Raw genomic sequence first — 113,297 nt, forward strand, 5'->3', positions numbered from 1 at the left:
GCACCTGAGGAGTACTGGCTATGCTCGCGTCAGCGACTGTTTCAAGGACCCCGGCCGTGGCGACTGCCGCCCCGGCCACCTCGGCGGAGGCGCCCTACCTGTTGGAAGTGGTGAATGTCAGCAAGGGCTTCCCTGGTGTGGTTGCCCTGGATGACGTGCAGTTGCGCGTGCGAGCGGGCACCGTGCTGGCGCTGATGGGGGAGAACGGCGCGGGCAAGTCCACGCTGATGAAAATCATCGCCGGTATCTACCAGCCCGACGCGGGGCAGTTGCGGTTGCGTGGCCAACCCGTCGCCTTTAATGGGCCGCTGGCGGCCTTGCAGGCCGGGATCGCGATGATTCATCAGGAACTCAACCTGATGCCGCACATGAGCATCGCCGAGAACATCTGGATGGGTCGCGAACAGCTCAACAGCCTGCGCATGATCGATCACCGCGAAATGTACCGCTGCACCGCGCAACTGCTGGAGCGCTTGCGCATCAATCTTGATCCGCAGGAACTGGTCGGCCACCTGAGCATTGCCGAGCGCCAGATGGTTGAAATCGCCAAGGCGGTCTCCTATGACTCGGACATCCTGATCATGGATGAGCCGACCTCGGCCATTACCGACAAAGAGGTCGACCACCTGTTTTCGATCATTGCCGACCTCAAGGCGCAGGGCAAAGGCATCATTTACATCACCCACAAAATGAATGAAGTGTTTGCCATCGCGGATGAAGTGGCGGTGTTTCGTGACGGTGCGTACATCGGTCTGCAACGCGCCGACAGCATGGACAGCGACAGCCTGATTTCGATGATGGTGGGCCGTGAGCTGACGCAGTTGTTCCCGGTGCGGGAAAACCCGCTCGGGCAATTGCTGCTCTCGGTTCGTGACTTGCGCCTGGACGGCGTGTTTCACGGGGTGTCGTTCGACCTGCATGCCGGGGAAATCCTTGGCATTGCCGGGCTCATGGGGTCGGGCCGCACCAACATCGCCGAAACCCTGTTTGGCATCACCCCGTGCGATGGCGGCGAGGTTCAGCTCGACGGTCAGGCGGTGCGCATCACCAGCCCCAATCTGGCGATTGAGAAGGGCTTCGCGCTGTTGACCGAAGACCGCAAGTTGACGGGGCTGTTTCCTTGCCTGTCGGTGCTGGAAAACATGGAAATGGCGATCCTGCCGCAATACGCCGACAACGGTTTTATCCAGCAAAAAGCCTTGCGCGCATTGTGCGAGGACATGTGTAAAAAGCTGCGGGTCAAAACCCCGTCGCTGGAGCAATGCATCGACACCCTGTCGGGGGGGAACCAGCAAAAAGCCCTGCTGGCACGCTGGTTGATGACCAACCCGCGGCTGTTGATCCTCGATGAACCGACCCGCGGCATTGATGTGGGGGCCAAAGTCGAGATTTACCGGCTGATTTCATTCCTCGCCAGTGAGGGCATGGCGGTGATCATGATTTCTTCGGAGCTGCCTGAAGTGCTGGGCATGAGCGACCGGGTCATGGTCATGCATGAAGGCGAGCAGATGGGCACCCTCGATCGCGCCGACGCCACCCAGGAACGGGTCATGCAACTGGCCTCGGGCATCACGGCGATTCATTAACCATTTCAGGGCGCCGGCGGCGACTGCGCCGGTAGCTCCGCAGAGTGAGAGGGCACATGTCCATGAACGCAATAACGGATAACAAACCCGCCATGGCACCCAGTAAATCCCGGCGTCGTTTTCCGACCGAATTGAGCATCTTTCTGGTGCTGATCGGCATCGGGCTGGTGTTCGAACTGTTCGGCTGGATCGTGCGTGACCAGAGCTTTTTGATGAACTCCCAGCGCCTGGTGCTGATGATTCTGCAAGTGTCGGTGATCGGTTTGCTGGCGATTGGCGTCACCCAGGTCATCATCACCACAGGGATCGACCTGTCTTCGGGGTCGGTGCTGGCCTTGTCGGCCATGGTGGCCGCGAGCCTGGCGCAAACCTCGGATTTCAGCCGGGCCGTGTTCCCGTCACTGACCGACTTGCCGGTCTGGATTCCGGTGGTCGCGGGGCTTGGGGTCGGGCTGCTGGCCGGTGCCATCAACGGCAGCATCATCGCCATCACCGGCATACCGCCCTTTATCGCAACGCTGGGCATGATGGTGTCTGCCCGTGGGCTGGCGCGTTATTACACCGAAGGCCAACCGGTCAGCATGCTGTCTGATTCCTACACGGCCATCGGCCATGGCGCCATGCCGGTGATCATCTTTCTGATGGTGGCGCTGATCTTCCACATTGCCCTGCGTTACACCAAATACGGCAAATACACCTATGCCATCGGTGGCAACATGCAGGCGGCGCGGACCTCGGGGATCAACGTCAAGCGTCACTTGATTATCGTCTACAGCATTGCCGGGTTGCTGGCAGGCCTGGCCGGAGTCGTGGCATCGGCAAGGGCGGCCACGGGGCAGGCGGGCATGGGCATGTCCTACGAGCTGGACGCCATTGCCGCGGCGGTGATTGGCGGCACCAGCCTGGCCGGGGGCGTGGGGCGGATTACCGGCACGGTGATTGGCGCGCTGATCCTGGGCGTCATGGCCAGCGGCTTCACCTTTGTGGGGGTCGATGCCTACATTCAGGACATCATCAAGGGCCTGATCATCGTGGTGGCGGTGGTGATCGACCAGTACCGCAACAAGCGCAAACTCAAACGCTGACAGGGCGGTGTAACTTTTTCCGATCACATCGGCCTAAAAAACCTGAGCATCGGTGGCGATAACGCCCCTGATGCTCAGGTTTTTCGTGCATTAAAAGGGGGCGATTTCAGTGTTTGCATGGAATTTCCTGCCATCCGCGTACTCCATTAGGCCCTGCGGGACAGGTTTTTCGTCTTTTTCCAGGTTTTGCTGGACAAATAGCTGTCATTTCAGTTGCTGAGTCGATAACTCGGCCGTAGACTGCCGCCCCTCGTAAATTGAGTGCCGGGTGGCGCTTGAAATAGATAGCACCTAACTGGTTGGGATGAAGATCGGTCAGGACGCTCCCTAATTCGCCTTAATGCACGTATTTTTTATAGAGAAATCAATGACAAAGGATAAGTTGCTGGCCATGCCGGCGGATGACTACATGAATGCCGAGCAACATGCTTTTTTCACTGAGCTGTTGCAAAACATGAAGGTCGAAACCCACGAGCGGATTGAGCAGAATCGCATCGCGATCGAGAGCCTGGACACCCCGGCCGACCCTGCAGACGCCGCTTCGGTTGAAGAAGAGCGTACCTGGCTGGTCAACGCGATTGACCGTGACCAGCGCATGCTGCCTCAGCTGGAACAAGCGCTGGAGCGCATCAAGGACGACAGCTTTGGCTGGTGTGACGACAGCGGTGACGCCATTGGCCTCAAGCGCCTGTTGATCAGCCCGACCACCAAATACTGCATCGAAGCTCAAGAGCGTCACGAGCAAATCGACAAGCATCAGCGTCAGGCCTGATCCTGACGTTGCCGGGCCGCGCAAAGCGGCCCCGGTAGCGCTTTTGGCCAAGCCGCCGTTCTGGCTGGTATTCGGCATCTTCTTGTGACACCTGCGTTCACACCCGGCCCACATTGAGCTGGCTGGCGACTTTTTGCACCCTTATATTGGCTCGCGCACTGTGCGTGAGGACGACTTATAAGAGGGGCAAAGGCGTGATGAGCAATTCCAGCAACACAGGAGGCGTGTTGCGGGTCGGTGTCTTTTTTGATGGAACGGCCAATAACCAGTACAACAGCGAATCGGGGCAGGCGCGTCTGGCGCAAGGCTTGATGATAGACGCCGCCAGCAGTTACGGCAGTGTGCCCACCAATATCGTCCTTCTTCATCAGCACTACCCCGTGCAGTCCGCCTTTGAGACGGATGGGCGCAGGGTCACGTCGCTCTATATCAGCGGAATCGGAACCACGACCGGTCAGGCCGATACGCGCTTTCCGGCGCAGACGTACGGCCGCGGCAGTACCGGGGTGGTGGGCAAGGCGCAAGAGGCCCACGCGCGTTTGCTGCACTGCCTGCTGGAGGCCGTGAAGGCTTTACCGTCCCGTGCTTTGCAGCGCCTGGAGCTGGATATTTTCGGTTTCAGTCGCGGTGCGGCGGCTGCGCGGCATTTTGCCAATGAAGTGCAGGCCACCCGGTTCGACACCCGGTTGGCGCTGGCGCCGGGGTTTAACTGCGAAATCAATTTTATCGGGCTGTTTGACACGGTCGCGGCGATGGGCGGCTTGGTGGATTTGGGCGATATCAGCGATGACGTGAATCCGGGTCTTAATCTGTATCTGGGCCCGGACAGTGCGCGTCAGGTGGTGCAAATGAGCGCGCGGGATGAGCTGCGGCGCAACTTTGCCCTCACTCGAATTGCGCCGCAGTGGCCGATGGACGTCGCCGTTCCGGGCGCGCATGCAGATGTGGGCGGCGGCTATGCGCCGTACATGCTGGAGCAAGTGTTTCTCACGCGCTGGGAGACAAACCTGGTCAGCCCGGGGACTGCCCCCATGCTGACCCGCGCGTGGAAGACCACGGAGGCACAGTTGCCGTTTTGGCAGGCCAAAGACTTGCTGGACGAGCGTGACCCGGCGGCCTTGCTGGAAATCCGCACGGCATCGCATCAGCAAGGCACGCGCCGAGATCCGCTGCAGCGCGTGCAGGCAGCCATTTACATGCAGCGGCGTGTGGATGGGCATTTGTCACGGGTGTATTTACGGGTCATGCACGCGCTGGCCATTGAGCACGGTGTGCCTTTTATGGCCCTTTCAGACAGGCCCGAGATTCGTTTGCCGGAAGAGTTGCTGCCCATTGCGGACAAAATTCAAGAGCAATGGTCCAGCGGGCGTATTGCGCTGACAAGCGAGGAAGAACGGCTACTGCGACAGCGTTACATTCATCAGTCCGCGAACTGGAATGCCGCGATTGGCGAGGGGCTTGGTGCGCTGGATAAAGCGTTTTTCAACCTCCCGCAGGAGGGCGCTCGGCTGGTTTACGATCAACGCCTCCCGTCCTTGGCCTGACAACAGGGCGGTATTGTTACCGTTCATGCAATTGAGCTATGCGTGGCATAGCTTTTTCCTGCGTCCTTTTGTCACTAAGATGGCCCACATCGTTAGGAGACTAATTAACTAGGTGGAGTGGCCATCATGCGTAATCAAGTTGATATCGCCGTAATGATTGGAAGCGGTGTTCCCAAGGGCATGCGCGAAGCGGGACAAAAGGCCTGCTGGGTGGTGCTGGTCAATGGAGAACAGCGCGGGACCGCGTTTTCAACGCGCGCAGAAGCGCAAGAGTGCCAGAGCGCCTGGTTGGCGCAGTTGAGCGCCAACCCCGTGGCAATGCGCCTTCAGGCGTGAGGCGATTCGTGCAGGCGGACATTCAGTTCGTCTACCACGAGTGCCCAAGGGCCGTCTTCAAGCAGCTTTTCTTTCAGAAAACTCGCTTGCGCCGGTGACCAGAAGGGGGCCTCAACCAGCTTCACGTCTTCAGCCAGAAAATGGTCTGCAATGAATTGCTCCATGGCGGTTTCATCTGAATCCAGGCCAAGTTGGTTGAAGAGGTTTTCCAGCGTGACAGGTGTCTCGTCCATGTTCATCTCCAGAAGCGTCTAAGTGAGTACAGGGTATCTGAGGCCGTAGAACCCTCAGAGTTCGATTCAATGTGCGTGTAGCACTGTAGACCATGGTGTCAAATGGAGAGGTTAACGCTGCCGATCAAGGCTTTTTCGGCCTCGAAAAGTGAACTGAGGGCGACAGAGACCGCACTGTTGAGCGCGACCACCTGGCTTTTCGCCTTCATGATGGCGGCTGTGCGAGCTTCATCATTGCGATAGCGCCCGGCTTTGACGGCGGCCATCCGAGCATTGGCCTGGCGCAGGTGCTGCTGAAGCTGTTCAAGGCGTTTTTTCAGCAGCTTGATGCGTTTTTGCAAGGTTTCTACCGGCGTGTCGTCAGCGGCTTGCGCCGCATCGGTGTCTGCCCGCAACACGAGCTCAAACCGCCCAGGTTTCGCGGCAGGTGTCACGGCGTCGTTCAGGCGCGCTGCCCGAGGGGCCGCAAGGTGAGTGGCGATAGTGACGTTAATCATCAGTGATGCCCTTGACAGAGACTCACCCGGCTATCGGCCTGGCGCTGCGTTTCTTGAGCGAAAGGCCAGGATTCAGGCGTTCAGGGCACCCGCATCCACGGCTTCTTTCAGGGCTTTGGCGGCTTCTTTGCCAGCGACTTCAGCCACATCGGCGGTTTTGAACCAACGGTCTTTCTCGACCTGATGATAGGTGATGGTTTTGAGAGGGGGTTTGGCACGCATGACAATCACTGCCTGAAACTCGCCATCGACTTCTCTGGCTTCACCGCGGATAAAAAATTCGCCAATATCAAATTCCGTCACGTGTCACTTTCCCTTGGAGGTAATGGAGCCGGGTCAACCCGGCGGCATGGGCCGGGTCGATTGTTGCGCGAGTATGGCAGTTGTTGGCGGGCAGTGGCGCAGTTAAGTCATCCAACTGACGAAAGCGCTGCCGTCACAGAGGGGCGGGCGGGCTGAAATCGGGCTGTATTTTCTCTAACTGGCTTGCCAGCGCACAGGCTTCGTAATGCGAGCACCGAAAGCCCCTGATCTGGCCTGTGTGGGCTTCTCGTACATGAAAAAAGCCGTGGCTGATCGGTATCACTTGATAGTGGCGGGATTGTGTATACCCAAAGTCGGTGTTGAGCCGGTAGAATGGCGCCCCGTCAACGGGATCAGCCACGTTCTGGAGCCCATTGGCGGATGACGGATGAAAATCTGATCTGTCCATGGAACGACTTCCTTTGATTGAATGGTTCTAGCAAAAAGTTGTTCGGATCGAGGCTGGGCACGCACGTAAACTCCAGCCGTTGGCGTTTGTCTATTTGTAAGGTTTTTTTTAAAAACGCTGCGTCAGACATTACGTCTTTAAAAGCAGGTTTCCCCCCTAAGTGCACTAGTCCGTTTCATCGTTCGAGTGCGTACCGACGCTGCATAAGCGCCGATACCGCTGGTTCGTGGTGTCAGGGCGGGAATCCATCACGTTGATTGCTTGCAGTCACTTCTGAGCCACGGCTTCAGAAGGTTTTGTCGAACGCAGATTTCACAACCGGCAAGTCAAGGCTTGCTATCGGCTGCCTGTTTTTGTTTTGGCAGTCTTACTTCATTTTTCGAGGGTTTTTCGTTGGCAGTCAGCAATCTGGAGATGCACGCGTTATTTGTGTTGGGTGACCTGCGAGCGCGTCTGGTCAAATTGTTTCAATCCCGTTTTGTGTATGTCACCGAGCAGACGGCTGAAGACACCTACATGGCCGAAATCGATACCGACGCGGCATTGGTCGTCGATGACAAGCCTGGCTTGAAGTTAAAGGTGGGGGATCATTTCAGTGCGGCGGTACTTGCCAGCCGTGAAGGCGGGAAGTTCGAACTCAAGTTCCGCGAGATCAAAATGACGATTTATGGCATTGGCGACTATGCCTATGTCACCACGCCGCAAGGCGAAGGAATTGTGTTCAAGGAAGGTCAGCGGGTGATGCTGGTGTTCGCCGCCCATGAACAACTGGCCACCGGCCTAAGCAAAACCCTGAAGGCGGTCACTGCCAAAGCGGCCAAGTGGCGCAAAGGTGAGTTGACCTTCAAGGCCAGTAAAGAGTGACAGGCTCACGCGGCGAGTTTCATCGCCAGCATCAGGAACAGGCGACCGCCAAGGCGATCGAGCTGTTGGCCTGCCAGCCCCAGATGGGCAAGGGGTGGCTTACGTGGGTCGCCGGGCAGTTGTACACGTTGCGCCCGGCAGCCTACGCAAGCATGGTGCGTCGTGAACTGGCCCGGCTGCAGGACGCGGCCTGACGATCAGGTCCAGCGCCGCTCCCTGGGCATCCCGAGGGCGCGCTCGGCAATGATATTGCGCTGAATCTCGTTGCTGCCGCCGTAGATCGTGTCGGCGCGGGTGAACAAAAACAACGATTGCAGGCGTGTCAGTTCATAAGGCGCGCCCGCCAGCAGCTCGGCCTGTGGCCCCAGCACGTCCATGGCCAGCTTGCCCAGTTCGAGGTGCCAGGTGGACCACGCCAGTTTGTAGATCGTCGCCTCGGGCCGCAGGCTCCCGTCCTGTGGGCCGGACAACATGCGCAACGAGTTGTAGCGCAACACGCGCAAGCCGCTCCAGGCGTGCGCAATGCGCTGGCGCAGCACCGGGTCTTGCGCCGCGCCATTGGCTTTGGCAATGCGCACCACCTCGTCCAGTTCATTCTGAAACTGCATCTGCTGGCCCAGGGTGGAGACACCACGTTCGAACCCCAGCAGCGCCATGGCGATTTTCCAGCCTTCGCCGGGCTGACCGATCAGGTTGCTTGCACAGGTGCGCGCCTGGTCGAAAAACACTTCATTGAACTCACTGGTGCCGGTCAATTGCTTGATGGGCTGCACCGTGATCCCGGACTGGGCCATGGGCACCAACAAAAAGGACAGCCCGTGATGGCCCTTGCTCGCGGGTTCGGTTCGCGCCAGCACAAAACACCAGTCGGCTTCATGGGCCAGTGAGGTCCAGACCTTTTGCCCGCTGATCAACCATTCATTGCGTTGCGTGTCGAAGCTGGCGCGGGTGGTGATGTTGGCCAGATCGGAACCCGCACCGGGTTCGGAATACCCCTGACACCAAAACTGTTGACCGGCCAGAATCGGCGGTAAAAACCGCTGTTGTTGGTGCGCCGTGCCGAAGGCCGCCAACGTCGGGCCCACCAGGCCTTCGCCGATATGCCCCATGCGTCCCGGGCCACCAGCGCGTGCGTACTCTTCGTAAAAAATCACCTGCTGATTGATGCTCAACCCCTGGCCGCCGTGTTCGGTGGCCCAGCCGGCGCCTATCCAGCTGCCTTTGGCCAGCTCTTGTTCCCAGCGTTTACGTAACAGCGGGGCAAAATCTTCATCGCCCGGCCCGCCGCGAAAACGCAGGGTGCTGAATTCACCGCTCAGGTGCTGTTGCATCCACTGCGCCACGTGTTGACGAAACTGTTCGTCTTTCGCGCTGAAGCCAATATTCATGCCTGCTCCCCGAAGATCTGTCTGGCCAATTGCTCGCGATGAAACGCGGGCGCGCCCCACAGTTGTTCACTGGCGCGCGCACGCTTGAAGTACAAATGCGGGTCGTACTCCCAGGTAAACCCCACACCGCCATGCAATTGAATCGACTCGCTGGCGCACTGGAAGAAACCTTCGCTGGCGTGGATTTTGGCCGTGGCGGCGGCTTCAGCCAGTTGCCCGCGCACCTGGGGATCTGCATCAATGTTCAGACAGGCATCGGCGATACACGCGGCGTAGTAACTGGCCGAACGTGCGCATTCCACCGCGAGCATCAGGTCCGCGCAGCGGTGTTTGATGGCCTGGAAGCTGGCAATGCTACGCCCGAATTGCTGGCGCCCGCTGATGTAGGCCAGGGTCATGTCCAGCGACTGTTGGGCGCCGCCCGTTTGTTCGGCCGCGAGCCCCACGCACGCAAATTGAAGGGTTTGACACAGCAAGGCCCAGCCCTGGCCCGGCTCACTGAGTAATTGGTCATCGCTGAGTACGACGTTATCCAGGGTGATGTTCGCCAGACGCCGGGTTTGATCCAGTGTGGGCAATGCTTGCCTGATCAGGCCCGGCGTGTCGGCAGGCAGGGCAAACAGGCGTATCCCGGCTTCCCCGACGCTGCCCGGCGTGCGTGCCGCAATAATCAACAGATCGCAGTCGGCGCCGTCGATCACATTCAGGTATTGGCCACAGAGTTGGTAGCCATCTTTATGAGGGGTGGCATAGACCACGATGCTGCTGTCATCCCAGCGCTGCGTATTGGTGTAGCTCAGGCTGGCAGTGACCTCGCCGGCTGCGATCAACGGCAGCCAACGGGATTTGAGCGCTTCGTTTCGGCTCAGCAGCAAAGCTGGCAGAGCGAGGCAGCACGTGGCGTAGAACGCCGAGGGCAGCAGGCAGCGGCCCAATTGTTCCTGCAGCAGACAGACTTCGGCAAAGCCCAGCCCCAATCCGCCGTACCTTTCAGGAATCGCCAGTGCGGGCCAATACAGTTCCCGGGCGATGCGCGCCCAGGTCTGCGGGTCGTGCCCGCGCTCACTGGCCATGGCGCTGCGCACGGCTGCGGAGCTGGCGACTTGCGCCAGAAAGCGCTCGGCAGATTGTTGGATCATCCGCTGCTCATCTGTCAGGGCAAGCTGCATACCGGCTCCTCATCCTAATGCTTGAGATCAAGGCGCTAGCATGAAGTGGCCTCAGAACAGCGAACACCCTGACCCGGACTAGTCCGTTTGAAGTCTGTAACCCAATGCCATCAAGGGGCTGCGGTATCGAAGATTAATTGCACACTGCCGTAATAGTCCCCTGGCTCAAACCCCTCGGCGGGGGGCAGGGCGTCGATGCGTACCGGTACCCGTATGCCGTTATAGGCGTCGGCGGCAGACACCACGACGCTGTCGAATAACGTCAACACCTGCTCGTTGAACGTGACCCGAAGAGCAAAGGTGGTGTTGCCATTCGATAAGACGGGTTCATACCCCAGTCGGGCGGTCATGGCGCCCGCGGAACTGATCATATCGAACTGCGTACGCAGGGGCTCAAGGGTTGAACTCACCAAGTTCCAGCGCATTGGTTGTTCGCGCAGAACAAACTCGGGGTCCGCGGGGATGGCATAAAACTCGAAGGTCGGGATGGTTACGCTGACATCAAACTGGTGTTCTTCGCGGGCCGCATAAGTCACGGATGTACACAAGGACAGGGCTGTCGCGGTGAGCAGCATTGCCCGCAAGCGCGTCTGGAACATCAGGCTTTGACCTCGATAACTTTCTGCGCCCGGCCTTCCACCAGCGTGAACCGGTAATGACGTCCTGGCTGCTTGTCGAACCGCAGCGTCCGCCCCGGCAAGACGTGGGTTTTGGTAGTGGGCTTGCAGTGCAGCCTGTCGCTGGACGCGCAGTCCTTGAACTCGTCGACCACGACTACGCTGTTGCCTTGATTACGCAGCTGGTAGTGGTTCGGTGTGTTTTCAATCTGCGTATCAAAGCGGGTCTCTTTGGGCCTGACAAAGAACACCGTGCCGTAGCCGGCCAATACATTCACGCCTGCCGACAAGGTTTTTTTATAGTCACGGGCCTCTTCGGATGACAGCGCAAACTCGTCTTCTTTTACGGGCACCACGGGGATGAAACGCACGCGGAAGTAGCGCTCCTGCTCACGATCACCCATGAATAACAGCCGCGCACCTTGAGTACCGTTGGGCGGCACGATCAGGCGCGCGGGGCTGGACATCAAACCGTCGCGCACGCGTTTGTCTGTTTGGGTTTTGACCTCCACTTCCTCGGAGGAACCGTCGGCCTTGTAGAGGATTTCCTTGATCGACACCCTGACAAAAGCGGTGCTGTCGCCGCCGTTGAAGACGCGCTTCAAATACGTACTTTTATCCCCGTCCAGATAGTCATACACCATCCCGACATTGATAGTTGGCCCGGCCATACAGTTCAAGGAGATAAGCCACGCGCCCATAATTCCCGTCATTGTTTTCATCATGTTCTTATTCTCAAAAAAAGTGTGCGGTTTGTGTGTTTAAACTTCGGAATCCCAGATGACGGTGACACTGCCGTTATACGTGCCCTCCTGGAATAACATCTCGGCAACGTATTGTTTGTCTATTTCGAAGTGCAAGGTTCCCGGTTTTCGATCCACGTATTGCGTGGGTTCAAATAGCTCGGTTCCGGCACCACTCAACAACAACGGCTGGCGATTAACCGACGCGCCATTGGCGTGTCGCAATCCGTTGGGCAATGACACCGATACATTGATAGGTACTTCATGCTGACGGCTATTACTCAAGCCGCAGGTATCGCCAATAATTCGCTCGCAGGCCAATTGCATTTTGAAACGTGAGCTGGTATCGATCAGGAAGGTTTGATCGCGCAACAGTTTTTCCGGACGACGACCCGAATTCCAGAGTTGCCATCCTCCTTTGGGTTCAAGGGCGATGTTGTTGCCACCGGGGGGGATATGAACTTTCAGAATGTGTTTAACGCTTAATATGAAATTTAATGTCAATGCTGGGTCGTCGGGCAGGAAGTTATCGCCCATGTCAAAGTCCTGATGGGGCCCGAGTGTGTAGGCCATGCTTCCTGTGTATTCACCCGTTGACATCCCAAGCGGGTTAGGTGTTTCTATTTCATAAGAGAAATCGATGTAGTTGAATCTCATCCACGGAATATTGTATCTGGGAGGCTTGCCACAACTGCCACCCTGACTTGGCATCGCCCAAAAGAAGTCCAATGCATTGCTGGTATAAATTGGAGCCACAAGGGATTGGCAAGGAGCGGGTGCGCTTGCCCAATGTCCCCCGTTCCAGAGCTCCCTGTGCGCACCCAGCAGAGTACTGGCGTTACCTTCGACAAGTGTCAGCACTGGATCCGTTCTGACCGATGAGCCGAGACCGTTGATTCTGATTCTGAGGGTTTCAACTTCGCCCGTTTGGTTATGCTTGACGGTTAAGGAGCGCCATTCGGAAGGGGCACTCACCATGGCCCCTTGTCGAGGATTAGTATGATTGGCAATTATTGGATTGATTGAACTGAAATAGGTTTTTATTTTTAAACTTTTAATTCCCTTGGCGGCACACACCGTCGGTCGATGGGCGCAATAGCCCCCGTTATTGGGGGTTAAGTTTTCAAATGTGTTGTGCTGGGGATTTGCCGGGTCTGGTTTGAATTCAGCCAAGATACTCATCTCAAGCGCTGCCGCCTGGTTAAATATCAATAAGCCGCCCAACGAAATAAACCAGCTCATGATGGTGGGTTTAATACGTGTGGTCATGAAGGCTCCCTTTATCAATCTGTAGAGTGTGTTATCAGCCCTGGCATAGCGTTCATCCTGTCATTCCATGTTGCTGTGCAGGTTGTGCCAAGGTATCGGGTTGACATCGCAGGTCGCCGATTTCAACGACATCGTTAATTAACGATGTTTTATCCGTGTTGATGCGAAATTTACATAGCACACTGTTACCTTTACGTACTTCCAGAGTCGGTGCTTTGACGTTCAACTCCATTGAAAAGAAGCCGTCCACTTCACTGACCCCACGGCTGGCGTGATTAATGATGTGATGACCCTTGAGCGGATTGCCCGCTTGATCGATCAGGCGGCCCAGTACTGTGACGGTTTGCATGACCTGCAGGGTTTGATAGTCCACGCCCCCTTTATTCAAGTGATAACGCTTGCGCGCGGGTTCAATGGTGGCCGCCGGAGCGTGGTTGCCTTCAAAATCGAAACTTAATGAACTGCTTTTATAAGCGGTGATGGGGACGAAGTTACGTCCGGGACGCAACGTTGTACTGCCGCCACTGAGGTCGTCAGCGCGTAACAGGATGTCTTCCACATCGCTCACCACGTCGACAATCATCCCTGAGCCTTGTCCCTGATGCTGGCTGGTCATGACCGCTTTGCCTGCGCCGACCGCGAAGGTGCTTTCCAGGTTAAGGCCGCCCGTCAAGTTGCCGTTATAGGACGAGCGCTGCACAAACCCGTCCCCGTTCAGCGTATCGGTCTGCACGCTGGCACGACCGGCAAGGCCCAGCCCATAGGTGTCAGTGGAAACGGTGGCCGAGACACTTTGCAACGCGTGACCGGTCAAGTCCTTGCTGTAGGTGAGCGATGCATTGTTGTCGCGTCCGCCGTCACGGTCGGTGCGGCTGCCCACGCTGGCGGACCAACGCTCGCCCGGCGCGCCGAGTGCCAGGCTGAAGGTCAAGTCAAAGCCACGATTGCGGGCTGCACCGGAGCTGATGCTGGCGGGACGGTCAAATACCGAAAGTCGCCAGTTGCCGTCGCTGCCAAACCAGTGGGTGACCTGCGTCCAGCCCAGATCCAGCCCTATGCCGTCGGTATAACCCTGGCTATGGGACAACCGGGCATTCACGCTGCTTTTCGGGGTAAGGCGGTGGTTCAGGGCAAGGGATGAGTTGCTGGTCTGGCCAATGAACACCGAGCGCTGCCGAATGCGTGTGCCGTCGGGCAAGGTTTCATAGGTTTGGCGGGTGTCCAGCCAACTGCGGGTGTGGCTGAACACCAGACTCCCGCTGCCGTAGTTGTAGAGACCGTTCAGGTCAATGCCGGTGCCATAGTTTTCGGTCTCATAGACATTGGCGTACAGGTTGGCGTTGTTGGAGATGGACCAATCCACCGAGGTGCCCAGTTGCAGGTCCTGTTTGACCTGACGGCCGGACACGCCCACTACCACCCGGGGATGCAGCAAATAATTGAGCGAGGCCCCGGCGGTCATCTCGCCGCTGGCTTGCTCCTCCCAATTACTCAGCAGTTTGCTTTCGCGCCCGGCGAAGACGTTGTACCGCCAGCGCTGGTCAGGGTTGCGCCAGTTATTGGGTTTGTAGATGAGTTCCGGGGTGGTGCTGGTTATTTGCCCATCCTCGATCAGCCGCACCTGCACTTCATAGATGCCGCCCGGGAGTGGGCGGGTGTCGAGGCTTTGCAAGCCGGCGTTGACCATCTGGGTGTTGATCAGCAGGCCATTGCGGTAGATCTCCACGGTGGCCTGACGATTGGCCGTGACGTACACGGGATAAATACTGGGTTTGGGCTGTGTGATTGCCAGGCTGTCGGAGCTGCCGTACATCACCCCCAGTGCGGTGTCGGGGTTGGCGCCAAAAGTGCGGATCTGCCGGGTCAAACCCTCGGCGGTCGGGGTGAAATAGCCCAAGCGTAAAAAACTGCCTTCCAGCTCGCGTTGCGTAAACGCTTCATAAACAGCGTGGTAGAGCGTGCTGTCGTCAGGCCCGCCTTGGCGGGAGAGTTGCAGGTTCAAGCCCTGGGTCCAATTGCCCAGGCTGCTGCTGGCTTGCAGCGAGAAACGCCCGCCGAGGTCTTCTTCCTGGCCACCACTGAGGTTGAGCTGGTTACGCATGATCAGCCCCCGGCTACCCTGCGCGGGGAGTTCGTAGTACTGGCTGATCTGGTTTTCGCGTTCCGCGTTTTCAGTCAGCAGTGAGAGCCGTGAGTTCTCCAGGTCGTAATGCACGGCCAGTAATTGCTCCGGGCACTCGCCCGTGCAAGTGCCCAATGGCACACCTTGTTTGAGGTAAGTGGCCCAGGTGTCAAGCTCGTCGAGCGACAGTTGACTGCCTTCGTGGTCGGTGAATTCAAGCAGGGTCAGTCGATCATCGCGGGTCAGGACGATCATCGCTTCACCCACCCGTTGTTGATCGCGCTCCACCTGAACAGCCAGTGGGACATCAAACAGGTGTTCTTCGAAATCGGCAGGCAAGCCCTTGGCCTGGGCCAGCAGGCTACGTGGCGTGGTGCTGGATGCCGCGGTAGCAGCAAACGCGCAGCTGCCGAAAATCAAGGCAAGCGCTGCCGCGATGGGAGTCATCGGTAACATTCACGAGTTTCTCTGATTGCAGGCCGTTTAAGCGCCCCGCAGCGCCCGGAGAGGCTCCGGGCGCCAGGCATGATTGAAGGGTTCATGCCAGCAGGGCGACGGGTTATGGCGTGACGACGCGGGGTACGTTGTCGAAAATCACGGTGTACGACGCCGTGTAGTCGCCGACGTGTTCCTCATCGAGCGCGGCGGGGGTGATGACCAGATCAGCCCGGGTCCCTGGTGTCGAGGCCGCATCGCTTACCACTTCTTGAGGTGTAGCCGTCAGTGTCACGCCATTGAAGCTGGTCGCTAGCGCGATGTTCTGGGTGGGGTTGCCGTTAAACAGGCTGGCCGGGCCTCCTTCGATATAGGCGTGAATCGAACCGTCAGTGTTTTTGACATTGAACGGCTGTTTCAAGCTGCTCAAGGCGCCCGTGATCGGGTTGTAATGCAGGGTTTCATCCTTGCCGAACTCAGGGTCGTTGGGCAGGACGTAGAACATTTTGGTCGGGATGGTCGCTTTGATATTGATCAGGCTGCTGGCCTCGCCGGCTGCATGGGCAACCGTTGAACCCATTGTTAAGGCGAACAGTGAAGCAGCAACAATTTTATTCAACATGTTTGATGTCCAGTGTGAGTAAGAAAAGTGCAATAAGTCACCAGATGTTTAAACACGTCGCGGCCATTAAATAAAGCCGGGAAGTGCATAAAGCAGGGTGGGTGTTCCGAAATGATTCGGAGGGTGGTGAACTTTTAGAGCGGCCAAAGTATTAACTAAGTTATTTAAGTTTCCTATGTGGTTTTGAGTAGTACTTGTCTTTTCATATTGTGGCTTAAGTGCTATTTGATCTGTACGAATTTTCTTTTAGCGATGATGGATGTGTATTTTTATCGTATAAAGCTCATATTTTTCAGTTGGATGGCGTTTAGATATCAATTTGATATCATTGATAATGGCCGTCAGGGTGGCGTGCAACGTCAGGCGCGCGGTTTTAACCGATTTTTTTGCGTTATGTCGTAAGGGTAAATAAGTGTAATAGTTTAGGTGGTTAACTAAGCTATATCGCAGGCGGTCAAGTAAGTTATGTCTTTCTATTGCGGGATTAGAGTGGCTTGAGTTGTGTTTTAAGTTGTGTTTTATGTTGCTTTTTTTAACGCGAGGAGAGAGGGCTTATGTTCAGTCAATATACAGTTCGGCGGGGGCAGGAAAATTCGGATGGACTTGAAAGGCGCGGTGGCCGTGAGCGCGGGATTCGAAGTCCACGGGTGTTTGCTCCGGGTGATTTAAAACTGTTGTTACTGGCACTGATCGCCGAGCAGCCCTGTCACGGGTATGACCTGATCTTGCAGATTGAAGCGTTGTTTGACGGCGCTTACAGTCCCAGTCCCGGCGTCATTTACCCCACCCTGGCTCATCTGGAAGCAGGGCAACTGGTGGAAGTCAGCGTCCATGGCGACAAGAAGCAGTATCGGATTACCGATACCGGACGCGGGTCTTTAAGTCAGCAGACCGTGGCGCTCAATGGCGTCTGGATGCGGATTGACGTCAGCCGCCGCTCATTACGCGGCCAGGACCGGCCCGCGGAAATTCATCAGGCGATCCACAATTTGCGCCATGCCTTGCAGCTCCATCAGGGCCACTGGAGCCCCCAGGAAATCCAGCGGGTACACAACCTGCTCAACGACACGGCCAAAGCCATCGTAGACGGCGAATAACCGCAGGCTGTCGCAGGGTAAGCGGCCACGTGCGGCTGGCCTGCGGCAGTGCCCCGCACGCTGTTTCGAGCGGGCGGGTTTAGTCTCAACGGACGATGATCCTGACCGCGCGCGTTCGCATACTGCTCCCATGCCTTCGCCACCTCAGGAGCACATGTGAACAGCGCAATCTCTACCGCATTTCACACCAGTATCGACGCGGGCGTCGCTGAACTGGTGATCGACCGGCCGCCGGTCAACGCGCTCAACAGTCGCGAGTGGCGGGAACTGGCCAACACCCTGGATGCCCTTGGGCAAAACCCCGAGGTGCGGGTCATCGTGATTCGCGCCGAAGGACGGGGGTTTTGCGCGGGTGTCGACATCAAGGAACTGGACGCGCACCCGGAACTGATCGTTGACGTCAACGCAGGCAACTACGCCACGTTTAAAGCCGTACACCGCAACCCGGTGCCGGTCATCGTGGCGGTGCATGGTTTTGTCCTGGGCGGCGGGATCGGTATTACCGGCGCGGCCGACATCGTGCTGGCGTCTGAATGTGCCACGTTCGCCTTGCCTGAAGTCGACCGCGGCGCCATGGGCGGCGGGGCGCATTTGCAGCGTCTGTTTCCAGTGCAAAAGGTCCGCTACCTGTTTTTCACGGGCGACAAGATCGGCGCCGTCGAGGCGCAACAGTACGGTTTCATCGAGCGCGTGGTGCCCCGCGAGCAACTGCGTGAAACCGCCTTGCAGATCGCCCGCACCATCGCGAGCAAAAGCCCCGCCATGATCCGTATCGCCAAAGAGGCGCTCAACGGCATCGAAGACGGCAATCTGGAAGATAAATACCGCTGGGAGCAGGGGTTCACGCTGCAGGCCTACACCTGTGCGGATTCCGCTGAAACCCGCCGCGCGTTTGTCGAAAAACGCGACGCCACGTTTTGAGGTGCTGACGATGGATCTGACGTACTCCCCGCAACAAAAAGCCTTTCGCCAGGAAGTGCGGGACTGGCTCGCCGCCCATGCGCCTAAGGCGCCGCTGGCCAGCTATGACACCCGCGAAGGTTTCGAACAGCATCGGCAATGGGAAGCCACGTTGTTTGAAAACCGGCTGTCGATGGTCATGTGGCCCACGGAGCTGGGCGGGCGTGGCTGCGACTTGATCGAGTGGCTGATTTTCGAAGAAGAGTATTACGGCGCCGGAGCGCCCATGCGCGTCAACCAGAACGGCCAGTTACTGTTGGGCCCGACCCTGATGGAGTTCGGCACCGAGGCCCAGAAAAAACGCTTCCTGCCTCGCATGGCGGCCAGTGTCGACATGTGGGCGCAAGGCTGGTCGGAGCCGAACGCCGGTTCCGACATGGCCGCGATTACCAGCAAAGCCACCCGCGACGGCGAAGGGTATGTGCTGAACGGCCAGAAAACCTGGTCCACGCGCGCCATTTTTGCCGACTGGCTGTTCGGCCTGTTTCGCAGCGACCCGGCTTCGAGCCGTCACCATGGGCTGTCATTTGTCATGGTCCCGCTCAATGCACCGGGGGTGACGGTGCGCCCGATCAAGGCACTCAACGGCAAAGACGCGTTTGCAGAAGTGTTCTTTGATGACGTGCGCATCCCGCTGGAAAACCTCATCGGCGAGGAAGGGCAGGGCTGGCATGTGGCAATGGCCACTGCCGGGTTCGAACGCGGCTTGTTGTTGCGTTCCCCGGCGCGCTTTCAATACACCGCGCGAAAACTGGTGGAACTGTACCAGGCCAACCGCGCAAGCGCCGACCGCGATCCGGGCTTGGGCGAGGCCGTGTGCAAAGCCTGGATGGACGCGCAAGCCTATGCCTTGTCGGCCTATCACACGGTCGGGCGCCTGAGCCGTGGCGCGCAGATCGGCGCCGAATCGAGCACCAACAAAATCATCTGGTCGGAACTGGACCTGCGCATACACGAAACCGCGCTGCGCATTCTAGGTGCCCAGGGTGAACTGACGGGGCCCGCCAACGATGGCCATGACTGGCTCGAAGGCTTCCTGTTCGCCCAGGCCGGGCCGATCTACGCCGGAACCAACGAGATCCAGCGCAATATCATTGCCGAGCGCATGCTCGGCCTGCCGAAGTGAGGCCGGGTATGGACTTTACCTTTAGCGACGACCAACTCACCTTCCGTGAAGCCATCAGCCGGTTTCTGATGACCGAAGCCGCACCCGAGATGCTGCGCGAAATCTGGGAAACCGACGTCGGCCGTTCCCCGGACCTGCGCAACAAAATTGCCGAGCAGGGCCTGACCGCGCTGTCGGTGCCAGAAGCCTCAGGCGGTTTGGGCATGGACGATGTGGCGTGGTCCCTGATGACCCAGGAACTGGGTTACTACGCGATCCCCGACTCACTGGCCGACACGGCCTACGTGGCCTGCGCGCTGATTGCCGGGTTGCCGGCCAGCGTGTTCAAGCGCGGCGAATGGCTGGCGGGCATTGCCGACGGCAGCTTGCGGGTTTCCGTCGGCCACCCGGTTAACCCGTGGGTGGCCGACGCCGGGCATGCGGACCTGTTGCTCCTGGCCCACGGCGATGAAGTGCATGCCGTGCCGCGCTCGCTGGTCGATGTACACCACCTGACCAGCCTCGATGCCTCACGGCGTCTGGCACAGGTCAGCTGGCAACCGAGTGCCGCCACGTTGGTGGCCGAAGGCCAATTGGGCCGCACGTTATGGGCGCACACACTCAGTCGCGGCGCGTTGTCGGTGGCGGGTCAGTTGCTGGGGCTGGCCCAACGCATGCTAGACCTGTCGGTGGATTACACCGCCCAGCGCAAGCAATTCGGCAAACCCATCGGCAGCTTTCAGGCGGTCAAACATCACCTGGCCGATGTGGCCACGCAACTGGAGTTTGCCAAACCGGTGCTCTACCGCGCCGCCTATGCATTGGCGCAGGGTCAGAGCACGGCCCACGTGTGGGTCTCGCAGGCGCGCCTGGCCTGTTGCGAAGCCGCTTGGCTGGCCGCGCGTCACGGCATTCAGGTACACGGCGCCATGGGCTACACATGGGAAGTCGACCTGCAAATGTTCATGAAGCGCGCCTGGGCGCTCGACAACGCGTGGGGCGACCGCGCCCTGCATAAAGCCCGGGTGGCCGCCCATGTCCTGAGCGGCGCACCCCTGGGCCCCGGCCATACCTTCGAGGAATAAACCATGCCCCAAGCCTACATTGTGGACGCGCTGCGCACCCCGACCGGCAAGCGTAAAGGCGCGCTGGCCCATGTGCATGCCATCGACCTCGGCGCCCATGTGCTCAAGGCGCTGGTGGCGCGCAACGCGATCCCCGCCGACGAATACGATGATGTGATCTTCGGCTGTGTCGACACCATTGGATCGCAAGCCGGTGACATCGCTCGCACCAGTTGGCTGGCGGCGGGCCTGGCGATGAATGTACCGGGCACCACCATTGACCGTCAGTGCGGTTCATCGCAACAGGCCCTGCACTTTGCGGCGCAGGCGGTCATGAGTGGCACCCAGGATGTGATCGCCGTGGGCGGCGTGCAAACCATGACACAGATTCCGATTTCGTCAGCGATGCTGGCGGGCCAGCCGCTGGGTTTCAGCGACCCGTTTTCCGGCAGCAAGGGTTGGCAGGCCCGGTTTGGCAATCAGCCGGTGAACCAGTTTTATGCCGCGCAGCGGATTGCCGATCATTGGCAGCTCAGCCGCCAGCAGATGGAAGCCTATGCGCTGGAAAGTCATCGTCGTGCGTTGCAGGCGCAGGCCGACGGTCGTTTTGCCGCTCAAATCGTGCCGTGCGAAGGGTTGGTGGACGACGAAACGCCCCGGCATACCAGCCTGGCCAAAATGGCCGAGCTGGAGCCGGTGTCTGCCGAGTTTCCGTCCATTACCGCGGCGGTTTCCAGCCAGACCTGTGATGCGTCGGCCGCCCTGTTGGTGGTCTCCGAAGCCGCGCTCAAACGCTACAACCTCACCCCGCGCGCGCGTATTCATCATGTATCGGTGCTGGGCGATGACCCGATCTGGCACCTCACCGCGCCGATTGCCGCCACCCGCGCCGCGCTGAAGAAAACCGGGCTGCGCATGGACGAGATCGACCTGGTGGAAATCAACGAAGCCTTCGCCTCGGTGGTGATGGCATGGGCCCGCGAACTCGATTACGACCCGGCCCGCACCAATCCCAATGGCGGTGCCATTGCCCTCGGTCACCCGTTGGGTGCCAGCGGTGCGCGGCTGATGACCAGCCTGCTTCATCAACTGGAACACAGTGGCGGCCGCTACGGCTTGCAGACCATGTGCGAAGGCGGCGGGCAGGCCAACGTGACAATTATTGAGCGTCTTTAGGAGCAGCGAGATGGCGATTTGTGAAGGACGGACCGTGATCATTACGGGGGCGGGCGGTGGTCTGGGGCGCGCCTATGCGCTGGCGTTCGCGCAAGAAGGCGCGAATGTGGTGGTCAATGACATTCGCCACGATGCCGCCGAACAGGTGGCCGGAGAAATCCGTGAGGGCGGCGGGCAGGCCATCGCCAACGCTGACGACATCACCACCGTGGCCACGGCGCAGCGCATCGTCGACGCCGCGCTGGCCGCGTTTGGCGAGGTCCACGTGCTGGTAAACAACGCCGGGATTCTGCGTGACCGCATGTTTATCAGCCTCAGTGAAGAGGATTGGGACGCCGTGATGCGGGTCCACCTGAAGGGGCATTTTTGCCTGGCCACGATTTTGGGCAAGCGCTGGCGCGATCAGGCCAAGGCCGGGCAACCGGTGGCGGCGCGCATCATCAACACCAGCTCGGGGGCCGGTTTGCAGGGCTCAGTGGGGCAATCCAATTACAGCGCGGCCAAGGGCGGGATCGCCGCATTGACGCTGGTGCAGGCGGCGGAACTGGCGCGCTACGGCGTGACGGCCAACGCCTTGGCGCCCGCGGCCCGGACTTCGATGACCGAAAGTGCGATGCCCGAGGTGGTGAAAAAGCCCGAGGACGGAGGGTTCGATGCTTGGGCACCGGAAAACGTGGCGCCGTTGGTGGTGTGGTTGGGCAGCGCGTTGTCGGGCCATGTCACTGGGCAAATCATCGAAAGTCAGGGCGGACGCCTGTCGTTGGGCGACGGTTGGCGTACCGGGGTAACGCGCGACAAAGGGGCGCAATGGCGGCCTGAAGAAGTCGGGCACGCGCTGGATCAGATCCTTGCCGAAGCGCCCACAGCGCAACGGGTGTGGGGAAGCTGAACGATTGAAACCTGACACAAGAGAGTCACAACCATGAAACAGGCGCCTCCCTATGTTCCCGGCCATCAACTGTTGGCCGGTAAGTCCATTCTGATTACCGCCGCCGCCGGCGCAGGCATCGGCTATGCCGCCGCCAAACGCTGCGCCGAAGAAGGCTGTCGCGCCTTGATGATTTCTGACATTCATCCGCGCCGCCTCGAAGAAGCCGTTGAACGCCTTAAGGCCGAAACCGGGTTGCAGGCCGTGTTCGGTCAGCTGTGCAACGTCACCGTGGAGGCCGAGGTGCAAGCCCTGGTCGCCGCCGCCGAAGACGCGCTGGGCGGTGTTGATGTGCTGATTAACAACGCCGGGCTCGGCGGTCAGGTGCGCCTGACGGAGATGACCGATCAACAGTGGTCATCGGTGCTGGATATCACCCTGACCGGCACCATGCGCATGACTCGCGCCATGCTGCCGCACATGGAGAAACGCGGCGCCGGGGCCATTGTCAACAACGCTTCGGTACTGGGCTGGCGAGCGCAAAAAGAACAGGCGCATTACGCCGCCGCCAAAGCCGGGGTCATGGCCCTGACCCGTTGCAGCGCGCTGGAAGCGGCCGAAAGCGGGGTGCGCATCAACGCTGTGGCGCCGTCGATTGCCTTGCATGAGTTTTTAAAGAAAGCCTCCAGCAATGACTTACTGGAACAACTGGCCAGCCGCGAAGCCTTCGGCCGTGCCGCCGAAGTCTGGGAAGTGGCCAATGTCATGGTGTTTCTGGCCAGTGATTACGCCTCGTACATGGTCGGCGAAGTGTTGCCGGTCAGTTCGCAGCAAGCCTGAGGAGTTGCGCATGAGTACGCTGTTTACCAATGCGCAACAGTTGCTGGCGGCGCAGGGGCAGGATTTGGGCCGCACCGACTGGCTGCTGCTGACCCAGGCGCGCATTAACCTGTTTGCCGAAGCCACGGGCGATCACCAGTGGATTCACGTCGACCCCGAACGCGCGGCCACGGGGCCGTTCGGGGCCTGTATCGCCCACGGTTACTTGACCCTGGCGCTGGCCAATCTGTTTATGCCGCAGCTCATGCAGTTCGCCAACCTGGCCATGGGCGTGAACTACGGCAGCGACCGCTTGCGCTTCCCGGCACCCGTCAGGGTCGGCTCGCGGGTGCGCGGGCACGGTGAAATCCTGCGCGTGGAAACCCTGGGCCAAACGCTGCAAGTGGTGGTGCGCATCAGCGTCGAAATCGAGGGCAGCGATCGCCCCGGCTGCGTGGTGGACACCATCAGCCGTTACACCTTCAACCCTCTTGAACAGTGAGCCTGTGCATGAATGCCAATGATGTCGTGATCGTTTCCACTGCCCGTACGGCGCTGACCAAGTCGTTTCGCGGTTCCTTCAATGACACCGAGGCGCCTGTGCTCGGCGGCCATGTGGTGCGCGCGGTGGTCGAGCGGGCTGGGATCGAGCCGGGCGCCGTCGGGGACGTGATCATGGGCGCGGCGGCGCAGCAGGGCACCCAGGGCTACAACATCGGTCGCCTGTGCGCCTACACCGGCGGCTTGCCCGACACGGTGCCCGGTATGGCGATAGACCGCATGTGCGCGTCGGGGCTGATGAGCATCGGCATCGCTGCGAACGGCATCCTGGCGGGCGATCTTTCGATTGCTGTGGCCGGGGGCGTCGAGTCGCTGTCCCTGACGCAAAATAAATACAAAAACACCTACCGCGCGCAGTCCCAAGCGGTCATTGAGTGCATGCCGACGGCGTATATCCCGATGCTGGAAACAGCCGAGCTCGTGTCGCGCCGTTACGGCATCAGCCGCGAGGTGCAGGACGCCTATTCGCTGCAAAGCCAGCAACGCACGGCCGCCGCCCAAGCGGCAGGTCTGTTTGCTGACGAAATCGTACCGTTGGCGGCGCGCAAGCTGCTGTTTGATAAAGAAGGCCAGCCGGCCGGGCATCAGGACGTCATAGCCGACCGCGACGAATGCAATCGCCCGTCCACCACGCTGGCCGATCTGGCCGCGCTCAAACCGGTGTGGAAAGACGGCCACTGGGTGCAGCAGGGCGAGTTTGTGACGGCGGGCAACGCGTCGCAATTTTCTGACGGCGCCTCGGCAGTCCTGTTAATGAGCCGCGCCGAAGCCCGGCAGCGCGGGATTGAAGCGCTGGGCGTGTACCGCGGGATGGCCGTGAGCGGCTGTGCGCCGGAAGAAATGGGCATCGGGCCGGTCTACGCCATCCCCAAACTGCTTAAGCGCTTCGGGCTGACGGTCTCGGACATCGATCTGTGGGAAATCAACGAGGCCTTCGCCTGTCAGGTGGTGCACTGCCGAGACTTTCTGCACATTCCCAACGAGCGCCTGAACGTCAACGGCGGCGCCATTTCCATCGGGCATCCGTTTGGCATGTCGGGAGCCCGTATGGTGGGGCACGCCTTGCTGGAAGGCCGTCGTCGCGGCGCCCGGTTTGTCGTGGTGGCCATGTGCATTGGCGGCGGGATGGGCGCAGCGGGACTGTTTGAAATCATCTGAAACAGAGTCGTTTTTTAGGCTGGCAGGCCTCGCCGTGCGGGCTGCATGGCTGGCCATGAGGTCAGCCCGCGCCTGCGGGGCCGGGGCAGTTCGCCATTTACTGGCCATTTACGGTATAACCCCTCATTGCTTTATTTTGAGGTCAACCGGTGATGCAATCCCCGTCACAACGGCCCCTGTGGCAGATCTACCTGATTTTTCTGGCACCGATGGTGCTGTCCAACTTCCTGCAAGTTTTCTCCGGCACGCTCAATGGCATTTACATCGGACAGATGCTGGGGACTCAGGCGCTGGCCGCTGTGTCGGGCATGTTTCCGATTGTGTTCTTCTTTATTGCCCTGGTGGTGGGTTTAGGGGCTGGGGCATCGGTGTTGATCGGGCAGGCCTGGGGCGCGGGCGAGACGCTGATGGTGAAGAAAATCACCGGCGCCACGCTGACCCTGGGTTTAGTCATCGGCTTGGTGGCGGCGATGTTGGGCAGTCTGTTTGCGCGCCAGGCTTTGCAAGGCTTGGGCACGCCGGTGGATGTGCTGGACGATGCTGTGGCCTATGCGCGGATCACGATGTTGATCATGCCGCTACTGCTGGTTTTTATCCTGCTAACCCAGTTATTGCGGGGCGTCAGCGACACGGTGTCGCCGCTGCTGGCGCTGGTGGTGTCCACCGCCGTGGGGCTGTTGTTGACGCCCGCGCTTATTCTGGGCTGGGCCGGTTTGCCGCGCTTGGGCATTTTAAGTGCTGCCTACGCCGGGCTGGCCGGCAACGTGCTGGCCATGCTCTTTCTCGGGCTTCGCCTGCGCCACAAAAACAGCGTGATGGCGCCGGACCGTGAGCTGTGGTCCGCGCTGCGCCTTGATCGCGCCATTTTAGGCAAGGTGTTGCGCATCGGTTTGCCGACCGGTGTGCAAATGATCGTGTTATCGCTCTCGGAATTGGTGATTTTGGCGCTGGTTAACAGTCATGGTTCACAGGCCACGGCGGCCTACGGAGCGGTGACGCAGATCGTCAACTATGTGCAGTTTCCGGCATTGTCGATTGCCATTACGGCCTCGATCCTCGGCGCGCAGGCGATTGGTGCGGGCAAACTCGAACGCATCGGGCCGATCCTGCGCACAGGCCTGATGATCAACCTGTGGTTGACCGGTGCGCTGGTGCTGCTGGGCTATGTGCTCTCGCACTGGCTGCTCGGGTTGTTCATCACCGATGCCGAGGCGCGGGTACGGGCCGAACACCTGCTGCACATCATGCTCTGGAGCATCCTGTTTTTTGGTTTTCAGGCGGTGGTGGGCGGCATTATGCGCGCCAGCGGGGTGGTGCTGGTGCCAATGGGGATCACGATTTTCTGCGTGCTGGGCGTGGAATTGCCGGTGGCGTACCTGCTCGATGCGCACTATGGGCTGCAAGGGGTATGGATGGCGTTTCCGATCACTTACCTCACCATGCTGGTCCTGCAAACCGCCTACTACCGTTTGGTGTGGCGTCACAAACAGATCCAGCGCCTGATCTGATCCCTGCCTGATGCGTGGCAGTTGCCGAGCGTAACTGCCCTGCGCGCTCATTCAAACTACTCATTCCAGACAGCTAGGCCATTTGGACGATGTGCCTGTGACTGACCAGTCCGATGATCGGGGCCAGGTTCCAGCGACCTCGCCGCTGAGTTCGCCAGAGCATCCACGACTATAAAAAGAAGAGGACTGGCCGCATGCAATTCGCCCTGCTACTGCCTCGTGTGACGAGGTCTCGACCATGCGCTCGATGATCGGTTATCTGGTGTGCCTGATCGTCGCGGCCACCATCGGCTTTACCTTCGCCCCCCGCAAAGCCCTGGACGTCGCCGCCGAGCCGCTGCGCCCGGATCGCCTGCAAATCAACGGCATGCTCTACCTCGACCAGCGCGTGGTGGCGGTGGGCGAGCGCGGGACGATTTTACTCAGCGATGATCAGGGCGTGTCCTGGCAGCCCGCGACGGTCCAGCCGCAGCGCGACCTGACCCTGACGGCCGTGGTGGCACTGGCGGATGACAACTTATTGGCCGTAGGCCATGACGGCTGGATTCTGCGCTCGGCCGATCAGGGCGCTCAGTGGCAGGAGGTGCGCCACGACAGCGAGCTGGGTGAGCCGCTGCTCGGCATCTGGAGCGCTGGCGGCACGCACGTGCTGGCATTTGGCAGCTTCGGCAAGTTTTATCAGTCCGACGACGAAGGCCGCACCTGGCAAACCGCCGAATTGAGCGTGGACAGTGCCCACCTCAATGGCATGGACGGCGGGCCGGACGGTCGGCGCATGCTGGTGGGCGAACAGGGGTTGGTGATGCGCACCGACGATGCGGGCCAGCATTGGCAAACCCTGGCACCGTTCTACAACGGCTCGCTGTTTGGCGTGGTGCGCTTGAGCGCGCAACGCTGGGTGGCTTACGGCATGCGCGGCCATGTTTTTGTGACGCAGGATTTCGGTCACTCCTGGCAACAGGTGGCCGTGGGTAACAGCCTGCCGCTGTATGGGCATGCGTTATTGCCCAATGGAGAGGGTGTGCTGATCGTCGGTGCAGGCAGTTCGATGGTGCGCCTTGATGGCCAGGGCCAATTGGTCAGCGCCACACGTCTGTCGGGGCTGGGGACATTGACCTCGGCCGTGCTGGTGGGGGCCAACCGCCTGTTGGTGGGCGGCGAACGCGGAGTATTCCAGGGCACGGACAGCAGCGTTGCTGCGCGAGCTCAATGAGAGGCGCTAAATGAACGTTGCCAAGTCCACTGTCACGCGCATGGTCGAGCGCACCGCCGACCTGCTGATCCACTGGCGCAAAGCCCTGTTGGCGCTGTTTGTATTGCTGACGCTGGCGTTGGGGTACAGCGCCACGCACACCCGGCTCGATCCGGGGTTTAACAAGCAAATTCCGGTGCGCAATGAATACATGGTCAATTTCCTCAATTTCAGCCAGTACTTCACCGGCGCCAACCGCTTTTTGGTCAGCGTGCGCTGGAAGGGTGAGGGCGACATTTACAACCGCGAGTTTCTTGAAACCCTGAACAAAGTCACCGATGACGTGTTCTTCATCAATGGCGTCAGCCGCGCCAGTGTCACGTCGCTGTTCACCGCCAACGTGCGTTACATCGAAATCACCGAAGACGGTTTTTTCGGTGACGTGGTGGTGCCGCCGCGCTTTACCGGGTCGGACGATGACCTGAGCCAGGTGCGCAGCAATGTGGCGCGTTCGGGGCAAATCGGCAGGTTGGTGGCCAACGACCTCAGGTCGTCGATGGTCCGCGCCGACTTGCAAGACCTCGACCCCAAGACGGGCCAGTCGGTGTCGTATGCCGAGGTCGCTCAACGCCTGGAGGACATTCGCGGCAAATACAGCAATGACAACATTGAGATCAATATCGTCGGTTTCGCCAAGCTGGTGGGGGACGTGGTCGAGGGCCTGAACACGGTGATCGGCTTCTTTGTGATTGCCTTTGTCATCACCGGCCTGTTGCTGTGGCTGTATTCGCGCTCGTGGCGCCTGACGCTGGTGGCGCTGGTGGTGGCTCTGTTGCCGGTGGTCTGGCTGCTGGGCTTGCTGCCGCTGTTGGGGCTGGGGATCGACCCGATGTCGATTCTGGTGCCGTTCCTGATTTTCTCGATTGGCGTGTCCCACGCCGTGCAAATGACCAACGCCTGGAAACAGGACGTGTTGGCCGGAAGTTCGGCGGTTCAGGCGGCCCACAGCGCGTTTTGCAAGATTTTCATCCCCGGCTCCCTGGCGTTGCTGATGAATGCCTTGGGCTTTGGCGTGATCATGCTGATCGACATTCCCATCGTTCACGAGCTGGGGGTGACGGCTTGTATCGGCGTGATGTTGATGATCATCACCAACAAACTGATGCTGCCGATCATCCTGTCGTACCTGAGCCTTGAGCGCAGTGCGCTGCGCCAGGGCCTGCAGGCCCGTGGCAAACATGCGCTGTGGTGGCGGCTGTCGGCCCTGGCCGAACCGCGCCCGGCGATGGCGGTGTTTGCGGTGAGCCTGATGCTATTGGGCATCGGCGCCTATAAAGCCCGGGACCTGGCGGTAGGCGATATCGGCCTCGGCGCGCCGGAACTGCGGGCGGATTCGCGCTACAACCAGGACAACCAGAAGATCATCAGCAGTTATTCCATCGGTCTGGACGTGATGTCGGTGTTCGTGCAGGTCAAGGGCATTGACGAAGGGTGCCTGGCGCCCGAAGTGATGCGCGCTGTGGAGTCGTTTGACTTCCAGATTCGCAGCGTGCCGGGCGTGCAGTCGGTGCAGAGCGTGGCGGGCATGAGTAAAAACGTGATTGCCGGTAATAACGAAGGCAACCCGCGTTGGTCGGCGATCCCCGGTTCCGAGCGCGGCTTGAGCCAGGGCGCCCGCGCGTACATGCCGGACGACGGTTTGGTGACCGAAGGCTGCCAGCGCATGCAGATCCTGGTGTTTCTGACCGACCACGAGGGCGCCACTGTGAGCCATGTGGTCGACGAAACCAAACGCATCATCGCCAGCGTGCAGGGCCCACACGTCGAGTTCTTGCTGGCGGGGGGCAATGTCGGGGTGATGGCGGCCTCCAACGACGCGGTCAAGCAGGCCGAAGTGGTGATGCTGGCGGCGCTGTTTGGCTCGGTGGCGCTGTTTTGCTGGCTGACGTTCGGCTCGTTCCGCGCGGTATTGTGCATTCTGGTGCCGCTGGCGATTGTGGCTATTCTGTGTAATGCGCTGATGGCCACGCTGGGCATCGGCCTGAAAGTCGCCACCTTGCCGGTGATGGCACTGGGGGTCGGGGTCGGGGTCGATTACGGCATTTACCTGTATGAGCGCATCCAGCATGAAATGGCCGACGGCAAGGACCTGCGCACCGCCTTTTATGAAGCCATGTGCCAGCGCGGAACGGCGGCGGTGTTCACGGCACTGACCATGTCCATCGGCGTGTGTACCTGGGCGTTTGCCCCCTTGAAGTTCCAGGCCGACATGGGCGTGCTGTTGTCGTTCATGTTTCTGGTCAACGTGCTGGGCGCGATCTTCCTGCTCCCGGCGCTGGCGGCCTGGTTCAACCTCGGACGGCCGCTGGTGAAGGTCAAACAGCGTGCCAAAGAAGGCGCGTGCGGGCATTACCCGCTCAAACCCAGCGTCGCTGCCAAAGACATCACAAATCGATGAAACAAAGCCTATGGCGTGATTGCACAGTGTTCGGCGTTGACCCCACACTGAGCCGGCTTTGCAAGGTGTTACGGATTACCTGACAGGCGCTCGCGCGCGTGTCGACTGGCAACAATAACAATAAAAAAGGGCAGGTCTCGAACCGCGCCCATTGCGAGGAAACGTCCATGGATACAGTGACCCTGAACCCGCAGACCCTGGCCGACCTGGGGCTCGAATTGAACGATTACGATCATATGGTCGGCAGCTTTTATGACGGCGCCCTGGACCCCAAAGTCATGGGCCGCACCTTGTGCGCCGTGCGCATGATGTTCAAGGCCAACTACGCCACGCTGATCCTGCGCGTGCCGGACCAGCCTGACCTCGGCCTGATGATCGTGGCGGGGGACATTGAAGGCGAAGGCGAGCTCACGTATCAGACCTACCCGCAAACCAACACACCGTTTACCGGTCAGGCGCTGGATCAGGTATTCACGGTCGAAGACTTGATGAGCGAGGCCGACTGGGTGGCGTCGGCGTATTTCAAGGCGTACTGCGGGCCGCAAAACGTGTACCACGTGATGGGGGCCGATATCTCGACGCCCGATGGCGGCAAACTGCGTTTTCGCATCACCCGGCCTAAATCTTCCCCCGCGTTTTCAGCCTCTGAACGCGCGTTGTGCAGCATGTTTTTGCCGCATTTGCGCCGCGCCCTGCACATGCACAACCTGCTGGACCGCAGCGAGTCCATCAGCGAGCTGTATTCCCAGGCCATCAGCCGCTTGTCCGTGGCCACCATCGTGCTGGATGAGACCGGCAAAGTGCTGCGCCTGAACCCGGTTGCCGAAGAAATCCTCAGCAGCGCTGATGGCCTGAAGCTGGTGGGCGGGCGTCTGGAGGCCACCTACCCGAGTGACAACCGCGAGTTGCAGCGGCTCGTCAAACACGCGTTCAGCGCTGAAGTGCGCGAGGGCGGGGTCACCGCGGACGCCATGTCCGTCACCCGGCCATCGGGACAGGTCAGCCTTGGGGTGGTGGTCGAGGCGATCCCGTCGCTGGAATGGGCCGAGGGCAAAAGCAAGCCCGCCGCTGTGGTGTACATCCGCGACGCTGTGGGCAAGTCGCTGGCCAGCGAAGTGGTGACCAAGCAACTGTTCAACCTGACCAAGGCCGAAACGGCACTGGCGATGGAGTTGGCCAATGGTTTGTCGCTGGAAGAAGCCGCCGAAAACCTCAACATCCGGCGCAACACTGCCCGGGCTCACCTGCGCTCGATCTTTTCCAAGACCGGCGTGCGACGCCAGACCGAACTGGTGAGGATTCTGCTGAACAGCGTGGTCGCGCTGGGAAAGCCCAAGTGCGCCTTGCGAACGCCTGAAAAGGTGCTGGTGCCCGCCCCGCAATTGGCCCCGAAACCGCCTCGGCCCCTTCGCCAGACGGCCTAAGCGGCTGATGTATTCGCGAGCTGACGGCGAGGTGTGATATCGCCGTCGGCTCAATACCCATCAGGCCGCCAAGGGCCTGCACTTAACGAGGAAAACCCTATGCCAGTTACAGCTGTCAGCGGTTCTGCATCCGGGATCGGCGCGGCCGTGTGTGAGGTGTTGCGCGCAGCCGGTCATCGCATCATCGGGATTGATCGCGCCCAGGCCGACGTGATCGCCGACTTGTCCAGCACAGCAGGCAGGCAAGGCGCGGTGGCGCAGGTGTTGGAGCAGTGCGAGGGCGTGCTGGACGGGCTGGTGTGTTGCGCCGGGCTGGGGGTGACCGCGTCATCTAGCAGCCTGGTGCTGGCGGTCAATTATTTTGGCGTCAGTGAGTTGCTTGACGGGTTGACCGAGGCGCTGTCAAAAGGCACGCAACCGGCCGCGCTGGTGATCGGTTCGGTGGCTGCAACCCACGCCGGCGCTGAGCAACAACCGATGGTGGCCGCCCTGTTGGCAGGGGAGGAAGCGCAGGCGCTGGCGTTGGCCGATGCCCTGGCTCAGCCGCACATCGCGTATGCGGGCTCCAAATACGCCGTCACCTGCGATGCGCGGCGCAAAGCGGTGCAATGGGCCGCCCAGGGCATCCGCCTGAATGTGATCGCCCCCGGCGCTGTCGAGACGCCGCTGCACCAAGCCGCCAAGGACGATGCCCGCTTCGGTCAGGCTGTGCGCGACTTTGTGGCGCCGCTGGGGCGTGCGGGCGACCCAGCCGAAATCGCGCAGGCCGTGGCCTTTTTGCAATCGCCGCAGGCCAGTTTCATCACCGGCAGCGTGCTGTTTGTCGATGGCGGGATGGATGCCAAGGCGCGTCCACAACGGTTTTAAACCCAAGGAATTGCCATGAATAAAGTCGCATTTGTGACCGGTGCCAGCCGTGGCATCGGGCGTGAAACCGCGTTGGCGTTTGCCCGTGCCGGGTTTGATTTGGCCATCAGCGCCCGCAGCGTGGAAGAAGGTGAGCGCCACACCCATGGGTTGTCAAACCCCGACGGCACGCCGTTGCCGGGCAGTCTGAACGGCACCGCCGAGGCGATCCGCGCGCTGGGTCGCAAGGCGCTGGTGGTCCCCATGGATTTGCTCGACAGCGCGTCGGTACTGGCTGCCAGCAAGGCGGTGTTTGCTGAATACGGCCGGGTGGATGTGCTGATCAATAACGCCATTTATCAGGGCAGCGATTTGAACGCAGCCTTTATGGCGCTGGACCCGACGACCCTTGAACGGGTGTTTCAAGGGTATGTGATGACGCCCTTTTTGCTGACCCGCGCCGTGGTCGACGGGATGCTGGAGCAGGGCGGCGGGGTGGTGATTAACGTGACCTCCGGTGCAGGCGAAAGCGACCCGCCCGTGGCGGCGGGCAAGGGCGGTTGGGGCTATGCCTATGGCGCGGGCAAGGCGGTGGTCTCAAGGCTGTCGGGGATTTTATCGGTGGAGCTGGGGGAGCAGGGCATCCGCGCCTATACGCTCAATCCGGGGGTGGTCACCACAGACGCCTTGCGGGCCACCATTGGCGACAAGGGTGTGATCGCCCTGCGGGCGGGGTCAGCGCCGCCCCAGGTGCCCGCGGCGGTGATGCTGTGGCTGGCCACCGATCCTGCGGCGGTGGATCATCAGCGCAAGACCATTCATTGCCAGCCTTTTGCACGTGAGCATGCGATTGTGCAGTGGTAGCCAAAGGTCGGGGTGAGGGGCGGCTTCTAGTCCATCTGAACGATGAACCCGCGCCTGCCCTGGTTGAAGATCATCGGGCAGGTCCCGTGGCCTTTAACCGGAGGAATAATAAAAATGACTAAGCTCGCAGAAATCCACGTCGAAAATGCCCTGTCGCCGCGCTTCGGACGGGGGTGGCATTGCCTGGGTGAAGCGGACGAGTTCCGTGATGGCAAGCTGCATACGTTGAACATTTTCGGCACCCGGCTACTGGCTTTTTCCACTGCGTCAGGGGCGATCAGCGTGCTCGACGCGCACTGCCCGCACATGGGCGCGGACTTGTCCCAAGGCACGATTGAGAACGACCGCATCGTCTGCCCGTTCCATCATTGGCAATACGACGCCAGCGGCAAGTGCGTGGAAATCCCTTACTGCAAGCGCATCCCGCCCAAAGCCAAAACCCGCGCCTGGCAAACCTGTGAAGTCAACAAGCTGCTGTTCGTGTGGAACAACCCCGAAGGCAAGCCGCCCGCCGAAGACGTGGTGATCCCGCACTTGCCCGAGATGGACAGTGACGAGTGGCTGCACAGCTGGCACATGGACAAACTGATCATCAACACCCAGCCACGCGAGCTGGTCGATAACCTGGTGGACGCACAGCATTTCGGCCCAGTACACGGCACACCGACCAAGTACTTTCACAACGTTTTTCAGGGCCATATCGCCCAGCAGATTTTCCATGGCGACTCCGAGCGCCTGGGCGGTGATCTGGTCGCCGAATCGGCGTACTACGGCCCGGCCACGCACTTTACCCGCATGCGCGCCATGTTCGACGGTCAAGAGATCAAGTCCATCCTGCTCAACTGTCACGTGCCGATCGGCCCCAACAGTTTCGAATTGCGCTTTGGCTGCATGGTGAAAAAAGTGCCGGGCTGGAGTGACGCGCAAAACGAAGCGCTGGCCATCGATTACGTGCAGCGCAACCGCGACTCGTTCTATCAGGACGTGGACATCTGGACCCACAAGATTCGCGTCAACAACCCGGTGCTGGCGGAAGGCGACGGCCCCGTGTACCAGCTGCGCGAGTGGTATCAGCAGTTCTTCACCGATGAGGCCAGCATCCCGGCCAGCATGGCCGAGTGCCGCGAGTTCACCACGGTGGATAATCGCTGATCAACACTGGCTTTTTGATCCACGCTGCTTAAGATGGCCCACAGTTAAACACCATCAGGCTTGGATCAAGGCCAATGTTGAACAAAGACACCATCGCCATTCAGTTGGTGCGCGAAGCGCTGTTGCAAAGCTGCGCTTCGCCGCTCGTCATGCAGGATGTGTTGCGCACCGTGGGGGTTGATCCGGCGCTGCTGGAAGACGCCGAAGGCCGCGTGCCTGCCCACACCTATGCGCGCATGTGGCGCTTGCTGGCGCAGCGTCTGGACGATGAATTTTTTGGCATGGACCCGCGCAAGCTGCGCGCCGGAAGCCTGGCGTTCATGTGCCGTGCGGCCATGGCACAGCCCACGCTGGTGCAGGGCCTGGAGCTGGTGCTGGGCTTTTTGTCGTTGATGCTCGAACGCCTGCCCGCCACGTTGGTGCGGCGCCAGAGCCTGGCCGAGATTGTCTTGCACGAGCCTGACGACAACCCGGCGCGGGCCTTCACCTACTTTACGTACTGGATGATTGTGCACGGGGTGGCGTGCTGGCTGGTCGGGCGGCGGATTCCGATCCTGGCCATCGAGCTGCGGTGTGCGCCGCCTGAGCATGGCGACGATTACGCGGTGATGTTTTCAGAGAATTTGCGTTTCGGGCGCCCGCGCACGCGGATGATTTTCGCGGCCGATTGCCTGGATGCGCCGATCAAGCGCACTGAGGGCGAACTGCAGCGTTTTTTGGCGCAGGCACCGGCCAATATTCTGGTCAAGTACCGCGACCCGCAAAGCCTGGCCAGTCAGATCAAGCACAGTTTGCGACAACTGCCTGCTGCGCAGTGGCCTGAGACTGAAGGCCTGGCGCACACGCTGTGCATGTCAGCCTCGACGTTACGCCGCCGTCTGGCCGAAGAAGGGCAGACGTATCAGGGGCTCAAGGACGGGGTACGCAAGGAGTTGGCCATCGGCTGGCTGGCCGAGCCTGAATTGAGTTTTGCCGACATCGCCTCCCACCTCGGGTTTGCCGACACCAGTTCGTTCTACAAAGCGTTTCGCAAATGGTCGGGGACCAACCCGGGGCATTACCGCAGCCTGATTCTGGGCGTCAATTGAACAGGCTTGCCGCAGTGACCGCGGCAGGCCTGTTCAACACAGTCAGTTGGCGGTCGAGCCGAGACCGGCCGTGGTCCGGGTTCGTCCTTCCAGCCGACGTTTCAGCCCTCGGGGTTCGATGATCAGTCTTGAGCCGCTGGCCGCGTTGGCCCGCGCCCACTCCTCCAGCAGTTCCAGGCAGGCATGGTCGATGTAACTGAGGTTGCCCAGTGGCACGTGCACGATCGAACCCGCAGGCACCCGGCCCAAGGTGCGCGTCAGCGCGGGGACTTTGAGGAAGGTCGCCGCGCCCGACAAGCGCAGCTCCATCTCATGCGGGGCCGATAACGGGGTGAGGCTGATTTTCAGGCGCGCCGCTTTCCAGGCCAGCTTGACCAGCGTCAGGGCAAAGCCCACCAGCACGCCCGTCAGCAAGTCGGTGAAGATGATCGTCAGTGCCGTGGCGGCATAGGTCAACATTGGCATGCGGCCATAACGGGCCAGGCCGCGAAAGGCTTTGACGTCCACCAGCTTGATCCCGGTATAGACCAGCACACCCGCGAGGCTTGCCACCGGGATGCGTTGCAGCACGCTGGACAGCAACACCACGAACGCCAGTAGCCATGCGCCGTGCAACATGGCCGACAGCCGCGTGGTGGCGCCGGCCTGAACGTTGGCCGAACTGCGCACGATCACCCCGGTCATCGGCAATGCCCCGAACAGGCCGCACAGCATGTTGCCGACGCCCTGAGCGCTGAGCTCCTTGTCAAAGTCCGAGCGCTGGCCGTTGTGCATGCGATCCACTGCTGCTGCCGATAACAGGGTTTCGGCACTGGCAATGAAGGCGACCGTGAAGGCAGCTAGCAGCAGGGTCGGGTCAGCCAGATTGAGCAGGTCGGCGGGGCGCAGCCAGTCGATGGCATCGGCCAGGTTGTCCGGCACCTCGACCCGTTTGACCGACAGCTCCAGCAGCAGGCTGATCCCGGTGGTCAGGCCGACGCCCAGCAACGCGCCGGGGACAAATCGCAAACGCTGCGGGCGGCATTTGTCCCACAACGCCATCACCACAATGGTCCCCAGCCCCAATGATCCGGCTTGCCAACCGAGGCCGCCGCCCAGCGTCGGCAGCGCCGCCAGCAACGCGTGCGGAAAGCCCGTCAGGTTCGCCAGCCCTGAGGGCTGCGGCGCGCCGTCGAGCATCACATGCAGTTGGGATAACACGATCAACACGCCAATCCCGGCGAGCATGCCATACACCACGGCCGGGGCGGTGACGCGGAACCAGCAGCCCAGCCGCAAACGCCCGGCCAGTAATTGCAAGAGGCCAGCCAGGAGCAGGATCGGCCCCAGCATGGCCATGCCGTGTTGGCGCACGATTTCAAAGACCAGCACCGCCAATCCGGCGGCCGGGCCGCTGACCTGTAATGGCGAGCCCGCCATCCAGCCCACCACCAGCCCGCCAATGATGCCGGTAATCAAGCCTTTGGCGGGCGGCATGCCGGAGGCGATGGCAATGCCCATGCACAGAGGCAGGGCCACCAGAAACACCACCACCGAGGCCATCAACTCGCGGGGCAAGATTTTTCTTAAGTGTTCAGCACGCATGGAAACGCTCCCAAAGCAGGTTCAAGCCAACGCCACCTTCGGCTGCATGACGGGCAGCCGGGACGAGGCGCGGTCAATGTCGGTCAGAAGCGCGCTTTGGGCGTCGCAGAAGGGATGTTGTGCACGTCGTTCAAGGGCCTGAAAGCCGCTTGTTCGGCGTCGTAGGCGCTGATGTCGCTGGTTTCGATGTTGTAGATCCAGCCATGGATAAATAACTGGCCATTGGCCAGGCGGGAGGCCACGGACGGGTGCGTGCGCAGGTGCTGCAGCTGGGCAATCACGTTTTCTTCGGTCAGGCGGTGCATGCTGTCGGTTTCGCTGGCGCAGGCGCAGTTCTCTTGAACCATGGTCTTGGCCACTTCGGCATGGCGCAGCCAGGCTTTGACGGTGGGCATGGCTTCAAGGCTGTCGGGGTTGAGCACACCGCGCATCGCGCCGCAGTCCGAGTGCCCGCACACGATGATGTGCTGCACCCCCAGCACCAGATTGGCGTATTCAATGGCCGTGGACACGCCGCCGTTCATCTGACCGTAGGGCGGCACGACATTGCCGACATTGCGCGTGACAAACAAATCGCCGGGCGCGCTTTGCGTGATGAGTTCGGGGACGATGCGCGAATCGGCGCAGGCGATGAACATGGCGCGGGGACGTTGGGCGGTGGCCAGCTTTTTGAACAGGTCTTTCTGTTGCGGAAAGATGTCGTGATGAAAATGCAAAAAACCTTCGACGATGTGCTGCAGCGCTGCTTCGGGGGTGGCAGTGGCTGCAGCTATCGACTGATTATCCTTGGTACTCATCATTCATCCTCTTTTGGCAAAGCGAAGAGATTTCTGGTGGAGGCCAGAAACGGGCCGTCATTGACCCGAATGAAAAAAAGTACCGGTTGAAGCTTAACTAAAACTGAATTAACCGCTCTGGAACAAGGCTTTCATGATGGCATTAAGCAATTGCCGGGACGGTGCAGGGCGCGCTGATTCAGAGCAGCCACATGCCCACCAGCCCACTGAGGATGCCCACCAGCATGGTCATCACGGCCACACTGACGAGCACGCGGGTGTCGAAATCCTTGCGCAGCATCAACAGCGACGGCAGGCTCACGCTGGGCAGGGTCATCAGCAAGGCCACAGCAGGCGCGGTGCCCATGCCCAGTGCCATCATCGTTTGCACAATCGGGATTTCCGCCGCAGTGGGGATCACGAACAGCGTGCCGACAATCGCCAGGGGGACGAGCCACAGCAGGCTGTCGCTCATGGCGCCATCGACGTGCGGGAACAGCCACACGCGGGCCGCGCCCAGCAGCAAGACGGCCAGCAAATACACCGGAATGGTATTCCAGAACAATTGCCACAACGTGCGCGCCCAGCGCACCAAGAACGGGTCTTGATTGCCCTGGCTGGCATCGGAGATCGCGTCCAGCGCCGCGTCAGGAATGCTCTCCGGGCGTGAGATGCGCTGGGCAATCAGCGAGACGCCAATCACCAGCACCAACCCGGCCACCAGGCGTAATGCACTGAACCCCCAGCCCAGTACAAAGCCCATGAACACCAGCGTTGCCGGGTTCAGTACCGGGTTGGCAATCCAGAAGGCGAGGGCGGCGCCCACCGACACCTTCTGTCGGCGCATGCCGGCGGCAACCGGGGCCGCGCAACAGGTGCACATCATGCCCGGCAGGGCGAACAGCCCGCCGCGCAGGGTCGAACCCAGACCGGCCTTGCCGAACAGGCGCAGCAACCAGTCGCGCGGGATCAGCACTTGAATCAGCGAGCCGAGAATCACTGCCAGAACGGCGGCTTTCCAGATCGCCAGAAAATACACCTGGGCATACGCCAGTGCCGCCGCGAGGGGCTCGCCCTGGTTATCGTTGAGGATCGAGGCGCCAATGCTGTGGTTGTCTGCCGCCAAAAAGGCTTTGGCGTAGTAGGGCGACCACTTGACGTAATACAGGCCAATGCCTGCTATCAGCAGGAACAGCAGGGGCTTGCACCAGAATGACCAGCCCCGTGTAGGTTTGACTGAGGAAACACTGGACATAAACAGTTACCGGACATGAGGAAATTGCGGCGCATCATACGCCAATCCGGAGGCTGATTTATCTGCAAGGGGTGTCAGACCGCGCAAGCTGGCGCGATCTGTAGTGAAGCCTCACAAGGTTCTGATGGCGTTGCTGATTGCCCGCGCGCACTGGACGATGGCCGAGCCCATCTTGAGCTCTGCGTCTTCCATGCTCCAGCGGCTGCTGGGCGCCACCACGTGGACGGCTGCCACTGGCAGGCCATGGCTGCCGTACACCGGCGCGGCAAGGGTCATGTCCCCCAGGAACATTTCTTCCTTATTGGTGGCGTAGCCCTTGCTCCGGGCCGCTTGTATGCGTTCGAAAATAGCCGCCGGATCGGTCAGCGTGTGCTGGGTGAAAGGCCGAATATCGCTGGCTTGCAGGGCCGCGTGCACGTCTTCGTCAGGCAGTCCGCTGAGGTAGGCCCGTCCGCCGCCACTGAGGTACATGGGGATGCGGCTGCCAATCGGCATATGAATGGGGATGAACTTGGGCGCCACAAAACGCGCGACATACACCATGGACACGCCGTCAGGCTCGGTCAGGTTGACGGTTTCGCCAGTGAGTTGGTTGAGTTCCGCCAAGTAAGGATTTGCAACGTCAACGAGTGTGTCCGCGGCTAAATAGTTGTAGCCGATTTCCATAACTTTGGGCGTTAACTGGAAGCGGCGGCTTTGCGGATGCTTGCGGATATAGCCCAGCTCTTCGAGCGTGTGCACCATTCGCTGGGCGGAGCTTTTGCTAATGCCCGCAACCTGCGCAATATCGGCCAGGTTCATGGTTCGCCGTGCTGCGCCAAAGCCGCGCAATACCGCGAGGCCCTTCTCCAACGACTGATTGAAAAGGGGGTTATTGTGTTCGCTCATGACGCTTCCTTGGCGTTTATGTACGTTATAAATATCGATATTCGATACTTATAAATCTCTTTACGATTTAGGTAAATTGTTTATAGTCGATGCCGGCTTTTAACACCAGAGGGTGCGGAGGCTGTTTCAAGGCGTTATCAGGATAATAAAAGCGACCACAGGGAGATTCGCCATGCAGAAAAAATTTCAAGTGCTCACGCTCGTGTGTGCAATCGCCGCGGGCATGATGGGATCTGCCAGCGTACTGGCTACACCGACCTATCGCGTCGGGGCTACCGCCACAGGCATTCCGTTTACCTTCGTTGACATCAAAAGCGGGCATACCCAGGGCATGATGGTCGACGCGATTGAAGCCATCGGCAAAGCGGGCGGTTTCCAGACGGATATTCAACAAAGCGTCTTTTCTGCGCTGATTCCTTCATTGACGTCCAACAAGATCGACCTGATCTCGGCCGCCATGCTCAAAACCCCTGAGCGCGAGAAGGTCGTGCAGTACTCCGACCCGATTTACAGCTACGGTGAAGGGCTGATCCTTCAGGAAAAAGACCCTAAAACCTACACCAGCATGGCTGACCTGAAAGGGGAAATCGTCGGTGCCCAAGTGGGATCGGTCTTTATTGATGCCTTGAACAGGCATGGCGGTTTCAAGGAAGTGCGCAGCTACGACTCGGTGGCCGACATGATGCGCGACCTGCGGTTGGGCCGGATCAAGGCTGCATTCGGCGACCGTCCCATCGTGGCGTACCAGATGGCCACCAACCCCAAGCAGACCAAGGGGCTGAAACTGTCGGACACCTATAAATCGGTAGTCGTGGGCGATGTGTGCATCGTGATGCGCCAGAACGACCCCGAAACACTTGCGCAAGTGAACAAGGGCATCGCCGCGATCAAGGCTGATGGCTCGCTGGACCGCATCATTGAGCAGTGGAAACTGAACTGATGATTCCTCGGCCCGCACGCTGCTGCGGGCCGTTTCATGTGTTGTTTCGCAGGTAACTTATGTTTCTCCAGGACGCGTTGGACTTCCTCCCGCTGTTGTTGAAAGGGGCGGTCGTTACTGTGCAAGTCACTGCGGGATCGTTCGTGCTGAGTTCGCTGATCGGTCTTGTATTCGCTTTGATGATGGTTTCCAAAATCCGCGCGGTGGCGTTGTTCGCCATAGGCGTGGTCAACGTGATTCGCGGTTTGCCCATCATTGTTCAGCTGTTTTATATCTATTTCGTATTGCCCGACTTCGGCATCCAGCTCAGCGCCATGCAGGCGGGTGTGATTGGTCTGGGCATCGCGTACTCGGCCTATCAGGCCGAAAACTTCCGCGCCGGCATCCAGGCCATTGACCACGGCCAGATCGAAGCCGCCGAATCCATCGGCATGCGCGGCATGATGATCATGCGCCGGGTAGTATTGCCCCAGGCGTTCCGCATCGCCTTGCCGCCCTACGGCAATACGCTGGTGATGATGCTCAAGGACTCCTCGCTGGTGTCCACCATCACCGTGGCCGAGATGACCCGCCAAGGTCAGTTGATCGCCTCTTCGACGTTCGAAAACATGACGGTGTACACCTTGGTGGCCCTGCTTTACCTGTCGATGAGCCTGCCGTTGTCCTTCGGTTTGCGTCGCCTGGAAGCACGCTTCGCGACGCGGAGAACTTCATGATTGAACTCAAGGGTGTGTACAAGCATTTCGGCAGCGTCCCGGTGCTTGAAGGGGTGGATCTGCAAGTCGGGCAAGGCGAAGTGGTGTGCCTGATCGGCCCTTCGGGGTCGGGCAAATCGACGCTGTTGCGGTGCATCAACGGCCTGGAAAGTTACAGTCGGGGCGAGATCCTGGTCAGCGGCCAGCGCGTGGACCGCAACGACAAGAGCATCCATCAGTTGCGCACGCGTGTGGCCATGGTGTTTCAGCGTTTCAACCTGTTTCCGCACCGTACGGCGCTCGAAAACGTGATGGAAGGGCCGATTTACGTGCTCAAGCAACACCCGCAAGCGGCGCGCAAGCAGGCCACGGCGCTGCTCGAAAAAGTCGGTCTGGCCCACCGCATGGACGCCTACCCGGACGCCTTGTCCGGGGGGCAGCAGCAACGCGTGGCGATTGCCCGCGCGCTGGCCATGAACCCGCAAGCCATTTTGTTCGATGAGCCGACCTCGGCCCTCGACCCGGAACTGGTGGGTGAAGTGCTCACGGTCATGCGGCGTCTGGCCGACGAGGGCATGACCATGATCGTCGTCACCCATGAGATGGGATTTGCCCGTGATGTCGCGGACAAAGTGTGTTTCTTGCACAGCGGCCACATTGTCGAGGCCGGCCCTGCCAAAACAGTGCTGAGCGCCCCGCAACACCCGCGTACCCAAGATTTTCTGCGACGTCTGCTGAACCAGACGGACGAGGTTACCTCATGAAATCTGCTTCCAGCGGTCAGTTGCCGCCTTCGCTGTGGTCAGCCACGGCCCGGCCCGGCGCCATGACGCCGCCGCTCAGTGAAAACAAACGCGTGGACGTGGCCATTGTCGGGGCCGGATACACCGGGCTGGTCACGGCATTAAGGCTGGCCGAAGCAGGCATCAGCGTGTGCGTGCTGGACGCTGGCGAACCCGGGTGGGGGGCATCGGGTCGCAACGGCGGGCAAGTGATTCCGGGCCTCAAGTACGACCCCGATCAGTTGCTCCAGCGTTACGGTGAGACGCGCGGCGAGCGCATCATCGAGGCCTGCGGAGGGGCTGCCGATGAAGTCTTTGCCTTGATTCGCGAGTACAGCATCGCCTGTGAAGCCAGCCGTAAAGGCTGGATCCAGCCCGCCGTGTCCGCCGTATCCATGAAAGCGCTTGAACACCGGGCCCGGCAATGGCAGCAACGAGGGATTGCCGCCGAGATTCTGGACCGTGATGCGGTATGCCAGCGTCTGGGTACGCACAATTATCTGGGCGGCTGGGTCGACCCGCGCGCGGGCAGTTTGCATCCGCTGAACTATGCCCGCGGGTTGGCCAAGTCAGCGTTGGGCCGTGGCGTCACCATTCACAGCCAAAGCCGGGTGACCGATTTGCGGCGTGTGGGGCAACAATGGCAATTGACCACTGCCCAAGGCAACACGGTCAGCGCCGATAGGGTGGTGCTGGCCACCAACGGGTACACCGACAACCTGTGGCCGGGCTTGCGCCAGACCGTACTGGCGGCCAACAGCTTCATCATCGCCACCCGTCCGCTGCCCCCTGACTTGCGCAAGACCATCTTGCCGGGAGGTGAAGTGTGTTCGGATGCGCGTCGCCTGTTGCTGTACTTCAAGATGGATGCCCAGGGCCGCTTGTTGCTGGGCGGTCGCGGGCCGTTTGCGGAGCCGACCCGGGCCGGGGACTGGACGCATCTGGAACGCTCAATGGTGATGCTGTTCCCGCAACTGGCCGGGGTGGCCGTCGAATACCGCTGGAGCGGGCGCATTGCGTTGAATCAGAGTGTGTTGCCGCAGCTGCATGAACCTCAGCCGGGACTGTCGATACTGATGGGCTACAACGGCCGCGGGATTGCCATGTCGACCCTGTTGGGCAAGCATCTGGCGGCGCGCGTGGCGGGAACCGACAGTGACTTCCCGTTCCCGGTCACGCCCATTCGCAGCATCCCGTTCCACAGCCTGCAACGCTTGTACGTTGCCGCCGGGATCACCTACTACCGAATGCTCGATGCCCTGAACTGAACTGAACTGCGCAACGGCAAGCAATTGCTTGCCGTTGCCTGGGCGTCAATCGTCGGTTTTGATGGTGGCCACGTCGTCAGCCTTGATCCTGATGTGCTTGCCGGCAATGTCCACGAACTCGTAGAAGCCGTCGTTGGTTTTGGTTTTTGGCAGGTCTTTGGTCAGGTATTGCGTGCCGTTTTGCAGGGTCACCACGCTCGGCGAGGCGCACCCAGCCAGCCCCAGCATTGCCACCATCACCAACGGTACAGCGATCTCATTGATCTTCATGCAAGCTCCTCGAGCATTCAAACGTAAGGATTAAACGCACGGGCTTTTATGCAAAAGCCAGTGTCGGAAAATAACTGCTGCCTCTGACAACGTTTTATGCCGAGAGTGCGCCAGGTAGTCAGCATTACCGCTGATACATTCATAAGGGCCGACGCGCCGCAGCACGCCGCTGTCGATTTTGTCCCTGACCATAAAATCCCAGCCCAGCCCGACGCCCATGCCTTGCATGATTGCCTGATAGGCCAGCGTCACTTGGTTGAACAGCGGGCTGTCGGGCGAGGGGGTGTGCTCAATCGCGAAATGCCGGAACCAGTCGCGCCAGTCCATGCAGTTCCAGCCGGATGAATCCAGCTCGATCAGGGGCAGCGTTTGCACATCAGACGGTGCGCCAATGTTTGCCACAGGCAAGTCAGCGCTGACCACCGGGTACACGCATTCGGCAAACAAGAGATCGGCATCCAGTGATGACCACTTGCCATTACCGTACAAGATCGAGAAATCGTAATCCGCTGTACTCGACTCGTCCAGACCATTATTGGCGTGGATGTTGACCGTGATCCCGGGGTGAGCGGTGTTGAACGCCAGCAGACGCGGAAAGAGCCAGAACTGTGCCACAGCGTGGGTGCACTGCACCGTCACGGCAGTAGGCGCATGTTCCACCTTGATCCGGTTGACACTGTGTTGCAGTCGCTCAAGCATCGCGCTGACTTCTGCAAACAGGCCGGCGCCCGCGCGGGTCAGGCTGATACCCCGGGCTTGACGCTCGAACAACGAGAGTCCGAGGGCATCTTCAAGGGTGCGAATCTGTTTGCTGACGGCGCTTTGGGTCAGGCACAGCTCGGTTGCGGCGCGGGTAAAGCTGCCATTACGGGTAACCGCCTCGAACGTGATCAGCGTGTCGAGCGGTGGCAAGTGTTTCAAGTAGCGGCTCACGGGTGTTCCTGTGGGGCAGACTCTGCGGGTGGGCTGCAAGTGTGTTGGATTATTCCCATAAGGAATGCCTGAATGCCAAATGCTCTTTAGTCACTCAAGCGTGGAATGCCTATTCTTGCAGCCTCTTTCAGGTTGTGAGCATACGTAATGAAGCGCGGGATAGTCTATGCCGGCATGGCAGGTGCCGTGTGGGGGTGGGTGTTTTTGGTGCCGGTGCTGTTACCGGAGTTCAGTCCGCTGCTCCTCAGTTGTGCCCGTTTTATCCTGTACGGCGCAGTGTCGGCACTGTTGATACTGCCCAACGCCAAGCGCTTGCTGACCCAACTGACCCTGCGCGACGTAATGACACTGGTGAAGCTCGCCCTGTTGGGCAACCTGATTTATTACATGCTGCTGGCCGCCGCCGTGCAGTGGGTGGGGATCGCCGTGGCGTCACTGATCATCGGCGTATTGCCGTTGACCATCAGTTGGCTGGGCCGCAGCGATGCGGGGGCCGTGCCGCTGACTCGCCTGATCTGGCCGCTGCTGCTGGTGCTGGCCGGGATGCTGTGCATCAACCTTGAGGCCTTGTCTGGCGCCGATGCCGGGCAACCGTTGGCTGAAAAAATACTGGGCATTGCCTGTGCTATGGGCGCACTGGTGTGCTGGACGGGATTTGCCACAGCCAACGCGCGGTACTTGAAACACAGTTCATTCACCAGCAGTGAATGGTCGAGCTTGTGGGGCGTGACCACGGGTGTGCTGGGGCTTTTGATCTGGACCGTCGCCCATGCACTGTCGCTGGAGGCTGCGCACGCCGACGTCAGTGACGCCCGCTGGCAGGGGTTCTGGGCGATCAATCTGGCGTGTGCGGTCGTCGGCTCATGGTTCGGCAACCGGCTGTGGAATGCGGCTTCGCGGCGGCTGCCGCTGACCTTGAGCGGCCAGTTGATCGTGTTTGAAACACTGTTCGCGCTGTTTTATGGCTTTGTCTATGTGCAGCGCTGGCCGACGTTGCTGGAATCACTGGCCGTGATCCTGCTGTTAAGTGGCGTCAGTTGGGCCGTACGCCGTCATGCGCCCGCCCGCCAGGCACTGGCTTGATCAGCTCGGGCAGGCTTTGGCGCCGTTGTTCAGCCCTTGTTTATCGACGCGGCTGAGCAGGGTGGCTTTGCCGTTGTGCCAGGTCAGGGTCAGCACGTACAGGGAGTCGAAATCGCTGTCTGCCCAGTCCTCGGTCAGCGAGACTTTTTTACCGGTGGCCTTGCCCGCGACCGTGTTGATCAGCTCAGGCAGGTAGCCATGGGACCAGGCGGTGTAGACGGTCGAGTTGTGGTACTTGTCGTCTGTCAGCTCGTTGGCCAGTTGCCGTGTATCGTTGGCCGAAAACTCCAGATTGATGGGCAAGCCCAGTTTGATGGCGCTGGGGTTGATGGTCATCATCGGCCGCACATAGCTGTAGGCGTCATCCTCGGCGCCTTCTTCGACCTGACGCGACGGGTTGGCGGCGAACACGTAATCCGCCTTGCCATATTTCTGCGGCAGCAACGTCGCCAGATCAATGGCGCGGTTCAGGCCCTGGCAGGTCAGTTGCCCCAGACCGTCAGCCGGTTTTTCAGCGTGGCGCATGAACACCAGGGTCTGAACCCCATCGGCCGGTTGGGCGAAAGCGTCTTCGACGTGGGAGCTAAGGCTGACAGTGCCCGCGATCAGCAGCAGCGGGACAGCGGCTAACGCGAAGCGGTTTTTTTTCCAGTCGATCGGGAACATGAAGGTCTTCTGTATCAAATCGGGCGAGTGCGCTCCTTGTCGTACAAACACCGAAGTGCCCGTCATCCTTGAACAAAGTGTTCATTAGACGCGCATTTGGAAATTGGTTCGCTCTCACTTTAGTTGCAGACGTTTCTGAATGCTTCCAGGGATTAAGCTGACGAGTACTGGTAAGGCGGTGTTCAATTGGCCATCATTGAACGGCCTTCATCCTTAAGAGGTTGTGCCGATGTTACCTGCTCCGCTCAGACCCCCGATCAACCCCGTACACCTGCGCGTGCGAGCCTGGCGAGGGCGGGTCGGCTTGGGGTTGGTGGCGAGCCTTTCGGTGCTGGCTGGCATGACCGATGCCATCGGGTTTCTGGCCACGGGCGATTTCGTGTCGTTCATGAGCGGTAACACCACGCGCCTGGCGGTGGCGATCAGTCAGGGGGATGCGAGCCTGGTGTTGCGCCTGTTTTTTGCCGTGCTGGCGTTCATCGCAGGCAACACGCTGGGCATTTTGCTCGGGCGTTGGGGCGGACGCCGCGCCTTGCCCTTGATGCTGGTCATTGCCGGGCTGTTGTGTGCCGCCGGGCTGGTGCCATTTGCGTCGCAGGTGCCGGCCTTGCTGGCGGCCATTCTGGCGATGGGCATGCTTAATGCGGCTGTGGAGCAGGTCAACGGGTTGCCGGTGGGGCTGACGTACGTGACCGGGGCGCTGTCGCGTTTCGGCCGCGGTCTGGGGCGCTGGCTGCTGGGCGAGCGCAAGAGCGGCTGGCGCGTGCAACTGGTGCCCTGGAGCGGCATGTTGCTAGGCGCGGTGTTGGGCGCCTGGCTGGAGGCACGGTTCGGCGTCAGGGCGATGTTATTCAGCGCGGGGTTTGCCTGCGTGCTCGGTGTGATCTCCTTGCGCATCCCGCGCCGCTGGCAGCGCGATTACATGCCGCGTTAAGCCCCTGTTTGTCTGCGACTGCGCGACGGGTAGACTGGCGCCACGCACGGGCCTGCCCCAATCAATAAACAGGAGTTGTTGTGTCCCAGTCTGTCGATGACCATTCGCCCCTCGAGTCATTCTCTCTTGAAAGCCCGGCGCCCCTGTACGCGCGGGTCAAACAGGCCATCGTGCAGAAAATCCGCTCCGGTGCCTGGCTCCCCAATACGAAGTTGCCGTCCGAAAGCGAGTTGCTCCAGCAATTGGGCGTGAGCCGCATGACCATCAACCGTGCCTTGCGCGAGCTGACCATCGAAGGCCTGCTGGTGCGCATGCAAGGCGTGGGGACGTTTGTGGCGATGCCCAAGGGCACGGCGGCACTGTTCGAAATTCACAATATCGCGCAGGAAATCGCTGATCGCGGCCATGTACACCGCAGCGACGTGATGGTGCTTGAAGAGGTCCCGGCTAAGGCCAGCCCGACCTTGCCCTTCGCCCTGGACGGCATCGAGCGGCTGTTTCATTCGGTGATCGTGCATTACGAAAACGAGGTGCCGGTGCAAATCGAGGAGCGTTTCGTCAATGCGCAGATTGCGCCTCTTTATTTGCAGCAGGACTTCACCCGCACCACGGCCTACGCCTACTTGATGGACCTTGCGCCGCTGACCGGGGGCGAGCATGTGGTGGAAGCCATTCATGCCACCTCGGCGGAGTGCCGTCTGCTAGGCATCAAACGAAACGAAGCGTGCCTGATGATTCGCCGCCGCACCTGGTCGGCCCAAGGCGTGGTGGGGTGCGCGCGACTGGTGTATCCGGGCTCGCGCTATCGGTTGCAAGGGCAGTGTGGGCACTGAGTGGGCGTTGGCGCGGGTGGGCGTGTTACCCGCGTTACTTTTGGTGCGGTTCCGTTACCTTTTTGCCGGTCTATGCACCAAGTTGCGGCAACTTTTCACGAGCTTTCGCTAAGAACGAGCTGAGTCGTGAAAATCTGAATTTTTATAACATCTTGATTTAAATAATATTTTCCTATTGTCATGGCACGCTTCTCAGAAGGCGCGCTGCATGTTGGCCCTTCACTTGCATTCACTTGTACATACAGGTTGGTATAAGTGCGCAGTTGCCGCACTGCACCTCATGTCGTTGATGCCATTTGATGAAGGATTACTGCATGACAACTGCTCACACCCGTCACCGCGACGGTGAAATCCGCGCCGCCCGCGGCACCCGTCTTACGGCTAAAAGCTGGATGACCGAAGCCCCGCTGCGGATGTTGATGAACAACCTTGACCCGCAAGTGGCCGAGAACCCGACCGAGCTGGTGGTGTATGGCGGCATTGGCCGGGCAGCGCGCAACTGGGACTGCTACGACAAAATTGTCGAAAGCCTCACTCACCTCAATGACGACGAGACCTTGCTGGTGCAATCCGGCAAGCCGGTGGGCGTGTTCAAAACCCACAGCAATGCGCCGCGCGTGCTGATCGCCAACTCCAATCTGGTGCCGCACTGGGCGACCTGGGAACACTTTAACGAACTGGATGCCAAGGGCCTGGCCATGTATGGCCAGATGACAGCCGGGAGCTGGATCTACATCGGCAGTCAGGGGATTGTGCAAGGCACGTACGAAACCTTCGTCGAAGCCGGTCGCCAGCATTACAACGGCAGCCTCAAGGGCAAGTGGGTCCTGACAGCGGGTCTGGGCGGCATGGGCGGTGCGCAGCCCCTGGCCGCCACCTTGGCGGGCGCGTGCTCGCTGAACATCGAATGCCAGCAGAGCCGCATCGATTTCCGTCTGGCCACCCGGTACGTTGACGAACAGGCCACCGATCTGGATGACGCGCTGGCGCGGATCGCCCGCTACACCGCCGAAGGCAAAGCCATTTCCATTGCACTGTGTGGGAATGCTGCCGAGCTGCTGCCTGAAATGGTTCGCCGTGGTGTACGCCCGGACATGGTCACCGACCAGACCAGCGCCCACGACCCGCTCAACGGCTACCTGCCCAAAGGCTGGACCTGGGAGCAGTACCGCGACCGCGCCGTGACCGATCCGGCGGCCGTGGTCAGCGCCGCCAAGGCGTCGATGGGCGAACACGTCGAAGCCATGCTCGCCTTTCAGAAACAGGGCATCCCGACCTTCGACTACGGCAACAACATTCGTCAGATGGCCAAAGAAGTCGGCGTCGAAAACGCCTTCGACTTCCCCGGATTTGTACCGGCCTACATCCGCCCGCTGTTCTGCCGTGGCGTAGGCCCGTTCCGTTGGGTCGCGCTGTCGGGGGACGCCGAGGACATCTACAAGACCGACGCCAAGGTCAAAGAACTGATCGCCGACGACGCGCACCTGCACAACTGGCTGGACATGGCCCGCGAGCGCATCAGCTTCCAGGGTTTGCCGGCGCGTATTTGCTGGGTTGGCTTGGGCCAGCGTGCGAAGTTGGGCCTGGCGTTCAACGAAATGGTGCGCAGCGGCGAGCTGAAAGCGCCGATCGTGATTGGCCGCGACCATCTGGACTCCGGCTCCGTGGCCAGCCCCAACCGCGAAACCGAAGCCATGCAGGATGGCTCGGACGCGGTGTCTGACTGGCCGCTGCTCAATGCCTTGCTCAACACCGCCAGCGGCGCGACCTGGGTTTCGCTGCACCACGGCGGTGGCGTGGGCATGGGCTTCTCGCAGCATTCGGGCATGGTGATTGTGTGTGATGGCACCGACGAAGCGGCCGAACGCATCGCCCGCGTGCTGCACAACGACCCGGCCACCGGCGTGATGCGCCATGCCGACGCCGGGTATGAAATCGCCATCGACTGCGCCAACGAACAGGGCCTGAACCTGCCGATGATCAACGGCTGAGCCGCCCCCACACCTGATAGTCGCTGACGAAGGTCGGGATAGCGCGTACGTGGGCCACACAGGCTGCACGGTGCACGCCTGCCTGCGTCAATGGCTGACCTGACGACCCTGTGAGGCAACAACCATGAGCAACAGTCCGTTTACTCAACAACTGCAAGGCGTGCGCGTGCTGGACATCAGCCGCGTACTGGCGGGCCCGCATTGCACCGCGATGCTGGCGGACCTGGGGGCTGATGTCATTAAGTTCGAGGTGCCGCAAGAGGGCGATGACGCACGGCATCTGGGGCCTTTTCTGGCGGGCGAAAGCGTGTACTTCGGCCTCATCAATCGCGGCAAGCGCAGCGTCGAGATTGATTTCAAAGACCCGTCAGACCGTCAACGCTTTTACGAACTGGTGGCCGACGCCGATGTGCTGGTGGAGAACTTCCGCCCCGGCGTCACCCGGCGTCTGGGCATTGATTTCGATACCCTGAAGCAGCACAACCCGCGACTGATCTACGCCAGTATTTCCGGTTTCGGGCAGGACGGCCCCCTGTCGGGTCGCCCGGCCTACGACATTGTGGCCCAGGCCATGTCGGGCTTGATGAGTGTCACCGGATTTGCAGCCACGGGGCCTACCCGCAGCGGCGAGTCCATCGGGGACTTGTGTGCCGGGGTCTACGCCGCCTGGGCCATCAGTTCGGCTTTGTTTGCCCGCGAGCGCCATGCGCCGGGCGCGCAATACATCGATGTGGCCATGTTCGACGTGTTGTTCAGTCTGCAAATGACCGGTTTGTCCAACCTGTATGCCAACGGTGTGGCACCGGGGCTGGTGGGGAACCGACATCCGGTGTCCACCCCGTTTGACACCTACCGGGCTGCCGACGGGTTGGTGGTGATTGCGGTCGCCAGCAACCGGCTGTTTGAGCGCCTGTGCCAGTGCATGGGCCAGCCTGAGCTGGCAATCGACCCGCGCTTTATCGACGACGCCAGTCGTACCCGGCACGAACCGCAACTGCGGGCTGCCATTGAGGCATGGACCGCGCAACACAGCGTCGAGCACCTGTGTGACGGCTTGCTGGAGGCAGGGGTGCCGTCCTCGCCGGTGTGGGATTTGGCTGAAGCCGCCAGCAGTGAGCATGCCCGCGTGCGTCAGTTGCAGTTTCAGTCACCCGGCGCGGCAGTGCCTTGTGTGCCGCAACCGGTGTTCTTCAACGGTCGCAAACCCCACGCCCTTACTGCAGCCCCACGCTTGGGGGCTGACAACGCCATTTTTGGTTTGAATCCAACAGGAGTGAACCCGTGAATTTCACTATGAATGCAGAAGAGCTGGCAGTGGTTGACAGCGCTGAACAGGTCGCCCGCGAAGTGATTCAGCCCTTGGCGCAGCACTACGACGAGAGCGAAAGTTTTTGTCTGGCCAGCATCAAGGCGTTGGGTGACTTGGGCTTTATGGGCATTAACCTGCCAGAAGCCTACGGCGGCCTGGGCATCGGCAGCCTGGCGATGAGCCGCGTGGTGGAAGCGGTCGCGGGGGCCTGTGCCTCGACGGCCTCGGCCATGACGGCGCACTTTTTGGCCACCGATTCGATTCTGCTGGGCGCCACGGAACAGCAAAAGCAGGAGTGGTTGCCCCAGGCGGCCAGCGGGGCGTGGTTGGGCGCATTCGCCCTGACCGAGCCGGCCGCTGGTTCCAACCCGGCCGACATGCGCAGCCGTGCCGTGCGCGAAGACGGTGGCTGGCGTGTACGCGGCAGCAAGCACTACATCACCAATGCCAAGGAAGCCGACTTCATTGTGCTGTACGTGAAAACCGACGCGGAGGCCGGGCACAAAGGCATCAGTGCATTCAGGGTGCCCAAGGGCACGGCCGGGATCAGTTTCTCCAGCCCGGAGAAAACCATGGGTCTGCGCGGCAGCACGATCTATGAGTTGGCGCTCGATTGCTGGTTGCCAGAGACTGCGCTGCTGGGTGTCGAGGGGCAGGGTTTCAACACGGCCATGGCGGTGCTGGATCGCGGGCGGGTGGAAGTGGCGGCCATGTCGCTGGGGATTGCCAGCGCGGCATTGAACGCCAGTTTGAACTGGGTGCGTGAGCGTCAAATAGGGCCTAAACCCCTGGCGGCGTATCAAGGGACGCAATGGCGCCTGGCGGACATGTATGCGCAGCTCGAAAGTGCCCGCCTGCTGACCATGAAAGCCGCTGCCCGGCGTGACAGCGGCGAGCGTTTCAGCCTTGATTCTGCGACGGCCAAACTGGTGGCGGCGGAGTGCGCCGGGTTTATCACCGATGCTGCGCTGCAATTGCACGGCGGGTACGGCTACAGCCGTGACTTGCCGTTGGAGCGTTACGTGCGCGATGCGCGGATCTTGCGGATTTTCGAAGGCACTTCTGAAGTGCAGAAAATCATCATTTCCCGGGCGTTGCTCGACGCCCGCCCGTAACGCGCACGTGGCAGGTGCGCAGGCACCTGCCCAGGGTTGCAAGGATGCGGTGAAGGTCAGGTCAAGGATCGGAAAAGTCATTCCAAAAACAATGGGCGCACCGACGGTGACAGCCCCAAGGAACTGCTTATGTCCACGCACAACGAAGATTCACCGCGGGCCTCGCTGGTCGAACAGCGCTCTATTGATTACATCCCCGAGTCCGAGCGACACGGGCGGTTGTTCAGTCAGTTCACCCTGTGGTTCGGGGCGAACCTGCAAGTCACGGCCATCGTCACGGGCGCCCTGGCCGTGGTCTTGGGCGGTGATGTGTTTTGGTCGCTGATCGGTTTGCTGATCGGGCAAGTGCTGGGCGGCGTCATCATGGCACTGCACGCCGCTCAGGGCCCGAAGCTGGGGTTGCCGCAAATGATCTCCAGTCGTGTGCAATTCGGGGTGTACGGGGCCGTGATCCCGATTGTGCTGGTGTGCCTGATGTACGTGGGGTTTTCGGCCAGCGGCTCGGTGCTGGCGGGGCAGGCGGTGGGGCAATTGGTCGGCGTGAGCGATTCGTGGGGCATCCTGATTTTTGCGGCCCTGATTGTCCTGCTGACCATCCTGGGCTACCGCACGATTCACATGATTGGCCGCGTGGCCAGCGTGGTTGGGGTGCTGGCGTTTTTCTACCTGTTCTACACCTTGCTGTCGCAAAACGATGTGGGCCTGTTGTTGAGCAATAAACACTTTTCGCTAAGCAGCTTTTTATTGGCCATCTCGCTTTCGGCGTCCTGGCAGATTGCTTTCGGGCCGTATGTGGCCGATTACTCGCGCTATCTGCCGTCTACCACCTCGTCGCTCAAAACCTTCCTCGCGGTGGGGCTGGGCTCGGTGGTGGGGTCGCAGATCTCGATGGTGTTTGGCGTGTTTGTGGCTGCATTGGCCGGTGACCGGTTTGCCGGGCATGAGGTGTCGTACATCGTGGGGCTGGGGGCGAGCGGGGCTATGGCTGCGCTGCTGTATTTCTGTGTGGTGTTTGGCAAGGTGACGATCACCACCCTCAATGCCTACGGCAGTTTCATGTCGCTGGCGACCATCGTCAGCGGGTTCCGTGGCAATCACCGGATCTCCAAAACCCTGCGTCTGGTGTACATCCTGCTGATGGTGGGGTTTGCCACCACGCTGGCGTTGCTCGGGCAGCATTCATTCCTCAAGGATTTCTCGGCATTCATCCTGTTCCTGCTGGCGTTTTTCACACCGTGGAGCGCCATCAATCTGGTGGACTTCTACCTGATCAGCAAAGAGCGCTATGACGTGCCGGCGCTGTCTAACCCGAATGGCCGATACGGGCGCTGGAACCTGCGCGGTATTGTGGTATACGCCTTTGGGGTGCTGATTCAGCTGCCGTTTATCGCCACCAGTTTTTACACCGGGCCGCTGGTGGCGTCGCTGGGGGGCACGGATATTTCCTGGATCATCGGTCTGACGCTGCCCGCGTTGATGTATTACCTGGTGGCACGCAATAGCGCACATGCCGTGCCCGATCAACTGATATTGCCGGTCGAACCGGCCACGGTTTAACGGTTTTTCTCAATCGCAGACGTGGACGGCCCGGTTGCGCGGGGCCGTCCTCAAAGGAGCAACCATGAAGGTGCTGGCTTGTATCAAACGCGTTGTCGATTACAACGTTAAAGTTCGCGTCAAGGCGGACAACTCCGGCGTTGACCTCGCCAACGTCAAGATGTCGATGAACCCCTTCTGCGAGATCGCTGTGGAAGAAGCCGTACGCCTGAAAGAGAAAGGCGTGGCAACTGAGATCGTCGTCGTCTCCATCGGCCCGACCACGGCTCAGGAACAGCTGCGTACCGCGCTGGCACTGGGTGCAGATCGCGCCATCCTCGTCGAATCCGCCGAAGACCTGACCTCGCTGGCCGTGGCCAAGCTGCTCAAGGCTGTGGTGGACAAGGAGCAGCCGCAACTGGTGATCCTGGGCAAACAGGCCATCGACAGCGACAACAACCAGACGGGCCAGATGCTGGCAGCGCTGACCGGTTACGGCCAGGGCACGTTCGCTTCCAAGGTTGAAGTGGCCGGTGACAAGGTAGCGGTGACCCGTGAAATCGACGGCGGCGCGCAAACGGTTTCCCTGAACCTGCCCGCCATCGTCACCACCGACCTGCGTTTGAACGAGCCGCGCTACGCGTCCCTGCCAAACATCATGAAAGCCAAGAAGAAGCCGCTTGAAGTGCTGACGCCTGACGCGTTGGGCGTTTCCACGGCATCGACCAACAAAACCCTGAAAGTCGAAGCGCCGGCGGCACGCAGCGCAGGCATCAAGGTCAAGTCGGTGGCTGAACTGGTCGAGAAACTGAAAAACGAAGCGAAGGTGCTTTGAATTGGAGGGCGTAAACATGACTATCTTGGTAATCGCAGAACACGACGGTAAAACCCTGGCCCCGGCCACGCTGAACACCGTAGCCGCTGCTGCCAAAATCGGTGGCGACATCCACGTTCTGGTCGCAGGTCAGGGCATTGGCGCCATCGCTGAAGCCGCTGCACAGGTTTCGGGCGTGGCCAAGGTGCTGGCTGCCGATAACGCGGCTTATGCGCATCAGTTGCCTGAAAACGTTGCCCCGCTGGTTGCAGAACTGGGCAAAAGCTACAGCCACATCCTGGCTGCGGCGACCTCCAACGGCAAAAACATCCTGCCGCGTGTGGCTGCGCAACTGGACGTTGACCAGATCTCCGAGATCGTTTCGGTAGAAAGCGCTGACACCTTCAAGCGTCCGATCTATGCCGGTAACGCCATTGCGACCGTGCAATCGACAGCGCCGGTCAAAGTGATCACCGTGCGTGCGACCGGTTTCGACCCGGTGGCGGCGCAAGGCGGTGCTGCGGCAGTGGAAGCGGTCGCGGCCGTTCACGATGCAGGCACGTCTTCGTTCGTGAACGAAGAACTGGCCAAATCGGACCGTCCTGAGCTGACCGCAGCCAAAATCGTCGTCTCCGGCGGTCGCGGCATGCAGAACGGCGACAACTTCAAACACCTGTACGCACTGGCCGACAAACTGGGCGCTGCCGTGGGTGCGTCCCGTGCCGCGGTTGACGCCGGTTTTGTACCGAACGACATGCAGGTGGGCCAGACCGGCAAAATCGTTGCGCCACAGCTGTACATTGCGGTCGGTATTTCCGGCGCGATCCAGCATTTGGCGGGCATGAAAGACTCCAAAGTGATCGTAGCGATCAACAAGGACGAAGAAGCGCCGATCTTCCAGGTGGCCGATTACGGCCTGGTGGCGGACTTGTTCGAAGCCGTACCTGAGTTGGAGCGGGCGCTGTGAGCCGTTAAACAGCTGGCGTGAAGACGCAGGCAGGCTGCAAAAAGCTGTTTCAATCCATTGTGTAGCGCTAACAAAACGCGCTGTCACGAGGTGTAGATTTCTCGCGTTTCAAACGTAATCCCCGTCAATGGCTGTGGAGAATGAATGATGTCGCGAGTGACTGCAAAACGAAGCATGAGCGTGGTTGCGTGGGTGGTAATGGGAGGGTTTTGCGGCCTGACGATGGCGGCACCGGCCGACCCGTTACAGATTGCCGGTACTTATGAATGCTCGGGGTATGACCGGCATGACGGTGCGTATAAGGGCGTGTTGACGCTGACGACGGACGAGAGCGCCAGCCATGCCCAACAGGGGTTTGGAGCCTATCAGTTGACCTTCAGGGTTGAAACGTCCGCAGCGCCGGTCACGTATTCAGGCTATGGCGCGGCCAAAGGGCAAACGCTAGCCCTGTACTTTGCCAATGACGATGCGAGCGCGGCCAAGGACTACGGCATCGGGTTGGCCACCTTGACCCAGGATCAGGATGCGCAGGGCACGTACACCACCACGCTGCACAAGTCGTACTATCAACCGCACTACATGCACAACGGTGTGGCTGGTCGAGGGACAGAAAGCTGCGTCAAGACCGTTGCCGGCAAGGCATAAAAAAAGCCCCGGAGCGACTCCGGGGCTTTCAATGCCGTCTTTCGATCAGCAGTAGCTGTTCACTTTTATAACCTCAGGTTCTGCTTTCGCCTTTTCCCAGGTCAGGGTCAAGGTTTGGAGCACCTTTGTCATGAACGCTTTGTCCGCGGCGGCCTTTTTGCCCACATAACCCTGGCCGCGGCGGTACATTTTGAGTCGGGCACGCATCTGTGGATGCTGATTTTCGAACTCGGTTTCTTCTACACAGTGGGAGACCGGGTCGATCCGAACGTCACCCGCCTCATTGATCCACACAATATGATCGTTGAGTGTGTCTTTACGACCGGCGAACAGTTCAGCCAGTTCGTTGATAGTCGGTTGGTTATTCAGGTTCATCGCTAGCTCCTTGACCACTCGTTGATCTGTCAATTGATTCGCGCAACTGCCAGTGCAGCGCTACGTGGGGTCCATCTAAAGCAGATCCTGCCTTGAGCGTGTCCCGTGTAGTAGTGAAGTTCAGCTACTACAACATCAGCCTGAAATGAAGGAGGGCAGCGTGAGCCAGAATGCTACGGGTGACATGACACATCAGCCACAAGCCTCTTGAGGACGTCTCGCCAGCTTCTCTCATCCAGACTCTGGACGATCAAACCAGGTCAGCTTCATCAATTCTGCCTTGTGGGCAGTACCTATCCCGGAACAGTCCGACGGCTCGTCGAACATGCTTACAACTACTTTTTCCAGCGCTTCCGGTGGGGAAGACGTCTGCATCATGCAAAAGGAAAAAGCCGTCGTCAACACATATGTAGTGATTATTTAAAGGCACTACATATGTGACTCGCGGGTCTGTTTCCAGCTTGCCGGTCATCCTGCGCTGGCCCGCAAGGGCGGGGGGGAAGTGCACTGACGTCTGAGCAATTGCGGTGGTTTGTTGCGGATTTGTTGCGGGCCTCGCATGCCGTGCGCCAGCTGCGCTGGCCGCTCTGTTAGTATCTGGCACTTTGATACCCATTGAAGGTGCCCTATGAGCGAGCCGATTCGCCTGACGCAGTACAGCCACGGAGCAGGGTGCGGCTGCAAAATTTCGCCTCAGGTGCTTGAAGTCATTCTTGCCGGTAGCGGTGCGCAAAACCTTGATCCGAAGTTGTGGGTCGGTAATTCATCGCGCGACGATGCGGCGGTCTACGCCCTGGATGACGAGCGCGGCGTGGTGTCGACCACCGATTTTTTCATGCCCATCGTCGATGACCCGTACGACTTCGGGCGCATTGCGGCCACCAATGCAATCAGCGATATCTACGCCATGGGCGGCGATCCGTTGATGGCGATTGCCATTCTGGGCTGGCCCGTGAACCTGTTGCCGCCCGAAGTGGCACGGGAAGTAATCCGCGGGGGCCGGGCCGTGTGTGATGACGCAGGCATCCCGCTGGCAGGCGGGCATTCGATTGACACCCCCGAGCCGATTTTTGGCCTGGCCGTGACCGGTGTCGTCAACAAACGCCAGATGAAACGCAATGACACCGCCACCGCCGGGTGCTTGCTGTACCTGACCAAACCCTTGGGGATCGGCATCCTCACCACGGCCGAGAAGAAGGGCAAATTGCGCACGCAGGACGTGGGCGTGGCCCGTGACTGGATGTGTACGCTGAACCGGATCGGCAGTCAGTTTGCCAAGCTCGATGGCGTCACGGCGATGACCGATGTGACGGGTTTTGGCCTGCTGGGGCATTTGGTCGAGATGGCCGACGGCAGTGGCTTGAGCGCGCAAATCGATTACGCCAGGGTGCCGCGGCTGGACGCGGTGGAATATTACCTGGAGCAGGGCTGCGTGCCGGGCGGCACCTTGCGCAACTATGACAGTTACGCGAGCAAGATTTCGCCGATCCAGGAGCTGCACAAGCGCGTGTTGTGCGATCCGCAAACCAGCGGCGGGTTATTGGTCGCTGTTACCCCGCAAGGCAACGAGGCGTTCCTGGACATGGCCCGCGAGCATGGCTTGCACCTTGAGCCGATCGGCCGCCTGGTGGAGCGACAGACGTACGCGGTTGAGGTTGCATGATGGCTCATGACGTAACCGACTTGCGCGAGGTGTTCCTCAATGACCGGCCGATGATGGATACCCGTGCGCCGATTGAGTTTCACAAAGGGGCGTTTCCGGGTGTGGTCAACCTGCCTCTGATGACCGATCACGAGCGTGAGCGCGTGGGCACGTGCTACAAGCAGCAAGGCCAGCAAGCCGCCGTGGTGCTGGGGCATCAATTGGTCTCGGGCAAGGTCAAGGCTGAGCGTCTGCAAGCATGGGCCGATTTTGCCCGGGCCCATCCCGACGGGTGCCTGTATTGCTTTCGTGGCGGCATGCGGTCGCAGATCGTGCAGCAGTGGCTCAAGCACGATGCCGGCATTGATTACCCGCGCGTCACCGGTGGCTATAAAGCGCTGCGTACGTTCCTGATCCAGACCCTCGACGAGGCCGTGGCGCAGTGCGATCTGCTGGTGCTCGGCGGCATGACCGGTACCGGCAAGACCGACGTGCTGGTGCAGCTCGACAATGCGCTGGACCTTGAAGGTCACGCCAATCATCGCGGTTCAAGCTTTGGCAAGCGCGCCACCGGCCAGCCGTCCAATATTGATTTTGAAAATCGCTTGGCCATTGATGTGCTGAAAAAGCGCGACAAAGGCATTGAGCGCTTTGTGCTGGAAGACGAAAGCCGCACGGTGGGCAGTTGTGCCTTGCCGTTGCCGCTCTACCAAACCATGCAGACCGCGCCGATGGTGTGGCTCGAAGACAGCCTGAACAGCCGGGTCGAGCGCATCCTGCGTGATTACGTCATTGAGTTGTGTGCCGAATTCACGGCTAAAAATGCTGAACATGGTTTCGCGCTGTTTTCTCAGCGGTTGCTGGAAAGCCTGGCCAATATTCAAAAACGCCTCGGCGGTGAACGCTTTCAGCGTTTGCAGGACGTGATGACCCGCGCGCTGCAAGAGCAGGAACGTTGCGGATCGGTGGACATGCACCGGGTGTGGATCGAAGCGTTGCTGCGCGAATACTACGATCCGATGTACGCGTTTCAGCGTGAGAAGAAAGCCGGTCGAATCGCGTTTGCGGGGGATCAAGCGGCCGTGTTGGCGTATTTGCGCGAAAACGCCCGCCAGAAAGAGGGCCGTTAAGCCGCGTCTTTAGGCACGCTCAATCGCTCATTGGCCAAAGCAGTCAACCAGCTTGAGCGGTTTGACCATTGTTGCAGAGCCTTCGCAAGGCGATTATCAGCAGGATTTTCGACGGTTCCCATTCCTATAAAAAGACCGAGGGATTCTGCTGATGCGCGATTATCTGACCGCGATGAGCGACTTTGACTATCAACGTGCCGTAAGCCATTCGCTGCACGGCGATTTGACTGCTCTCAATGCCTGCGTCGAGTGCTGTGACCGCCATGCCTTGCCGGGGCGCATTGCACTGTTCTGGGAAGGCCGTGACGCCAGCAGCGCGTCCTACACCTTCACCGAGTTGCAGACGCACGCGGCCCGCTTTGCCAATTTCCTGTTGGCCCAAGGGGTCAAGCGCGGCGACACCGTAGCCGGCCTGTTACCCCGCAATGTCGAGTTGCTGGTTGTGGTACTGGCAAGCTGGCGCATTGGTGCGGTCTACCAACCTTTGTTTACGGCCTTTGGCCCCAAAGCCATCGAGCACCGCCTTAACAGTTCCGGCGCGGCGCTGGTGGTCACGGACGCCGCCAATCGACCCAAGCTGGACGACGTGAATGACTGCCCGACCATCGTCACCGTGAGCGGTCCGAAAGGGCAGGGGCTCGTGCGCGGCGATTACAGCTTTTGGGCTGAGCTGGAGCGCTACCCGGCGGTCTGCGAGCCCGTGATGCTGAACGGCGAAGACCCTTTTCTGCTGATGTTCACTTCGGGCACCACCGGCCCGGCCAAACCGCTGCTTGTTCCCCTCAAAGCCATCGTCGCGTTTCAGGCCTACACCCGGGACGCCGTGGACCTGCGTGCGCAAGACGCCTTCTGGAACCTGGCCGACCCCGGTTGGGCCTACGGTATCTATTTCGGGATTACCGGCCCGTTGTCGATGGGCCACCCGATCACGCTCTACGACGGCCCGTTCACGGTCGAAAGCACGTGCCGCGTGATCAAAAAGTACGCCATCACCAACCTCACCGGCTCCCCGACGGCGTATCGCCTGTTGATTGCAGCCGGTGATGCGTTCTCCAGCAAGGTCAAAGGCCAGTTGCGGGCCGTCAGCAGCGCAGGTGAACCCCTTAATCCGGAAGTCATCCGCTGGTTTGCCGAGCATTTGGACGTCACCATCCATGACCACTACGGCCAGACTGAAATCGGCATGGTGCTGTGCAATCACCACGGGCTCGGGCACCCGGTGCATCTGGGGGCGGCCGGTTTTGCCTCGCCGGGGCACCGCATCGTGGTGCTGGATGAGCATCACCAGGAACTGCCTGTCGGGCAGCCGGGCATTCTGGCAGTGGACCGCAGCCAGTCGCCGATGTGCTGGTTTGGCGGCTATCAGGGTTTCCCGACCAAGGCCTTCGTCGGCAATTACTACCTGAGCGGCGACACCGTTGAGTTGAACCCGGATGGCAGCATCAGTTTTGTCGGGCGCAGCGATGATGTGATCACCACCTCCGGCTACCGCGTGGGCCCCTTTGATGTGGAGAGCGCCTTGATCGAACACCCGGCGGTGATTGAAGCCGCCGTGGTCGGCAAGCCCGACCCGGAACGCACGGAGTTGGTCAAAGCCTTCGTGGTGCTGAGCCCGCATTACCTGGGCGATGCGCAATTGGCCGAAACCCTGCGCTTGCACGTGCGCCAGCGACTGGCGGCGCATGCCTATCCCCGTGAAATCGAATTTGTCAGCGAGTTGCCCAAAACACCCAGCGGCAAGCTGCAGCGCTTCATCTTGCGCAATCAGGAAATCGCCAAGGCTGAACAGGCGGCAAACGCCCGGGCCACGGCTTAACCTTCAGGAAAAATCATGCAGATCGAGAACAAGGTTTTTATCGTTACGGGCGCAGCTTCGGGCCTGGGTGCTGCAACGGCACAGATGCTGATCAATGCCGGCGCCAGGGTCATGCTGGTGGACGTGAACGCGGATGCCGTCGCCGCACAGGCCGCGCGTCTGGGTCCTCAGGCGCGCAGCGCGGTGGCGGACATCAGTCAGGCGCAGGCGGCGCAGGCGGCCATTGACGCCACGGTCGCGGCGTTTGGCGGCGTGAACGGTCTGGTCAACTGCGCGGGCATCGTGCGCGGCGAAAAGATCCTCGGCAAGGGCGGGCCTCACGGGCTGGAGAGTTTCAGTCAGGTGATCAACGTCAACCTGATCGGCAGTTTCAATATGCTGCGACTGGCCGCGGCGGCCATCGCGCAAACCGCTGCGGACCCCGATGGCGAACGCGGCGTCATCATCAACACCGCGTCGGTGGCCGCGTTTGACGGGCAGATTGGTCAAGCGGCGTACGCGGCGTCCAAAGGCGCGATTGCCAGCCTGACCTTACCCGCAGCCCGCGAGCTGGCGCGTTTCGGGATTCGGGTGATGACCATTGCCCCCGGCATTTTTGAAACCCCGATGATGGCGGGCATGACCCCTGAAGTGCGCGATTCCCTGGCGGCGGGCGTGCCGTTTCCGCCGCGCCTGGGCAAGCCGGCGGAGTATGCCGCGCTGGTGCGTCACATCATTGAAAACAGCATGCTCAATGGCGAAGTGATCCGTCTCGACGGTGCCTTGCGCATGGCAGCCAAATAAGGAGCGGGTGATGACGATGTCAAATGATCCGGTAGTGATTGTCAGTGTGGCACGGACCCCCATGGGCGGCTTTCAAGGTGACTTCAAGGGCCTGACCGCGCCACAACTGGGCGCTGCGGCGATTCGCGCCGCGGTGGAGCGCGCCGGGGTTTCGAGCGACAGCGTTGATGAAGTGCTGTTCGGTTGCGTGCTGTCGGCCGGTCTTGGACAGGCGCCTGCGCGGCAGGCTGCCTTGGGCGCGGGCCTGGACAAGGGAACCCGTTGCACCACGTTGAACAAAATGTGCGGGTCGGGCATGGAGGCGACGATGCTGGCCCATGATCGCCTGTTGGCGGGTGGGGCGGATGTGGTGGTCGCGGGCGGCATGGAAAGCATGTCCAACGCGCCGTATCTGCTTGACCGGGCGCGCAGCGGCTACCGCATGGGCCATGGCCGTGTGCTGGATCACATGTTCCTCGACGGCCTGGAGGATGCCTACGACCGCGGCCGTTTGATGGGCACCTTTGCCGAAGATTGCGCGCAGGCCCACGGTTTCAGCCGTGAGGCCCAGGATGCGTTTGCGCTCGCCTCGCTGGCCCGTGCCCAACAGGCGATCAGGGAGGGCAGCTTCAGTGCTGAAATCGTTCCGGTGCAGGTCACGGTGGGCAAAGAACAGCGTGCGATCACCGACGACGAGCAACCACCCAAAGCCAAACCTGAAAAAATCCCCACACTCAAAGCAGCCTTCCGCGACGGCGGCACGGTGACGGCGGCCAACTCCAGCTCTATCTCCGATGGTGCAGCGGCGCTGGTGCTGATGCGCCGCTCCGAGGCGCAAAAGCGCGGGCTTGCGCCGTTGGCGGTGATCCACGGGCATGCGGCGTTTGCCGATGAACCCGGCCTGTTTCCCACCGCACCCGTGGGCGCCATCAAGCGCTTGATGAGCCAAACCGGCTGGAACCTCAATGACGTCGATTTGTTCGAGATCAACGAAGCCTTTGCGGTGGTCACGCTGGTGACCATGAGTGAGCTGGACTTGCCCCATGACAAGGTCAACATCCATGGCGGTGCCTGCGCCTTGGGGCATCCGATCGGGGCTTCCGGGGCACGCATTCTGGTGACGTTGCTGTCGGCCTTGCGCCAGAAAAAACTCAAGCAGGGCGTAGCCGCCATTTGCATTGGCGGCGGCGAAGCCACGGCGATTGCCGTGGAATGTCTGTATTAAGGAATTTTTTATGCTGCCCACACCCGAACAACGACAAATTTGTGAAGCGGCCCGCCAGTTCGCCCAGGAGCGTTTGAAGCCGTTCGCTGCCGAGTGGGACAAGCAGCACCGCTTTCCCCGCGAAGCCCTTCAGGAAATGGCCGAACTGGGCTTTTTTGGCATGTTGGTGCCTGAAGCATGGGGCGGTTGTGACACCGGCTACCAAGCCTATGCCATGGCCCTTGAAGAGATCGCCGCGGGCGACGGTGCCTGTTCGACGATCATGAGCGTGCATAACTCGGTGGGCTGCGTGCCGATCCTCACCTACGGCACCGAACAGCAAAAGCGTGACGTGCTGACCCCGTTGGCCAGCGGCGCCATGTTGGGCGCGTTCGCCCTGACCGAGCCGCAGGCAGGCTCCGACGCCAGCGACCTGAAAACCCGGGCCCGGCGCGAGGGCGATCACTACGTGCTCAATGGCTGCAAGCAGTTCATCACGTCAGGCCAAAACGCTGGCGTGGTGATTGTGTTTGCCGTGACGGACCCGGCCGCAGGCAAGCGCGGGATCAGCGCGTTCATCGTGCCCACCGATACCCCGGGTTACAGCGTGGCACGGGTAGAAGAAAAGCTCGGCCAGCATGCCTCGGACACCTGCCAGATCCTCTTCACCGACATGAAGATCCCGCTGGCCAATCGTCTGGGCGAAGAAGGTCAGGGTTACAAAATCGCGCTGGGCAATCTGGAGGGCGGGCGCATCGGTATTGCGGCGCAAGCTGTCGGGATGGCCCGTGCCGCGTTTGAAGTGGCCCGGGACTACGCTCGTGAGCGCACCACTTTCGGCCAGCCATTGGTGGAACACCAAGCGGTGGCGTTTCGTCTGGCCGACATGTCCACTGAAATTGCCGTTGCCCGGCAAATGGTTCGCTATGCCGCCGCCTTGCGTGACAGCGGACAATCCGCGTTGGTCGAGGCGTCCCAGGCCAAGTTGTTTGCCTCGGAAATGGCGGAACGCGTGTGTTCCAAAGCATTGCAAACCCTTGGCGGTTATGGCTATTTGAGCGACTTCCCGCTGGAACGAATCTATCGCGACGTTCGGGTGTGCCAGATTTACGAAGGCACCAGCGATATTCAGCGCATGGTCATTTCGCGCAACCTTTGAACGAGGAGTTATCAATGAGTTACGAAACCATTCTGTTGGACATTCACGGGCGCGTCGGCTTGATTACCCTGAACCGGCCGCAAGCCCTGAACGCCTTGAATGCGCAGTTGGTCAGCGAAGTGAATCACGCGCTTGACCGCCTGGAAGCGGACAACGAGATCGGCTGCATTGTGCTGACCGGTTCGAAGAAAGCCTTCGCCGCCGGTGCTGACATCAAGGAAATGGCTGATCTTACGTACCCACAGATTTACCTGGACGATCTGTTCTCGGACAGTGAGCGCGTGTCGACCCGCCGCAAGCCCATCATTGCCGCCGTTGCCGGGTTCGCCTTGGGTGGCGGGTGTGAGCTGGCGATGATGTGTGACTTCATTCTGGCCGGTGACAACGCCAAGTTTGGCCAGCCTGAAATCAACCTCGGCGTACTGCCGGGCATGGGCGGCACCCAGCGTTTGACGCGTGCGGTAGGCAAGGCCAAGGCCATGGAAATGTGCCTCAGCGGGCGTTTGATTGATGCTGCCGAAGCTGAACGCTCGGGGCTGGTATCACGCGTGGTGCCGGTGGATGAGTTGGTCGAAGAAGCCCTGAAAGTGGCGGCCGTGATTGCCAAAAAATCCCTGCCGGTGTTGATGCTGACCAAAGAATGCGTCAACCGCGCGTTCGAAGTGAATTTGGCCGAAGGCGTGCGTTTTGAGCGCCGTGTGTTCCATTCACTGTTCGCCACGCAGGATCAGAAAGAAGGCATGGCGGCGTTTGTTGCCAAGCGCGAAGCCGACTTCAAGCATCAGTGATTGATCCGGTGCGACGCGGTCTGGACGGACCGCGTTGCACGGACGGGAGAACCGCCTGATTGCGGCTTAAACCAAATAGTGTTTCAACTCACGTGCAATGACCATGCGTTGAATCTCACTCGAGCCCTCATAAATTTGCGTGATTCGCGCATCCCGGTAGTAACGCTCCACCGGGTAATCTTCCAGGTAGCCATAGCCGCCATGAATCTGGATGGCTTTGGAGCACACATACTCGGCAATTTCCGAGGCAAACAACTTGGCCTGCGAGGCCTCTGACAGGCATGGTTTACCGGCGCTGCGCAGTCTGGCCGCATGCAGGATCAGCAAGCGCGCGGCGTTGAGCCGGGTCTGCATGTCGGCAAGCATGTTGGCGACGCTCTGGTGTTCAATGATGGCTTTATCGAATTGCACGCGATCACGGGCGTAGCTGAGCGCGGCTTCAAAGGCGGCGCGGGCGATGCCAAGGGCTTGCGCGGCAATGCCGATACGACCGCCCTCAAGGTTGGACAGCGCGATGGCCAGCCCTTTACCGCGATCCCCCAACAGGCTGCTTTCGGGCACGGTGCAGTTGCTCAGTGTGACCGCGCAGGTGTCCGATGCGCGAATGCCCATTTTGTGTTCCGTACGGTCCACGATGAACCCCGGTGTATCGGTCGGCACCAAAAACGCCGACAGGCCTTTTTTGCCCAGGTCCGGGTCGGTCACGGCAAACACAATGGCCAATTGAGCGCGTTTGCCATTGCTGACAAATTGCTTGGCACCGTTTATCACCCACTGGCCGTCCCGCAGCTCTGCGCGGGTGCGCAGGTTGTGGGCTTCAGAGCCCGCCTGGGGTTCGGTCAGGCAAAAGCAACCGATGGCCTGACCGCTGGCCAGTTTTTCCAGCCAGGTCTGTTTTTGCGCCTCGCTGCCGTATTTGAGAATGGGGCCACACCCCACCGAGTTGTGAATGCTCATCAGCGCGCCCGTGGCGCCATCCCCTGCGGAGATCTCTTCGACCGCCAGGGCGTAGGCCACATAATCGACGTAAGTGCCGCCCCATTCCTCGGGCACTACCATGCCGAGCAGGCCCAGCTCGCCCATTTTTGTCACCAGTGTGTCGTCAATCCAGCCTGCTTTTTCCCAGGCCTGGGCATGGGGTGCGATTTCGCGGCGGGCAAAGTCGCGGGCCATGTCGCGGATCATCACTTGTTCTTCACTCAGTTCGATGTCCTGCATGGCTCAGGCTCCTGTCGGCTTGAAATCAGAGAAAAAACTGGCAACGTGCGCGGCATCCAGCTGATTCAGAGACGGCGGGTTCCAGTGCGGGGTCTTGTCCTTGTCGATGATCAGTGCGCGCACGCCTTCCATGAGATCACCCCGGTCGAACCATTGGCGATCCAGGTGTATTTCCAGCGCGAAGCATTGTTCCAGAGGCAGCTCGCGTCCCCGGCGCAGCATTTCAAGGGTTACGGCCATGGCCAGCGGCGAGCGGGTGAGCAGCAGATCAGCCGTGGCGGTGGCCCACTCACGTTGATCCGGCAGCGTGACGGCGCGCAGGCGATCAACGATCGCGGGCACAGTGGGGGCCGAGAACACGTCGTCGATGAGGGCGCGCCGTGATGCCAGTGCAGGGTCTGGCAGCGAGGTGACAGTCAAGGGGTCAAGCAGGGCCTTGAGGTCCTCGGCGGGTGATTGGGCCCATGTCAGCGCGTTCAGTGCAGCATCAAGCTCCGGCAGTCGGCTGCTGTCGAGGTAGCGATCAGCCAGGCCGCAATACAGCGCGTCGCTCGCACGGATTTGCACGCCGCTAACGCCGAGATACGTGCCGAGTTCTCCCGGTGTTCGGGTAAGAAAGTAGCTCCCGCCGACGTCAGGGAAATAACCGATACCGACTTCGGGCATCGCCAGCTTGCTGCGCTCGGTGACAATACGAAAATCGGCACCCTGCACCAGCCCCATGCCGCCGCCGAGCACAAAACCGTCCATCAGGGCCACGATGGGCTTGGGGTAATGGTGCAGGGTCAGGTCGAGGGCGTATTCCTCTTCGAAGAAGGTGTAATGCAGTGTGCCCTGGCTCTGGTAACTGTCGTACAGCGAGCGGATATCACCGCCGGCGCAGAAAGCTTTTTCACCTGCCCCCCGTAATACAACGACCTTGATGGCGGGGTCGCTGGACCAGGCATCGAGATGGCGCTGTAGCGCACGGACCATGTTCAAGTTGATGGCGTTAAGGCCGCCGGGGCGGTTCAGGGTCAGGTGGCCAATGTGGTTGCGCACCTCGGCAAGAATCTCGCAATGCGTGGCCTCGACATCCTGTGTCGCTGAGGATGAAACCTGTGCAGTCATCACTAACTCCCTGCTTTGTCTTGTTATTAAGGGCTGTTCGTAGACGAACGATGGTCGATGCTAACAGTGCAAATTTGCCAAGTACAACCCGAATAAGTGCAGGGCTGGCATGCATTTTTGCATGCTCGACCTGCGCAAATACGCATGGTCATTGAGCCAGCCAGCCGCCGTCGACATTCCATGCAGCGCCTCTGACCTGACTGGCGGCTTCACTGCACAGAAACAACACCAACTCGCCCAATTGCGGCGGGGTGACAAATTCCAGCGAAGGCTGCTTTTCGGCCAGCAGGTCGTGCTGAGCCTGATAAGGGTCGATGCCCTGGCTGATGCGTTGGTCTATTTGCGTTTGCACCAACGGCGTCAGAACCCAGCCGGGGCAGATGGCGTTGCAGGTGATGTTGCTGGTCGCCGTTTCTAACCCGACCACTTTGGTCAAGCCAATGACGCCGTGTTTGGCGGCTACATAGGCCGCTTTACCGACCGAGCCCACAAGGCCGTGGACTGACGCGATGTTGACGATGCGCCCCCAATTGCGTTTGCGCATGCCGGGCAGGGCGAGGCGGGTGCTGTGGAAAACCGAGGATAGGTTGATGGCGAGGATGGCGTCCCATTGCTCTGCCGGAAACGCTTCAACGCTGGCCACATGCTGAATGCCGGCATTGTTGACCAAAATGTCAATGCCGCCGAATTCGCGTTCGGCGTAGTCGATCATCTCGGCAATTTGCGCCGGGTCACTGACATCGGCCGCATGATGGCCCACTCGGCCACCCCAATGTTCTACGTCGGCAATGACTTTGCTGGCATCACCAAAGCCGTTGAGTATGAGATCGGCACCGGCTTTGGCAAGGCTCAATGCAATACCCAGGCCTATCCCGCTGGTGGAGCCGGTGACCAGCGCAGTTTTACCCTTAAGGTTCATGATCATTTCCTCAGGTGAGACACGTTGGGTTCGTGAGTGAGGAAACGTAGCACGAGGTTAAAGGCAGCGGATACGAAACGGCCCACCAAAAGGCGGGCCGTTGTCACGCAGCGCTTGAGGATTAATCCTGGCGGCTGGTCACTTCAAGCAGGTGATAACCGAACTGGGTTTTGACCGGGCCTTGAACCACGTTGATCGGTGCGCTGAACACGACAGTGTCAAACTCTTTAACCATCTGGCCTGGACCGAATGAACCCAGATCGCCACCTTGACGGCTGGAAGGGCAAGTGGAGTTGGCTTTTGCGACTTCAGCGAAATCAGCGCCGCCTTCGATTTGGGCTTTCAGTTCGTTGCATTTAGCTTCGCTGGCAACAAGGATGTGACGGGCAGTGGCTTTGGCCATGGGAAGTGCTCCTTTCAATAAAGGGGTGAGACTACCGGATTCAGGCGCTTTTTTCGCGGCAAAAGTTCCCCCGTCGGTTGTGCTTGTGGGTATTACACGCCTTTGGCCTTGAGACGACGCGCGTGTTCGACGTAAAGCCCGGCCGGATCGACGCTTTTGTTGGCCAGTGCGGCGACATGGTTAATGGTGTCCAGATGATCCAGCGGGTAGTCCGAACGAATCACCTGCCCCAAGTGGGAGCTGAAACGTCCGACCATCCCGTCATTCTCTTTGCTTTCGCGGGTAAAAAAACTGCCAAACACCCGGCAGGCATTGTGCAGGGGGTCAAAAATGTTCAAGGATTCTGAGAGCAGCGAGCCTTTGATTATCCCGCTCCATGAATAGTAGAGAACGCCATTCACCTGTTCGGCGCCCATTGCGCCCCACGTCTCAGGCAGCCCCTGGGGGTATTTTTTGTTGAAGGCGGCCACGCCCTCGGTGGTTAAGGCATTCAATGCACCCAGGGCGTCTTGCGGCAGTTCCCGGCGACCGCTCAACCTTGAAATGAAGCTGCCCAGCGCACTGCTCAGGGCGGCGGCGACGGTTTCTGGCAGTGCGCCTGGGGTGAGTGCCTGACGGACACGATCCGCGAGTTCCGACCCCTGATTGGGCCCGCTGACCGAGGTGACAGAGGCCACCCGTTCTGGTGCGACGGCAGCGGCATAGCGAGCGGTAAGGGCGCCTTGGCTGTGGCCGATCACATTGAATCGCTGTAAGCCGTTTTGTGTGGCCAATGCGCGTAGTTGCTCAAGCAGCTGTTCGCCCCGTTCTTCAGAACTGTTGGCGGCTGAGACTTTGGCCACATAGACCGTGGCCCCGGCCTTGTTCAAGGCTTCTTTGATGCCATTGAAGTAATTGAACGGGCCAATGTGGTCGAATCCAAAAAGGCCGTGTACCAGCACTATCGGGTAGCGCGTGTTGGCTGACGTATCCATGTCATGCATATCCTCTAAAGGTGTGTGCTCCATAAAAATCACCTTAGGTGAGGGTTTCATAAGCGTTCTGACAGCAGATGTTGTCCAGGTCACCCCGCGAGCGCAGGCCCCAGAGCCACTGGCGTCATACTCTTGCTTTCGGGCCTATAAAATCTGTAGGCATTGATTGTGCTTTCAACCCGCATTTAGAAAAAGATCTGACTCGCAATGGCCTCTGGCTCGGCCCCGGGCGCTGCATGCCCGGGGCATTTTTTCGCTCAGCCGGACACTTGATTGCGCGCCCGCTGCAGTTGTAGCTGACGGGCAGCAGTGCGCAACAAGGCTTCTGTCGCGTCCCAGCCAAGGCAACCATCGGTGACGGAAACGCCGTAACGCAGGTTGTCACTCAGGGGCTGGCAGCCTTCGAACAGATGGCTTTCGAGCATCATGCCGATCAAGGATCGATCACCGCTCAGGTGCTGTTCAAGCACGTCGTTGAACACGTCCGGTTGACGCAGAGGGTTCTTGCCACTGTTGGCGTGGCTGCAATCGACCATCAAGCGCGCGGGTATGCCGTTTTTCTCCAGCCCGGCGCGGGCATTGGCGACATGGGTTTGGCTGTAGTTGGGGCCACTGTGCCCACCGCGCAGCACCAGGTGAGTGTCGGGGTTGCCTGCTGTCAGGATGATTGCCGGATGGCCCTGTTCATCCACGCCGAAGTGCCGATGGCTGTGAGCGGCGCTGCGCATGGCATCGCACGCAATCGCCACGCCGCCGTCGGTGCCATTTTTGAAGCCCACTGGCAGGTCCAGCCCGCTGGCCATTTCCCGGTGAATCTGCGATTCGGTGGTGCGTGCGCCAATGGCGGCCCAGCCCAGCAAGTCGTCGAAGTAGCCCGCCGCAATTGGCTGCAGCAGCTCAGTGGCGACCGGTAGTCCCATGCGCAGCATCTCGATCATTAACTCGCGTGACAGCGTCAGGCCGTGAGTCATGTCATCGCTGCCATCCAGATGGGGGTCGTAGGCCAGACCTTTCCAGCCAACAGTGGTGCGTGGCTTTTCGACGTAGGCCCGCATTACCAGCAGCATGTCCTCGCTCACTTCGCGGGACAGGGCGGCCAGATGGCTGGCGTATTCGAGGGCTGATTGCGGGTCGTGAAGGGAGCAGGGGCCGACGACGATCAACAGGCGGTCGTCTTCGCCCTCAAGAATGGCGCGGATGGCGTGACGTTGCGCGTGAACCCGCTGTCGCAGGGGTTCGCCGAGGGGCAATTGCTGCTTGAGCTGGGCTGCGCTTGGCAAGCGCCGGGTCAACACAGGGTTGGCAGGGGTTGGTGCGATGTTCAGTGTGGATACGGTGGCGTTCATGGTTCTGGCTTCCTGGGCAGGCGGCGGGTGTTCCCGCGCGCTCAGCCCTAGTGGGGTGTTCGACAGTGGGCCGGGCTGGCTGTAAGGGGATGCGTGCCACCCAAGTGGTTCCGTTCGGAGGCGGCAGACTGTCCCGAACGACGGTTGATAAATCGCCATGCAGCGCAGAGGTCGAAGCGGTAATAAGTGGCGTAGTTCATGGGTAAATCCTCAAATTCAATAAATGGTCAGGGGCTGAAAAAACAAAACCCCCGGTCGGGTAGCCGACCGGGGGTGAGAATTCTCTGGTAGGCGACCCCTGAAACGTGGGCGCCGAATGGGTATCAGGCGCGCCAGTGGCTAAACCAATACCCAAAATAAAATCGTGCAGCAGAGTCTGTGTTGTTCGCGCACACAGTGCCGATCAAGCGAGAAACGCTGGTGCTCTGGCACATGTGGGTGATGGCGTTGTGCAACATGGGTGCTCTCCGATGAATGGCTGAAGCTTACGCGAGGCAAGTCAACAGATTCAATCAAAAATTTCTATGAGTGCTGATCCCGCGGGCTATAAGCCATTTTGCACGTGAGTGCGACAAGTGATTCAGGCGCGGCCGAGGTGCTTATAGCAGGGGGAATTGAACAGGGCCTGACCCCGTTCAATACTAAATTGGGTGACATTCCCAATTAAGCGCATACTCAAGGAAGTTCATCGTATTTCGCCGCAGAATCAGGCGCAATAATGCCGTCCTTCATGCCCAGAAGTACCGCCACTTTGTGGGCTTCTCCACGCTTCCCTTTTTTGCGCCCGGCGAGCACTTGATAGGTGGTCGCGGGGTCAACGCCGTGCTCTCGAGCAAACTCTTGAACCGACTTTCCCTGATGTTCCAGCCATGCCTTGGCTTGTGCGGCAGTACGAATTCCGGTCATAGTTCAAAACCGTTCAAAGTTGTTTAATATTTTTTGATTATACCATCCTCGCGGGTGTTGAAAATGGGAACTTACATCCAAATGAGTGGAATCGGTTCGCGATTGAGGCAAGAGAGAGCGGTTGGGTCTGTCGCAGAAAGCTTTTGGCGTAATCGGTGGCGTCGAAGCTAACGCACAGGGCAAATATGAAAATGGCGATCGCGCACCCAAGGCCGATTATCTGTCACGGGTAGCTGAGCGCGGTGTGGATGTTCTTTATGTGCTGACGGGGACCCCGACTCCGACACTGGTCGACAACCTCAGTCAGATTGAAGAAAAGGTGCTGGTCAGTTATCGCGTGCTGCAGAAAGAAGACCAGGATGCGATTCGCCGGTTGACGACCACACTGGCTGATCTCTCGGTGATCCATTCTGCCAAGAATCGCCAGGAGCCCAGTGACGTCTGAAGGCTATAAATACAGCTGACTTGAGCATTTTTTAATTTTCCATGGACAGGAGGTGCAGGTTAGTAGGTTGGGGCATTGGTTTTTTGCTAAGGTGTCGGCAACCAAAAGAAGACCAATTTACGAGGTGTCGACTTGATTCGGGTTCTAGTGGTCGATGACCATGATCTTGTGCGTACAGGCATCACACGAATGCTGGCTGATATCGACGGCCTTCAAGTGGTCGGCCAGGCCGAGTCCGGCGAAGAGTCACTGATCAAAGCGCGTGAGTTGAAACCGGACGTCGTTCTGATGGATGTCAAAATGCCAGGCATTGGCGGGCTAGAGGCGACGCGCAAAATGATGCGTAGCCATCCGGACATCAAAGTGGTTGCCGTGACGGTCTGTGAGGAAGATCCCTTCCCGACGCGCCTGCTCCAAGCGGGCGCTGCAGGGTATATGACCAAAGGAGCTGGCCTGGCAGAGATGGTTCAGGCCATCCGCCTGGTTTTTGCAGGTCAGCGTTACATCAGTCCGCAAGTCGCTCAGCAACTGGCCCTCAAATCATTTCAGCCTGCCAGCGATTCGCCTTTCGATGCTTTGTCCGAGCGTGAAATTCAAATCGCCTTGATGATCGTTGGTTGCCAGAAAGTGCAGGTCATCTCGGACAAACTGTGTTTGTCGCCCAAAACGGTCAACACCTACCGTTATCGGATTTTCGAAAAACTCTCAGTCAAAAGTGATGTGGAGCTGGCGCTGCTGGCCGTTCGGCATGGCATGGTAGATGCTGGTTGATAATGACTGACGTGTTTGATCCAAGTGCCTTTCTCTCGACGTGCAGCGGTCGGCCCGGCGTCTATCGCATGTTCGATGGCGAGGCGCGCCTGCTGTATGTGGGCAAAGCCAAAAACCTTAAAAAACGCTTGGCCAGCTACTTCCGCAAGACCGGGCTGGCGCCCAAGACTGCGGCGTTGGTGGGGCGTATTGCGCAGATCGAAACCACGATCACCGCCAACGAAACCGAAGCCTTGTTGCTTGAGCAGACCCTGATCAAGGAATGGCGGCCGCCGTACAACATTCTGCTGCGTGACGATAAGTCATACCCCTATGTGTTTCTGTCTGACGGCCAATACCCGCGTTTGAGTATTCACCGGGGCGCCAAAAAGCCTAAAGGCAAGTATTTTGGACCCTATCCAAGTGCGGGCGCGATTCGAGAAAGCTTGAGCCTGTTGCAAAAGACGTTTCTGGTGCGCCAGTGCGAAGACAGCTACTTCAAAAATCGGACCCGGCCTTGTTTGCAGTATCAGATCAAGCGCTGCAAAGGCCCCTGTGTGGGCTTGGTTGATCCACATGAGTACGCTCAAGACGTGCGTCACTCGGTAATGTTCCTTGAAGGTCGTAGCAGCGCGCTGACCGATGAACTGAACGCCGAGATGGAGCAGGCCGCCAGTACGCTGGATTTCGAGCGGGCTGCGCAAATACGCGATCAAATTTCCTTGTTGAGGCGCGTCCAGGATCAACAGAGCATGGAGGGCGGTAATGGCGATGTGGATGTCATCGCAGCCTTCGTTAACCCGGGTGGGGCTTGTGTGCATTTGATCAATGTGCGCGGTGGGCGGGTGCTCGGCAGCAAGAACTTCTTCCCGCAAGTGGGGATTGAAGAAGACGTCGCAGAGGTGATGGCGGCGTTTCTGGGGCAGTACTACATCAGTAGCCCGGAGCGTGATTTGCCGGGCGAATTGATCGTTAACGTCGAGCACGAAAGCTTTGCAGCCATCAGTGCTGCCATCGAAGAACTGCGAGGACGCGAAATCGCCATCAGTTATCGAGTGCGAGGCACGCGCGCACGCTGGCAGCAATTGGCTGTAACCAACGCCGAACAGGCCCTCAGTGCCCGTTTGGCGAATCGTCAACATGTAGCCGCCCGCTTTGAGGCGCTGGCCAAAGTTCTGAAGCTCGACGAGATCCCGCAACGGCTGGAGTGTTATGACATCAGCCACTCCAGTGGCGAAGCGACGGTTGCGTCCTGTGTTGTGTTTGGCCCGGAAGGCCCTATCAAGTCGGACTACAGGCGCTTCAACATTGAAGGCGTGACGGCGGGCGACGACTATGCCGCCATGCACCAGGCACTGATGCGGCGCTTCAGCCGACTCAAGGAAGGCGAGGGCAAGCTGCCGGACATCTTGCTGGTGGACGGGGGCAAGGGGCAAATGTCCATGGCCCGGGACGTGCTGAATGAGTTGGCGGTTCCGGACCTTATTTTGTTAGGTGTTGCCAAAGGCGCGACCCGCAAGGCAGGGTTTGAAACGCTGTACTTGAACGACGCCGCGCACGAATTTACGTTAAAAGGCGACTCGCCCGCACTGCATTTGATCCAGCAGATACGCGACGAGGCTCACCGTTTTGCTATCACCGGCCACCGGGCGCGGCGCGGTAAAACGCGCAGAACCTCGACGCTTGAAGGCATCGCGGGGGTGGGGCCGACACGCCGCCGAGATTTATTGAAACATTTTGGTGGATTACAGGAGCTGTCTCGTGCAAGCATCGAGGAGATCGCCAAAGCACCCGGGATCAGTAAAAAGCTCGCTGAGTTGATTTATGCAAACCTGCACAGCGAGTAGAATGCCACCTCACCTCGTAGCCAGTTGTGCCGATGAATATCCCTAATTTGATCACCGTTTTACGCGTTCTCCTGATTCCTATCTTCATCCTTTTGTTTTACCTCCCTTATAGCTGGAGCTATGTCGCCTCCAGCTCGGTCTTCGCCTTTGCGGCTGCAACAGACTGGCTGGACGGGTACTTGGCCAGGCGGCTGGAGCAAAGCACACCATTTGGTGCCTTTCTTGATCCCGTTGCCGACAAATTAATGGTTGCGGTGGCGCTGGTATTGCTGGTGCAAGAGCATCACAACGTCTGGTTAACGCTTCCTGCTGCAGTGATTATTGGTCGTGAAATTGTCATCTCGGCATTGCGCGAGTGGATGGCCGAGTTGGGCGCACGCGCTCAAGTGGCTGTCTCCAACATGGGCAAATGGAAAACAGCGGCGCAGATGTTGGCACTGGTAATTTTGTTGGCCAATCCTTCGGATTTCAGCTTCTGGGTCTTGGTGGGGTACGGCTTGCTGCTTGTGGCTGCGGGGTTGACCCTGTGGTCGATGCTCCAATATTTGCGGGCTGCCTGGCCGCATTTGAAGACCACTTCCGAAAAATAAAGAAAACTTTTCGAATCAAGGGGTTGACGCATTCTTTGAACACTATAGAATGCCCACCACCAAGACGCGGGAATAGCTCAGTTGGTAGAGCACGACCTTGCCAAGGTCGGGGTCGCGAGTTCGAGTCTCGTTTCCCGCTCCAAATTGTTGATCTACAGAGTTCCAAGGAAGTCTGTAAGTCATTGAAAATAGACGCTTAGGCGTCTTTTTTCGTTCCGCCAGCATCCATTAAAAAACCACGGGTAGCTCGACTGAGTCAGTCCATTTCAGGATGGTGTTGAGAGCGGTTTGTTGCGCGAGCCTGACCAGTCATTTGCTGAATATCTAGCCCTGAAATGAACCTTCAGAAGGCTAGCGCATGGCTCTTTCAAAGGCTCCTATCCGGCACGCTTAGCCCATCGGCAATGAGGACACCTCTCAGTTGCAGCGCCGACGCAACCGTTAAGCCGACCGGCTGGCGCAAGTAAATTCCTTCCTTGGCATGTTCGATCGCTGGATCGAACATCTCGCACTCTCGTTCTAAGAAAGGCACCCCAAGTAAGCTGTCTCACATACGCAGTTTCTTTGACAGCCCTGTATCACCGTCACTGGGATTGCGCTCTATCGGTCAGGGCAGCGGCCGTGGGGTCGCAGGTACTGGTGAGGAGTGAGCGGTGCGGCGCCTTCACCATGATCGAGAAATGTCGGACCGGGTTCAGACAGTTGTCTCATTTCTCCCTACCTCACATAACGCAGGGCTTATACAAGTCGATGGTTTGCTGCTGCAGGTTGCGTTGCAGATGATAATCCAGACGTTTCAACAGGATGGTCTCCAAGACTGTCATGGCGTAGGGGGATGCCGTGGCGCGTCCCGAACCACATTGAATAAGCAATGGGTGGTAGCCCGATAGTGCATGGGTGACGGTCGGCGGGAGGAAGATCATGCGCTGGACCATCCAATGCAGGAGAGCAGAAATGAATTGCAAAGAGCCGATCAAGCATGATTATGCACGCGGCATCGATGTGTCGCGCTGGCAGGGGGACATAGATTGGGCGAGGGTCGCGGCTGCCGGCATCACCCATGCGATAGCCAAGATGACCGAGGGCGGCACCTATACCGACCCCAAGTTTGTCGACAACTTTCAAGGTATGCGCGCCGCTGGCCTGAAGGGCGGGGTCTATCACTATTTCCGTGCGCTGAGCAGCACGCCTGGCCAACAGCTGGCCAATATCCAGGCGCGGTTGGCCGAGGTGGGGTTCAGGGTCGGTGAAGACATCCTGGCCATCGATGTCGAGACCCAGGGCAACGAAGGCGCCAGTGCGGACCAGATGGCCGACGCTCTGTTTGAGCTGGTGACGCTGATCCGGGAGTCGTTGCTGGACGGGGCTTATCCTTACCTCTACACCTCGCCAAGCATCTGGAGCAACAGCGTTGCGTGGCGCAAGTACGATTTTAGCGAGTGCCCGCTGTGGATTGCGCATTGGGGTGCCGCCCAGCCCAGAGTGCCGGAAACCTGGAGTAATCATGGCAAGCGCTGGCAGTGGTGGCAACACAGCAGCAAGGGGCAGGTCGATGGCATCCAGGGAGCAGTAGATCTGGATTGGGTCAGGCGTTGAGCGCAGACGTCACAGCGGCTTCGATAGAGGCCGTTGTTTTTTTCAGGGTCAATACGCGTCGGGTTACAACAGGGTAGTGACCGTGCGATCCCCTTCGGTGATGCTCCATAGCATCACTTCATCGGTGAGGCGATAGACCGAGAGCATACGGTTTCCATGATGGAATCCCCCGGCACGGCAATGAATACCTGCTCGCCGTGACTCACGACGCTGAGGGTGGAATAGACCAGCGGGACATTGGGGAGCAGTTGACTACAACTGGCCCGATGGCCTATCTCCCACTCTGCTAGAGGCCATCGCTAAACGTCGCCACTTAACACGCTTTAAACTAATCTATTATCAGTGTTTGTTTCCTGATATTACAAAGCAGGATTGGAATAATTTAGTTCGGCTGGTCTTGTTTTTAGCGTATACGTCAGGATGTGCAGTGTGATTTTCCAAGCAACTAACCCTCGATTCACCCTCGTTATTATTATTTTTTATTCACTTTCAATCATTCTTGCGGCCAAAATCACTTACCTGATGATTTTTTCTCATGACTTCTTGAGTAATGAGGGGCGTAAACGTTCAACGCGGCTGATTGAAACAGCCCCTGTTCGGGGTACTATTTTTGATAGGTTCAATCAGCTCCTGGCTGTTTCAACGCCTGTGAGCACGTTGTGGGTAAATCCTAAACAGTTCGCCCCGACGCATCAGCACGTTGCGCTGTTGAATAAGTATCTTGCTGTGGATGAGGTGAGGATCAGAGCATTAGCATCCAACCCTGGAGACAAGTCGTTTGCCTATTTGGCCAGAAGGATTAGTCCTGAGGTAGCCAGCAGAATTATACAGTTGTCTATTCCAGGTGTTTATGAGCGCCAGGAGCACAAACGATTTTACCCTCAATCTTCGATGCTTGCTCAGACGTTAGGCTTTACGAACATTGACCAGAAAGGAATCGAAGGTATTGAATTACTGTACAATCACCAACGTTCGGGCATGCTTGGCCTAGAGAAGCGTACATTTAACTTGCACAAGCGCGTCACCCGTGAAAACCGTGTATACAAACCCGTTACGCCCGGACGTGATGTCTATTTAACCATTGACTCTACCCTACAAGATTTCGTTGAAAAAGCACTCATTAAAGGGCTTGAGGAATATGCAGAAAAGTCGGTCAGCGCTATTCTTGTGCACGCCAAAACAGGAGAGATTCTGGCATTGTCTACAGTGCCTTAATTCAATCCAAATGCACGTAGAAGCTGTGATGCGAAGTTTATTCGAAATCGCGTGTTTGCTGATATTTATGCCAGGCTCGGTCATAAAACCCTTCAGCATGGCAGCTGTTCTGACCGCCAATGTAATTGATAAGAACGCCATTATAAAATAGCGCCAGGTTTCGTAAAAATTAATGGATATACTATTCGGGATGTCGGCAGAGACAGTCAGTTAGATTTGGCAGGTATTATTCGCCGCTCTTCTGATGTTGGCATGAGCAAGGTCGCTATTCAAACCGGTGGAGCAGTCATTTCGCGACTACTGACTGATCTTGGATTCGGAAATAATACCGCGGTTTATTTTCCTGGGGAAAGTAGCGGCACGGTTCCAGTCAAGAGAGCATGGTCAGATATTGCTACAGCGAGCCTCTCCTACGGATATAGCGTGTCGGTTAACTTGGCTCAACTGGCTCAGGCCTATACCGTTTTTGCCAATGAGGGGGATCTCATACCGCTGTCGCTCATAAAAGGTGAGGCGAAGCTGCCACGTAATGTCATAAGCCCCGAGGTCGCTAACAGCGTTCTGGACATGATGGTAAATGCAGTGGAGGGACCTGGGGCAGGTGGGAAGCGGGTAGGAATCGAAGGTTATTCCATTGCAGGCAAAAGTGGGACTTCACGTAAGGCATCCAGTGGCGGTTATAAACATAATAAATACAGGGCCATGTTCGTAGGTATTGCTCCCGCCAACGAGCCAGAATTTATCATTGCCGTACTTGTGGATGAGCCTACTGCGAATGGCTATTTCGGCGGCGCCGTGGCAGCCCCGATTTTTAAGGAGGTGCTTGAAAATGTTCTTCGAATCAGGAATATACCGAGTGATGAAAGTGAAATGTTTCCTGCAGTTAAAAAATCACTAAGTGCAGAACCTTCTGGTTCGGTATAGGCTGTGTGTCATAGGTTAATAATGGTACTTATGGGCGACGGCTGGAAACGTGAGAAATGAAGTGTGTCCACTGTGGCGTGTGCACGCTGGTAAAGCTTGAAACGGCCAATTTGGTGCATGGAGGCTTTGAATCTAGTGCACTAAGCACCCGCCGAGCACTTGAACATTAAGGGTATTTCGTGAGGAAGCTATTAAATTTAGACAGGCCATGTGTTAGTTGTGCGTTGATCTCATGGGTTAGTAGTATGATAAAATTGTCTCAGTTCAAGATCATGCTATTATAGGAGGGTATTATCGAGAAGCAAGGCGTATTCAAATTAATTGCAGTGAGCGCTTTTTATGAGAATGGAAGATCTGCGGTATTATACGATAGTGACACTGCTGGTTTTAGGGTCGGCTGGTTTAAATACGATGATCGTAGTTTGGGTTGTCGAGATGTTTTTTACATTGTCTGATAGTGCTCTCTATGTCACAGTTGTCGTGACTTATATTGTCATATGTCTGGTCGGGATGATTCACGCTATTCCGCGATTAAGAGGTTTTTTCTGACTTGTATAAATTTACTGCTCGCCATCAGTGGTTTTGGAGGGGTGTTCTTTTTTTAATTCATATATTGATTTTATGGAGATTCCATCAACTAAGGCTTCTAAGGCTAAGGAGATTCTCCCCGTTTGCTTGTAAGCCCTCTCATAATCTTCAGGCATACTTCTAAATAGCTTAAATGTATCGGTCTTTTGGGTTTTTCTACCAAGCCCTACTCCCGCTAGCACTAAGTCAAAAGAATAATAAGTTATATCGCCATAATGCTCACTTCTAAGTATTTCTCGGTAGACTTTTTTCATGGGCCCTACAGTGCTGTTGGTGTCATTGTAAATATTCATTCCTCCTTCATATATGTTGTTAATTCCGTGGGCAATCATTGGGCCGCTATACGGGAGGCTAAGCCCTCTTGTTGTAATAGCGGATTCAATGCCTGTTTTAAGTTGCATGAATCCACCGGCAATCCCAGCATCATTTTTAGCGTAAAACCACGCTTTATTGGCTAGCTCGTCATACTCAGTTATAAGTTCCTGCATCCCGTCCCAGGCACTAATAACACCGTCGTTAACGTCGCGAATGACCTCGTTTACATAGTTTGCAATAATCGAGCTAAACTTCAGCTGCATGATGCTATCAAGGTACGTGGCGCTCGTGGTGCAGCCAAAAGACATCAGGTCTGAGGCTGCTTTCGTGACGTCATGGATGTCACACTGTTGGTCACTCATACGCCATTGTTCCATGTGCTATGCGCGCTGGTGCCAGCCCCAACGTGTATCCATGTAATATCCCGATAGCGAATCGCGACGACTTCTTGCGGCTGACCGCCTGACATATTGATCGCATGCGGTACTTGAACATTTATATACGCAATTCGTGCGCCCTCTAAACAAACAGTATAATATTTTTCCTGACTGCCCGTCGGCGATGTGCGGTAAAAGTCAATGACGCATTTAATTTCCTCACCATCTTGCAGAGCATTGGAAATCAATGGAGAGGATTTATCAATGTTTTTAGTAATAACAACAGGTCTGTGTTGCCCACGACCGCCTGTTACTGTTCCATCACTTCCTGCAATCATGCCATGCGAATAAGCCAACACCATGATTTCATCAAAGTGGCCGATCTGACATTTATTGCCGATAGAAACTTGACTAGAACAGCCTGAAGAAATTAGGCCTTGTTTTTTCCCTGTAATAGACATGTATCCGTGATTAGCCATTTCATATTCCTTAAATTTACCAACCATCCTAATGCAGTAATAACGAACTTATTGTAGGAAGATTCCTAAATATTCTGATCAGTCCCCTTAAAAAATCATGTAATTCCCTATACCCCCCGCCGAGCCGGAATTACCGCCCAGGTTGTTTGCATCCAGATCGACTGTGGTACAAATCCGATTTTTCTTAAGAACCTACGGGCGGTGCAATTGCTACTCGGCCATATGAAGCTGGAGAGCACCGTTGGGTATCTGGGGGTTGCGGTTGATGACGTGCTGGAGATGGCTGATCCTACCCAAAGGTTGGACCATCAAGAACCGCATCGCCAAAGCCGCTATGGAAGAAAATATGGCGGACGCCTACCAGGCGCGTTCGGTACACCTGATGCGTCTGTATCAGGCTTGGGCCGACGGCAGTGCTGGGTTGATCATAACGGGCAACATGATGGTCGATGGCCTTGCCATGACCAGACGCCTGCGGCGTGGTGTTGAAAAAGATCTGTAACGGGACAAATTCAAGCGCGGGGAGGGAATTGGCCAGTCCGGCAATGCTCAGTTCTGGCTGCAGATCAATCACCCCGGCCGTTAGATGCAGGCCAACCTGGGGCAAATAGCGTGGGCGCCGTCGGCGGTATCGATGGGTCTGGGCAACATGCCTAAGCATTTCGCTACGCCTCACGCGATGATTCAACCGATATCACCCTTACGTGCGATGGTTTTGCAGCAGATCGGCAGGGCGTTTCGCACGCGTCAGTATCGCCGCAGGGTAGAGAAGTACACGCGTTGAAATTCGCCATGGGCAACTTCAGGTCCACCCTCTACGGCTGATTGAGTACCCGGTTTTGGGCGACAGTAGCAGTCCGTCTGCGCCTTTGCTCTGGGAGACGCAGGTAGCGATTGTTCGCTCAAATCCGAATGTCAGCGTGTGCCGGTCTTCGCGGTGCGCGCAACCCAAAAAGCGCCTGAACAGGGGCTTTGGCAGGAAGAATCGTCTGATGCGCTGGAGCATGACGGACTTGTTTTACGTTGAGACCCAGCAACGTGTTGGGCCATGGGCGCGTCATCACGTGTCGGCCAAGTCAGCGCCACTGACTATCCGAAAGACGCTATTTTCAATTGGCCGTCAGGTCGCTGGCCACTTCCTTGGCCAGTGCCATAAACGCCCGTGCCGCCGAGGATTGATAGCCATTCTTGCGCTGCATTAATACTGCCGTGCGTTCCAACCGGTGCGGTCCCAGCTCAACAGCGACTAACGCGGGGTGCGCCCGTGCGATGGCGGCGGGCAGTAAGGTCGACAGCGGGGTTCTGCGCACCACCTCAATCAATGCACCAATCGCATTGGCCTCCATGACCACGCGCGGGCGGATGCCGTGTTGGGTGCAATAGCGGTCGATCTGCTCGCGGGTGGCGAACGCTTTGCTGAGCAGAATCAGAGATTGCGCATTCAGCGTCTCCAGCCCGATGGTTCGTTCGCCGGCCAGCGGGTGTTGGCTGCCCACGACCAAGGCAAGCGTTTCAACCAGCAGTGCAAAGGCCTCGATGTCTGGTGCATGCACTTCATCAAACCCAATGCCCACATCCAGTTCGTCCGCCAGCAGTTGGTGCTCCATGTGCTCTTGGGCGAGTTCATGCACGTTCAGCACAATGTTCGGGTAGCGGCAGTGAAAGGCTTCCACCAGTGGCCCGACCAGGTAAGTGGTGAAGGTCGGCGTCACTGCGATGCGCAGCGTTCCTCGACTGAGATCGCCCACGTCATGGATCGCCCGTTGGCCTTCGCGCAGTTCCTGGGCCGCGCGCAGGGCATAGCGCAAGTAAACCTCTCCGGCGTCGGTCAGGCGCGTCTTGCGACCTGTACGGTCAAACAACTGCGCGCCGAGGCTTTCTTCCAGTTGGCGCACTTGCTGTGACAGTGCGGGCTGCGAGACATGCAGTGCTGCCGCCGCACGGGTGAAGCCTTGGTGGTGCGCGACCGCAAGGAAATATTGGATATGACGCGCGAGCATGCTCGTACCTATAAGATTATCTAATGCTTGTGATCATATATCAGACTTTTACCTTATTTCACGTTCTCCGTAACCTTTGCTTCATCGCATCGCGAACCAACGGAGTCACCCATGCAAGACATCATCGACGGTTTCCTTAAATTTCAGCGCAATGCCTTCCCGGAACGTGCCGGCCTGTTCAAAGGTCTGGCCAACCAACAGAGCCCACGGGCGTTGTTCATCTCTTGCTCAGACAGTCGGCTGGTGCCGGAGCTGGTCACACAGCGCGAACCGGGCGACCTGTTTGTCATCCGCAACGCTGGCAACATCGTCCCGTCCTACGGCCCTGAGCCGGGCGGCGTGTCGGCCTCGGTGGAATACGCCGTCGCCGCCCTGAAAGTCAGCGACATCGTGATCTGCGGGCATTCCGACTGCGGCGCCATGACCGCTATCGCCACCTGCAAGTGCCTGGATCACATGCCCGCCGTGGCCGGCTGGTTGCGCTACGCCGATTCCGGTCGGGTGGTCAATGAGGCCCGTCAGCATGTCGACCAGCACGCCAAAGTCGCCTCGATGGTGCGCGAAAACGTCATCGCCCAGTTAGCCAATATCCAGACACATCCTTCAGTACGCCTCGCACTCGAAGAACAGCGCGTGACGTTGCATGGCTGGGTCTACGACATCGAAAGCGGCTGCATCCAGGCCTTCGATCGTCGCACCGGCACGTTTGTGCCACTGGCCGAAAACCCGACAGTTCGCGCTGTTTCGCACTAACCCTGATTTTTACCCACGGAGAACCCACCATGATCCAGTCCCACATCAACCAAAACGCTCGCCATGCCCTGACCGACGTCATCTTGTTGGCCAAGGCCCGCAAAGACTTGTCGTTTGCACAAATCGCCGAAGGCACCGGCCTGCATGAAGCCTTCGTCACCGCTGCGCTGCTCGGTCAACACCCGCTGCCAGCCGACGCCGCCCACGTGGTGGCCGACACCCTGGGCCTCGACGCAGACGCGGTCCTTGTGCTGCAAAGCATCCCGCTGCGCGGCAGTATCGGTAACGGCATTCCCACCGACCCGACCATCTACCGTTTCTACGAAATGATTCAGGTCTACGGCACCACGCTCAAGGCGCTGGTTCACGAAAAATTTGGCGACGGCATCATCAGCGCCATCAACTTCAAACTGGACGTCAAGAAGGTCGATGACCCGGACGGCGGCTCGCGTGCGGTCATTACCCTGGATGGCAAGTACCTGCCGACCAAACCGTTCTGATCAATGCCCCATGGACCCGGCGCTACAAGGCTGCCGGGTTCCCTTTTTCCGACAATCTGGAAGAGAGTTTTTGAGCATGAAAGCGTTACTTCTATTAATAGCCAGCGTGTTTAGCGCTGCGGCCATGGCCGACGAGCCGCTAGCGGTTGAGCACTACAGCTATAGCCAGCACCTGGACATCGCCCACGTCATTTCCACCACTGAAATCGCCAATGTCTGTGCCGTCGTGCCTGTGCGTATGACCTATGAAGACACCAATGGCCAGAAACACATACTGGAATACCGTGTGATGGGTAACGGCTGTTCCAACGGTTGAACACCCGGTTATTTGTATGTCTACCGTTGCCCCGACGTGTCTGCGGGCAGCAACACAGAGGGCCTACGTCATGGATTTAATCTTTCGCAATGTACGCATCGATGATGCCAAACCGCTGATGGACGTAGCGGTGAACGACGGCAAGATTATCGAGATTGCGCCGACCCTTTCAGTGCGCGCCACGCAGGAAATCGAGGGCCACGGCAACGTGTTGATCCCGGGGTTTGTCGAAGGGCACCTGCACCTGGAAAAAGCCAATATCATGCACCGCAAGGCCAATCGCTCCGGCACATTGAAAGAGGCGATAGCGGTTACCGCCGAACTCAAACCGACGTTGACGCGCGGCGACATCCTTGAGCGTTCGACTCAGGCACTGCGGGCCTTGGTGCAGGCCGGCACCACCCACGTCCGCGCCCACGCTGAATTTGACCCGGTGCAAGGCTTCACCGGCTTTGATGTGGTGCTGGAACTGCGTGACACGCTGCGAGACGTCATCGACATCCAGGTGGTGGCTTTCCCACAGGAAGGCATCCTGAAACTGCCGGGCATGCAGGCCATGATGGTTGAGGCCATGGAAAAAGGCGCCGATGTCGTGGGCGGTATTCCCTACAACGATAACTCGGCGCATGAACACATCGACTACGTGTTCAACCTGGCCCGGGAGTACGACAAGGACATCGACTTCCATCAGGACTTTGCCGACAACGCCGAGCACATGACCATTGAATACCTGGCCCGCAAGACCCTCGAAGCAGGCTATCAAGGGCGCGTGTGCGTCGGTCACCTGACCAGCCTGGGCGCCGTGCCGCCGCACAGACAGCAGGCAATCATTGGCTTGATGCGTGAGGCGGGCATCAGCGTCATGTGCCTGCCCGCCACCGACTTGCACCTCGGCGCGCGCGGCGACGGCCATAACGTACGCCGCACACTGACGCCGGTGCGGGCACTGCGTGACGGCGGGGTGAATGTCTGCCTTGCCACCAACAATATTCGCAACGCGTTCACCCCGTTTGGCACCGGTGATTTGCTCAACATTGCGCAGCTGGCGATTCCGGCCTGCCACCTGGGCGGGGCGGATGACCAGGCCACGGTCCTGTCGATGCTCACGACCCATCCGGCGAAAGCGCTGGGGCTCAAGGATTATGGCTTGGCGCCGGGTAAGGCTGCCGATGTGGTGTTGCTGGATACACGGTCGGTGAGCGATGTGATTCTCGACCTGCCCGCGCGGTTGATGGTGCTTAAACGCGGGAAAATCGTAGCCACCTCGGTCTGTCAGCGTTCGGTGGTGTTCTGATCCGGCGCGGTGCGTTGACGAGAACCCCATGAGGGGGCTTTCTCACGATCCGCGCTGTCACTACACAGGCGGGTTGCCCTGTTTGATGTGTGGGCTGGCATATTGCGGCTTCAGCCCGCCCTGGCTGTCGAGCAGCCAGGCATCCATCACCTTGCGCACCACCGGCCCGGCAACGCGTCCACCCGCTTCGCCGTTTTCGATCATCACCGAGATCACGATCTGCGGGGCTTCAGCCGGGGCAAACCCCACAAACAAGGCGTTGTCGCGATTGCGTTCAGCGGTTTTCAGGCGGTTGTAGCGCTCACCTTGCTTAATCGCCACCACTTGCGCCGTACCACTCTTGCCGGCAATCCGGTATTGCGCGCCGGTTGCCGATGCCCGGGCGATCCCCCGGGCATCGTGCATCACCAGTTGCATGGCATGGTTGACCTGTTCCCACTCTTTGGGGTCATGCAGCACGATGTTGGGCATCGGGTGTTCATCCACCGGCGGGGCACCGTCGATGGTGCGGGCCAAGTGCGGGCGGTTCCACACCCCTTTATTGGCGATCAGCGCAGTGGCCTGTGCCAGTTGCAAAGGCGTGACCTGCATGTAGCCCTGACCAATCCCTAAAATCACCGTTTCGCCGGGGTACCAAGCCTGACGCCGGGTGCTGCGCTTCCATTCGCGTGAAGGCATCAAACCGGATGATTCTTCGAACATGTCCAGCGACACTTTCTGGCCCACACCAAACATCGACAGGTAGTCGTGCAGGCGGTCAATGCCCAGCTTTGACGCCAGATCATAGAAGTACGTGTCGTTTGACCGCATGATCGCGGCGTTCAGGTCTACCCAGCCATCGCCGCTGTGGTTCCAGTTACGGTATTTATGGTCGACGTTCGGCAGTTGGAAGTAGCCGGGGTCGAAGACCCGCGTCGAGGCAGAAATCACGCCGCTGTCGAGTCCGGCGATGGCGACTTCAGGCTTGATGGTCGAGCCGGGCGCATACAGGCCGCGCAGTGCCCGGTTGAACAACGGTTTGTCGATGGAATCGCGCAGACCGGAATAATCCCTGGAACTGATGCCGGTCACGAACAGGTTGGGGTCGAAGCTCGGTTTGCTGACCATCGCCAGCACTTCACCGGTTTTCGGGTCGATGGCAATGATCGAGCCGCGGCGGTCGCCGAGGGCCTCTTCGGCCGCTGCCTGCAACTTGATGTCGAGGCTGAGCACGATGTTCTTGCCCGGTACTGCATCGGTGTGGCGCAACACCCGCATGACCCGGCCCTGAGCATTGGTTTCGACCTCTTCAAAGCCGACCTTGCCGTGCAGTTCGGGTTCGTAAAAACGTTCGATACCGGTCTTGCCGATGGACTGCGTGCCCCGGTATTGCGTGGGGTCCAGCTGCTTGGTTTCTTTCTCATTGATACGCCCGACATACCCCACCGAATGCGCAAAATGATTGCCCTGCGGGTAGTGGCGGACAAACTGTGCTTCCACGTCGATACCCGGCAAACGGTACTGATTGACGGCCAGCAGCGCGATCTGTTCTTCGGTCAAGTCGTAGAGCAGGGTGGACGGCTCGAAAGGGTGGCGCGCCTGTTTCATCGCTTTGGCAAATACGGCGCGTTCCTCGGCGGGCAAATGCAGGATGCTGATCACCGAGTCCAGCACGTTGGCGGCATCGCCCGCGCGTTCGCGGGTCAGGGTCATGTTGAAGCTGGGCTGGTTATCGGCGAGCAACACGCCATTGCGGTCATAAATAAAGCCGCGTTCGGGCGGGATCGGCAACACATGCACGCGGTTGTTTTCGGAGACGGTGGAGTTGTAGTCGAACTCGGTGACTTGCAGGAAATACAGTCTGCCCACCAGCGTGCAACTGATCGCCAGTACCAGTGCAGCGCAGGCGATAAGTCGTTTATTGACCAGCCGTTTCTCGGTGTCGTGATCTTTGAGCGGGATCGGCTTGGGCATGGTGGGGGTGCCTCACATCAAAAAACGGAAATGCAGCCGTCTGCGCAAGGGGCGGCAGGCGGCGAAAAGTCGGCGCACACCTTACCAGCACGTGGGGTATTAATCCGTTTTGCAACATGAAACTTGACAGGCTGCGCGCACGGGCGCGTTGCGCGGCCAGCCTACAGCCGCGTTGGGCCAAGGAAGGCCCGTCACGGCGTACCCACGGAGCGGGAACGGAGCGAAACCCATCGTTCAGTCAGACGCTGATGCCGGATAGGTACGCCCTGTTCCTGTTGAAGCAACGGTGTACTTATCCATTTGATGTGTGAGGGCCTTTTACGGGGTCCGCCCTTACGGCGGCTCACTTTTGGCAAACAGCCCCAAAAGTAAGCAAAAGGTCCTTGCCCTGCCATACGGCCGCCTCGCTCTGGCTCGACGGTGCCTTCACTCCGGCACTGTTGCAGGGGCACGCCGTGACGGGCCTTCCATGGCCCAGCACGGCTGGCTCGGCTCCTGCCGACCCACCCCAGCAACAGCACCTGCGTTCAGCCTGCTGTGAGGGGCTTTTGTGTCGTTTGCACCGTTTGGGTGGCAGCAGTGAGATCGCTTTAAGCAACAGCAATAGCGTCAAATCAATGCACGATTTGCGCAAGGAACGCCTTGGCTCGCGGGCTTTTGGGTGCGTTGAAGAAGTCGCTGGGCGGCGAGTCTTCGATGATCATGCCGCCATCGAGGAACAACACGCGTTCGGCCACTTGCCGCGCAAAGCCCATTTCGTGGGTCACGCAGAGCATGGTCATGCCGCTGCCCGCCAGGTTGACCATGACGTCGAGCACTTCGCTGACCATTTCCGGGTCCAGCGCAGACGTCGGTTCGTCAAACAGCATGATTTTGGGTTCCATGCACAGGGCGCGGGCAATGGCGACGCGTTGCTGCTGTCCGCCTGACAGTTGGCTGGGGTATTTGTCGGCCTGGCTGGCAATGCCGACTTTATTGAGGAAGTGCTGCGCCAGTTCAACCGCTTTCTTACGCGACAGGCCGCGTACCGACATGGGCGCCAAGATGCAGTTGTCGAGGACGCTCATGTGCGGGAACAGGTTGAAATGCTGGAACACCATGCCAATTTCACTGCGGACCCTGGCGGCTTCGCGGGTGGCTTGGGACAGGTCGGTGTTGTTGATCAGGATGCTGCCTTTTTCGGCGATTTCCAGGCGGTTGATGCAGCGGATCAAGGTGGATTTGCCTGAGCCGGACGGACCGCACAGGACGATGCGTTCGCCTTCGCGCACGGTCAGGTCGATGCCTTTGAGGACATGAAACGCGCTGTAGTACTTGTTCAGGCCAGCGATGTCCACGACCACCTTTCTGGTGTCCGACGATGGAGACACGGGCGTGTGAACGTAAGCAGGTTGTGCATGCATTGTGTGTCTCCAGTAATCAGTAAAAGCGCTCGGCGCTGTAGGGTGTCGGGTCGGTGAAGGGGTATTCACCGGTCATCATTTCGGCCAGCAAGCGTCCGCTCACCGGGCCCAGGGTCAAGCCGTGGTGAGCATGACCGAAGTTGAACCACAGGCCTTTATGCCGGCTGGCCGGGCCGATTACCGGGCACATGTCCGGCAGGCAGGGGCGTCGGCCCAGCCACGGTTCGGGGTCCAGCCGCTCGCCCAGCGGGTACAGGTGGCGGGCGCGCGCTTCGCAACGGCGCAGTTGGATCTCGTTGATCGGGTCTTCGCTGTCGGCAAATTCGATCCCGGTGGTCAGGCGTATTCCGCCCACCATCGGCGCCAGCACATAGCCGCCCACCGAATCCAGAATCGGGTGGTGCATGGTGTGGCCGTCTTTCGCGGCGTAGTGCATGTGATAGCCGCGCTTGATGGCCAGCGGAATGCGGTAGCCCAGCGGTTCGAAGATGTCCCGCGCTTGTGGTCCCAGGGCGATCACGGCTTCGTTGGCCACGATCAGCCCCTTCTGGCTGTCTGCCTGCCACTGGCCCGCCGTCGGGCGCAGGCTGATGGCGTCACCGATGACGAAGGTGCCGCCGCGCTTGATGAACAGTTCGGCGTAGCCACGGGTCAGTCCGCCCGGATCGCTGACGGTTTTGGGGTCGAGCCAGTGAATGCCGCCGATCACATCAGCGTGCAGGCCGGGTTCCAGTGCGTGCACCTGGGCCTGCCCGAGTACGCGGTAGTTGAGTGTGTACGCTTGTAAGGCGGCGGCATCGCGCTGCGCTTTGTCGAAGTCCTCGCGGGTGCGGTACACCTCCACCCAGCCGCTGTCGCTGATCAGGCCGCTCATGCCTGCCGGCCCCGCCAGCGCGTCATGTTCGGTGACGCAGCGTTCAATCAACGGCAACATGGCGCGGGTGGCCTTGGCCAGGCCTTTGGCCCCGGATTGGCGCCAATACTGCATCAGCCACGGACCCGCTTTGGGCAGGTGCTTGAGGCTGTAGCGCACGTCGGATTGCTGATTCAGGCCATAGCGCAGCAAACGTGAGATTTCGCGCGGGAACGAGTAGGGGATCACGCTGGCACGCTCGATCAGCCCGGCATTGCCGTGGCTGGTTCCGCTGCCGGGTTGGGCCCGGTCCAGCAACACCACGTTGCGCCCTCGGGCCTGGAGTTGCAGCGCGGTACTGACGCCGACGATGCCGGCTCCCAGAACAATGGTGTCGCAATGCATAAACAAATCCTTGAAACGGGGGCCGTGTTCGCAGCCCGGACAATGGGCTTACTGCAAATGACGGCCGAGTCGGCCTTCAATCAGTTTCAGGCTGCGGCGCACCACCTCCACGATCACCAGGTACAGCACGGCGGCCCACAGGTAGACCTGGAAGTCGAAGCTGCGCGAGAACACCATTTTGGTCACGCCCATCAGGTCATAGATGGTGACGAGCGAGGCAATGGCGCTGGCCTTGATCATCAGGATCAGTTCGTTGCCCAGCGGGCCGATGGCCACCAACAGCGATTGTGGCAATACGATTTTGCGAAAAGTGGTCCAGCGCGACAGGTTCAAGGCCTTGCAGGCTTCACGCTGGCCCTGGGCCACGGACAAAATGGCGCCGCGCAAAATTTCGGCCTGGTACGCCGCGGTATTGAGGGTGAACGCCAACAGGGTGCACAGCCAGGCGTCACGGAAGAACCACCAGAGGCCGACGTCTTGCCACAGGCTTTTGAACGAGCCAAGGCCGTAGTACAGCAAAAACAGCTGCGCCAGGAGCGGTGAACCCCTGAAGAAATACACATAGGCGCCGGTAAAGCTGCGCAAAAAGCGGCTGCTCGACAGGCGCCCCAGGGCGATCAGCAAGCCGAGCAGGGCGCCGAGGGTGAAGGAGATGCCCACCAGTTTGCAGGTCACCCACAGGCCGTCAATGAAGCGCGGGCCGTAGCGCTCCAACAAGTCGGGGCTGAGCAACAGGTTTTGCAGGTCCGTCAGGCTCATGGCTGCACGCTCCGCTGATGACGATTGAAATGGCGCTCCAGGTAGGCAAACAGGCGGCCGGAAATCGCTGAGAAGAACAGGTAGATGAAACACGCCACGCTGTAAAACAGCATCGGTTCTTTGGTCACGCTCACCGCCAGGTTGGTCTGACGCATCAAGTCGACCAGGGCGATGGTCGACACCAGCGAGGTGTCTTTGAGCAGCGACAGCCAGTTATTGGAGAGGCCGGGCAGGGCAATGCGCGCCAGTTGCGGCAGCACCACTTTGCGAAACGTGGTGAACGGCGAAAGGCCCAGCGCCGAGGCGGCTTCGAACTGACCTTTGGGAATGGTTTTAAACGCACCCAGCCAGATTTCGCTGGAGAACGCGGCAAACACCAGGCTGAAGGCAATCATTGCCGCCACGAAGGTGTTGATCGTGAAGGGTGTGTCGTAGCCCATCAGGCCCAGGATTTTTTGCGCCGCGATCTGGCAGCCGTAATAAATAATCAGCAGCGTGAGCAGTTCTGGCAGGCCGCGAAACACCGTGGAAAACGTCGTCGCCCAAGCACGCATCCAGCGATTTTTGGAACGTGCGGCCACCGCCACGAGCAGCCCCAATGGCAAACCGATGGGCAGGCAGCTCAAGGCCAGGGCGATGGTGACCAGCGACCCGGCAAGCAGCGCCGAGCCCCAGCCGCCACTGGCGAAGGAAAGCAATGAAAGTTGATCGAGCATGCTCGAATCCCCGGACAAAATCGGGCCGATATTCAGCCGCTGCGCACACCGGGTGCGCAGGGCAAGGCGTCAGGCAGGCTGCCCTCAACCGAGGGCGGGCAGGTTAATAAATGTCGAAGTCGAAGTACTTGCTGGAGATCTTTTTGTAGGTGCCGTCAGCCACGATCTCGTCCAGAGCCTTGTTGAAGCGCTCACGCAAGTCGTTGTCTTCTTGACGCACCGCGATTGCGGCGTCGGCCAGCGTACCGTTCACATCACCAATGATCTTGCAGCAGTCCTTGCCGGTTTTATTGACCCATTCGAGTAGCGGGAATTTGTCGGCAATCACCACATCGACCCGCTCATTGGCCAGTTCACTGTTGGCTTCGTCGAGGGTTGGGTACAGCTTCAGGTCAGCCTTTTTGTAGTGCTCTTCGGCATAGATGCTTTGGGTGGCAGCGCTTTGCGCGCCGACAGTTTTGCCGCTGAAGTCACTTTGCGCATCGGTGATGTCCGAGTCTTTGGGCACGGCAATCGACAGCGGGGTGCGGTAGTAATGATTGGTGAACGCGATTTTCTGCTTGCGCTCATCGTTGACGATCATCGAGGCCACAATAGCGTCGTATTTTTTGGCCATCAGGCCGGCGATAATGCCGTCCCAATCCTGCGCCACCAGGGTGCAGTCGGCTTTCATGCGTTCGCACACGGCCATCGTGATGTCGACGTCAAAGCCATGCAGCTTGTTGTCCGAGTCCACGTAGTTAAACGGAGGGTAGGCGCCTTCCGTGGCGATTGTCAGTTTGTCGGCCTGAGCGTTGGACGCTACGGCTACAACCATTGCACATGCACTTGCAAAGCGAATGACGTTTTTCATCTAGCACCTCGTTTTATTGTTTTGTGCCGGGTGAGGAGGTGTAGCCCACGAACTCGTTGTGCAAGGCCGCGGTTGCCTCAAGACGTTTTTCGACGTCCGGTCCCAGTTGTTTGCAGACTTCATTGACCAACAGGTGCACCAGCGACAGCATGGCTGCCGTGGATTCCCAGAACAGATTGAATTCGGTCGGTACGCGAAACACTTCATCGGCGTACTGGTCGGCCCAGTCGCAGAAGGTGTCTGTGACCAGCGTTACCGGGATACCGGCTTCGCGGGCCTTGCGGCACAGGTGCTGGGCGTGGCGCGAATAACGCCGCGCTTCGAACACCACCAATGCGCAGTCATGGTCGGGGCATAACAGGACATCGGCGTAATGCCCGGCCGCACCGTCCACCAGGTGCACGCCGTCGCGGATGTATTGCAGCAAATGCACCATCGAGGCCGCGATGCCGCGCTCGGTCTGAAAACCGGCGACAAAGACTTTGCGGCGTGTGGCCAGGCGCTGGCTGACGATCTGCCACTCAGGGGTCAGGCTGTACTCGTAGACCTTGACCAGTGCCCCGACTTCCAGCTCAAAACTGCGCGGCAGCGCCTGAGGGCTTTGGCTCGATTGTTGGCGGAATTCTTGCAGGCGATCACCGACCAGCCAGGGGCCATCACCCAGGTCGTCTTTCAGGTCGTTTTTCAGTTCTTTGAAATGGCTGTAACCCAGCGCCCGGCAAAAACGCCCGACACTTGACTCGCTGACGCCCAGCTTGCTGGCAATGTCGGCGGCCGTTTGAAAAGGCAGCTCGTAGAGGTTGGCCAGCATGTAACTGGCAATCGCCCGACCCGACGGGGCGGCGGTTGACAGGCTGCTTTCCAGGCGTTGTTTGATCGACTGACTCACGGCTGTTGTTCCTGTTTTTATTTCAGCGCGTTGCAGAAAGTGAATGTTTTCTGTCATTAAGTCAACAATTGACAGATATCTGTCATCGCCGGATAGTTGCCCACAACAATAACAACTCGATTGGAGCGCACCGCATGTCTGAGTCCGACGCTAGCGTACAGGCCGTTGAATCGCTGTCTCTGGATCAACTGACCACCTTGCTGCAACAGATTTTTGAACGCCACGGCACCTCGCACACCGTGGCCAGGGTACTGGCGGATAACTGCGCGCGAGCCCAGCGCGACGGTTCCTACAGTCATGGGGTGTTCCGCATTCCCGGCTATTTGTCCTCACTGGCCAGCCGTTGGGTTGATGGCCAGGCGAGCCCTCAAGTTGAAGACGTGGCGTCGGGTTTTATTCGGGTGGATGCGGCCAATGGCTTTGCTCAACCGGCGTTGGCGGCCGCTCGCGGGCTGCTGGTCGAAAAAGCCCGCAGCGCCGGGATTGCGGTGCTGGCCATTCGCAATTCGCACCACTTTGCAGCGCTCTGGCCCGACGTTGAACCCTTCGCTGAGGAGGGGCTGGTAGCGTTGAGCGTGGTCAACAGCATGACGTGCGTGGTGCCCCACGGCGCCCAAAAGCCCTTGTTTGGCACCAACCCGATTGCCTTCGCTGCGCCGCGTGCCGATGACCACCCGATTGTGTTCGATCTGGCCACCAGCGCCATTGCCCATGGCGATGTGCAAATTGCTGCGCGTAAAGGTCATGAACTGCCAGCGGGCATGGGCGTTGACCGTCGGGGTGAGCCGACCCAGGACCCGAAAGCGATTCTCGACGGCGGGGCTTTGTTGCCGTTTGGCGGGCACAAAGGCTCGGCGCTGTCGATGATGGTGGAGTTGCTCGCGGCGGCCTTGACCGGCGGCAATTTCTCGTTCGAGTTTGACTGGTCCAAACACCCCGGCGCGCAAACGCCGTGGACCGGCCAGCTACTGATCGTGATTGATCCGAGCAAATCCGGAGGCAACAGCTTTGCCGGGCGCAGCGCTGAGCTGGTGCGCCAGATGCACGCGGTAGGCTTGGAACGGCTGCCGGGGGATCGTCGGTTCAAGACGCGCGCGCAATCGCTGGAGCACGGCATACCGCTGGCGATCGACGAACTGGCCAAGTTGCGGGCATTGGCCCAGTAACCTCGCATCAGGTGTTCGTCTTCTTCGTGGCCTGGTGAGTGGGAGAGCGGTTGACAGCGCTGGCGCAGTACGTGGTCACGAAGAGGGCTTGACGGCTAGGAAAACAACTGCCGAATCAGATTGGGCGTACAGCCGGTCCAGCGCTTGAGCGAGCGCCGGAAGTTGGCCGGATCGCTGAAATTGAGGTAGCGCGCGACGTCTTCGTTGCTCATCCCTTTGATCTGATACAGGTACAGCGCCATGTGTTTACGCGCCTGATCCTGCTGCGCCTGAAAGTGTGTGCCGTGTTTACTCAGTTTGCGCTTGAGGGTGGCCTGGCTCATGCCCAGGGTCTGGGCGGTGAGTTCCAGGCTCGGCGCGTGGTGCGCGTTGTGACGCAAATACACGTACACACGGTCAAGCAGACTGGCACTGAACCCCAGGCTGTCGAGTTCGAGCTGGGCGTGTTGCAACGCCACTTGCCGAGCAATCGCTGAGGCGTTGGGCCATGGCCGGTTAAGGCACTCCCGAGAGATGCGCATCATGTCCAGCTGGCAGCCAAACTGGCTGTTTTCGCCCAGGTGCACCCAGTACTGCTCCACATAGCGGGGTTCGGCATGGCTGAACCGGCATTCCCACGGCAGCCGTTCGCCACTGAGCCACCGACTCATGGCCAGCAGGGCAGTCATGCTGGCTTCCAGTACAAAGCGCGCGTGCTCCTGGGCGCCGCTGCTGTCGAGCCAATACACATAGGCGTAATGGTCATCGAGCACCAGGCGCGGCGTCAGCAGCGGGCTGAGCAGGGCGCGATGGTGGATCACGGTTTCCAGCGCCTGATGCAGGTTGGGCGCCTGTTGCAGGGCGTGGCTGGCGGGGCCGTAATGCCCCGGCAACAAGCGCTGGCCGAACAGAAAGCTGCTGTCATCGGCGTCCAGCAGACGGCGGGCATTGCCGATCAGGCTGAAAAACTGCTGCGGGCTGACGCAGGTCGTGCCCGCCAGAATGTCTTCGTAAAACAGCCCGGTGCCGCGTAACAGGCGATGGCTGTCGATGTCCCGCGACAGCGCCAGATCGATCAGCGTCGCGGGCTGATAATGCCCGGGTATGAAGCGCGTGTCGGCCTCGTACCACCCGCCGGGCCGGCTCATGCGCGCTGGATCCGGGGCGGCTTGGCGCGGGCCAGTGCCAGGTTCAGGCGTTTGAGCAGGGCGTCCGGGGTTTCGTCGACCGCCATCACCACTGCGGTGCTCGCGCACAGGTAAACCCGTTCGCCCTGGAGACGGGTTTTATGCGCCAGGCTTTGCACCGCCTGTTCCATTTCCTGTGCCAGCAGGCGCGCCTGACGTTCGCCGGTATTGGGCAACACCATCACAAAGCGATCCCCGGCCAGACGGCACAGCAGGTCGTGGCGGCGCAGGTTGAGCAACAACAACTGGCTGATGGCTTGCAACACGGCATCGCCTTCTGGGTGCCCGTATTGCTGATTGATCGACGCGAAATGATCAAGGTCGAGCGCCAGCAGCGACAACGGTTGCTGATGCTCAAGGCTGTGGCTCAGGCAATCGCTGACCTGACGCTTGAGGTAATCGGCGCCCCCCAGCGGCGTCAACTTGTCAAACAGGCGGTGCTCCCGAAATACCCGCTCGCGCTTCTCCATTTGCTGGCTGATGGCCAATTGTTCGCGGTGCCAGTGGAACAGGCCGATGGTCAGCAGAATCATGCCCACCGGCATCGGTGCCGACTCCAGCCAGTGGTCCCAGCCGATGTGCTTGGGCAAGCGGATGAATTCGTCGAGCACATCGATCCACCACGAGAAAAACATGAAGCACAAACCGCTGGCCAAGTAGTGGGTGACGCGCCCGGCAGGTCGGCTTTTGAGCACCAGTCCCAGCCAGAACAGCATAAACAGCGCCGTGCCGCCTTCGCCCAGAATGTCCAGCCACTGCCACTCACTGACCGGTTTTACGCTGCCGAAGGCCAGATTCAGCAGCAGGCCGATATTGGCCCCGAGTACCAGCAGGGCGAGTTTCCAGCGATGATGTGTAAGCACGTTTAACCCGCTCATGAGTGTTCTACCCAAACGTATTGCCGGTCAGCAGAACAGAGCCATGTGACAACCGTGTGACGGGCGCGCCGGGTCGAATCAGCTCAGAGCTGTTGCAAGAAATTTCTGTAAACAACAGCGTGTCCAGGGCCTGCCGAGTTGAACACCTGAGGCGCCATTCACCCGGACGGAGTCGGCACGGGGGCTTGGCCCTGATCGCCGTGGCGTGCGTGAACAGCCATTGCGTACCGCGTGAGGTCAAATCAGCTCATTTCGCCCTTCATCTGGGTCCAAACCCCCCTGATTCCAGGGGCTTGCGCCACCTGCTGTCACAGCACTGTCATCCGCGCTGCCTAGTTTTCGCTACCAATTGCCGGGCCACTTGCCCGGCCGGTCACGGGACGCTGGGGGAGCACAAGCATGTACAAGTGTCGCAGTAAGGCACAGTGGGTCGGGTTTACAGTCAGCGCCTTGGCCATCGCGATTGCCAGTGAGCGCCTGAGCGCCGCCGATGCGGCGGCCACAGGTGCCACCGAGCATGTGGAGGTGGTCGGGCAGGCGGCGAGCATCGATCAGGCGCTCAAGGAACAACGTAACTCCGACAACATCGAGAGCGTGGTGCACGCCGATGGCGTGGCGCAGTTGCCCGACGCCAACGTTGCCGAAGCCGTGCAGCGCCTGCCGGGCATCAGTGTCGAGCGCGATCAGGGGGAAGGCCGGTTTGTCAGCGTGCGCGGCCTGGGGCCGGACCTCAACAGCGTCACCATCAACGGCACGCTGGTGCCTTCGCCGCAAAGCGCGCGCCGGGCTGTGGCCCTGGATGTGTTGCCTTCCGAGCTGGTGCAATCACTGTCGGTGATCAAAACCCTGACCCCGGACATGGATGCCAACTCGCTGGGCGGCACCGTGGACGTACAAAGCCTGTCGGCATTCGACCACAAAGGGCTGTTTTACACCGGCACCAGTGAGGCCGGTTACAACCAGAACACCCACCAGACCAGCCCCAAGTTTTCGGGTGCGATCAGTGATCGTTTCAGCCTGGGTGACGGTATCGACAACTTCGGTGTGGCCGCTGCCCTGAGCTGGAACAAACGGGACTTCGGCTCCGATAACGTCGAAACCGGCGGCGCGTGGGATTTCAATGACGGCGCCCGGCTCAACAGTTTCGAGCAACGCGTGTACGACATCAGCCGTGAACGCACCGGCGGCGGGCTGAATTTCGACTACAAGCCCGATGACGACACCCAACTGTACCTGCGCACGCTGTACAGCCGCTTCAAGGACAGCGAAACCCGTCACTCCACCAGCCTCGAATTCGACAAGCCACAGGCGGCAGGTGAGTTGGGCAAGGCCAAAGCCAAGCGCAAGCTCAAGCAGCGCGAAGAGACCCAGGAAATCCAGTCGTATGTGTTCGGTGGTGAACGCATGCTGGGCTTATGGACCCTCAGCGGGCAGGCGGGTTACAGCCGCTCCAGCGAAGACAGCCCGGGGCACATCGCGGGGGCCACGTTCAAAGGCAATTCCAGCTTCCCCAACAGCGGTTTTTACGACACTGAAAAGCCCCGGCCGATCATTGGCGCGGGCTTTTATGACCCGTCCAACTTCACCCTCGACAAAGTGGACTGGGAAGAGCAGGGCACCCGCGACACCGAGAAAAACCTTCGCCTGGACCTGGCCCGTGACTACGACGTTGAGGGCTATGCCTCGCAGGTCAAATTCGGCGGCAAGGTCAGCCGTCGCAACAAGGACAATGACCTCAATGCCTGGGTCTACAAGGATTTCGATGACGCCGGTTTTAACGATGCGCAGTTGAACATGACCCCGTTCGACAAAGGCAATGTGCACTATCAGTTGGGCCAGTTCGGCCCCGGCATCAGCGGTGGTGCGATCAAAGACCTGATCGGCGGCCTCAACCCCGGCGATTACTACGATGAACAGGAGTCGCGGGCCAACGATTTCAAAATGCGCGAAGACATCAATGCCGCGTACGTGATGAACACCGTCGATATCGACGATTGGCGTTTTATCGCCGGCATGCGCTACGAGGGCACTGAATTCGAGGCCAAAGGCACAGGTGTGCGTGATGGCGCCTTTGAAGCACAAGACACTCAACGCGATTACCACCACTGGCTGCCGGGGCTGCACGCACGCTATCAGTTGGACAAAAACACCCAGCTGCGGGCGGCGTGGACCAACGCCGTGGTGCGCCCGACCTTTGGCCAGTTGGCGCCGGGTTTTGTGATTGACGATGACGAGGCCAGTTTCGGCAACCCCAACCTCAAGCCGCTGGAATCGAGCAACTTCGACTTGGGCATTGAGCATTACATGGGGCAGGCGGGCACGGTGTCGGCGTTCCTCTTCTATAAAGACATCAAGAACTTTGTCTACAACAACGACCTGGCGGGCAGTGGCGAATGGGTCGATTTCACCGAGGCGCACACCTACGCCAACGGCGACAGCGCCAAGCTGTACGGGCTGGAGCTGGCCTATTCGCAGAAGTTTGACTGGCTGCCCGCACCGTGGAATGGCCTGTTGCTCGGCGCCAACACCACCTTCAGCCGTTCCAGCGCCAGCATTGAAGGGTTCGATCAGGGCACGGGGCGCAACCGCAAGCGCGACATCGACCTGCCCAACCAGTCCGACACCGTGGGCAACCTGATGCTCGGCTGGGAGGACGACACACTGAGCTTGCGCCTCTCTGCCAACTACAAATCGCAGTACCTCTATGAGCTGGCGGGGATCAGTGACAAAGCCCACGACCTGCATGTCGATGCGCAAACCTTTGTCGATTTCAGCGCCCGTTATTCGCTGACCAAAAACCTGCAAGTCAGCTTCGAGGCGCAGAACCTCACGGACCAGCCTTACTTCGTCTACAGCGGCCACCGTCGTTACAACAACCAGTACGAAGAGTACGGACCGACCTATTCGCTGGGCCTGACGTTCACCCATTTTTAAAGGCGGCCCGAGCGGGCCAGTAGAAGGAATTTCCCATCATGCGTTTTATCCGTAAACCGTGTCTGTTGCCGATTTTGGCCTGCCTCAGCGCAGCCACGGCGCAGGCCGCACCTGACATCGCAGCGCCGACTTTGCAGGCCTGGGGGACGGGCAACGTGCAGGCACTGGGCTTTGCCCCCGATCACCAGCGGCTGGCCGTGAGCAAGCGTGACGGGGTGTTGCTGCTCGACCCAGAGGGCAAAACCCTGAGCCACGCGGCGGGCGCCTTCGCGTCGCTGGACAGCCGACCGATGGGCGATCAGGTGCTGGTTGCCAGCCATGACGAGAAAAAGCAGCAAGTGGCCCTGTTCAGCCTCGACCCGCGCAGCCATGAGTGGCAGGCACCGGTCTACTTGCCGCCCCGTGAGTACGCAGTCAACGGCGTGTGCCTGTACCGCGACGAGGCGAGCAATGTTTATCTGTTCACCGTGGGTGAAGAGGGCAAGGGCGAACAATGGCTGGTGGCGGCTGACCGCAAACGACTGGCCGAGCCACGTCTGGTGCGCAGCCTGCCGTTACCGCCGAATGCCGAGTTCTGTCAGGTTGACGATACCGGGCAACAGTTGTTCGTGAATGAAGAAAAAGTCGGCTGGTGGGTGTATCCGGCCCACGCCGAGGCCGATGCTTCGCGAGTACCCGTGGCGCTGATCGAGCCCTTTGGTGAGGTGAAAAAGGCCGCCGGGGCCATGGCGCTGGTGCCGGGCGGCATGCTCGGCCTGGACCCGAAAGCGGCGCACCTGCACCTGTACCAGCAGCACGGTAACGGTTGGTCGCCGGTGGCCCGATTGCCGCTGGACACACTCAAAGAACCGGAACACCTGGCGGTGCGCCAGACGCCTCAAGGGTTGCAGGTGCTGGTGCAGGACGACAGCAACCAACAGGTGTTCCAGGGGCTGTTGAACTGGCAGCCGACCCCGGCCCGTGCCCCTGCGCCATTGCCGGTTATCAAACCCGTGGTGCAAACCGAACCGGTGGTCAGTCAGGGCGATGCAGCGGATGACCCGGCCATCTGGGTTAACCCGCAAAATCCGGCACTGAGCCGGGTCTTGGGCACCAATAAAAAGAACGGCCTTGAGGTGTACGACTTGCAAGGCAAGCGGCTGCAACACCTTGAAGTGGGGCGCCTGAACAATGTCGATCTGCGTCCCGGATTCACGTTGGGCGAACGCACCGTGGACCTGGCAGTGGCCACCAACCGTGACCACAACAGCCTCAGTGTGTTCAGCATCGACCCTGCCACGGGTGAGGTGCGCGCAGTGGGTGAAGTGCCGACACCGGTAAAGGACATCTACGGGTTCTGCCTGTTCAAAGCACCGGGGGGCGAACTCTACAGCTTCGCCAACCACAAAGACGGCACGTTCGTCCAGCACCGCCTGAGCGCCAGGGGCGATCAAGTGCATGGCGAGCTGGTGCGTCAGTTCAAGGTTCAGACCCAACCGGAAGGCTGTGTAGCGGACGACCGGCAGCAACGGTTGTTCGTGGGCGAAGAAGATGTGGCGGTGTGGGCGGTGGATGCGCGTCCCGATCAGCCGGCCACGCTGACCCGTGTGATCGGCGTTGGCGATCAGGTGCATGACGACATCGAAGGACTGGCGCTGTATCAGACCGCCAAACAGTCCTATCTGGTGATTTCCAGCCAGGGCAATGACAGCTACGTAGTGCTGGATGCCGCACCACCGTATGCCGTGCGCGGCGCTTTTCGTGTCGGGGTTAACGCTGACGCCGGGATTGACGGAACGTCGGAAACGGACGGTCTGGACGTGACCTCGGCCAACCTCGGCGGGCCGTTTGCCCAAGGCATGCTGGTGGTGCAGGACGGCCGCAAGCGCATGCCGGAGCAAAGCCAGAACTACAAGTACATCCCGTGGGCCGAAGTGGCAAAGACCCTGAAATTGCCTTGAGCCGGTTGTCATCAACCGGTCACCGCAGGGGTTTTGAATTTTATCCGTGCGCCACTCCCGCTGAGCGGCGCCGTCTTGAGCAAGGAGTCAGGTATGCAAGCAACCATGGAACATATGACGATTTGGGGTTTGATCAGCGACGCCAGTCTGTTGGTGAAAGGGGTCATGCTGGTGTTGTTTCTGGCCTCTGTGCTGAGCTGGTTTTTGATCGTGCGCCGCAGTGCCATTTTGCGCCGCGGTGAACGCGACATGGACGCCTTCGCTCAGCGCTTGCGCAGTCAGGGCGAGCTGAACGCGCTGTATCGCGAGAGCCGCGACAATCACCACGACGATGCCGGTGCAGAGCAGGTGTTCGCAGCGGCCTACAGTGAGTACGCACAGCTGAAGCAGCAGCCGGGGATTGATCCTGACGGGGTGATGCAGGGGGTCGAACGCGCGTTATACGTAGCGATTACCGAGCAGGAAGTGCGCCTTGAAAAGGGCTTGCAGTTTCTGGCGACGGTGGGCTCGGTCAGCCCGTACATCGGCCTGTTTGGCACCGTGTGGGGGATCATGAATTCGTTCATCGGTTTGTCTCAGGTGCAGCAGGCCACGTTGTCCACGGTGGCCCCGGGGATTGCCGAGGCCTTGATTGCCACCGCGATCGGTTTGTTTGCGGCGATTCCGGCGGTGATTGCCTACAACCGTTTTTCTTCCAGGGGCCAGACGTTGCTCACCCGCTATTACAGCCTCGGCAATGAAGTGCAAATGCGTCTGTACCGCGGTCTGCATGCAGGCGCGCGAAACATGGCGGCGGTTGCCTGACAGGGGGTTTGATCATGCTCGCTCGACCACAGCGTAAACACGGGCCCAAGGCCGAAATGAACGTCGTGCCGTATATCGACGTGATGCTGGTATTGCTGGTGATCTTTATGGTGACCGCGCCGATGCTGACCCAGGGGGTCAAAATAGAACTGCCCAAGGTGGCCAGTGAGGCGTTGATCAATGACAAACAGCAGACGATCCTGACGTTATCGGTGAAGGCCGACGGCGGTTACTACTGGAATCTGGGAAGTGAACTGGACACCAAAAACCAGACGGACAGCGCCGTCAACCTTGACGAGTTGCAGGCCAAGATCGGTCAGGTGGTGGCGCAAAACGGCGACACGCAGGTGTATATCCGGGCCGACAACGACGCCGGTTACGGCAGTGTGGTCAAGGCGATGTCTGCCTTGCAGCAGGGCGGCGTGAGCAACCTGGGGCTGGTGACCGAGGCGCCGCAATGAGCGCCGCAGTCATGGGGTGCGCGGTCACGCCGGCCCGGCACATGCCTTGGGGGCGACTGTGGCGTAACGCACAGGCGTGGGCCGTCACGGTTGCGTTGCACGGGGCAGTGGTGGCGCTGCTGGTGGTCGGCTGGACGCTGCAACAGCCGCCGGTGAGCGCGCCCGCCGTACTCAAGACCCGCTTGATTACCCTGCCTGCCGAACCGGTGGCCGCGCCAGCGCCGGACCCCTTGCCCGTGGCGGCACCGGCGCCGGTGGTCGAGGCTAAACCCGAGGTCAAACCTGCGCCGATAGACCCGCAGATTCAGGCGCGCAAACTTGAACAGGCTGCTTTGGCGCGCAAACGGGTCGCTGAGCAAAAGCAGGCACTGGAAGCCCGTCAGCTTGAAGAGCAGCAAGCCCGGCTACGCGAGCAACAGGCGCAGGCGCAGCGTCAGCAGGCGCTGGCCGATCAGGCGCGGGTTGCAGCAGATAACGCCCGGCGTGCGCAACAGCAGGCAGCGGCTGCCGACGTGCGCCAATATTTGCCCATCAGCAAGGACGCGCCGGATTACCCGCAGCGGGCGTTGGATAAAGGCGTTGAAGGGGATTGCACGGTGGAGTATTCGGTGACGCCTGAAGGCAAGGTCGAGAACCCGAAAGTGGTGGGCAATTGCCACCCGATGTTTATTCGTCCTTCGCTACTCGCTGCGGCGACCTTCCGTTATAAGCCGCGAATGGTGGACGGTCAGGCCGTCAGCGTGGCGGGTGTGCGAAACACCTTTCACTACAAAATCCACTAACCCTGCTTGACGTCGGGCGCCGTCCCGACTGGCGTGAAGCTGACAGGCATCAACGCCTGATTTGCATTCCTGACCTATGCTGCAGGCGATTTTATGCATAAGGAGATGGCCATGAATGCGCCTGCAACCACCCCGGAGCCGACCCCGGCAAAATTGAAACTGCCCTTGGGTCTGGTGATTGCTGTCCTGGTCATGGTCGGGATTTTGCTGTTGCCATTACCGCCTGACCTGCCGGTCGCCGGGCACCGCATGCTGGCCATCCTGGCCTTCGCGGTGGTGGTCTGGATTACCGAGGCGGTGTCGTACGAAGCCAGCGCCATCATGATCACGTCGCTGATGGCTTTTTTGATCGGTATGGCGCCGATGCTGGACGACCCGTCGCGCCTCTACGGGACATCGGCCGGGATCACCATGGCCCTGACCGGGTTTTCCAATGCCGCCCTGGCCCTGGTGGCCGGGGCGTTATTTATTGCCGCGGCGATGACCCACACCGGGCTGGACCGGCGCATTGCGTTGGTAACCCTGTCAAAAATAGGCACCAGTACCCGGCGAATTTTGCTCGGGGCGATTGCCGTGACCATTTTGCTGAGCCTGGTAGTGCCCAGCGCCACGGCGCGCAGCGCGTGTGTGGTGCCGATCATGATGGGGGTGATTCTGGCGTTTGGTGTCGATAAGCGCTCCAACATTGCGGCCGGGATCATGATCGTGGTGGCGCAGGGCACCAGCATCTGGAACGTGGGCATTCAAACGGCGGCGGCGCAAAACCTGCTGACGGTCGGGTTCATGGACAAAATGCTGGGCGCACGGGTGAGTTGGATCGACTGGCTGATTGCCGGTGCGCCTTGGGCGATCATCATGTCGGCGGTGTTGCTGTTTGTGGTGCTCAAGATGTTGCCGCCAGAAAGCGACAGCATTCCGGGTGGCAAGGAAGCTGTGGAGCAGTCGCTGATTGCGTTGGGGCCGATGACCGCGCCGCAGAAACGTCTGATGGCCGTCTCTGTCGCCTTGCTGCTGGCGTGGGCCACCGAGGGCAAGCTGCACAGTTTTGACACCACCTCGACCACCTACGCCGGATTGGTCTTTCTGCTGTTGCCGCGCTATGGGGTGATGACCTGGAAGGATGTGCAGTCGCGCATCCCGTGGGGCACGGTGATTGTCTTCGGGGTCGGCATCAGTTTGGGGACGGCGTTGCTCACCACTCAGGCCGGTCAATGGCTGGGGGGGCAGGTGGTGCAGCATACCGGGCTGGATCAGCTCGGGCCGCTGGGGATTTTTGCGATTCTGGGGGCGTTCCTGATTTTGATTCACCTGGGGTTCGCCAGTGCCACGGCATTGACCTCGGCATTACTGCCGATCCTGATTGCCGTGCTGCAAACCTTGCCCGGTGAGTTCAACCGTTTGGGCATGACCATGTTGCTGGGTTTTGTGGTCAGTTACGGTTTCATTCTGCCGATCAATGCGCCGCAAAACATGGTGTGTCTGGGCACGCAGACCTTCACCGCCAAGCAGTTCGCCAAAGTCGGACTGATTGTCACCGCGGTGGGGTATGTCTTGATGTTGGGCTTCGGCGCAACGTACTGGAAGTGGTTGGGCCTGATGTAGACCCGGCGCCGGAGGATAACGCGAGGCAGCTACCGGCGGGCTGACCGTCGGAGCAGTCAGCCGGTGGGGGATTGCGTCAACTGCCGCCTTTACTGCTGACTTCTGCCGGAACGTCTTCACCCGCCATGCGCTTGCGGAACAATGACGTGCGCGCCAGCAGCAAGGTGGTCACGGGTACAGTGATGGACAGCAAGATCGGTATCAGCCAGGCGTGTAAAACAGGGGTGGATTTAAGCGCCGAAAAATACAGGATCGAGGCCAATGCCACGCCCCAGGCGCCGAGGGTGGAGGCCAGTGCAGGCGGGTGCATGCGCTGGAAAAAGTCTTTGAGCCGCAACAGGCCGATTGCCCCACACAAGGCGAACAGGCTGCTTAGCACCAGCAGCACCGCCACTGGAACCTCGATCCACAGGGATAGCTCGCTGATGGAATTCATTCGATCACCTCACCGCGCAACAGGAATTTGGCCAGCGCAAACGACCCGACAAAGCCAAACAGGGCAATCAGCAGCGCGCCTTCAAAATAGGTATCACTGGCATACCGAATGCCCAGTACCAACATCATCAGCATGGCCACGATGTACAGATAATCCAGCGCCAGTACCCGGTCTTGTGCAGAAGGGCCTTTGAACAGACGGATCAGGGTCAGCACCATGGCCAGGCTGAAGATGAACAGGCTCAGCAAAATGGCGTTGGAGAGCAGTGCACTCATTCAAAGATCTCCATCAGTGGGCGTTCATAGGTGGACTTGAAGTGCTGGATGAACTGCGCTTCGTCGTCCAGATCGAACACGTGCAAGAGCAAAATGCTGCGGTCCAGTGCCAGTTCGGACCAAATGGTGCCGGGCACTACGGTGGTAATCATCGACAGGGCCGCCAGCCCGTTGGCGTCGCGCAGATCCAGCGGGATTTTGATGAACCGTGAGCGTGGCGGTCGGCGCCCGGCGTTGAGCACGCCCCAGGCCACGGCCAGATTCGAAAGAATGACGTCACGCCCGACCAGGAAAAACAGTGTGATGATCACGCCCGGACGACGAATGCGGATGGGCAACGGTCTTAACGGTGCCATCATCAGCGGCCCCAAAAAACCTAGCGCGGCCCCTAGCAACAGGTTCCCCGCGCTCAGTGACAGGTTGAGCAGCAACCACAATGCCCACAAGGCCAGTGATAACCACGGCGCGGGAAACAGACGTTTCATGGCTGCACCTTCTGCATGGCGGCTTTCGCTTCAGGACTGGGCACCGGGCGTGAGCCCATGACCGCCATGACATAGCGTTCCGGGTTGTTCAACGTATCAGCGGCCGCCTGGGTGTAACGCATCACGGGCTCAGCCTTGAAGGTCATGACAACGCAGAGCCCGAGCAATACAACAATGGGAATGCACTCATAACGGCGCAGCAGCGGAGAGGGGCGTTCCAGTGGCGTCCAGAAGCGCTGAATACCCAGTCGCGAGAAGCCGATCAGCGAAGCCAGACCGGAAAGAATCAGCAGGGCCAACAGGCACCAGGCCGCTGTGGAAACCGTAGCTTCGCTGAGGTGGCCCAGCCCCACGGGGTTGAGCAGGGCATTGAGCAGGGTCAACTTGCCGATAAACCCTGAGAGTGGCGGCATGCCGATGATCAGCAAGGCGCAGGCGATAAAGCTCAGGCCAAGGAACGCCATGGTCCAGGGAATGATCTGGCCCACCACGGCCTTTTGTTCGTCATCCAGGTTGGTGCCACGGGGCGGGTTGAGCGACTCCATCAAGCTGGGGAGCTGCTCAACATCATCCTCAAGGAGCATTTCATTGGAGGAGCGAGAGCGCTCGATCAACTCGGCCAGCAGGAACAGCGCACTGAGGGCGAGCGTTGAGCTAATCAGATAGAACAGGGCGGCTGCGGTGAGGTTGGGTTGGGCGAACCCGACAGCCGAAAGCAAGATGCCTGCCGACACCAGAATGCTCAGGCTGGCCATGCGTTCGAGTCGTTGAGCCGCCACGATTGCGATCGCAGCACAGACGATCGTGGCCATGCCGCCATAGATCAGCCAGTCGCTGGCAAAGTAGGCGGAAGCGCCCGCTTGGCCGGAAAACATCAGCGTCCACAGGCGCAGCACGGTGTAGATCCCGACCTTGGTCATGATCGCGAACAACGCAGCCACCGGTGCGCTTGCCGAAGAGTAGGCCGGCACCAGCCAGAAATTGAGCGGCCACATCCCGGCCTTGGCCAAAAACGCCACGGCCAGAATGGCCGCACCCGCGTGCAGCAAACCGCGGTCGGCTTCAGGTACCAGCGGGATCTTCAGGGCCAGATCAGCCATGTTCAACGTGCCGGTGACCCCGTAGATCAGCGCGGCGCCGATCAGGAACAGGGACGATGCCAGCAGGTTGATCGAGATGTAATGCAACCCTGCTGACACCCGGGCTTTGCCCGAACCGTGGAGCATTAGCCCGTAGGACGCTGCCAGCAGCACTTCGAAGAACACAAACAGATTGAACAGATCGGCTGTCAGAAACGCGCCGTACAACCCCATCAACTGAATCTGAAACAGTGCATGGAAACTGGCACCGGCCCGATCCCAGCGAGCCATGGCGAACAGCAAGGCGCAGCTGGCGATGATCCCGGTGAGCACCAGCATCAAGGCTGACAGGCGATCGACGACCAGCACGATGCCAAACGGCACCTGCCAGTTGCTGGGCAGGTACACACCAATGGAGGCGGGTTCGGTTTGTTGCTGTGTCCAAAGCAACAGGGTGATGGAAATGGCAAGCCCCAGCAGCGTTGAGCTCAAGTTGATGCGGGCCTTCATTGGCCGGTGTTTCTCGCCCAGCAGCAACATGCACGCGGCAGTCAGCAGCGGCAAGAGAATGGGCGCAATAATCAAATGCGGCATCAGGTTCATTCTTTAGGCTCCCGGCCATCCACGTGGTCGGTGCCGGTCAGGCCCCGTGAGGCCAGCAAGACCACCAGGAACAGCGCGGTCATGGCAAAACTGATAACGATTGCAGTGAGCACCAGTGCCTGGGGCAGCGGGTCGGTGTAGTTGAGCAGGTCTTGCGGAACCCCGTCCTTGATCACCGGCTCCTTGCCGATGAACAGGCTGCCCATACTGAAAATGAACAGGTTGACCCCGTAGGACAGCAGGCACAGTCCCATGACGACCTGAAACGTCCGGGGGCGCAGTACCAGCCAGGTGCCGGAGGCGGCCAATACGCCGATCGCGATCGCGATGACTTCTTCCATCAGGCGGCTCCTGTCTTGGGTTGTGCATGGGCTTGCAGGCTCGGGCGGTGGGCCCGGACTGACTGGTGCGCGAGAGCGGTCAGGATCAGCAGGGTGGCGCCGACCACCACGGCAAATACGCCGATGTCAAAAAACAGGGCGCTGGCGACGTGGATATCGCCCAGTAGCGGCAAGTTGAAATGCGCGGTGTGGGTGGTGAGGAACGGGTAACCGAAGCCGATCGCACCCAGGCCGGTGATCGTGGCAAACAACAAGCCCGTGCCCATCCAGCGCAACGGACGCAGGCTCATCTGAGCTTCCACCCACTGGGTGCCGGCAACCATGTATTGCAGGATGAACGCGACTGACATCACCAGCCCGGCGACGAAACCGCCGCCTGGCTGGTTATGGCCGCGCATGAACAGGTACATCGACACCACGAACGCAATCGGCAGCAACAAACGCACCAGGACCGCGGGCACCATCATGAAACCCAGCGCGGTGTCGCTGGCGCTGCGCGGGTTGACCAGATCGGTGACCACATCCTTGGCCAGCAAACGCTGCTGGGCGGGTAGCTCCATGCTTTCTTTGGGGGGACGGAAGCGGCGCAACAGGGCGAAAACGGTGAGAGCCACGGCCGCCAGCACGGTGATCTCTCCCAGCGTATCGAAGCCCCGGAAGTCCACCAGCATCACATTCACCACATTGCTACCGCCGCCTTCAGGCAGTGCGCGGCTGAGGTAGAACGAAGAAATATCATTCGGGGTCTGACGGGTCAGCATCGCGTAGGACAGCAATGCCATGCCGCCGCCAACGACCGTCGACAAGAGCAAGTCACGCAGGCGCCTGATGCGCGCCTTGCGCAATATTCTTGGCAACGGGGAGACTTCTTCGATCCGACGTGGCAGCCACCGCAGGCCGAGCAGAATCAAGACTGTGGTCACCACCTCAACCACCAGTTGCGTCAGCGCCAGGTCCGGTGCCGAGAACCAGACGAATGTGACACAGGTCATCAGCCCGCACACGCTGACCATGGTCAGTGCGGCGAGACGGTGATACTTGGCTTGCCAGGCGGCGCCGAGGGCGCAGGCAATTGCCATCAGCCACAGGGTGACAAACACGATCGAACCCGGGATTTTAGGACGATCCCCCCAGCTCAGGCCGCTGTAAATCATGGGAATCAAACCTGCCACCACAGCCGCCAGCACCAGCAGAAACAGCTGGCTTTGCAGGCGTTGAGTGCTGACACGGCGCTCAATGCGTCGCGCGCCTCGCATGATGACCACCACGCTGCGCTCGAAGAAGCGCTTGCCATTGAAGAAGCGGATCAGGGGCGGTAGTGGGAAACGATTGAGCTTGAGCTGTTTGCGCAACAGGACATAGAGCACGATACCGCCCGACATGGCGATCAGGCTCATGATCATCGGTGCGTTGAGGCCATGCCAGATGGCCAGGCTGTATTCAGGCAATTGGCCACCGACGACTGGCTGGGCAGCGGCAGCGAGGAGCGGTCCAACGGTATGGGCCGGGAAAATACCGACCATCAAGCAGGTAAACACCAGTAATTCAACGGGCGCACGCATCCAGCGCGGGGGCTCATGGGGCGTGTGCGGGAGATCAGTGGCGGGTGGTCCGAAGAACACATCCACCGTGAAGCGCAGGGCATAAGCCACACTGAAAGTCCCGGCGACGGTGGCAATCACCGGCAGTGCGATTTCTACCCATTTTGTGGAATTGATGAACACGGTTTCTGCGAAGAACATCTCTTTGGACAGGAAGCCGTTGAGCAGAGGTACACCGGCCATGGAAGCGCTGGCAACCATGGCCAGCGTCGCGGTGTAAGGCATGAGCTTGAACAGGCCGCTGAGCTTGCGTATGTCGCGGGTGCCGCTCTCGTGGTCGATGATGCCGGCTGCCATGAACAAGGAAGCTTTGAAGGTGGCATGGTTGAGAATATGAAACACGGCCGCGACCGCAGCCAGCGGGCTATTGAGGCCCAGTAGCAGTGTAATCAGGCCCAGGTGGCTGATCGTGGAGTAGGCCAGCAGGCCTTTGAGGTCGTTCTGGAACATGGCGCAATAAGCACCTAATACCAGCGTGCAGGCACCGGCCCCACTGACGATCCAGAACCATTGCTCACTGCCGGACAACGCAGGCCATAGCCTTGCCAGCAAGAACACACCGGCCTTGACCATGGTCGCTGAGTGCAAATACGCCGACACCGGCGTGGGAGCCGCCATCGCGTGGGGAAGCCAGAAATGGAACGGGAATTGTGCGCTTTTGCTGAGCGCGCCAATCAGGATGAGAGTGAGCAAGATCGGATAGAGGCTGTGGGCGCGAATCTGGTCGCCCGCCGCCAATACGGCATCCAGATCGTAGCTGCCGACAACATGGCCGAGCAGCATGACCCCTGCCAGCAGGCACAGCCCTCCCGCGCCTGTGACCATCAATGCCATATAAGCGCCACGGCGTGCATCCGAGCGGTGGTGCCAGTACCCAATCAGCAAAAATGAGAAGAGACTGGTGAGCTCCCAGAAAAATACGATCTGGATCAAGTTGCCTGACAGCACCAGGCCGAGCATTGCCCCCATGAAGGCCAGGAAAAACGAGAAAAAGCGGGGGACGGGGTCTTCAGGTGACATGTAGTAGCGGGCGTACAACGACACAAGCGTACCGATGCCCAGCACCAGGATTGAAAACAGCCAGGCAAACCCATCCATGCGCAATACAAAATTCAGGCCGAGGCTGGGCAGCCACATGAACTCTTCCCGAATCACACCTCCATGGGCGATTTGCGGATAGAACATAGCGACTTGAATGGTGCCTACGAGTGCAATAAGGCCGGCCAACAGTGATTCACTGTTGCGCGCGTTGTGCGGCAAAACAGCCGCCAGACAGCTGCCGATAAAGGGCAGAAGCAGTAGAACTATCAGGGACATAGGCTTCTAATCTGCAGGAGTTTGTGAGCGATCATACGTGGCGGGCTGGGGATCACCAACAGTCAAGCTGCCGCCGAATCCTACAAAATGTGTACAAGCTGTTTAATGGCTTGCCCGTCAGCATCCTTGTATGAGCACGCCCGGACAGGGGTGTGTGCATCTGATTTCAGCGCTGCAGAATCAATCGCATGCTTTATTGCTTTGGTTCTCATCGGGCATTTCGATGGTTTTACCTTTTGTTTTTAACTCACTCACGATCACCGCTGCAACAATCAATGCAGCCCCCAGCAGTGCAATGCCGGGTAAACGTTCGCCCGCCAGACGCCCGGCGATACCGGCCCAGACGGGTTCTCCCGCATAAATCAACGTGGCACGGGTAGGGGATACGCTTTTCTGCGCCCAGTTCATGGCGACCTGAATGACTGCGCTGGCCATACCCAATCCGACTGCGCTTATTAAGAGCAGCCATGAAAATTCGGGGGCTGCTTCATGGGTAGGTACAGTCATCGCGAAGGCAAGCACGCAAGCAGTTGCCAACTGCACTACGGTCACTCTGCGCACGTCTACTTGACCGGCATAGGCGCTAATCAGGATGATTTCGGCAGCAATGGCGATGGCACTCATCAATGTCGCTATTTCACCGGCGCTGAAATTTAACGACGCTCCGCTGGGGCCTGAGAGCAACATCAATCCCGTAAAAGCCAACATGATGCCCAGACTGGGCATTAATCCAGGGCGGCGACCCAGCACCAACCATTGCAGCAATGGAACAAAAGGAACATAGAGTGCAGTAATAAAGGCCGACTGACTGCTGGGGATAGTCTGCAAACCAATGGTTTGCAAACCGTAGCCCAGCATGATGGCAATGCCAATGAATAATCCGGCTTTCAGTTCAAGCAAGGTCATGCCGCGCAAGCTGCGGATTGAGAACAACGCAACGATGCTGGCGGCGGCGGCAAATCGCAAACCGACAAAAAACAGTGGTCCGCTAGCAGTGAGAGCATGTTGTACAAGCAGAAATGTGCCCCCCCACACGATAGTGATCAGGATCAGCACGCATTCGGCTTTACTGATGCGGGATGTCAAAGATGACAGTCTGGAAGCTTTCAATGGTGTCACGACCTTGCGCGTTACAAAGGTGAGACGCACAATGCGCCAAAGCTGAGCAGTATACTGCGCAGTCCCACACAGTGAGCAATATAGTGCCCAAAGAAATTTCCCAGCGTGCATCGGTTCT

General features: G+C 59.3%; 108 protein-coding genes, 1 tRNA gene and 3 pseudogenes (1 of these 112 running past the window's edge). 67 read left to right on the forward strand and 45 right to left on the reverse strand.

The window, feature by feature from the left end:
• Positions 1 to 20 precede the first annotated feature (20 nt).
• The 5 genes from V6F78_RS02455 (at position 21) to V6F78_RS02475 (ending at position 5,323) form a co-directional block, all read left to right on the forward strand.
• On the forward strand, positions 21 to 1,586 hold the full coding sequence (locus V6F78_RS02455) for a sugar ABC transporter ATP-binding protein (RefSeq protein WP_048376080.1): 1,566 nt from the start codon (positions 21 to 23) through the stop codon (positions 1,584 to 1,586).
• 62 nt (positions 1,587 to 1,648) lie between these two features.
• Complete coding sequence (locus V6F78_RS02460; RefSeq protein WP_094990842.1) at positions 1,649 to 2,671, forward strand: ABC transporter permease; 1,023 nt, start codon at positions 1,649 to 1,651, stop codon at positions 2,669 to 2,671.
• Between the two features lie 367 nt (positions 2,672 to 3,038).
• A complete protein-coding gene (locus V6F78_RS02465; RefSeq protein WP_047274833.1) occupies positions 3,039 to 3,443 on the forward strand; it encodes a TraR/DksA family transcriptional regulator in 405 nt (134 codons plus the stop codon).
• Positions 3,444 to 3,640: 197 nt separating this feature from the next.
• Positions 3,641 to 4,987: a phospholipase effector Tle1 domain-containing protein gene (locus V6F78_RS02470; RefSeq protein WP_047291372.1), complete on the forward strand. Its 1,347-nt coding sequence runs from the start codon at positions 3,641 to 3,643 to the stop codon at positions 4,985 to 4,987.
• 126 nt (positions 4,988 to 5,113) lie between these two features.
• Entirely contained in the window at positions 5,114 to 5,323 is a 210-nt protein-coding gene (locus V6F78_RS02475) for a hypothetical protein (protein WP_047274830.1), read from the forward strand.
• Here V6F78_RS02475 and V6F78_RS02480 read toward each other — a convergent pair.
• The 3 genes from V6F78_RS02480 to V6F78_RS02490 form a co-directional block, all read right to left on the reverse strand.
• Positions 5,314 to 5,556 (reverse strand): DUF2789 domain-containing protein, encoded by a 243-nt coding sequence (locus tag V6F78_RS02480; RefSeq protein ID WP_047291374.1) that lies wholly within the window; start codon positions 5,554 to 5,556, stop codon positions 5,314 to 5,316. The genes V6F78_RS02475 and V6F78_RS02480 overlap by 10 nt on opposite strands.
• Positions 5,557 to 5,654: 98 nt before the next feature.
• On the reverse strand, positions 5,655 to 6,053 hold the full coding sequence (locus V6F78_RS02485; RefSeq protein ID WP_047291376.1) for a hypothetical protein: 399 nt from the start codon (positions 6,051 to 6,053) through the stop codon (positions 5,655 to 5,657).
• Positions 6,054 to 6,125: 72 nt separating this feature from the next.
• Positions 6,126 to 6,356 carry a hypothetical protein gene (locus V6F78_RS02490; protein WP_047274826.1) on the reverse strand — a complete coding sequence of 77 codons (231 nt, stop codon included), beginning with the start codon at positions 6,354 to 6,356 and terminating at the stop codon, positions 6,126 to 6,128.
• Positions 6,357 to 6,561: 205 nt separating this feature from the next.
• Here V6F78_RS02490 and V6F78_RS02495 point away from each other — a divergent pair, with 205 nt between their 5' ends.
• The 3 genes from V6F78_RS02495 (at position 6,562) to V6F78_RS02505 (ending at position 7,823) form a co-directional block, all read left to right on the forward strand.
• Complete coding sequence (locus tag V6F78_RS02495; RefSeq protein ID WP_139048366.1) at positions 6,562 to 6,741, forward strand: hypothetical protein; 180 nt, start codon at positions 6,562 to 6,564, stop codon at positions 6,739 to 6,741.
• Positions 6,742 to 7,158: 417 nt separating this feature from the next.
• Positions 7,159 to 7,629: a hypothetical protein gene (locus V6F78_RS02500; protein ID WP_047291377.1), complete on the forward strand. Its 471-nt coding sequence runs from the start codon at positions 7,159 to 7,161 to the stop codon at positions 7,627 to 7,629.
• On the forward strand, positions 7,626 to 7,823 hold the full coding sequence (locus V6F78_RS02505) for a hypothetical protein (protein ID WP_047291379.1): 198 nt from the start codon (positions 7,626 to 7,628) through the stop codon (positions 7,821 to 7,823). The genes V6F78_RS02500 and V6F78_RS02505 overlap by 4 nt, the downstream gene beginning before the upstream one ends.
• A 3-nt stretch (positions 7,824 to 7,826) precedes the next feature.
• Here the strand turns inward: V6F78_RS02505 and V6F78_RS02510 are convergent, their stop codons facing one another.
• The 7 genes from V6F78_RS02510 to V6F78_RS02540 all read right to left on the reverse strand — a co-directional run bounded on the left by V6F78_RS02510 (position 7,827) and on the right by V6F78_RS02540 (position 15,994).
• Positions 7,827 to 9,017: an acyl-CoA dehydrogenase family protein gene (locus V6F78_RS02510; RefSeq protein WP_332726565.1), complete on the reverse strand. Its 1,191-nt coding sequence runs from the start codon at positions 9,015 to 9,017 to the stop codon at positions 7,827 to 7,829.
• Positions 9,014 to 10,186 carry an acyl-CoA dehydrogenase family protein gene (locus tag V6F78_RS02515; protein ID WP_048376074.1) on the reverse strand — a complete coding sequence of 391 codons (1,173 nt, stop codon included), beginning with the start codon at positions 10,184 to 10,186 and terminating at the stop codon, positions 9,014 to 9,016. The genes V6F78_RS02510 and V6F78_RS02515 overlap by 4 nt, the downstream gene beginning before the upstream one ends.
• A gap of 110 nt (positions 10,187 to 10,296) precedes the next feature.
• Complete coding sequence (locus V6F78_RS02520) at positions 10,297 to 10,785, reverse strand: hypothetical protein (RefSeq protein WP_047291385.1); 489 nt, start codon at positions 10,783 to 10,785, stop codon at positions 10,297 to 10,299.
• Positions 10,785 to 11,525, reverse strand: coding sequence for a molecular chaperone (locus tag V6F78_RS02525; RefSeq protein ID WP_332726842.1), 741 nt, complete (start codon positions 11,523 to 11,525; stop codon positions 10,785 to 10,787). Before V6F78_RS02525 ends, V6F78_RS02520 begins: the two co-directional genes overlap by 1 nt.
• 39 nt (positions 11,526 to 11,564) lie before the next feature.
• On the reverse strand, positions 11,565 to 12,815 hold the full coding sequence (locus V6F78_RS02530) for a hypothetical protein (protein ID WP_080963735.1): 1,251 nt from the start codon (positions 12,813 to 12,815) through the stop codon (positions 11,565 to 11,567).
• 52 nt (positions 12,816 to 12,867) lie between these two features.
• Entirely contained in the window at positions 12,868 to 15,393 is a 2,526-nt protein-coding gene (locus tag V6F78_RS02535) for a TcfC E-set like domain-containing protein (protein ID WP_332726566.1), read from the reverse strand.
• Between the two features lie 103 nt (positions 15,394 to 15,496).
• Positions 15,497 to 15,994 carry a CS1 type fimbrial major subunit gene (locus V6F78_RS02540; protein WP_047291388.1) on the reverse strand — a complete coding sequence of 166 codons (498 nt, stop codon included), beginning with the start codon at positions 15,992 to 15,994 and terminating at the stop codon, positions 15,497 to 15,499.
• A gap of 554 nt (positions 15,995 to 16,548) precedes the next feature.
• Between V6F78_RS02540 and V6F78_RS02545 the strand changes: the two genes are divergently transcribed.
• From V6F78_RS02545 to V6F78_RS02625, 17 genes are all read left to right on the forward strand, one after another.
• The gene (locus V6F78_RS02545; protein ID WP_047277146.1) at positions 16,549 to 17,091 is read left to right on the forward strand and encodes a PadR family transcriptional regulator; all 543 of its coding nucleotides are present in this window, start codon (positions 16,549 to 16,551) and stop codon (positions 17,089 to 17,091) included.
• Between the two features lie 168 nt (positions 17,092 to 17,259).
• On the forward strand, positions 17,260 to 18,012 hold the full coding sequence (locus V6F78_RS02550; protein ID WP_047274965.1) for an enoyl-CoA hydratase family protein: 753 nt from the start codon (positions 17,260 to 17,262) through the stop codon (positions 18,010 to 18,012).
• A gap of 10 nt (positions 18,013 to 18,022) precedes the next feature.
• Positions 18,023 to 19,177: an acyl-CoA dehydrogenase family protein gene (locus V6F78_RS02555; protein WP_047291390.1), complete on the forward strand. Its 1,155-nt coding sequence runs from the start codon at positions 18,023 to 18,025 to the stop codon at positions 19,175 to 19,177.
• Positions 19,178 to 19,185: 8 nt separating this feature from the next.
• Positions 19,186 to 20,241 carry an acyl-CoA dehydrogenase family protein gene (locus V6F78_RS02560; protein WP_047291392.1) on the forward strand — a complete coding sequence of 352 codons (1,056 nt, stop codon included), beginning with the start codon at positions 19,186 to 19,188 and terminating at the stop codon, positions 20,239 to 20,241.
• Positions 20,242 to 20,244: 3 nt separating this feature from the next.
• Positions 20,245 to 21,396, forward strand: a complete 1,152-nt coding sequence (locus V6F78_RS02565) for an acetyl-CoA C-acetyltransferase (RefSeq protein ID WP_332726567.1) — start codon at positions 20,245 to 20,247, stop codon at positions 21,394 to 21,396.
• Between the two features lie 10 nt (positions 21,397 to 21,406).
• Entirely contained in the window at positions 21,407 to 22,285 is an 879-nt protein-coding gene (locus tag V6F78_RS02570) for an SDR family oxidoreductase (protein ID WP_047274802.1), read from the forward strand.
• A gap of 33 nt (positions 22,286 to 22,318) precedes the next feature.
• Positions 22,319 to 23,104, forward strand: coding sequence for an SDR family oxidoreductase (locus V6F78_RS02575; protein WP_047291396.1), 786 nt, complete (start codon positions 22,319 to 22,321; stop codon positions 23,102 to 23,104).
• Between the two features lie 10 nt (positions 23,105 to 23,114).
• Positions 23,115 to 23,585, forward strand: coding sequence for a MaoC family dehydratase (locus V6F78_RS02580; protein WP_095008338.1), 471 nt, complete (start codon positions 23,115 to 23,117; stop codon positions 23,583 to 23,585).
• Positions 23,586 to 23,593: 8 nt separating this feature from the next.
• Entirely contained in the window at positions 23,594 to 24,802 is a 1,209-nt protein-coding gene (locus tag V6F78_RS02585; RefSeq protein WP_094990809.1) for an acetyl-CoA C-acyltransferase, read from the forward strand.
• Between the two features lie 152 nt (positions 24,803 to 24,954).
• On the forward strand, positions 24,955 to 26,310 hold the full coding sequence (locus V6F78_RS02590; protein WP_047291401.1) for an MATE family efflux transporter: 1,356 nt from the start codon (positions 24,955 to 24,957) through the stop codon (positions 26,308 to 26,310).
• Between the two features lie 238 nt (positions 26,311 to 26,548).
• Entirely contained in the window at positions 26,549 to 27,523 is a 975-nt protein-coding gene (locus V6F78_RS02595; RefSeq protein ID WP_332726568.1) for a WD40/YVTN/BNR-like repeat-containing protein, read from the forward strand.
• Positions 27,524 to 27,533: 10 nt separating this feature from the next.
• On the forward strand, positions 27,534 to 29,960 hold the full coding sequence (locus V6F78_RS02600; RefSeq protein ID WP_047291403.1) for an efflux RND transporter permease subunit: 2,427 nt from the start codon (positions 27,534 to 27,536) through the stop codon (positions 29,958 to 29,960).
• Between the two features lie 167 nt (positions 29,961 to 30,127).
• Positions 30,128 to 31,384, forward strand: a complete 1,257-nt coding sequence (locus V6F78_RS02605) for a helix-turn-helix transcriptional regulator (protein WP_047291404.1) — start codon at positions 30,128 to 30,130, stop codon at positions 31,382 to 31,384.
• A 99-nt stretch (positions 31,385 to 31,483) separates the two neighbouring features.
• A complete protein-coding gene (locus V6F78_RS02610; RefSeq protein WP_332726570.1) occupies positions 31,484 to 32,251 on the forward strand; it encodes an SDR family oxidoreductase in 768 nt (255 codons plus the stop codon).
• A 15-nt stretch (positions 32,252 to 32,266) separates the two neighbouring features.
• Entirely contained in the window at positions 32,267 to 33,094 is an 828-nt protein-coding gene (locus V6F78_RS02615; RefSeq protein ID WP_047291406.1) for an SDR family NAD(P)-dependent oxidoreductase, read from the forward strand.
• Between the two features lie 114 nt (positions 33,095 to 33,208).
• Positions 33,209 to 34,246 (forward strand): Rieske 2Fe-2S domain-containing protein, encoded by a 1,038-nt coding sequence (locus tag V6F78_RS02620; RefSeq protein ID WP_047274783.1) that lies wholly within the window; start codon positions 33,209 to 33,211, stop codon positions 34,244 to 34,246.
• A 74-nt stretch (positions 34,247 to 34,320) separates the two neighbouring features.
• Positions 34,321 to 35,334, forward strand: coding sequence for an AraC family transcriptional regulator (locus V6F78_RS02625; RefSeq protein WP_047280574.1), 1,014 nt, complete (start codon positions 34,321 to 34,323; stop codon positions 35,332 to 35,334).
• A gap of 42 nt (positions 35,335 to 35,376) precedes the next feature.
• On the opposite strand, the gene V6F78_RS02630 is transcribed toward V6F78_RS02625, so the two are convergent.
• The 4 genes from V6F78_RS02630 to V6F78_RS02645 all read right to left on the reverse strand — a co-directional run bounded on the left by V6F78_RS02630 (position 35,377) and on the right by V6F78_RS02645 (position 39,837).
• Positions 35,377 to 36,918: a SulP family inorganic anion transporter gene (locus V6F78_RS02630; RefSeq protein WP_332726572.1), complete on the reverse strand. Its 1,542-nt coding sequence runs from the start codon at positions 36,916 to 36,918 to the stop codon at positions 35,377 to 35,379.
• Positions 36,919 to 37,001: 83 nt separating this feature from the next.
• A complete protein-coding gene (locus V6F78_RS02635) occupies positions 37,002 to 37,715 on the reverse strand; it encodes a carbonic anhydrase (RefSeq protein WP_047274963.1) in 714 nt (237 codons plus the stop codon).
• 178 nt (positions 37,716 to 37,893) lie between these two features.
• Positions 37,894 to 38,949 (reverse strand): permease, encoded by a 1,056-nt coding sequence (locus V6F78_RS02640; protein ID WP_047274777.1) that lies wholly within the window; start codon positions 38,947 to 38,949, stop codon positions 37,894 to 37,896.
• Between the two features lie 111 nt (positions 38,950 to 39,060).
• Positions 39,061 to 39,837 (reverse strand): IclR family transcriptional regulator, encoded by a 777-nt coding sequence (locus V6F78_RS02645; RefSeq protein WP_047274775.1) that lies wholly within the window; start codon positions 39,835 to 39,837, stop codon positions 39,061 to 39,063.
• Positions 39,838 to 40,009: 172 nt separating this feature from the next.
• Here V6F78_RS02645 and V6F78_RS02650 point away from each other — a divergent pair, with 172 nt between their 5' ends.
• From V6F78_RS02650 to V6F78_RS02665, 4 genes are read left to right on the forward strand one after another with little or no spacing between them, the layout of a single operon-like run.
• The gene (locus V6F78_RS02650; RefSeq protein ID WP_193076561.1) at positions 40,010 to 40,777 is read left to right on the forward strand and encodes an ABC transporter substrate-binding protein; all 768 of its coding nucleotides are present in this window, start codon (positions 40,010 to 40,012) and stop codon (positions 40,775 to 40,777) included.
• 59 nt (positions 40,778 to 40,836) lie between these two features.
• Positions 40,837 to 41,493, forward strand: coding sequence for an amino acid ABC transporter permease (locus tag V6F78_RS02655; RefSeq protein WP_047274771.1), 657 nt, complete (start codon positions 40,837 to 40,839; stop codon positions 41,491 to 41,493).
• Complete coding sequence (locus V6F78_RS02660; protein ID WP_047277115.1) at positions 41,490 to 42,236, forward strand: amino acid ABC transporter ATP-binding protein; 747 nt, start codon at positions 41,490 to 41,492, stop codon at positions 42,234 to 42,236. The genes V6F78_RS02655 and V6F78_RS02660 overlap by 4 nt, the downstream gene beginning before the upstream one ends.
• Positions 42,233 to 43,522 carry an NAD(P)/FAD-dependent oxidoreductase gene (locus V6F78_RS02665; RefSeq protein WP_048376050.1) on the forward strand — a complete coding sequence of 430 codons (1,290 nt, stop codon included), beginning with the start codon at positions 42,233 to 42,235 and terminating at the stop codon, positions 43,520 to 43,522. The genes V6F78_RS02660 and V6F78_RS02665 overlap by 4 nt, the downstream gene beginning before the upstream one ends.
• 45 nt (positions 43,523 to 43,567) lie before the next feature.
• Here V6F78_RS02665 and V6F78_RS02670 read toward each other — a convergent pair whose 3' ends face one another.
• Together V6F78_RS02670 and V6F78_RS02675 are read right to left on the reverse strand one after the other, a co-directional pair.
• The gene (locus tag V6F78_RS02670; protein WP_047291411.1) at positions 43,568 to 43,792 is read right to left on the reverse strand and encodes a YgdI/YgdR family lipoprotein; all 225 of its coding nucleotides are present in this window, start codon (positions 43,790 to 43,792) and stop codon (positions 43,568 to 43,570) included.
• A gap of 30 nt (positions 43,793 to 43,822) precedes the next feature.
• On the reverse strand, positions 43,823 to 44,725 hold the full coding sequence (locus tag V6F78_RS02675) for a LysR substrate-binding domain-containing protein (protein WP_094990804.1): 903 nt from the start codon (positions 44,723 to 44,725) through the stop codon (positions 43,823 to 43,825).
• 147 nt (positions 44,726 to 44,872) lie between these two features.
• On the opposite strand from V6F78_RS02675, the gene V6F78_RS02680 reads away from it, so the two are divergent.
• Positions 44,873 to 45,808, forward strand: a complete 936-nt coding sequence (locus tag V6F78_RS02680; RefSeq protein WP_094990803.1) for a DMT family transporter — start codon at positions 44,873 to 44,875, stop codon at positions 45,806 to 45,808.
• Here the strand turns inward: V6F78_RS02680 and V6F78_RS02685 are convergent, their stop codons facing one another.
• A complete protein-coding gene (locus V6F78_RS02685; RefSeq protein ID WP_047274763.1) occupies positions 45,809 to 46,474 on the reverse strand; it encodes a histidine phosphatase family protein in 666 nt (221 codons plus the stop codon).
• Positions 46,475 to 46,703: 229 nt separating this feature from the next.
• On the opposite strand from V6F78_RS02685, the gene V6F78_RS02690 reads away from it, so the two are divergent.
• The 9 genes from V6F78_RS02690 (at position 46,704) to V6F78_RS02730 (ending at position 56,618) form a co-directional block, all read left to right on the forward strand.
• Entirely contained in the window at positions 46,704 to 47,408 is a 705-nt protein-coding gene (locus tag V6F78_RS02690) for a YoaK family protein (protein WP_047274762.1), read from the forward strand.
• An 80-nt stretch (positions 47,409 to 47,488) separates the two neighbouring features.
• Positions 47,489 to 48,241 carry a histidine utilization repressor gene (hutC, locus tag V6F78_RS02695; protein WP_047282457.1) on the forward strand — a complete coding sequence of 251 codons (753 nt, stop codon included), beginning with the start codon at positions 47,489 to 47,491 and terminating at the stop codon, positions 48,239 to 48,241.
• A gap of 314 nt (positions 48,242 to 48,555) precedes the next feature.
• A complete protein-coding gene (hutU, locus tag V6F78_RS02700; RefSeq protein WP_261761458.1) occupies positions 48,556 to 50,232 on the forward strand; it encodes a urocanate hydratase in 1,677 nt (558 codons plus the stop codon).
• Positions 50,233 to 50,356: 124 nt separating this feature from the next.
• Positions 50,357 to 51,517 (forward strand): CaiB/BaiF CoA transferase family protein, encoded by a 1,161-nt coding sequence (locus tag V6F78_RS02705; protein ID WP_169840334.1) that lies wholly within the window; start codon positions 50,357 to 50,359, stop codon positions 51,515 to 51,517.
• Positions 51,514 to 52,656, forward strand: a complete 1,143-nt coding sequence (locus V6F78_RS02710) for an acyl-CoA dehydrogenase family protein (protein WP_332726573.1) — start codon at positions 51,514 to 51,516, stop codon at positions 52,654 to 52,656. The genes V6F78_RS02705 and V6F78_RS02710 overlap by 4 nt, the downstream gene beginning before the upstream one ends.
• Before the next feature lie 129 nt (positions 52,657 to 52,785).
• Positions 52,786 to 54,213: a purine-cytosine permease family protein gene (locus V6F78_RS02715; RefSeq protein ID WP_332726574.1), complete on the forward strand. Its 1,428-nt coding sequence runs from the start codon at positions 52,786 to 52,788 to the stop codon at positions 54,211 to 54,213.
• 64 nt (positions 54,214 to 54,277) lie between these two features.
• Entirely contained in the window at positions 54,278 to 55,027 is a 750-nt protein-coding gene (locus tag V6F78_RS02720) for an electron transfer flavoprotein subunit beta/FixA family protein (protein ID WP_047281922.1), read from the forward strand.
• A 16-nt stretch (positions 55,028 to 55,043) separates the two neighbouring features.
• Positions 55,044 to 55,973, forward strand: coding sequence for an electron transfer flavoprotein subunit alpha/FixB family protein (locus V6F78_RS02725; RefSeq protein WP_332726575.1), 930 nt, complete (start codon positions 55,044 to 55,046; stop codon positions 55,971 to 55,973).
• 147 nt (positions 55,974 to 56,120) lie between these two features.
• A complete protein-coding gene (locus V6F78_RS02730; protein WP_332726576.1) occupies positions 56,121 to 56,618 on the forward strand; it encodes a hypothetical protein in 498 nt (165 codons plus the stop codon).
• Between the two features lie 45 nt (positions 56,619 to 56,663).
• Here V6F78_RS02730 and V6F78_RS02735 read toward each other — a convergent pair whose 3' ends face one another.
• Positions 56,664 to 56,993: a hypothetical protein gene (locus V6F78_RS02735; RefSeq protein WP_047294732.1), complete on the reverse strand. Its 330-nt coding sequence runs from the start codon at positions 56,991 to 56,993 to the stop codon at positions 56,664 to 56,666.
• A gap of 628 nt (positions 56,994 to 57,621) precedes the next feature.
• Here V6F78_RS02735 and selD point away from each other — a divergent pair.
• The 7 genes from selD (at position 57,622) to V6F78_RS02770 (ending at position 65,494) form a co-directional block, all read left to right on the forward strand.
• Positions 57,622 to 58,656, forward strand: a complete 1,035-nt coding sequence (gene selD / locus V6F78_RS02740; protein WP_047294731.1) for a selenide, water dikinase SelD — start codon at positions 57,622 to 57,624, stop codon at positions 58,654 to 58,656.
• Positions 58,656 to 59,765, forward strand: a complete 1,110-nt coding sequence (mnmH, locus tag V6F78_RS02745) for a tRNA 2-selenouridine(34) synthase MnmH (protein ID WP_047273752.1) — start codon at positions 58,656 to 58,658, stop codon at positions 59,763 to 59,765. The genes selD and mnmH overlap by 1 nt, the downstream gene beginning before the upstream one ends.
• Before the next feature lie 151 nt (positions 59,766 to 59,916).
• A complete protein-coding gene (locus V6F78_RS02750) occupies positions 59,917 to 61,581 on the forward strand; it encodes an AMP-binding protein (RefSeq protein ID WP_047273582.1) in 1,665 nt (554 codons plus the stop codon).
• Between the two features lie 15 nt (positions 61,582 to 61,596).
• Complete coding sequence (locus V6F78_RS02755; RefSeq protein ID WP_047294728.1) at positions 61,597 to 62,364, forward strand: SDR family NAD(P)-dependent oxidoreductase; 768 nt, start codon at positions 61,597 to 61,599, stop codon at positions 62,362 to 62,364.
• Positions 62,365 to 62,374: 10 nt separating this feature from the next.
• On the forward strand, positions 62,375 to 63,568 hold the full coding sequence (locus tag V6F78_RS02760) for an acetyl-CoA C-acyltransferase (RefSeq protein WP_048377152.1): 1,194 nt from the start codon (positions 62,375 to 62,377) through the stop codon (positions 63,566 to 63,568).
• Positions 63,569 to 63,578: 10 nt separating this feature from the next.
• Positions 63,579 to 64,706 carry an acyl-CoA dehydrogenase gene (locus tag V6F78_RS02765; RefSeq protein WP_047294724.1) on the forward strand — a complete coding sequence of 376 codons (1,128 nt, stop codon included), beginning with the start codon at positions 63,579 to 63,581 and terminating at the stop codon, positions 64,704 to 64,706.
• 14 nt (positions 64,707 to 64,720) lie between these two features.
• A complete protein-coding gene (locus tag V6F78_RS02770) occupies positions 64,721 to 65,494 on the forward strand; it encodes an enoyl-CoA hydratase (protein WP_047273589.1) in 774 nt (257 codons plus the stop codon).
• 66 nt (positions 65,495 to 65,560) lie between these two features.
• On the opposite strand, the gene V6F78_RS02775 is transcribed toward V6F78_RS02770, so the two are convergent.
• The 7 genes from V6F78_RS02775 to V6F78_RS02805 all read right to left on the reverse strand — a co-directional run bounded on the left by V6F78_RS02775 (position 65,561) and on the right by V6F78_RS02805 (position 72,370).
• Positions 65,561 to 66,712, reverse strand: coding sequence for an acyl-CoA dehydrogenase family protein (locus V6F78_RS02775; protein WP_047294718.1), 1,152 nt, complete (start codon positions 66,710 to 66,712; stop codon positions 65,561 to 65,563).
• A 3-nt stretch (positions 66,713 to 66,715) separates the two neighbouring features.
• A complete protein-coding gene (locus V6F78_RS02780) occupies positions 66,716 to 67,822 on the reverse strand; it encodes an enoyl-CoA hydratase/isomerase family protein (RefSeq protein WP_314400961.1) in 1,107 nt (368 codons plus the stop codon).
• Between the two features lie 148 nt (positions 67,823 to 67,970).
• Positions 67,971 to 68,741, reverse strand: a complete 771-nt coding sequence (locus tag V6F78_RS02785; RefSeq protein ID WP_070414747.1) for a 3-hydroxybutyrate dehydrogenase — start codon at positions 68,739 to 68,741, stop codon at positions 67,971 to 67,973.
• A 121-nt stretch (positions 68,742 to 68,862) separates the two neighbouring features.
• On the reverse strand, positions 68,863 to 69,144 hold the full coding sequence (locus V6F78_RS02790; RefSeq protein ID WP_008150918.1) for a peptidylprolyl isomerase: 282 nt from the start codon (positions 69,142 to 69,144) through the stop codon (positions 68,863 to 68,865).
• 92 nt (positions 69,145 to 69,236) lie between these two features.
• On the reverse strand, positions 69,237 to 70,118 hold the full coding sequence (locus V6F78_RS02795; protein WP_047294875.1) for a triacylglycerol lipase: 882 nt from the start codon (positions 70,116 to 70,118) through the stop codon (positions 69,237 to 69,239).
• A gap of 257 nt (positions 70,119 to 70,375) precedes the next feature.
• A complete protein-coding gene (locus V6F78_RS02800) occupies positions 70,376 to 71,464 on the reverse strand; it encodes a 3-deoxy-7-phosphoheptulonate synthase (protein ID WP_047294714.1) in 1,089 nt (362 codons plus the stop codon).
• 675 nt (positions 71,465 to 72,139) lie between these two features.
• The gene (locus V6F78_RS02805; protein ID WP_047273599.1) at positions 72,140 to 72,370 is read right to left on the reverse strand and encodes a DNA-binding protein; all 231 of its coding nucleotides are present in this window, start codon (positions 72,368 to 72,370) and stop codon (positions 72,140 to 72,142) included.
• An 81-nt stretch (positions 72,371 to 72,451) separates the two neighbouring features.
• Between V6F78_RS02805 and V6F78_RS02810 the strand changes: the two are divergent.
• The 5 genes and pseudogenes from V6F78_RS02810 (at position 72,452) to V6F78_RS02830 (ending at position 76,144) form a co-directional block, all read left to right on the forward strand.
• Positions 72,452 to 72,815 (forward strand): annotated as a pseudogene (locus V6F78_RS02810) (helix-turn-helix domain-containing protein).
• A gap of 132 nt (positions 72,816 to 72,947) precedes the next feature.
• Positions 72,948 to 73,586 (forward strand): response regulator transcription factor GacA, encoded by a 639-nt coding sequence (gene gacA, locus V6F78_RS02815; RefSeq protein ID WP_047273603.1) that lies wholly within the window; start codon positions 72,948 to 72,950, stop codon positions 73,584 to 73,586.
• 2 nt (positions 73,587 to 73,588) lie between these two features.
• Positions 73,589 to 75,412 (forward strand): excinuclease ABC subunit UvrC, encoded by a 1,824-nt coding sequence (gene uvrC, locus V6F78_RS02820; protein ID WP_047294710.1) that lies wholly within the window; start codon positions 73,589 to 73,591, stop codon positions 75,410 to 75,412.
• A gap of 32 nt (positions 75,413 to 75,444) precedes the next feature.
• On the forward strand, positions 75,445 to 76,002 hold the full coding sequence (gene pgsA, locus V6F78_RS02825) for a CDP-diacylglycerol--glycerol-3-phosphate 3-phosphatidyltransferase (RefSeq protein WP_047275824.1): 558 nt from the start codon (positions 75,445 to 75,447) through the stop codon (positions 76,000 to 76,002).
• Positions 76,003 to 76,068: 66 nt separating this feature from the next.
• Positions 76,069 to 76,144 (forward strand) — tRNA-Gly (locus tag V6F78_RS02830).
• A 580-nt stretch (positions 76,145 to 76,724) separates the two neighbouring features.
• Here the strand turns inward: V6F78_RS02830 and V6F78_RS02835 are convergent.
• Positions 76,725 to 76,925 (reverse strand): hypothetical protein, encoded by a 201-nt coding sequence (locus V6F78_RS02835; RefSeq protein ID WP_139048387.1) that lies wholly within the window; start codon positions 76,923 to 76,925, stop codon positions 76,725 to 76,727.
• Positions 76,926 to 76,956: 31 nt separating this feature from the next.
• Between V6F78_RS02835 and V6F78_RS02840 the strand changes: the two genes are divergently transcribed.
• From V6F78_RS02840 to V6F78_RS02850, 3 genes are all read left to right on the forward strand, one after another.
• Complete coding sequence (locus V6F78_RS02840; protein ID WP_047293120.1) at positions 76,957 to 77,598, forward strand: glycoside hydrolase family 25 protein; 642 nt, start codon at positions 76,957 to 76,959, stop codon at positions 77,596 to 77,598.
• Between the two features lie 429 nt (positions 77,599 to 78,027).
• On the forward strand, positions 78,028 to 78,813 hold the full coding sequence (locus V6F78_RS02845) for a hypothetical protein (RefSeq protein ID WP_254658306.1): 786 nt from the start codon (positions 78,028 to 78,030) through the stop codon (positions 78,811 to 78,813).
• Between the two features lie 147 nt (positions 78,814 to 78,960).
• Entirely contained in the window at positions 78,961 to 79,737 is a 777-nt protein-coding gene (locus V6F78_RS02850; RefSeq protein ID WP_332726843.1) for a penicillin-binding transpeptidase domain-containing protein, read from the forward strand.
• Between the two features lie 560 nt (positions 79,738 to 80,297).
• Here the strand turns inward: V6F78_RS02850 and V6F78_RS02855 are convergent.
• Together V6F78_RS02855 and V6F78_RS02860 are read right to left on the reverse strand one after the other, a co-directional pair.
• Complete coding sequence (locus V6F78_RS02855; protein WP_047293119.1) at positions 80,298 to 81,002, reverse strand: DUF4225 domain-containing protein; 705 nt, start codon at positions 81,000 to 81,002, stop codon at positions 80,298 to 80,300.
• Entirely contained in the window at positions 80,999 to 81,496 is a 498-nt protein-coding gene (locus tag V6F78_RS02860) for an Hcp family type VI secretion system effector (protein WP_080963776.1), read from the reverse strand. The genes V6F78_RS02855 and V6F78_RS02860 overlap by 4 nt, the downstream gene beginning before the upstream one ends.
• 265 nt (positions 81,497 to 81,761) lie before the next feature.
• Here V6F78_RS02860 and V6F78_RS02870 point away from each other — a divergent pair.
• A pseudogene (locus V6F78_RS02870) lies at positions 81,762 to 82,178 on the forward strand (2,4-dienoyl-CoA reductase); the annotation flags it as partial.
• A gap of 427 nt (positions 82,179 to 82,605) precedes the next feature.
• Here the strand turns inward: V6F78_RS02870 and cynR are convergent.
• Complete coding sequence (gene cynR / locus V6F78_RS02875; protein WP_047293117.1) at positions 82,606 to 83,496, reverse strand: transcriptional regulator CynR; 891 nt, start codon at positions 83,494 to 83,496, stop codon at positions 82,606 to 82,608.
• A gap of 111 nt (positions 83,497 to 83,607) precedes the next feature.
• On the opposite strand from cynR, the gene V6F78_RS02880 reads away from it, so the two are divergent.
• The 4 genes from V6F78_RS02880 to V6F78_RS02895 all read left to right on the forward strand — a co-directional run bounded on the left by V6F78_RS02880 (position 83,608) and on the right by V6F78_RS02895 (position 86,359).
• Positions 83,608 to 84,249 carry a carbonic anhydrase gene (locus V6F78_RS02880; RefSeq protein ID WP_047273616.1) on the forward strand — a complete coding sequence of 214 codons (642 nt, stop codon included), beginning with the start codon at positions 83,608 to 83,610 and terminating at the stop codon, positions 84,247 to 84,249.
• Positions 84,250 to 84,278: 29 nt separating this feature from the next.
• A complete protein-coding gene (gene cynS, locus V6F78_RS02885; RefSeq protein ID WP_047293114.1) occupies positions 84,279 to 84,749 on the forward strand; it encodes a cyanase in 471 nt (156 codons plus the stop codon).
• Between the two features lie 76 nt (positions 84,750 to 84,825).
• Positions 84,826 to 85,065, forward strand: coding sequence for a DUF2790 domain-containing protein (locus V6F78_RS02890; protein ID WP_047293113.1), 240 nt, complete (start codon positions 84,826 to 84,828; stop codon positions 85,063 to 85,065).
• A 70-nt stretch (positions 85,066 to 85,135) separates the two neighbouring features.
• Positions 85,136 to 86,359, forward strand: coding sequence for an amidohydrolase family protein (locus tag V6F78_RS02895; protein ID WP_332726583.1), 1,224 nt, complete (start codon positions 85,136 to 85,138; stop codon positions 86,357 to 86,359).
• A gap of 60 nt (positions 86,360 to 86,419) precedes the next feature.
• Here V6F78_RS02895 and mrdA read toward each other — a convergent pair whose 3' ends face one another.
• The 7 genes from mrdA to V6F78_RS02930 all read right to left on the reverse strand — a co-directional run bounded on the left by mrdA (position 86,420) and on the right by V6F78_RS02930 (position 94,190).
• Entirely contained in the window at positions 86,420 to 88,312 is a 1,893-nt protein-coding gene (mrdA, locus tag V6F78_RS02900; RefSeq protein ID WP_048377161.1) for a penicillin-binding protein 2, read from the reverse strand.
• A gap of 614 nt (positions 88,313 to 88,926) precedes the next feature.
• A complete protein-coding gene (locus V6F78_RS02905) occupies positions 88,927 to 89,715 on the reverse strand; it encodes an amino acid ABC transporter ATP-binding protein (protein ID WP_332726584.1) in 789 nt (262 codons plus the stop codon).
• A 16-nt stretch (positions 89,716 to 89,731) separates the two neighbouring features.
• Entirely contained in the window at positions 89,732 to 90,973 is a 1,242-nt protein-coding gene (locus V6F78_RS02910) for an NAD(P)/FAD-dependent oxidoreductase (RefSeq protein WP_095008766.1), read from the reverse strand.
• Between the two features lie 48 nt (positions 90,974 to 91,021).
• Positions 91,022 to 91,732 (reverse strand): ABC transporter permease, encoded by a 711-nt coding sequence (locus V6F78_RS02915; protein ID WP_047294099.1) that lies wholly within the window; start codon positions 91,730 to 91,732, stop codon positions 91,022 to 91,024.
• Entirely contained in the window at positions 91,729 to 92,448 is a 720-nt protein-coding gene (locus V6F78_RS02920; RefSeq protein ID WP_047275843.1) for an ABC transporter permease, read from the reverse strand. The genes V6F78_RS02915 and V6F78_RS02920 overlap by 4 nt, the downstream gene beginning before the upstream one ends.
• A gap of 103 nt (positions 92,449 to 92,551) precedes the next feature.
• Positions 92,552 to 93,301 (reverse strand): transporter substrate-binding domain-containing protein, encoded by a 750-nt coding sequence (locus V6F78_RS02925; protein ID WP_047273633.1) that lies wholly within the window; start codon positions 93,299 to 93,301, stop codon positions 92,552 to 92,554.
• 13 nt (positions 93,302 to 93,314) lie between these two features.
• Positions 93,315 to 94,190, reverse strand: coding sequence for a MurR/RpiR family transcriptional regulator (locus V6F78_RS02930; RefSeq protein WP_047273635.1), 876 nt, complete (start codon positions 94,188 to 94,190; stop codon positions 93,315 to 93,317).
• Positions 94,191 to 94,324: 134 nt separating this feature from the next.
• On the opposite strand from V6F78_RS02930, the gene V6F78_RS02935 reads away from it, so the two are divergent.
• Positions 94,325 to 95,356, forward strand: a complete 1,032-nt coding sequence (locus V6F78_RS02935) for an Ldh family oxidoreductase (RefSeq protein ID WP_047294096.1) — start codon at positions 94,325 to 94,327, stop codon at positions 95,354 to 95,356.
• Positions 95,357 to 95,451: 95 nt separating this feature from the next.
• Here the strand turns inward: V6F78_RS02935 and V6F78_RS02940 are convergent, their stop codons facing one another.
• A complete protein-coding gene (locus V6F78_RS02940) occupies positions 95,452 to 96,483 on the reverse strand; it encodes an AraC family transcriptional regulator (RefSeq protein ID WP_047294094.1) in 1,032 nt (343 codons plus the stop codon).
• Positions 96,480 to 97,400: a GGDEF domain-containing protein gene (locus V6F78_RS02945; RefSeq protein WP_048377164.1), complete on the reverse strand. Its 921-nt coding sequence runs from the start codon at positions 97,398 to 97,400 to the stop codon at positions 96,480 to 96,482. Before V6F78_RS02945 ends, V6F78_RS02940 begins: the two co-directional genes overlap by 4 nt.
• A 399-nt stretch (positions 97,401 to 97,799) precedes the next feature.
• Between V6F78_RS02945 and V6F78_RS02950 the strand changes: the two genes are divergently transcribed.
• The 6 genes from V6F78_RS02950 (at position 97,800) to V6F78_RS02975 (ending at position 105,923) form a co-directional block, all read left to right on the forward strand.
• Complete coding sequence (locus tag V6F78_RS02950) at positions 97,800 to 100,334, forward strand: TonB-dependent receptor (RefSeq protein WP_332726587.1); 2,535 nt, start codon at positions 97,800 to 97,802, stop codon at positions 100,332 to 100,334.
• A 38-nt stretch (positions 100,335 to 100,372) separates the two neighbouring features.
• Complete coding sequence (locus tag V6F78_RS02955) at positions 100,373 to 102,274, forward strand: phytase (protein WP_332726588.1); 1,902 nt, start codon at positions 100,373 to 100,375, stop codon at positions 102,272 to 102,274.
• Between the two features lie 93 nt (positions 102,275 to 102,367).
• Entirely contained in the window at positions 102,368 to 103,078 is a 711-nt protein-coding gene (gene tolQ / locus V6F78_RS02960; protein ID WP_314400386.1) for a protein TolQ, read from the forward strand.
• A gap of 14 nt (positions 103,079 to 103,092) precedes the next feature.
• On the forward strand, positions 103,093 to 103,539 hold the full coding sequence (gene tolR, locus V6F78_RS02965) for a protein TolR (RefSeq protein WP_047294084.1): 447 nt from the start codon (positions 103,093 to 103,095) through the stop codon (positions 103,537 to 103,539).
• Positions 103,536 to 104,321 carry an energy transducer TonB gene (locus V6F78_RS02970; RefSeq protein ID WP_048377167.1) on the forward strand — a complete coding sequence of 262 codons (786 nt, stop codon included), beginning with the start codon at positions 103,536 to 103,538 and terminating at the stop codon, positions 104,319 to 104,321. The genes tolR and V6F78_RS02970 overlap by 4 nt, the downstream gene beginning before the upstream one ends.
• A gap of 111 nt (positions 104,322 to 104,432) precedes the next feature.
• The gene (locus tag V6F78_RS02975) at positions 104,433 to 105,923 is read left to right on the forward strand and encodes a DASS family sodium-coupled anion symporter (protein ID WP_047281776.1); all 1,491 of its coding nucleotides are present in this window, start codon (positions 104,433 to 104,435) and stop codon (positions 105,921 to 105,923) included.
• A gap of 76 nt (positions 105,924 to 105,999) precedes the next feature.
• Here the strand turns inward: V6F78_RS02975 and V6F78_RS02980 are convergent, their stop codons facing one another.
• The 7 genes and pseudogenes from V6F78_RS02980 to V6F78_RS03010 all read right to left on the reverse strand — a co-directional run bounded on the left by V6F78_RS02980 (position 106,000) and on the right by V6F78_RS03010 (position 113,247).
• Positions 106,000 to 106,359, reverse strand: coding sequence for a Na+/H+ antiporter subunit G (locus V6F78_RS02980; RefSeq protein WP_047273658.1), 360 nt, complete (start codon positions 106,357 to 106,359; stop codon positions 106,000 to 106,002).
• Entirely contained in the window at positions 106,356 to 106,634 is a 279-nt protein-coding gene (locus V6F78_RS02985) for a K+/H+ antiporter subunit F (RefSeq protein WP_047273660.1), read from the reverse strand. Before V6F78_RS02985 ends, V6F78_RS02980 begins: the two co-directional genes overlap by 4 nt.
• Positions 106,631 to 107,119, reverse strand: a complete 489-nt coding sequence (locus tag V6F78_RS02990) for a Na+/H+ antiporter subunit E (protein WP_047294080.1) — start codon at positions 107,117 to 107,119, stop codon at positions 106,631 to 106,633. Before V6F78_RS02990 ends, V6F78_RS02985 begins: the two co-directional genes overlap by 4 nt.
• Positions 107,116 to 108,801, reverse strand: coding sequence for a monovalent cation/H+ antiporter subunit D (locus tag V6F78_RS02995; protein WP_048377169.1), 1,686 nt, complete (start codon positions 108,799 to 108,801; stop codon positions 107,116 to 107,118). Before V6F78_RS02995 ends, V6F78_RS02990 begins: the two co-directional genes overlap by 4 nt.
• The gene (locus V6F78_RS03000; RefSeq protein ID WP_003446102.1) at positions 108,798 to 109,142 is read right to left on the reverse strand and encodes a Na+/H+ antiporter subunit C; all 345 of its coding nucleotides are present in this window, start codon (positions 109,140 to 109,142) and stop codon (positions 108,798 to 108,800) included. Before V6F78_RS03000 ends, V6F78_RS02995 begins: the two co-directional genes overlap by 4 nt.
• A complete protein-coding gene (locus V6F78_RS03005) occupies positions 109,142 to 112,060 on the reverse strand; it encodes a monovalent cation/H+ antiporter subunit A (protein WP_332726590.1) in 2,919 nt (972 codons plus the stop codon). The genes V6F78_RS03000 and V6F78_RS03005 overlap by 1 nt, the downstream gene beginning before the upstream one ends.
• A 180-nt stretch (positions 112,061 to 112,240) precedes the next feature.
• A pseudogene (locus tag V6F78_RS03010) lies at positions 112,241 to 113,247 on the reverse strand (DMT family transporter).
• Between the two features lie 15 nt (positions 113,248 to 113,262).
• On the opposite strand from V6F78_RS03010, the gene V6F78_RS03015 reads away from it, so the two are divergent.
• Positions 113,263 to 113,297: the start of a helix-turn-helix domain-containing protein gene (locus tag V6F78_RS03015; RefSeq protein WP_047294070.1), read on the forward strand. 529 nt of this gene lie beyond the right edge of the window; only the first 35 of its 564 coding nucleotides appear in the window; it begins with the start codon at positions 113,263 to 113,265; the stop codon falls past the right edge of the window.

Origin of the sequence: Pseudomonas sp. ESBL9 (assembly GCF_036668715.1) — a bacterium.
Taxonomy (GTDB): Bacteria; Pseudomonadota; Gammaproteobacteria; order Pseudomonadales; family Pseudomonadaceae; genus Aquipseudomonas; species Aquipseudomonas lundensis.

Bases quoted from the DNA above. Each gene is read 5' to 3' on its own strand.
- V6F78_RS02455 (WP_048376080.1), top strand. From the start codon at position 21: ATGCTCGCGTCAGCGACTGTTTCAAGGACCCCGGCCGTGGCGACTGCC.
- V6F78_RS02460 (WP_094990842.1), top strand. From the start codon at position 1,649: ATGAACGCAATAACGGATAACAAACCCGCCATGGCACCCAGTAAATCC.
- V6F78_RS02465 (WP_047274833.1), top strand. From the start codon at position 3,039: ATGACAAAGGATAAGTTGCTGGCCATGCCGGCGGATGACTACATGAAT.
- V6F78_RS02470 (WP_047291372.1), top strand. From the start codon at position 3,641: ATGAGCAATTCCAGCAACACAGGAGGCGTGTTGCGGGTCGGTGTCTTT.
- V6F78_RS02475 (WP_047274830.1), top strand. From the start codon at position 5,114: ATGCGTAATCAAGTTGATATCGCCGTAATGATTGGAAGCGGTGTTCCC.
- V6F78_RS02480 (WP_047291374.1), bottom strand. From the start codon at position 5,556: ATGGACGAGACACCTGTCACGCTGGAAAACCTCTTCAACCAACTTGGC.
- V6F78_RS02485 (WP_047291376.1), bottom strand. From the start codon at position 6,053: ATGATTAACGTCACTATCGCCACTCACCTTGCGGCCCCTCGGGCAGCG.
- V6F78_RS02495 (WP_139048366.1), top strand. From the start codon at position 6,562: ATGCGAGCACCGAAAGCCCCTGATCTGGCCTGTGTGGGCTTCTCGTAC.
- V6F78_RS02510 (WP_332726565.1), bottom strand. From the start codon at position 9,017: ATGAATATTGGCTTCAGCGCGAAAGACGAACAGTTTCGTCAACACGTG.
- V6F78_RS02515 (WP_048376074.1), bottom strand. From the start codon at position 10,186: ATGCAGCTTGCCCTGACAGATGAGCAGCGGATGATCCAACAATCTGCC.
- V6F78_RS02520 (WP_047291385.1), bottom strand. From the start codon at position 10,785: ATGTTCCAGACGCGCTTGCGGGCAATGCTGCTCACCGCGACAGCCCTG.
- V6F78_RS02525 (WP_332726842.1), bottom strand. From the start codon at position 11,525: ATGAAAACAATGACGGGAATTATGGGCGCGTGGCTTATCTCCTTGAAC.
- V6F78_RS02530 (WP_080963735.1), bottom strand. From the start codon at position 12,815: ATGACCACACGTATTAAACCCACCATCATGAGCTGGTTTATTTCGTTG.
- V6F78_RS02535 (WP_332726566.1), bottom strand. From the start codon at position 15,393: ATGTTACCGATGACTCCCATCGCGGCAGCGCTTGCCTTGATTTTCGGC.
- V6F78_RS02540 (WP_047291388.1), bottom strand. From the start codon at position 15,994: ATGTTGAATAAAATTGTTGCTGCTTCACTGTTCGCCTTAACAATGGGT.
- V6F78_RS02545 (WP_047277146.1), top strand. From the start codon at position 16,549: ATGTTCAGTCAATATACAGTTCGGCGGGGGCAGGAAAATTCGGATGGA.
- V6F78_RS02555 (WP_047291390.1), top strand. From the start codon at position 18,023: ATGGATCTGACGTACTCCCCGCAACAAAAAGCCTTTCGCCAGGAAGTG.
- V6F78_RS02560 (WP_047291392.1), top strand. From the start codon at position 19,186: ATGGACTTTACCTTTAGCGACGACCAACTCACCTTCCGTGAAGCCATC.
- V6F78_RS02565 (WP_332726567.1), top strand. From the start codon at position 20,245: ATGCCCCAAGCCTACATTGTGGACGCGCTGCGCACCCCGACCGGCAAG.
- V6F78_RS02570 (WP_047274802.1), top strand. From the start codon at position 21,407: ATGGCGATTTGTGAAGGACGGACCGTGATCATTACGGGGGCGGGCGGT.
- V6F78_RS02575 (WP_047291396.1), top strand. From the start codon at position 22,319: ATGAAACAGGCGCCTCCCTATGTTCCCGGCCATCAACTGTTGGCCGGT.
- V6F78_RS02580 (WP_095008338.1), top strand. From the start codon at position 23,115: ATGAGTACGCTGTTTACCAATGCGCAACAGTTGCTGGCGGCGCAGGGG.
- V6F78_RS02585 (WP_094990809.1), top strand. From the start codon at position 23,594: ATGAATGCCAATGATGTCGTGATCGTTTCCACTGCCCGTACGGCGCTG.
- V6F78_RS02590 (WP_047291401.1), top strand. From the start codon at position 24,955: ATGCAATCCCCGTCACAACGGCCCCTGTGGCAGATCTACCTGATTTTT.
- V6F78_RS02595 (WP_332726568.1), top strand. From the start codon at position 26,549: ATGCGCTCGATGATCGGTTATCTGGTGTGCCTGATCGTCGCGGCCACC.
- V6F78_RS02600 (WP_047291403.1), top strand. From the start codon at position 27,534: ATGAACGTTGCCAAGTCCACTGTCACGCGCATGGTCGAGCGCACCGCC.
- V6F78_RS02605 (WP_047291404.1), top strand. From the start codon at position 30,128: ATGGATACAGTGACCCTGAACCCGCAGACCCTGGCCGACCTGGGGCTC.
- V6F78_RS02610 (WP_332726570.1), top strand. From the start codon at position 31,484: ATGCCAGTTACAGCTGTCAGCGGTTCTGCATCCGGGATCGGCGCGGCC.
- V6F78_RS02615 (WP_047291406.1), top strand. From the start codon at position 32,267: ATGAATAAAGTCGCATTTGTGACCGGTGCCAGCCGTGGCATCGGGCGT.
- V6F78_RS02620 (WP_047274783.1), top strand. From the start codon at position 33,209: ATGACTAAGCTCGCAGAAATCCACGTCGAAAATGCCCTGTCGCCGCGC.
- V6F78_RS02625 (WP_047280574.1), top strand. From the start codon at position 34,321: ATGTTGAACAAAGACACCATCGCCATTCAGTTGGTGCGCGAAGCGCTG.
- V6F78_RS02630 (WP_332726572.1), bottom strand. From the start codon at position 36,918: ATGCGTGCTGAACACTTAAGAAAAATCTTGCCCCGCGAGTTGATGGCC.
- V6F78_RS02635 (WP_047274963.1), bottom strand. From the start codon at position 37,715: ATGAGTACCAAGGATAATCAGTCGATAGCTGCAGCCACTGCCACCCCC.
- V6F78_RS02640 (WP_047274777.1), bottom strand. From the start codon at position 38,949: ATGTCCAGTGTTTCCTCAGTCAAACCTACACGGGGCTGGTCATTCTGG.
- V6F78_RS02645 (WP_047274775.1), bottom strand. From the start codon at position 39,837: ATGAGCGAACACAATAACCCCCTTTTCAATCAGTCGTTGGAGAAGGGC.
- V6F78_RS02650 (WP_193076561.1), top strand. From the start codon at position 40,010: ATGCAGAAAAAATTTCAAGTGCTCACGCTCGTGTGTGCAATCGCCGCG.
- V6F78_RS02655 (WP_047274771.1), top strand. From the start codon at position 40,837: ATGTTTCTCCAGGACGCGTTGGACTTCCTCCCGCTGTTGTTGAAAGGG.
- V6F78_RS02660 (WP_047277115.1), top strand. From the start codon at position 41,490: ATGATTGAACTCAAGGGTGTGTACAAGCATTTCGGCAGCGTCCCGGTG.
- V6F78_RS02665 (WP_048376050.1), top strand. From the start codon at position 42,233: ATGAAATCTGCTTCCAGCGGTCAGTTGCCGCCTTCGCTGTGGTCAGCC.
- V6F78_RS02670 (WP_047291411.1), bottom strand. From the start codon at position 43,792: ATGAAGATCAATGAGATCGCTGTACCGTTGGTGATGGTGGCAATGCTG.
- V6F78_RS02680 (WP_094990803.1), top strand. From the start codon at position 44,873: ATGAAGCGCGGGATAGTCTATGCCGGCATGGCAGGTGCCGTGTGGGGG.
- V6F78_RS02685 (WP_047274763.1), bottom strand. From the start codon at position 46,474: ATGTTCCCGATCGACTGGAAAAAAAACCGCTTCGCGTTAGCCGCTGTC.
- V6F78_RS02690 (WP_047274762.1), top strand. From the start codon at position 46,704: ATGTTACCTGCTCCGCTCAGACCCCCGATCAACCCCGTACACCTGCGC.
- hutU (WP_261761458.1), top strand. From the start codon at position 48,556: ATGACAACTGCTCACACCCGTCACCGCGACGGTGAAATCCGCGCCGCC.
- V6F78_RS02705 (WP_169840334.1), top strand. From the start codon at position 50,357: ATGAGCAACAGTCCGTTTACTCAACAACTGCAAGGCGTGCGCGTGCTG.
- V6F78_RS02715 (WP_332726574.1), top strand. From the start codon at position 52,786: ATGTCCACGCACAACGAAGATTCACCGCGGGCCTCGCTGGTCGAACAG.
- V6F78_RS02720 (WP_047281922.1), top strand. From the start codon at position 54,278: ATGAAGGTGCTGGCTTGTATCAAACGCGTTGTCGATTACAACGTTAAA.
- V6F78_RS02725 (WP_332726575.1), top strand. From the start codon at position 55,044: ATGACTATCTTGGTAATCGCAGAACACGACGGTAAAACCCTGGCCCCG.
- V6F78_RS02730 (WP_332726576.1), top strand. From the start codon at position 56,121: ATGTCGCGAGTGACTGCAAAACGAAGCATGAGCGTGGTTGCGTGGGTG.
- V6F78_RS02735 (WP_047294732.1), bottom strand. From the start codon at position 56,993: ATGAACCTGAATAACCAACCGACTATCAACGAACTGGCTGAACTGTTC.
- selD (WP_047294731.1), top strand. From the start codon at position 57,622: ATGAGCGAGCCGATTCGCCTGACGCAGTACAGCCACGGAGCAGGGTGC.
- mnmH (WP_047273752.1), top strand. From the start codon at position 58,656: ATGGCTCATGACGTAACCGACTTGCGCGAGGTGTTCCTCAATGACCGG.
- V6F78_RS02750 (WP_047273582.1), top strand. From the start codon at position 59,917: ATGCGCGATTATCTGACCGCGATGAGCGACTTTGACTATCAACGTGCC.
- V6F78_RS02755 (WP_047294728.1), top strand. From the start codon at position 61,597: ATGCAGATCGAGAACAAGGTTTTTATCGTTACGGGCGCAGCTTCGGGC.
- V6F78_RS02760 (WP_048377152.1), top strand. From the start codon at position 62,375: ATGACGATGTCAAATGATCCGGTAGTGATTGTCAGTGTGGCACGGACC.
- V6F78_RS02765 (WP_047294724.1), top strand. From the start codon at position 63,579: ATGCTGCCCACACCCGAACAACGACAAATTTGTGAAGCGGCCCGCCAG.
- V6F78_RS02770 (WP_047273589.1), top strand. From the start codon at position 64,721: ATGAGTTACGAAACCATTCTGTTGGACATTCACGGGCGCGTCGGCTTG.
- V6F78_RS02775 (WP_047294718.1), bottom strand. From the start codon at position 66,712: ATGCAGGACATCGAACTGAGTGAAGAACAAGTGATGATCCGCGACATG.
- V6F78_RS02780 (WP_314400961.1), bottom strand. From the start codon at position 67,822: ATGACTGCACAGGTTTCATCCTCAGCGACACAGGATGTCGAGGCCACG.
- V6F78_RS02785 (WP_070414747.1), bottom strand. From the start codon at position 68,741: ATGAACCTTAAGGGTAAAACTGCGCTGGTCACCGGCTCCACCAGCGGG.
- V6F78_RS02790 (WP_008150918.1), bottom strand. From the start codon at position 69,144: ATGGCCAAAGCCACTGCCCGTCACATCCTTGTTGCCAGCGAAGCTAAA.
- V6F78_RS02795 (WP_047294875.1), bottom strand. From the start codon at position 70,118: ATGGATACGTCAGCCAACACGCGCTACCCGATAGTGCTGGTACACGGC.
- V6F78_RS02800 (WP_047294714.1), bottom strand. From the start codon at position 71,464: ATGAACGCCACCGTATCCACACTGAACATCGCACCAACCCCTGCCAAC.
- V6F78_RS02805 (WP_047273599.1), bottom strand. From the start codon at position 72,370: ATGACCGGAATTCGTACTGCCGCACAAGCCAAGGCATGGCTGGAACAT.
- uvrC (WP_047294710.1), top strand. From the start codon at position 73,589: ATGACTGACGTGTTTGATCCAAGTGCCTTTCTCTCGACGTGCAGCGGT.
- pgsA (WP_047275824.1), top strand. From the start codon at position 75,445: ATGAATATCCCTAATTTGATCACCGTTTTACGCGTTCTCCTGATTCCT.
- V6F78_RS02835 (WP_139048387.1), bottom strand. From the start codon at position 76,925: ATGATCTTCCTCCCGCCGACCGTCACCCATGCACTATCGGGCTACCAC.
- V6F78_RS02840 (WP_047293120.1), top strand. From the start codon at position 76,957: ATGAATTGCAAAGAGCCGATCAAGCATGATTATGCACGCGGCATCGAT.
- V6F78_RS02855 (WP_047293119.1), bottom strand. From the start codon at position 81,002: ATGAGTGACCAACAGTGTGACATCCATGACGTCACGAAAGCAGCCTCA.
- V6F78_RS02860 (WP_080963776.1), bottom strand. From the start codon at position 81,496: ATGGCTAATCACGGATACATGTCTATTACAGGGAAAAAACAAGGCCTA.
- cynR (WP_047293117.1), bottom strand. From the start codon at position 83,496: ATGCTCGCGCGTCATATCCAATATTTCCTTGCGGTCGCGCACCACCAA.
- V6F78_RS02880 (WP_047273616.1), top strand. From the start codon at position 83,608: ATGCAAGACATCATCGACGGTTTCCTTAAATTTCAGCGCAATGCCTTC.
- cynS (WP_047293114.1), top strand. From the start codon at position 84,279: ATGATCCAGTCCCACATCAACCAAAACGCTCGCCATGCCCTGACCGAC.
- V6F78_RS02890 (WP_047293113.1), top strand. From the start codon at position 84,826: ATGAAAGCGTTACTTCTATTAATAGCCAGCGTGTTTAGCGCTGCGGCC.
- V6F78_RS02895 (WP_332726583.1), top strand. From the start codon at position 85,136: ATGGATTTAATCTTTCGCAATGTACGCATCGATGATGCCAAACCGCTG.
- mrdA (WP_048377161.1), bottom strand. From the start codon at position 88,312: ATGCCCAAGCCGATCCCGCTCAAAGATCACGACACCGAGAAACGGCTG.
- V6F78_RS02905 (WP_332726584.1), bottom strand. From the start codon at position 89,715: ATGCATGCACAACCTGCTTACGTTCACACGCCCGTGTCTCCATCGTCG.
- V6F78_RS02910 (WP_095008766.1), bottom strand. From the start codon at position 90,973: ATGCATTGCGACACCATTGTTCTGGGAGCCGGCATCGTCGGCGTCAGT.
- V6F78_RS02915 (WP_047294099.1), bottom strand. From the start codon at position 91,732: ATGAGCCTGACGGACCTGCAAAACCTGTTGCTCAGCCCCGACTTGTTG.
- V6F78_RS02920 (WP_047275843.1), bottom strand. From the start codon at position 92,448: ATGCTCGATCAACTTTCATTGCTTTCCTTCGCCAGTGGCGGCTGGGGC.
- V6F78_RS02925 (WP_047273633.1), bottom strand. From the start codon at position 93,301: ATGAAAAACGTCATTCGCTTTGCAAGTGCATGTGCAATGGTTGTAGCC.
- V6F78_RS02935 (WP_047294096.1), top strand. From the start codon at position 94,325: ATGTCTGAGTCCGACGCTAGCGTACAGGCCGTTGAATCGCTGTCTCTG.
- V6F78_RS02940 (WP_047294094.1), bottom strand. From the start codon at position 96,483: ATGAGCCGGCCCGGCGGGTGGTACGAGGCCGACACGCGCTTCATACCC.
- V6F78_RS02945 (WP_048377164.1), bottom strand. From the start codon at position 97,400: ATGAGCGGGTTAAACGTGCTTACACATCATCGCTGGAAACTCGCCCTG.
- V6F78_RS02950 (WP_332726587.1), top strand. From the start codon at position 97,800: ATGTACAAGTGTCGCAGTAAGGCACAGTGGGTCGGGTTTACAGTCAGC.
- V6F78_RS02955 (WP_332726588.1), top strand. From the start codon at position 100,373: ATGCGTTTTATCCGTAAACCGTGTCTGTTGCCGATTTTGGCCTGCCTC.
- tolQ (WP_314400386.1), top strand. From the start codon at position 102,368: ATGCAAGCAACCATGGAACATATGACGATTTGGGGTTTGATCAGCGAC.
- tolR (WP_047294084.1), top strand. From the start codon at position 103,093: ATGCTCGCTCGACCACAGCGTAAACACGGGCCCAAGGCCGAAATGAAC.
- V6F78_RS02970 (WP_048377167.1), top strand. From the start codon at position 103,536: ATGAGCGCCGCAGTCATGGGGTGCGCGGTCACGCCGGCCCGGCACATG.
- V6F78_RS02975 (WP_047281776.1), top strand. From the start codon at position 104,433: ATGAATGCGCCTGCAACCACCCCGGAGCCGACCCCGGCAAAATTGAAA.
- V6F78_RS02980 (WP_047273658.1), bottom strand. From the start codon at position 106,359: ATGAATTCCATCAGCGAGCTATCCCTGTGGATCGAGGTTCCAGTGGCG.
- V6F78_RS02985 (WP_047273660.1), bottom strand. From the start codon at position 106,634: ATGAGTGCACTGCTCTCCAACGCCATTTTGCTGAGCCTGTTCATCTTC.
- V6F78_RS02990 (WP_047294080.1), bottom strand. From the start codon at position 107,119: ATGAAACGTCTGTTTCCCGCGCCGTGGTTATCACTGGCCTTGTGGGCA.
- V6F78_RS02995 (WP_048377169.1), bottom strand. From the start codon at position 108,801: ATGAACCTGATGCCGCATTTGATTATTGCGCCCATTCTCTTGCCGCTG.
- V6F78_RS03000 (WP_003446102.1), bottom strand. From the start codon at position 109,142: ATGGAAGAAGTCATCGCGATCGCGATCGGCGTATTGGCCGCCTCCGGC.
- V6F78_RS03005 (WP_332726590.1), bottom strand. From the start codon at position 112,060: ATGTCCCTGATAGTTCTACTGCTTCTGCCCTTTATCGGCAGCTGTCTG.